117 protein-coding genes, 2 rRNA genes, 2 pseudogenes and 4 riboswitches (1 of these 125 running past the window's edge) are annotated in these 115,343 nt (G+C 40.5%); of the genes and pseudogenes, 108 read left to right on the forward strand and 13 right to left on the reverse strand.

The features are described from left to right. The 4 genes from ACQ5H4_RS10930 to ACQ5H4_RS10945 all read left to right on the forward strand — a co-directional run. Positions 1-207, forward strand: a 23S ribosomal RNA gene (locus ACQ5H4_RS10930); the annotation flags it as partial. A 189-nt stretch (positions 208-396) separates the two neighbouring features. Next, a 5S ribosomal RNA gene (rrf, locus tag ACQ5H4_RS10935) occupies positions 397-512 on the forward strand. A 279-nt stretch (positions 513-791) separates the two neighbouring features. Continuing rightward, on the forward strand, positions 792-1,148 hold the full coding sequence (locus ACQ5H4_RS10940) for a hypothetical protein (protein ID WP_430774955.1): 357 nt from the start codon (positions 792-794) through the stop codon (positions 1,146-1,148). Between the two features lie 61 nt (positions 1,149-1,209). Beyond that, complete coding sequence (locus ACQ5H4_RS10945) at positions 1,210-1,566, forward strand: hypothetical protein (protein WP_430774956.1); 357 nt, start codon at positions 1,210-1,212, stop codon at positions 1,564-1,566. Positions 1,567-1,745: 179 nt separating this feature from the next. Here ACQ5H4_RS10945 and ACQ5H4_RS10950 read toward each other — a convergent pair whose 3' ends face one another. Then, the gene (locus ACQ5H4_RS10950) at positions 1,746-2,498 is read right to left on the reverse strand and encodes a MurR/RpiR family transcriptional regulator (protein WP_430774957.1); all 753 of its coding nucleotides are present in this window, start codon (positions 2,496-2,498) and stop codon (positions 1,746-1,748) included. Between the two features lie 197 nt (positions 2,499-2,695). Here ACQ5H4_RS10950 and ACQ5H4_RS10955 point away from each other — a divergent pair, with 197 nt between their 5' ends. From ACQ5H4_RS10955 to ACQ5H4_RS11045, 19 genes are all read left to right on the forward strand, one after another. Continuing rightward, entirely contained in the window at positions 2,696-4,024 is a 1,329-nt protein-coding gene (locus ACQ5H4_RS10955) for a 6-phospho-beta-glucosidase (RefSeq protein ID WP_430774958.1), read from the forward strand. Between the two features lie 120 nt (positions 4,025-4,144). Then, the gene (locus ACQ5H4_RS10960) at positions 4,145-4,747 is read left to right on the forward strand and encodes a YczE/YyaS/YitT family protein (RefSeq protein ID WP_430774959.1); all 603 of its coding nucleotides are present in this window, start codon (positions 4,145-4,147) and stop codon (positions 4,745-4,747) included. 206 nt (positions 4,748-4,953) lie between these two features. Continuing rightward, entirely contained in the window at positions 4,954-5,430 is a 477-nt protein-coding gene (locus ACQ5H4_RS10965; RefSeq protein ID WP_430774960.1) for a hypothetical protein, read from the forward strand. After that, positions 5,414-6,763: a 4Fe-4S binding protein gene (locus ACQ5H4_RS10970; protein WP_430774961.1), complete on the forward strand. Its 1,350-nt coding sequence runs from the start codon at positions 5,414-5,416 to the stop codon at positions 6,761-6,763. The genes ACQ5H4_RS10965 and ACQ5H4_RS10970 overlap by 17 nt, the downstream gene beginning before the upstream one ends. 125 nt (positions 6,764-6,888) lie before the next feature. After that, complete coding sequence (gene nagA / locus ACQ5H4_RS10975; RefSeq protein ID WP_430774962.1) at positions 6,889-8,079, forward strand: N-acetylglucosamine-6-phosphate deacetylase; 1,191 nt, start codon at positions 6,889-6,891, stop codon at positions 8,077-8,079. A gap of 3 nt (positions 8,080-8,082) precedes the next feature. Continuing rightward, the gene (nagB, locus tag ACQ5H4_RS10980; protein WP_430775220.1) at positions 8,083-8,832 is read left to right on the forward strand and encodes a glucosamine-6-phosphate deaminase; all 750 of its coding nucleotides are present in this window, start codon (positions 8,083-8,085) and stop codon (positions 8,830-8,832) included. Further along, positions 8,825-9,547 carry a GntR family transcriptional regulator gene (locus tag ACQ5H4_RS10985; RefSeq protein WP_430774963.1) on the forward strand — a complete coding sequence of 241 codons (723 nt, stop codon included), beginning with the start codon at positions 8,825-8,827 and terminating at the stop codon, positions 9,545-9,547. Before nagB ends, ACQ5H4_RS10985 begins: the two co-directional genes overlap by 8 nt. Before the next feature lie 18 nt (positions 9,548-9,565). Beyond that, positions 9,566-10,315, forward strand: coding sequence for an SIS domain-containing protein (locus ACQ5H4_RS10990; RefSeq protein ID WP_430774964.1), 750 nt, complete (start codon positions 9,566-9,568; stop codon positions 10,313-10,315). A gap of 35 nt (positions 10,316-10,350) precedes the next feature. Further along, positions 10,351-11,796 (forward strand): N-acetylglucosamine-specific PTS transporter subunit IIBC, encoded by a 1,446-nt coding sequence (nagE, locus tag ACQ5H4_RS10995; protein ID WP_430775221.1) that lies wholly within the window; start codon positions 10,351-10,353, stop codon positions 11,794-11,796. A gap of 190 nt (positions 11,797-11,986) precedes the next feature. After that, positions 11,987-13,186 carry an MFS transporter gene (locus tag ACQ5H4_RS11000; RefSeq protein ID WP_430774965.1) on the forward strand — a complete coding sequence of 400 codons (1,200 nt, stop codon included), beginning with the start codon at positions 11,987-11,989 and terminating at the stop codon, positions 13,184-13,186. Between the two features lie 144 nt (positions 13,187-13,330). Continuing rightward, positions 13,331-14,293: a 2-hydroxyacid dehydrogenase gene (locus ACQ5H4_RS11005; protein ID WP_430774966.1), complete on the forward strand. Its 963-nt coding sequence runs from the start codon at positions 13,331-13,333 to the stop codon at positions 14,291-14,293. Between the two features lie 38 nt (positions 14,294-14,331). Further along, positions 14,332-15,582 carry a sugar efflux transporter gene (locus tag ACQ5H4_RS11010; RefSeq protein ID WP_430774967.1) on the forward strand — a complete coding sequence of 417 codons (1,251 nt, stop codon included), beginning with the start codon at positions 14,332-14,334 and terminating at the stop codon, positions 15,580-15,582. A 24-nt stretch (positions 15,583-15,606) separates the two neighbouring features. Further along, entirely contained in the window at positions 15,607-16,599 is a 993-nt protein-coding gene (gene mgrA, locus ACQ5H4_RS11015; RefSeq protein WP_430774968.1) for an L-glyceraldehyde 3-phosphate reductase, read from the forward strand. Positions 16,600-16,727: 128 nt separating this feature from the next. After that, complete coding sequence (locus tag ACQ5H4_RS11020; protein WP_430775222.1) at positions 16,728-18,047, forward strand: MFS transporter; 1,320 nt, start codon at positions 16,728-16,730, stop codon at positions 18,045-18,047. 122 nt (positions 18,048-18,169) lie between these two features. Continuing rightward, positions 18,170-18,538 carry an ArsR/SmtB family transcription factor gene (locus tag ACQ5H4_RS11025; RefSeq protein WP_430774969.1) on the forward strand — a complete coding sequence of 123 codons (369 nt, stop codon included), beginning with the start codon at positions 18,170-18,172 and terminating at the stop codon, positions 18,536-18,538. A 10-nt stretch (positions 18,539-18,548) separates the two neighbouring features. Next, positions 18,549-20,669 (forward strand): heavy metal translocating P-type ATPase, encoded by a 2,121-nt coding sequence (locus tag ACQ5H4_RS11030; RefSeq protein ID WP_430775223.1) that lies wholly within the window; start codon positions 18,549-18,551, stop codon positions 20,667-20,669. 128 nt (positions 20,670-20,797) lie between these two features. Continuing rightward, positions 20,798-21,130, forward strand: a complete 333-nt coding sequence (locus ACQ5H4_RS11035) for a metal-sensitive transcriptional regulator (RefSeq protein ID WP_119709870.1) — start codon at positions 20,798-20,800, stop codon at positions 21,128-21,130. A gap of 13 nt (positions 21,131-21,143) precedes the next feature. Continuing rightward, positions 21,144-21,350 (forward strand): copper chaperone CopZ, encoded by a 207-nt coding sequence (gene copZ, locus ACQ5H4_RS11040; RefSeq protein WP_430774970.1) that lies wholly within the window; start codon positions 21,144-21,146, stop codon positions 21,348-21,350. Positions 21,351-21,426: 76 nt separating this feature from the next. Next, positions 21,427-23,850, forward strand: a complete 2,424-nt coding sequence (locus ACQ5H4_RS11045; RefSeq protein ID WP_430774971.1) for a heavy metal translocating P-type ATPase — start codon at positions 21,427-21,429, stop codon at positions 23,848-23,850. Positions 23,851-24,092: 242 nt separating this feature from the next. Here the strand turns inward: ACQ5H4_RS11045 and ACQ5H4_RS11050 are convergent, their stop codons facing one another. The 6 genes from ACQ5H4_RS11050 to ilvD all read right to left on the reverse strand — a co-directional run bounded on the left by ACQ5H4_RS11050 (position 24,093) and on the right by ilvD (position 31,016). Continuing rightward, positions 24,093-25,055, reverse strand: coding sequence for an NAD(P)H-dependent flavin oxidoreductase (locus tag ACQ5H4_RS11050; RefSeq protein WP_430774972.1), 963 nt, complete (start codon positions 25,053-25,055; stop codon positions 24,093-24,095). Between the two features lie 163 nt (positions 25,056-25,218). Next, entirely contained in the window at positions 25,219-26,310 is a 1,092-nt protein-coding gene (locus ACQ5H4_RS11055) for an iron-containing alcohol dehydrogenase family protein (protein ID WP_430774973.1), read from the reverse strand. A gap of 64 nt (positions 26,311-26,374) precedes the next feature. Further along, positions 26,375-27,217 carry a MetQ/NlpA family ABC transporter substrate-binding protein gene (locus ACQ5H4_RS11060; RefSeq protein WP_430774974.1) on the reverse strand — a complete coding sequence of 281 codons (843 nt, stop codon included), beginning with the start codon at positions 27,215-27,217 and terminating at the stop codon, positions 26,375-26,377. A gap of 97 nt (positions 27,218-27,314) precedes the next feature. Further along, positions 27,315-27,980 carry a methionine ABC transporter permease gene (locus tag ACQ5H4_RS11065; protein WP_430774975.1) on the reverse strand — a complete coding sequence of 222 codons (666 nt, stop codon included), beginning with the start codon at positions 27,978-27,980 and terminating at the stop codon, positions 27,315-27,317. After that, positions 27,970-28,983: a methionine ABC transporter ATP-binding protein gene (locus ACQ5H4_RS11070; protein WP_430774976.1), complete on the reverse strand. Its 1,014-nt coding sequence runs from the start codon at positions 28,981-28,983 to the stop codon at positions 27,970-27,972. Before ACQ5H4_RS11070 ends, ACQ5H4_RS11065 begins: the two co-directional genes overlap by 11 nt. Before the next feature lie 73 nt (positions 28,984-29,056). Beyond that, positions 29,057-29,163, reverse strand: a riboswitch (SAM riboswitch). 179 nt (positions 29,164-29,342) lie between these two features. Further along, positions 29,343-31,016, reverse strand: coding sequence for a dihydroxy-acid dehydratase (gene ilvD / locus ACQ5H4_RS11075; protein WP_430774977.1), 1,674 nt, complete (start codon positions 31,014-31,016; stop codon positions 29,343-29,345). Positions 31,017-31,290: 274 nt separating this feature from the next. After that, positions 31,291-31,477, forward strand: a riboswitch (cobalamin riboswitch). A 202-nt stretch (positions 31,478-31,679) separates the two neighbouring features. Between ilvD and cbiB the strand changes: the two genes are divergently transcribed. The 50 genes and pseudogenes from cbiB to ACQ5H4_RS11325 all read left to right on the forward strand — a co-directional run bounded on the left by cbiB (position 31,680) and on the right by ACQ5H4_RS11325 (position 77,027). After that, the gene (gene cbiB / locus ACQ5H4_RS11080) at positions 31,680-32,645 is read left to right on the forward strand and encodes an adenosylcobinamide-phosphate synthase CbiB (protein WP_430774978.1); all 966 of its coding nucleotides are present in this window, start codon (positions 31,680-31,682) and stop codon (positions 32,643-32,645) included. Continuing rightward, the gene (cobD, locus tag ACQ5H4_RS11085; RefSeq protein ID WP_430774979.1) at positions 32,620-33,699 is read left to right on the forward strand and encodes a threonine-phosphate decarboxylase CobD; all 1,080 of its coding nucleotides are present in this window, start codon (positions 32,620-32,622) and stop codon (positions 33,697-33,699) included. The genes cbiB and cobD overlap by 26 nt, the downstream gene beginning before the upstream one ends. Then, on the forward strand, positions 33,678-34,286 hold the full coding sequence (locus ACQ5H4_RS11090) for a bifunctional adenosylcobinamide kinase/adenosylcobinamide-phosphate guanylyltransferase (RefSeq protein ID WP_430774980.1): 609 nt from the start codon (positions 33,678-33,680) through the stop codon (positions 34,284-34,286). Before cobD ends, ACQ5H4_RS11090 begins: the two co-directional genes overlap by 22 nt. After that, positions 34,255-34,698 carry a bifunctional adenosylcobinamide kinase/adenosylcobinamide-phosphate guanylyltransferase gene (locus ACQ5H4_RS11095; RefSeq protein WP_430774981.1) on the forward strand — a complete coding sequence of 148 codons (444 nt, stop codon included), beginning with the start codon at positions 34,255-34,257 and terminating at the stop codon, positions 34,696-34,698. Before ACQ5H4_RS11090 ends, ACQ5H4_RS11095 begins: the two co-directional genes overlap by 32 nt. Before the next feature lie 25 nt (positions 34,699-34,723). After that, on the forward strand, positions 34,724-35,215 hold the full coding sequence (locus tag ACQ5H4_RS11100) for an ECF transporter S component (RefSeq protein WP_430774982.1): 492 nt from the start codon (positions 34,724-34,726) through the stop codon (positions 35,213-35,215). Further along, positions 35,212-35,922 (forward strand): ATP-binding protein, encoded by a 711-nt coding sequence (locus tag ACQ5H4_RS11105; protein WP_430774983.1) that lies wholly within the window; start codon positions 35,212-35,214, stop codon positions 35,920-35,922. The genes ACQ5H4_RS11100 and ACQ5H4_RS11105 overlap by 4 nt, the downstream gene beginning before the upstream one ends. Before the next feature lie 21 nt (positions 35,923-35,943). Continuing rightward, entirely contained in the window at positions 35,944-36,561 is a 618-nt protein-coding gene (locus ACQ5H4_RS11110) for a histidine phosphatase family protein (protein ID WP_430774984.1), read from the forward strand. 119 nt (positions 36,562-36,680) lie between these two features. Further along, positions 36,681-36,864: riboswitch (cobalamin riboswitch) on the forward strand. A 138-nt stretch (positions 36,865-37,002) separates the two neighbouring features. Next, positions 37,003-37,539 (forward strand): cob(I)yrinic acid a,c-diamide adenosyltransferase, encoded by a 537-nt coding sequence (locus tag ACQ5H4_RS11115; protein WP_430774985.1) that lies wholly within the window; start codon positions 37,003-37,005, stop codon positions 37,537-37,539. A 16-nt stretch (positions 37,540-37,555) separates the two neighbouring features. Beyond that, positions 37,556-38,311: an energy-coupling factor ABC transporter permease gene (locus ACQ5H4_RS11120; RefSeq protein ID WP_430774986.1), complete on the forward strand. Its 756-nt coding sequence runs from the start codon at positions 37,556-37,558 to the stop codon at positions 38,309-38,311. Beyond that, positions 38,308-38,598 carry an energy-coupling factor ABC transporter substrate-binding protein gene (locus ACQ5H4_RS11125; RefSeq protein ID WP_430774987.1) on the forward strand — a complete coding sequence of 97 codons (291 nt, stop codon included), beginning with the start codon at positions 38,308-38,310 and terminating at the stop codon, positions 38,596-38,598. The genes ACQ5H4_RS11120 and ACQ5H4_RS11125 overlap by 4 nt, the downstream gene beginning before the upstream one ends. Beyond that, the gene (gene cbiQ, locus ACQ5H4_RS11130; RefSeq protein ID WP_430774988.1) at positions 38,598-39,377 is read left to right on the forward strand and encodes a cobalt ECF transporter T component CbiQ; all 780 of its coding nucleotides are present in this window, start codon (positions 38,598-38,600) and stop codon (positions 39,375-39,377) included. The genes ACQ5H4_RS11125 and cbiQ overlap by 1 nt, the downstream gene beginning before the upstream one ends. An 11-nt stretch (positions 39,378-39,388) precedes the next feature. Further along, a complete protein-coding gene (locus ACQ5H4_RS11135) occupies positions 39,389-40,273 on the forward strand; it encodes an energy-coupling factor ABC transporter ATP-binding protein (protein ID WP_430774989.1) in 885 nt (294 codons plus the stop codon). After that, positions 40,270-41,085: pseudogene (cobJ, locus tag ACQ5H4_RS11140) on the forward strand (precorrin-3B C(17)-methyltransferase); the annotation flags it as partial. The gene ACQ5H4_RS11135 and the pseudogene cobJ, both read left to right, overlap by 4 nt. Before the next feature lie 27 nt (positions 41,086-41,112). Continuing rightward, positions 41,113-41,958: a sirohydrochlorin chelatase gene (locus ACQ5H4_RS11145; RefSeq protein ID WP_430774990.1), complete on the forward strand. Its 846-nt coding sequence runs from the start codon at positions 41,113-41,115 to the stop codon at positions 41,956-41,958. Next, positions 41,955-42,770, forward strand: coding sequence for a precorrin-6A reductase (gene cobK, locus ACQ5H4_RS11150; protein ID WP_430774991.1), 816 nt, complete (start codon positions 41,955-41,957; stop codon positions 42,768-42,770). The genes ACQ5H4_RS11145 and cobK overlap by 4 nt, the downstream gene beginning before the upstream one ends. Beyond that, entirely contained in the window at positions 42,718-43,368 is a 651-nt protein-coding gene (locus ACQ5H4_RS11155; protein WP_430774992.1) for a precorrin-8X methylmutase, read from the forward strand. Before cobK ends, ACQ5H4_RS11155 begins: the two co-directional genes overlap by 53 nt. 3 nt (positions 43,369-43,371) lie before the next feature. Further along, a complete protein-coding gene (locus tag ACQ5H4_RS11160) occupies positions 43,372-44,466 on the forward strand; it encodes a cobalt-precorrin-5B (C(1))-methyltransferase (protein WP_430774993.1) in 1,095 nt (364 codons plus the stop codon). Beyond that, positions 44,459-45,673, forward strand: a complete 1,215-nt coding sequence (gene cbiE / locus ACQ5H4_RS11165; protein WP_430774994.1) for a precorrin-6y C5,15-methyltransferase (decarboxylating) subunit CbiE — start codon at positions 44,459-44,461, stop codon at positions 45,671-45,673. Before ACQ5H4_RS11160 ends, cbiE begins: the two co-directional genes overlap by 8 nt. Beyond that, the gene (gene cobI / locus ACQ5H4_RS11170; protein ID WP_430774995.1) at positions 45,670-46,371 is read left to right on the forward strand and encodes a precorrin-2 C(20)-methyltransferase; all 702 of its coding nucleotides are present in this window, start codon (positions 45,670-45,672) and stop codon (positions 46,369-46,371) included. The genes cbiE and cobI overlap by 4 nt, the downstream gene beginning before the upstream one ends. Beyond that, positions 46,368-47,141 carry a precorrin-4 C(11)-methyltransferase gene (gene cobM / locus ACQ5H4_RS11175; RefSeq protein ID WP_430774996.1) on the forward strand — a complete coding sequence of 258 codons (774 nt, stop codon included), beginning with the start codon at positions 46,368-46,370 and terminating at the stop codon, positions 47,139-47,141. Before cobI ends, cobM begins: the two co-directional genes overlap by 4 nt. After that, positions 47,138-48,244: a cobalt-precorrin 5A hydrolase gene (locus ACQ5H4_RS11180; protein WP_430774997.1), complete on the forward strand. Its 1,107-nt coding sequence runs from the start codon at positions 47,138-47,140 to the stop codon at positions 48,242-48,244. The genes cobM and ACQ5H4_RS11180 overlap by 4 nt, the downstream gene beginning before the upstream one ends. A gap of 5 nt (positions 48,245-48,249) precedes the next feature. Next, a complete protein-coding gene (locus tag ACQ5H4_RS11185) occupies positions 48,250-49,623 on the forward strand; it encodes a cobyrinic acid a,c-diamide synthase CobB (protein WP_430774998.1) in 1,374 nt (457 codons plus the stop codon). Then, entirely contained in the window at positions 49,616-51,160 is a 1,545-nt protein-coding gene (locus tag ACQ5H4_RS11190) for a cobyric acid synthase (RefSeq protein WP_430774999.1), read from the forward strand. Before ACQ5H4_RS11185 ends, ACQ5H4_RS11190 begins: the two co-directional genes overlap by 8 nt. After that, entirely contained in the window at positions 51,157-51,984 is an 828-nt protein-coding gene (gene cobA / locus ACQ5H4_RS11195) for a uroporphyrinogen-III C-methyltransferase (RefSeq protein WP_430775000.1), read from the forward strand. Before ACQ5H4_RS11190 ends, cobA begins: the two co-directional genes overlap by 4 nt. Continuing rightward, the gene (locus ACQ5H4_RS11200; protein ID WP_430775001.1) at positions 51,956-52,837 is read left to right on the forward strand and encodes a 3-hydroxyacyl-CoA dehydrogenase family protein; all 882 of its coding nucleotides are present in this window, start codon (positions 51,956-51,958) and stop codon (positions 52,835-52,837) included. The genes cobA and ACQ5H4_RS11200 overlap by 29 nt, the downstream gene beginning before the upstream one ends. Beyond that, a complete protein-coding gene (locus ACQ5H4_RS11205; protein ID WP_430775002.1) occupies positions 52,834-54,057 on the forward strand; it encodes an acetate/propionate family kinase in 1,224 nt (407 codons plus the stop codon). The genes ACQ5H4_RS11200 and ACQ5H4_RS11205 overlap by 4 nt, the downstream gene beginning before the upstream one ends. Before the next feature lie 138 nt (positions 54,058-54,195). After that, positions 54,196-55,422 carry a sensor histidine kinase gene (locus ACQ5H4_RS11210; RefSeq protein WP_430775003.1) on the forward strand — a complete coding sequence of 409 codons (1,227 nt, stop codon included), beginning with the start codon at positions 54,196-54,198 and terminating at the stop codon, positions 55,420-55,422. Continuing rightward, positions 55,415-56,464, forward strand: coding sequence for a helix-turn-helix transcriptional regulator (locus ACQ5H4_RS11215; RefSeq protein WP_430775004.1), 1,050 nt, complete (start codon positions 55,415-55,417; stop codon positions 56,462-56,464). Before ACQ5H4_RS11210 ends, ACQ5H4_RS11215 begins: the two co-directional genes overlap by 8 nt. A gap of 285 nt (positions 56,465-56,749) precedes the next feature. Then, on the forward strand, positions 56,750-57,031 hold the full coding sequence (pduA, locus tag ACQ5H4_RS11220) for a propanediol utilization microcompartment protein PduA (RefSeq protein ID WP_488592169.1): 282 nt from the start codon (positions 56,750-56,752) through the stop codon (positions 57,029-57,031). A 20-nt stretch (positions 57,032-57,051) separates the two neighbouring features. Continuing rightward, a complete protein-coding gene (pduB, locus tag ACQ5H4_RS11225; protein WP_066055223.1) occupies positions 57,052-57,828 on the forward strand; it encodes a propanediol utilization microcompartment protein PduB in 777 nt (258 codons plus the stop codon). A 27-nt stretch (positions 57,829-57,855) separates the two neighbouring features. Next, positions 57,856-59,520, forward strand: coding sequence for a propanediol/glycerol family dehydratase large subunit (locus ACQ5H4_RS11230; RefSeq protein ID WP_430775005.1), 1,665 nt, complete (start codon positions 57,856-57,858; stop codon positions 59,518-59,520). A 21-nt stretch (positions 59,521-59,541) separates the two neighbouring features. Continuing rightward, positions 59,542-60,207, forward strand: a complete 666-nt coding sequence (locus ACQ5H4_RS11235; RefSeq protein WP_430775006.1) for a propanediol/glycerol family dehydratase medium subunit — start codon at positions 59,542-59,544, stop codon at positions 60,205-60,207. A gap of 15 nt (positions 60,208-60,222) precedes the next feature. After that, positions 60,223-60,741, forward strand: coding sequence for a diol dehydratase small subunit (locus ACQ5H4_RS11240; RefSeq protein WP_430775007.1), 519 nt, complete (start codon positions 60,223-60,225; stop codon positions 60,739-60,741). A gap of 34 nt (positions 60,742-60,775) precedes the next feature. After that, positions 60,776-62,596: a diol dehydratase reactivase subunit alpha gene (locus tag ACQ5H4_RS11245; protein ID WP_430775008.1), complete on the forward strand. Its 1,821-nt coding sequence runs from the start codon at positions 60,776-60,778 to the stop codon at positions 62,594-62,596. 5 nt (positions 62,597-62,601) lie between these two features. After that, a complete protein-coding gene (locus ACQ5H4_RS11250) occupies positions 62,602-63,060 on the forward strand; it encodes a glycerol dehydratase reactivase beta/small subunit family protein (RefSeq protein ID WP_430775009.1) in 459 nt (152 codons plus the stop codon). A 15-nt stretch (positions 63,061-63,075) separates the two neighbouring features. Further along, on the forward strand, positions 63,076-63,696 hold the full coding sequence (locus ACQ5H4_RS11255) for a BMC domain-containing protein (protein ID WP_430775010.1): 621 nt from the start codon (positions 63,076-63,078) through the stop codon (positions 63,694-63,696). Between the two features lies 1 nt (position 63,697). Beyond that, positions 63,698-63,985, forward strand: coding sequence for a BMC domain-containing protein (locus tag ACQ5H4_RS11260; protein ID WP_430775011.1), 288 nt, complete (start codon positions 63,698-63,700; stop codon positions 63,983-63,985). A gap of 19 nt (positions 63,986-64,004) precedes the next feature. After that, on the forward strand, positions 64,005-64,637 hold the full coding sequence (locus ACQ5H4_RS11265) for a phosphate propanoyltransferase (RefSeq protein ID WP_430775012.1): 633 nt from the start codon (positions 64,005-64,007) through the stop codon (positions 64,635-64,637). Between the two features lie 5 nt (positions 64,638-64,642). After that, positions 64,643-65,470, forward strand: coding sequence for an ethanolamine utilization protein EutJ (gene eutJ / locus ACQ5H4_RS11270; RefSeq protein ID WP_430775013.1), 828 nt, complete (start codon positions 64,643-64,645; stop codon positions 65,468-65,470). A 10-nt stretch (positions 65,471-65,480) separates the two neighbouring features. Then, positions 65,481-66,260, forward strand: a complete 780-nt coding sequence (locus ACQ5H4_RS11275; RefSeq protein WP_430775014.1) for a flavoprotein — start codon at positions 65,481-65,483, stop codon at positions 66,258-66,260. Positions 66,261-66,271: 11 nt separating this feature from the next. Further along, a complete protein-coding gene (locus ACQ5H4_RS11280) occupies positions 66,272-66,541 on the forward strand; it encodes a EutN/CcmL family microcompartment protein (protein ID WP_430775015.1) in 270 nt (89 codons plus the stop codon). 13 nt (positions 66,542-66,554) lie between these two features. Beyond that, positions 66,555-67,553, forward strand: coding sequence for a cob(I)yrinic acid a,c-diamide adenosyltransferase (locus ACQ5H4_RS11285; RefSeq protein ID WP_430775016.1), 999 nt, complete (start codon positions 66,555-66,557; stop codon positions 67,551-67,553). Further along, positions 67,549-68,943 carry an aldehyde dehydrogenase family protein gene (locus tag ACQ5H4_RS11290; protein WP_430775224.1) on the forward strand — a complete coding sequence of 465 codons (1,395 nt, stop codon included), beginning with the start codon at positions 67,549-67,551 and terminating at the stop codon, positions 68,941-68,943. Before ACQ5H4_RS11285 ends, ACQ5H4_RS11290 begins: the two co-directional genes overlap by 5 nt. A 31-nt stretch (positions 68,944-68,974) precedes the next feature. After that, complete coding sequence (locus tag ACQ5H4_RS11295; protein ID WP_430775017.1) at positions 68,975-69,814, forward strand: DUF7973 family transport facilitator; 840 nt, start codon at positions 68,975-68,977, stop codon at positions 69,812-69,814. A 36-nt stretch (positions 69,815-69,850) separates the two neighbouring features. Further along, entirely contained in the window at positions 69,851-71,017 is a 1,167-nt protein-coding gene (locus ACQ5H4_RS11300) for a 1-propanol dehydrogenase PduQ (RefSeq protein WP_430775018.1), read from the forward strand. Positions 71,018-71,118: 101 nt separating this feature from the next. Further along, complete coding sequence (gene aroD, locus ACQ5H4_RS11305) at positions 71,119-71,895, forward strand: type I 3-dehydroquinate dehydratase (protein ID WP_430775019.1); 777 nt, start codon at positions 71,119-71,121, stop codon at positions 71,893-71,895. 127 nt (positions 71,896-72,022) lie between these two features. Then, a complete protein-coding gene (locus ACQ5H4_RS11310) occupies positions 72,023-72,484 on the forward strand; it encodes a MarR family winged helix-turn-helix transcriptional regulator (RefSeq protein WP_430775020.1) in 462 nt (153 codons plus the stop codon). 3 nt (positions 72,485-72,487) lie between these two features. After that, a complete protein-coding gene (locus ACQ5H4_RS11315; protein ID WP_430775021.1) occupies positions 72,488-75,523 on the forward strand; it encodes an MMPL family transporter in 3,036 nt (1,011 codons plus the stop codon). A gap of 262 nt (positions 75,524-75,785) precedes the next feature. Then, positions 75,786-76,736: a nuclease-related domain-containing protein gene (locus tag ACQ5H4_RS11320; RefSeq protein ID WP_430775225.1), complete on the forward strand. Its 951-nt coding sequence runs from the start codon at positions 75,786-75,788 to the stop codon at positions 76,734-76,736. Between the two features lie 63 nt (positions 76,737-76,799). Next, complete coding sequence (locus ACQ5H4_RS11325; protein WP_430775022.1) at positions 76,800-77,027, forward strand: hypothetical protein; 228 nt, start codon at positions 76,800-76,802, stop codon at positions 77,025-77,027. Between the two features lie 32 nt (positions 77,028-77,059). Here the strand turns inward: ACQ5H4_RS11325 and ACQ5H4_RS11330 are convergent, their stop codons facing one another. Beyond that, on the reverse strand, positions 77,060-77,197 hold the full coding sequence (locus ACQ5H4_RS11330) for a hypothetical protein (protein WP_430775023.1): 138 nt from the start codon (positions 77,195-77,197) through the stop codon (positions 77,060-77,062). 196 nt (positions 77,198-77,393) lie between these two features. Between ACQ5H4_RS11330 and ACQ5H4_RS11335 the strand changes: the two genes are divergently transcribed. Continuing rightward, the gene (locus tag ACQ5H4_RS11335) at positions 77,394-78,254 is read left to right on the forward strand and encodes a GNAT family N-acetyltransferase (protein ID WP_430775024.1); all 861 of its coding nucleotides are present in this window, start codon (positions 77,394-77,396) and stop codon (positions 78,252-78,254) included. A gap of 25 nt (positions 78,255-78,279) precedes the next feature. Here the strand turns inward: ACQ5H4_RS11335 and ACQ5H4_RS11340 are convergent, their stop codons facing one another. After that, positions 78,280-79,029, reverse strand: coding sequence for a (S)-benzoin forming benzil reductase (locus ACQ5H4_RS11340; RefSeq protein ID WP_430775025.1), 750 nt, complete (start codon positions 79,027-79,029; stop codon positions 78,280-78,282). A 230-nt stretch (positions 79,030-79,259) separates the two neighbouring features. Then, positions 79,260-80,384, reverse strand: a complete 1,125-nt coding sequence (gene spoIIP / locus ACQ5H4_RS11345; protein ID WP_430775026.1) for a stage II sporulation protein P — start codon at positions 80,382-80,384, stop codon at positions 79,260-79,262. 239 nt (positions 80,385-80,623) lie between these two features. Here spoIIP and ACQ5H4_RS11350 point away from each other — a divergent pair, with 239 nt between their 5' ends. Beyond that, complete coding sequence (locus tag ACQ5H4_RS11350; protein WP_430775027.1) at positions 80,624-81,796, forward strand: FtsW/RodA/SpoVE family cell cycle protein; 1,173 nt, start codon at positions 80,624-80,626, stop codon at positions 81,794-81,796. Between the two features lie 104 nt (positions 81,797-81,900). On the opposite strand, the gene ACQ5H4_RS11355 is transcribed toward ACQ5H4_RS11350, so the two are convergent. Next, the gene (locus tag ACQ5H4_RS11355) at positions 81,901-82,878 is read right to left on the reverse strand and encodes an ABC transporter substrate-binding protein (protein WP_430775028.1); all 978 of its coding nucleotides are present in this window, start codon (positions 82,876-82,878) and stop codon (positions 81,901-81,903) included. Positions 82,879-83,117: 239 nt separating this feature from the next. Between ACQ5H4_RS11355 and ACQ5H4_RS11360 the strand changes: the two genes are divergently transcribed. The 6 genes from ACQ5H4_RS11360 (at position 83,118) to ACQ5H4_RS11385 (ending at position 88,573) form a co-directional block, all read left to right on the forward strand. Beyond that, positions 83,118-84,122, forward strand: coding sequence for a FecCD family ABC transporter permease (locus tag ACQ5H4_RS11360; RefSeq protein ID WP_430775029.1), 1,005 nt, complete (start codon positions 83,118-83,120; stop codon positions 84,120-84,122). Next, the gene (locus ACQ5H4_RS11365) at positions 84,119-85,174 is read left to right on the forward strand and encodes a FecCD family ABC transporter permease (RefSeq protein WP_430775030.1); all 1,056 of its coding nucleotides are present in this window, start codon (positions 84,119-84,121) and stop codon (positions 85,172-85,174) included. The genes ACQ5H4_RS11360 and ACQ5H4_RS11365 overlap by 4 nt, the downstream gene beginning before the upstream one ends. 25 nt (positions 85,175-85,199) lie before the next feature. Continuing rightward, positions 85,200-86,021: an ABC transporter ATP-binding protein gene (locus tag ACQ5H4_RS11370; RefSeq protein WP_430775031.1), complete on the forward strand. Its 822-nt coding sequence runs from the start codon at positions 85,200-85,202 to the stop codon at positions 86,019-86,021. Further along, on the forward strand, positions 86,014-86,811 hold the full coding sequence (locus tag ACQ5H4_RS11375; protein ID WP_430775032.1) for an IucA/IucC family C-terminal-domain containing protein: 798 nt from the start codon (positions 86,014-86,016) through the stop codon (positions 86,809-86,811). The genes ACQ5H4_RS11370 and ACQ5H4_RS11375 overlap by 8 nt, the downstream gene beginning before the upstream one ends. Further along, entirely contained in the window at positions 86,808-87,056 is a 249-nt protein-coding gene (locus tag ACQ5H4_RS11380) for a YusU family protein (RefSeq protein WP_430775033.1), read from the forward strand. The genes ACQ5H4_RS11375 and ACQ5H4_RS11380 overlap by 4 nt, the downstream gene beginning before the upstream one ends. 599 nt (positions 87,057-87,655) lie before the next feature. After that, a complete protein-coding gene (locus tag ACQ5H4_RS11385; protein ID WP_430775034.1) occupies positions 87,656-88,573 on the forward strand; it encodes a proline dehydrogenase family protein in 918 nt (305 codons plus the stop codon). Between the two features lie 63 nt (positions 88,574-88,636). Here the strand turns inward: ACQ5H4_RS11385 and ACQ5H4_RS11390 are convergent, their stop codons facing one another. Next, positions 88,637-88,768: a YuzL family protein gene (locus tag ACQ5H4_RS11390; RefSeq protein WP_160546284.1), complete on the reverse strand. Its 132-nt coding sequence runs from the start codon at positions 88,766-88,768 to the stop codon at positions 88,637-88,639. A gap of 223 nt (positions 88,769-88,991) precedes the next feature. On the opposite strand from ACQ5H4_RS11390, the gene ACQ5H4_RS11395 reads away from it, so the two are divergent. The 27 genes and pseudogenes from ACQ5H4_RS11395 to ACQ5H4_RS11525 all read left to right on the forward strand — a co-directional run bounded on the left by ACQ5H4_RS11395 (position 88,992) and on the right by ACQ5H4_RS11525 (position 114,751). After that, entirely contained in the window at positions 88,992-91,376 is a 2,385-nt protein-coding gene (locus ACQ5H4_RS11395; RefSeq protein ID WP_430775226.1) for a 3-hydroxyacyl-CoA dehydrogenase/enoyl-CoA hydratase family protein, read from the forward strand. 45 nt (positions 91,377-91,421) lie between these two features. Then, positions 91,422-92,597, forward strand: a complete 1,176-nt coding sequence (locus ACQ5H4_RS11400) for an acetyl-CoA C-acetyltransferase (RefSeq protein WP_430775035.1) — start codon at positions 91,422-91,424, stop codon at positions 92,595-92,597. Between the two features lie 218 nt (positions 92,598-92,815). Continuing rightward, positions 92,816-94,600 carry an acyl-CoA dehydrogenase family protein gene (locus ACQ5H4_RS11405; protein WP_430775036.1) on the forward strand — a complete coding sequence of 595 codons (1,785 nt, stop codon included), beginning with the start codon at positions 92,816-92,818 and terminating at the stop codon, positions 94,598-94,600. Positions 94,601-94,744: 144 nt separating this feature from the next. After that, the gene (locus ACQ5H4_RS11410; protein ID WP_430775037.1) at positions 94,745-95,107 is read left to right on the forward strand and encodes an arsenate reductase family protein; all 363 of its coding nucleotides are present in this window, start codon (positions 94,745-94,747) and stop codon (positions 95,105-95,107) included. A 35-nt stretch (positions 95,108-95,142) separates the two neighbouring features. Next, complete coding sequence (gene gcvH / locus ACQ5H4_RS11415) at positions 95,143-95,526, forward strand: glycine cleavage system protein GcvH (protein ID WP_430775038.1); 384 nt, start codon at positions 95,143-95,145, stop codon at positions 95,524-95,526. Between the two features lie 99 nt (positions 95,527-95,625). After that, positions 95,626-95,865, forward strand: coding sequence for a YusG family protein (locus tag ACQ5H4_RS11420; protein ID WP_430775039.1), 240 nt, complete (start codon positions 95,626-95,628; stop codon positions 95,863-95,865). Between the two features lie 127 nt (positions 95,866-95,992). Beyond that, a complete protein-coding gene (locus tag ACQ5H4_RS11425; protein ID WP_430775040.1) occupies positions 95,993-96,349 on the forward strand; it encodes a toprim domain-containing protein in 357 nt (118 codons plus the stop codon). Positions 96,350-96,363: 14 nt separating this feature from the next. After that, positions 96,364-96,669 carry a thioredoxin family protein gene (locus tag ACQ5H4_RS11430; RefSeq protein WP_430775041.1) on the forward strand — a complete coding sequence of 102 codons (306 nt, stop codon included), beginning with the start codon at positions 96,364-96,366 and terminating at the stop codon, positions 96,667-96,669. A 245-nt stretch (positions 96,670-96,914) separates the two neighbouring features. Further along, a complete protein-coding gene (locus ACQ5H4_RS11435) occupies positions 96,915-97,265 on the forward strand; it encodes a hypothetical protein (RefSeq protein ID WP_430775042.1) in 351 nt (116 codons plus the stop codon). A gap of 106 nt (positions 97,266-97,371) precedes the next feature. Beyond that, on the forward strand, positions 97,372-98,685 hold the full coding sequence (locus tag ACQ5H4_RS11440; RefSeq protein ID WP_430775043.1) for an O-acetylhomoserine aminocarboxypropyltransferase/cysteine synthase family protein: 1,314 nt from the start codon (positions 97,372-97,374) through the stop codon (positions 98,683-98,685). 107 nt (positions 98,686-98,792) lie between these two features. Then, positions 98,793-98,898, forward strand: a riboswitch (SAM riboswitch). Positions 98,899-99,077: 179 nt separating this feature from the next. Then, the gene (locus tag ACQ5H4_RS11445) at positions 99,078-100,103 is read left to right on the forward strand and encodes a methionine ABC transporter ATP-binding protein (RefSeq protein ID WP_430775044.1); all 1,026 of its coding nucleotides are present in this window, start codon (positions 99,078-99,080) and stop codon (positions 100,101-100,103) included. Then, entirely contained in the window at positions 100,096-100,764 is a 669-nt protein-coding gene (locus ACQ5H4_RS11450; RefSeq protein WP_430775045.1) for a methionine ABC transporter permease, read from the forward strand. Before ACQ5H4_RS11445 ends, ACQ5H4_RS11450 begins: the two co-directional genes overlap by 8 nt. Before the next feature lie 11 nt (positions 100,765-100,775). Next, positions 100,776-101,624 carry a MetQ/NlpA family ABC transporter substrate-binding protein gene (locus ACQ5H4_RS11455; protein WP_430775046.1) on the forward strand — a complete coding sequence of 283 codons (849 nt, stop codon included), beginning with the start codon at positions 100,776-100,778 and terminating at the stop codon, positions 101,622-101,624. A 116-nt stretch (positions 101,625-101,740) separates the two neighbouring features. Then, entirely contained in the window at positions 101,741-102,112 is a 372-nt protein-coding gene (locus ACQ5H4_RS11460) for a carboxymuconolactone decarboxylase family protein (protein ID WP_430775047.1), read from the forward strand. Positions 102,113-102,162: 50 nt separating this feature from the next. After that, positions 102,163-102,492 (forward strand): YuzK family famiily protein, encoded by a 330-nt coding sequence (locus ACQ5H4_RS11465; RefSeq protein ID WP_430775048.1) that lies wholly within the window; start codon positions 102,163-102,165, stop codon positions 102,490-102,492. Between the two features lie 256 nt (positions 102,493-102,748). Continuing rightward, positions 102,749-103,534, forward strand: a complete 786-nt coding sequence (gene sufC / locus ACQ5H4_RS11470) for a Fe-S cluster assembly ATPase SufC (RefSeq protein ID WP_430775049.1) — start codon at positions 102,749-102,751, stop codon at positions 103,532-103,534. A gap of 16 nt (positions 103,535-103,550) precedes the next feature. Then, positions 103,551-104,861 (forward strand): Fe-S cluster assembly protein SufD, encoded by a 1,311-nt coding sequence (gene sufD, locus ACQ5H4_RS11475; RefSeq protein ID WP_430775050.1) that lies wholly within the window; start codon positions 103,551-103,553, stop codon positions 104,859-104,861. Beyond that, the gene (locus ACQ5H4_RS11480; RefSeq protein ID WP_430775051.1) at positions 104,861-106,090 is read left to right on the forward strand and encodes a cysteine desulfurase; all 1,230 of its coding nucleotides are present in this window, start codon (positions 104,861-104,863) and stop codon (positions 106,088-106,090) included. The genes sufD and ACQ5H4_RS11480 overlap by 1 nt, the downstream gene beginning before the upstream one ends. Continuing rightward, the gene (gene sufU / locus ACQ5H4_RS11485; protein WP_430775052.1) at positions 106,080-106,517 is read left to right on the forward strand and encodes a Fe-S cluster assembly sulfur transfer protein SufU; all 438 of its coding nucleotides are present in this window, start codon (positions 106,080-106,082) and stop codon (positions 106,515-106,517) included. The genes ACQ5H4_RS11480 and sufU overlap by 11 nt, the downstream gene beginning before the upstream one ends. Before the next feature lie 44 nt (positions 106,518-106,561). Continuing rightward, complete coding sequence (gene sufB, locus ACQ5H4_RS11490; protein ID WP_119709820.1) at positions 106,562-107,959, forward strand: Fe-S cluster assembly protein SufB; 1,398 nt, start codon at positions 106,562-106,564, stop codon at positions 107,957-107,959. Between the two features lie 82 nt (positions 107,960-108,041). Further along, a pseudogene (locus tag ACQ5H4_RS11495) lies at positions 108,042-108,884 on the forward strand (DUF72 domain-containing protein). Between the two features lie 24 nt (positions 108,885-108,908). Then, on the forward strand, positions 108,909-110,273 hold the full coding sequence (locus tag ACQ5H4_RS11500) for a bifunctional metallophosphatase/5'-nucleotidase (protein ID WP_430775053.1): 1,365 nt from the start codon (positions 108,909-108,911) through the stop codon (positions 110,271-110,273). Positions 110,274-110,344: 71 nt separating this feature from the next. After that, positions 110,345-110,647 (forward strand): YunC family protein, encoded by a 303-nt coding sequence (locus ACQ5H4_RS11505; RefSeq protein ID WP_430775054.1) that lies wholly within the window; start codon positions 110,345-110,347, stop codon positions 110,645-110,647. A gap of 221 nt (positions 110,648-110,868) precedes the next feature. Next, on the forward strand, positions 110,869-111,966 hold the full coding sequence (locus ACQ5H4_RS11510) for an HD-GYP domain-containing protein (RefSeq protein ID WP_430775055.1): 1,098 nt from the start codon (positions 110,869-110,871) through the stop codon (positions 111,964-111,966). 88 nt (positions 111,967-112,054) lie between these two features. Continuing rightward, the gene (gene yunB / locus ACQ5H4_RS11515) at positions 112,055-112,795 is read left to right on the forward strand and encodes a sporulation protein YunB (RefSeq protein ID WP_430775056.1); all 741 of its coding nucleotides are present in this window, start codon (positions 112,055-112,057) and stop codon (positions 112,793-112,795) included. 331 nt (positions 112,796-113,126) lie between these two features. Continuing rightward, on the forward strand, positions 113,127-114,644 hold the full coding sequence (locus ACQ5H4_RS11520; protein WP_430775057.1) for a sodium-dependent transporter: 1,518 nt from the start codon (positions 113,127-113,129) through the stop codon (positions 114,642-114,644). Further along, positions 114,644-114,751, forward strand: a complete 108-nt coding sequence (locus ACQ5H4_RS11525) for a methionine/alanine import family NSS transporter small subunit (protein WP_430775058.1) — start codon at positions 114,644-114,646, stop codon at positions 114,749-114,751. Before ACQ5H4_RS11520 ends, ACQ5H4_RS11525 begins: the two co-directional genes overlap by 1 nt. A gap of 44 nt (positions 114,752-114,795) precedes the next feature. On the opposite strand, the gene ACQ5H4_RS11530 is transcribed toward ACQ5H4_RS11525, so the two are convergent. Beyond that, on the reverse strand, positions 114,796-115,343 hold the 3' portion of the coding sequence (locus ACQ5H4_RS11530) for a M23 family metallopeptidase (RefSeq protein ID WP_430775227.1). Its footprint extends 451 nt past the window's final position; the window shows 548 of its 999 coding nt (coding positions 452-999); the start codon falls outside the window, past its right edge; the stop codon is at positions 114,796-114,798.

Consider the following 115,343-nt stretch of genomic DNA (forward strand, 5'->3'; position numbering starts at 1 on the left):
AGTTGTCTTGCCAAAGGCATCGCTGGGTAGCTATGTGCGGAAGGGATAAGTGCTGAAAGCATCTAAGCATGAAGCCCCCCTCAAGATGAGATTTCCCATAGCGCAAGCTAGTAAGATCCCTGAAAGATGATCAGGTTGATAGGTCAGAGGTGGAAGCGCGGTGACGTGTGGAGCTGACTGATACTAATCGATCGAGGACTTAACCAAAGATGCGTAGGCGGCTTGGTTAGTCCCGACAGGCATAAGACGAAGACTGTAAGAGGTCCTGACCTCTGGAAGGCTTTAGCTTATGACCCCGAGGGACTAGCCGCCGGAGCTCGTTTATGCAAAATGATACTCATTCTTCTGACTTTAACTCTTTATCTAGTTTTGAAGGAACAACCTTCAATTAAATAGTCTGGTGGCGATAGCGAAAAGGTCACACCCGTTCCCATACCGAACACGGAAGTTAAGCTTTTCAGCGCCAATGGTAGTTGAGGGTTTCCCTCTGTGAGAGTAGGACGTCGCCAGGCACCTGATAAAAGAGAGTAGTCAACATGATTGCTCTCTTTTTTTTATATTTTTTGCGGAAGCTTACTTCTTTAGTTTTTGAAAAAGAAGCTCATTAGTGAGGCTAGCAGTTTGAAGGAGTATCTCGAAAAAGGGATACTCTTTTTTTATAACAAATATTTTAAAAAGCCTTTTTTGTTAAATATATAATACTTTCCACGCTTGTCCTAGGGTGCTTGTCCATGCATCTTTAAGATTAAATAATATATTAATCTTGAGAAAATTATTAGGGGGAATATGGAATGGGCAATATTTGGTTTCCAAGACGTGGTAGTAACAATGAAGAAAACAGGGCGGTGAATAGTAACAGTAGAAGTCGTTCCGACAGCGATAGCAGATCTGATTCAAATGTAGAGTTTGATTTTGAAAATGATAATGAATTAAGAACAGATGTGCAAAACGAAAATGATGTAAAAAATGTTGATAAGAATACGAACGTTGCTAAAATTATTAATTCAGGAAATGCAAGAATCGATCTGGACATTGACGTTGACTCTGATTCTAATGCGCGTGTTCGCTCACGTTCTAGAGCGAATGCAGATTCAGAACAGGATCAAGACAACAACCAAGATGTTGAGCAGGATGTTGAACAAGATTAATTGTAGAATACGACAAGATTGGATATTCCAATCTTGTCTATTTTACAAAGGAGGGTAGACAATGATTGAAAATCCAGAAGGGAATAGCAAGAGGAATGTCTACCAGTTTCGTAATAAGGGGAGTTCAAAATTAGATAGTAATCAAGCAAGCATTGGACATAGTGGTAATTCAGATGTCGATGTACAAGTGAATATTGATGTAGACACAAGACCTATTGCGTACGCCGTGTTATGTTCTCTTCTTGCAACAAAACAGCTGTCCCAATCAGAATTTGAAACAGCAGTAAAAAAAATGGAGGAACTTACTGGTGGTAATAGTAAGATGAGAAAAACCATAAATGATGATTCAAGTTCTCGTGAACAGGTTCATAAAAGGGGAGCTTCACAATTACGAATTTTTGGACCTAACTTCTTCTAGCTTTTAATTAGTTATAATGAAATGATAAGAACTGTAGAGAAATATCTACGGTTTTTTTGCAAAGTATTCTATGAATGAAATAAGGAACTTTAAACATAGTTGTTCGTAGTAATAAAATATAGAAATAATATAAAAAAGTGCTCCAAGCTTATTGCTTGGAGCTATTTTGTGAAAATCTATTACATAGGAGGGGTTTCCTCGTAGTTTTTCTTCCTACCCAACTCATATACGAGTCGAGCAGTTTCTTCTAATATATATATTACGGGAATTTGTGTTGTTACATTAGAGTGTTCTACAAATTCTTCAGAGACGTAATAAGAAATATTCACATCAGCTAATTTGGCGATTGTGGATTGACGATTGTTGGTAATGCTTATAATTTTGCTGCCTTTTCCTTTTAACTGGTGGATATGAGAGATGGTGTAGTTTCCTTCACCTGAAACAGAAAGGGCAATGGTGATACTATTATTCAAGTTTGCGTGAATCGGCATAAATGGATCTTTAATATACATGGAGAACTTCCCTAAGCTTGAAAAATATCTTGCTCCGTACTCGGCAAGAATTCCAGAACTACCAATCCCGATAAAAATTACGCTATCTGCTTTGGCAATTACCTCTGCTGCTTCCTCTAATTTCGAAGTGAATTTTTCATTTTGCGTTCGTTCAAAAAACTCTGCTAACACATGTTGGCTACTTTTTATGCTTGGCTCGTTTTTTTCATCAATTAATAGCTTTAGTTTTACTTTAAACTCGGAAAACCCTTCGCAATTTAATTTCCTGCAAAAACGCATGATCGTTGAGGTGGATACATGGGTTTCATCTGCTAGATCGCGGATTCGCATGTAGACCACTTTCTCTTTATTTTGTGTTATGTAGTTGTAAAGTAGCATCTCTAGTTCGTTGAATGTTGCAATTACCTCATTCGTAAACAAAGCCTTCTCTCCCTTACATATTCCCGCTTTTCTTCACTTTTAATATTATACACTAACAGAGAAACACAGTGTTATTTTTATGGAACAAATGCCTTTTCGTGTGAAACAAATCAAACGCTTCCAAAACTATATTCAAAAGTTCAATTCCCCTCTAAAATAGGTATTAGTAAAACAGTACTTAATTAGGAGGATGAACAATGAGTAAAGGTATTAAGATCGTCACAATTGGCGGAGGTTCAAGTTATACTCCAGAATTAATCGAAGGATTTATTAAAAGATACGATGAGCTACCAGTAAGAGAACTTTGGTTAGTTGATATAGAAGCAGGGAAAGAAAAGTTAGAAATCGTAGGAAATCTTGCTAAGCGTATGGTTGCTAAAGCAGGTGTTCCAATGGAAATTCATCTAACTCTAGATAGAAGAGAAGCGTTAAAAGGTGCCGATTTCGTCACAACTCAATTCCGTGTAGGTCTACTTGACGCTCGTGCGAAAGATGAAAGAATTCCTTTAAAATATAACGTAATTGGTCAAGAAACTAACGGTCCTGGTGGACTTTTCAAAGGTCTTCGTACGATTCCTATCATCCTTGATATTTGTAAGGATATTGAAGAGCTTTGCCCGAACGCATGGTTAATCAACTTCACAAATCCAGCTGGTATGGTAACAGAGGCTGTACTACGCCACAGCAATATTAAAAAAGTAGTGGGTCTGTGTAATGTTCCAATCGGTATGAGAATGGGAATTGCAAAGGCATTGAAAGTTGAGCCTGAGCGCGTACATGTGGACTTCGCTGGTCTAAACCACATGGTATACGGATTAAATGTATACCTTGACGGTGTAAGTGTAATGGATCAAGTAATTGAAGCAATGGCTGATCCAGAAAATGCAATGACTATGAAGAATATTTCAGGTCTATCATGGGAGCCTGACTTCATCAAAGGTGTAGGGGTTATTCCATGTGGATACCACCGTTATTACTACAAAACAGGTGAAATGCTTGAAGAAGAACATGAAAAAGCAGCAGCAGAAGGTACACGTGCAGAAGTAGTTCAAGCTCTTGAAAAAGATCTATTCGAACTATACAAAGATCCAAACCTAGACATCAAGCCACCACAATTAGAAAAGCGTGGCGGAGCATACTACAGTGACGCTGCATGTAACTTAATCAACTCAATCTACAATGACAAGCGTGATATCCAACCAGTAAACACTCGTAACAACGGAGCGATCGCTAGCATTGAAGATGACTCAGCTGTAGAAGTAAACTGTATCATTACAAAAGAGGGTCCTAAGCCAATCGCTGTAGGAGATCTTCCAGTAGCAGTAAGAGGACTTGTACAACAAATCAAGTCTTTCGAAAGAGTGGCAGCAGAAGCAGCTGTAACAGGAGACTACAAGAAAGCCGTTCTTGCATTAACGATTAACCCGCTTGTGCAATCTGATAAGCTTGCTAAGCAAATCGTTGATGAAATGTTAGAAGCTCACAAAGAGCATTTACCACAATTCTTCACGAAAGTTGAAGCATAAAAGCACGATATGAAATGCTCTGGGGCATATCGTTCCAGAGCTTTTTCTATGGAAAAAATTAATTTACCTCTTTCTACACCGGATAATGACGGTTGAGAGCAGGTTATGGAGGAACTAGTGATGTTAAAGAAAACATCCTTCTTTTTTATTGGGTTAGTGATTGCGTGTTTAGGAGTAGGCTTAATTATTAATTCCGGTGTAGGAGCAGGACCTTGGGATGCATTTTTTGTGGGAATTGTCGCTAAATTAGGCCTCACCGTTGGAATTTGGGTTATGCTCATCCAGGCATTTTATTTAGTGTTTAATTCCATCTTATCAAAGAAACGAATTCAGTTTGAATCAGTAATTACGGTACTTTTATGGGGAGTAATTATTGATTTTCAAATGGGTGTTACCTTGAAGAATGTACAACTCACAGAGGCTGTATGGACAATGCAATGGGGAGCCTTCCTAGCTGGAATCGTTCTTACGGGTATTGGAATCGGAATCTATTTAACCTCTAAATTTCCAACCATGCCGTATGATGGTACGATGCTTATTATAAGTGAGCGATTTCATATTACATTAAATGTATCTCGGACCATTTTAGAGGGGATTGGCTTAGCTTTTGCGTGGATTGTTGGCGGACCGATTGGTTTAGGAACTGTGATTATTATGTTGATGATTGGACCACTCATTCAAATTTGCACGCGCTACTCTACTCTCATCTATGAAAAAATATAATTCAATTTCTAGGAGCTCCTACTATGTTAGGGCTCTTTTTCTTATGTGCAGTATTGTCAAGGAGTATCTAAATGTATGTCGAATCGAGAGTGATATACCACATCTACTGTTCTCAAATTCTACAAACAATCTACATAAATTCTGCATATCCTCCGATTACATTTTATCTAAGATATTATTCAATACTTTCGGAGGTAAAATTCTATATGAAAAAATGGAAATCCGCTCTTTTTGCCATACTGTTCCTATTTTTCACAAACCATTCAGCAGCACTTGCACATGAAGGGGAGGAACAAGAGACAGAAAACTACTTAAAGGACATCTCTACTAACGAGCATGATCATTCAGACACCGAAGAGGAAGTCACGGACTCACACGATTCTCACGAGATAGAAGGAAGTACACATGAGACTGAGGGTTCCAGTTCACACGACTCTCATGACACAGATGCCACATCCAATCATGGCAGCGAAAATCATTCTGAAACCACCGTTGATGAAGGTGGCCATGATGACTCCAGCTCCCATAATGAAGAGGGTGCACATGGTACGTTCACCGGAGAAGAGACAGGACCTAACTACATCGTATTATCGAGTTTTGCATCAATAAATGCCGGATTCCTTCTAATTGGTATTTGGAACAAAGTTAGAAAGAGAGGAAACAATCATGGCTTTAACAAATAAGAAATCTTCTATCGATTTATTGTCGATTCCGATAATAAAGAAGTTTATTAAAAGCAAATGGTATCCAGGTATTTTTCAATGGGTGGTGTTAGTTTTCTTCTCTGTTATCGTGGTAGAGTTAGTAGCAGGTACGGTGAATCCACATCGTAACTTTGGAACAACGATGACGTGGGTGTTATGGTGGCCGATTATTCCGATCTTATTTATAGCCATGGGCCGTTTTTGGTGCGCTATCTGTCCATTCGGAAAATTGAGTGATATCATTCGGAAAATGGTAGGTAGTGAGAGGCCCATGCCAAAGTTTTTAAGAAAGTATGGAATATGGCTAATCGACTTATTCTTCATTGCCATTACGTATAGCGATCATGTATGGGGAATTGTGGAGTCACCTCGTGGATCAGGGTATTTGCTGCTTTTACTTGTCACAATGGTGGTTGCCACATCCGTCTTTTATGAAAGAAGAACGTTTTGTAAAACGCTTTGCTTTTTAGGAGGATTAGCAGGGAATTACTCTCGATCAGGAGCGTTAGAACTAAGAGGAACAGCCGATATTTGCAGAACGTGCAAGACACAAAGCTGCTTTAAGGGGAGTGAACAAGCGGAAGGGTGTCCGATGTTTCAGTTCGTTCGAACCATGGATTCGAGTGCGGAATGTAATATTTGCGGAAACTGTGTGAAAAATTGCCCGAATGATTCAATCAAGTTACATGTACGTGTTCCAACAAAAGAGCTTTGGAGTCTCAAAAATCCCAAGCTTGAGCATGCCTCACTGGCAGCTGTGATCATGGGAATTGTGTTTGTACAAAACATCACGATGCTTGAAATATGGGGACAAATTCTCGAAACAATATCTATTGTAACGGGTACTTCTAATTATGTTGTCAATTTTACGATTGCCTTTATCATCTCCATGGCGCTTCCAATTTTACTATTATTAGGTGCAGCCAAACTGGCAACCTTATTAGGTATGCCTAATACGATCAAGAAAAACTTTATTCTTTTTGGATATGCCTTTATTCCGCTTGATCTTGCCGGGCATCTTGGACATAATCTGTTCCATATCATCACAGAAGGAAAAGCAATCTGGTTTAATTCACTTGCCTTTATGGGGAAAGAGGTTACAAGTGGGGACTTAAGTTTGGCCTCAACATCAACGGTACAAATGCTTCAATATCTCATCATTACAATAGGATTTTTAGGTTCTTCTTATACGGCATACAAGATGGGGAAAAAGGCAAGTTTTAAAGCTATGATGCCTTACTATGGATTAATGCTCATAATAGGTATCATCAATATTTACTTATTTTCACTGCCGATGAGTCATCGCGTATAAAAATAGAGCTGCTGAGCAATCGGCAGCTGTTTTTATTTTGGTATAAAAATTGGTCTAGACAACTATATGTATAGAGTGGTATGATGAACATGCAAAAAGGTCACAAAAGAAAGAAGGTAGAGAGGATGATTTCTTCTCATTCACCCCTTTTATTAAAAGGGATGAGAGTGTTTTCAGAGCAGGGCATTATTGAAAGCGGTTATATTAAGACTAGTAATCAAAAAATAGTTGAAGTAGGATCACTCGAGATGCTACCTGACGAAAGTGGATTCGAAGTGATAGAACTTCCTCCTCATTTTAATCTTCTCCCTGGCTTTATCGATGTGCATATTCACGGAGCCAATGGTGCAGATGTCATGGATGCTACTGAGGATGCCTTATATACGATGGCAACTTCTCTTCCACGTGAAGGAACAACAAGCTTCTTGGCCACAACCATGACACAGTCTCATGAAAAAATTGAAAATGCCTTAGAAGCCGCTGGTGCATATATCAGAAACAATCAAGTAACACCACAAGCAGAAATTCTAGGTATCCATCTCGAAGGACCATTTGTGAATCCTGACAAAGCTGGTGCGCAGCCTGTGGAACATATGCTGCATCCAAATATAAAGCTGTTTAAAAAATGGCAAGCCCTTTCAAAAGATACGATCAAACTGGTTACACTTGCTTCCGAGCTTCCTGGTGGATTGGAGCTTATCAAATATTTAAGTGACCACCATATTATTGCCTCCATTGGTCATTCAGATGCAACCTACGAAGAAGTAAAGCAAGCAGTAGAAGCAGGTTCTACTCATGTTACCCATCTGTTTAATCAAATGAGAGGGTTGCATCATCGGGAGCCTGGTGTAGCTGGAGCAGCACTTTTAATAGAAGAGTTAAAGGCCGAGTTGATTGTCGATGGTATTCATGTTCATCCAGAAATGGTTCGATTTGCTTTTCAGCAAAAGAAGAAGCATGGTCTGATCTTAATCACAGACTCTATGAGAGCCAAATGCCTGAAAAATGGAGTGTATGAACTTGGTGGTCAAGATGTGTATGTGAACGATGAAATGGCGACGCTTTCAGATGGAACACTTGCAGGCAGTATATTAGAAACCCAACGTGCTGTGAAAAATATGATCACATACACGAATTGTACGCTTGAGGATGTTGTGCATATGGCATCGATTAACCCTGCAAAGCAATTAAACGTCTACGACAGAAAAGGAAGCATTACCGTTGGAAAGGATGCTGACTTTGTCATTTTAGATGGAGATCTTGATGTGAAAATGACAGTTTGTCGTGGAGCGATTGCATTTCAGAGAAAGGAATAGATGATGAAACTAATTGAAGTAAAAAACTATGAGCATATGTGTGAACTGGCAGCAAGTTATATCAGTGATAAGGTCCGAGCTAATCCAAACATTACGCTTGGTTTAGCAACAGGGGGAACACCTCTAGGGACGTATGAAAAGCTGATTGAGGATTATAAGCGTGGAAAAACATCTTACAAACAAGTTGTGAGCTTTAACTTGGACGAATATATTGGGTTAACAGGACAGAATCCGAATAGCTACCGTTACTATATGAATGATCATTTTTTTAATCATATTGATATTAATCTGAAGAATACCTTTGTGCCAAATGGAACAGCGGAAGATTTAAAGCAAGAGTGTCAAAATTACGATGAGCAAATTCTAGCAAAAGGCGGAATCGATCTTCAGTTATTGGGAATTGGGTCTAACGGTCATATTGGGTTTAATGAACCGGGTGCTTCTTTTGAATCGTATACGCATGTGGTGGAATTAGCTGAGTCAACTAGAGAAGCAAACTCCATCTATTTTGAGACAATGGAGGACGTGCCGAAAAAGGCCGTCACCATGGGGATTGCTTCGATTATGAAGAGCAAGGAAATTCTCTTAATAATATCAGGTGAGCATAAGCATGATGCGCTAGCCAAACTATTAACGGGAGATTTGACCGAGCAGTTTCCGGCTTCCATCTTAAAGCAACATCCTTCTGTCACTATCATTGCAGATGAAGCTGCGATTGGAAATTTAAAGATAAAGGAAGTTACGTATGATTAATAAAAACTCGCCTATTCCCATCTATTATCAGTTGGAGGAGCTGATAAAGGACCAAATTGAAAAAGGGGATTTGAAGGCTGGAGATGCCCTTCCACCGGAACGGGAATATGCGGAAACTTACCAAATTAGTCGAATGACGGTTCGCCAAGCATTCACAAAGCTAGTGAATGACGGGTACTTATATCGACTCCAAGGGAAAGGTACCTTTGTAGCAGAAAGAAAGGTAGAGCAAGGACTGCATGGGCTAACAAGCTTTACTGAAGATATGAGAGCCAGAGGCTTGGAGCCGGGAAGCCAGCTGATAAACTTCGAGGTCATTCCAGCACCTGTTCGTATCGCAAAATATCTATCTATTGAGGAAAGTAGTCCTGTATACGAAATCAAACGAATTCGTCTCGCTGACCAGGTGCCAATGGCGCTTGAAACTACCTATATATCCGCAGAAAAGGTAAAGGGCCTGACAAAAGAGATTGTGAATCGTTCGTTGTATGAGTATATCGAGGGTACGTTAGGCTTTAAAATTGATCATGCAAGACAAATTATTGAATCGTCGGTGGCGAATCAAATTGAATCAGAGTATTTAAGCATCAAAGAGGGTGCACCAATCATGCTGATTCAGAGAAACACATATCTTGAAGATGAAACCCCAATTGAAGTGGTGAAGTCCTCTTACCGAGCAGATCGCTACAAGTTTATGATCGACATGAAGAGATAGAAGGGGAGGTGGGAGAACATGATGAAAGAGTATTTTCAAAAACTGAGAGACGTACTCGATGAGGTTGAAAATGAGGAACAGGGAAAAATGAAAGAAGCGGCTCATGAGATTGCTCGATGTATCCAAAATGATGGCATCATCCATGTGTTTGGCTCTGGACACTCCCATATGCTCGCAGAGGAACTCTTTTACCGCGCAGGTGGACTCGCTCCGATTAGCCCGATTCTCATAGAAGATTTGATGTTGCATAAAGGAGCGGTTGAATCATCTAATCTAGAAAAAAAGAGTGGTCTAGCAAAAAAACATCTAACTTCTAGCAATATTCTAGCAGGTGATATCGTTATCGTGGCTTCTACTTCTGGAAGAAATCCCGTTCCGATTGAAGTGGCTGAAATTGCGAGGGAGAGAGGTGCGTATGTCATTGCGATTACTTCCCCTCGTTATGCAGCCACACAAGCTTCTAGGCATGAAAGTGGAAAGTATTTGTTTGAGATGGCTGATTTGACCATTGATAATCACATAGAAATTGGCGATACCCTTCTACAACATCCAAAGAGTGCAAGTGGGTTTAGCTCTGGTTCTTCCATTATCGGTATGACGATCGTGAATGCGATCATGGCTGAAACCGTTCAGCGGATGCTTGAAGAGGGAAAAGAGCCCCCCGTGTTTTTAAGCAATAATGCAAACGATGCTGGTTCGCATAATCAACAATTAATTGATCGCTACAAAGAAAGAATCCCTATGTTAGTAAGAAATTTATATAAATAACTTTTATTGAGGAGAAAGAGGAGGGAAACAAAATGGTGATGAAGTATTTACAAAAAATTGGTCGTTCACTTATGCTTCCTGTGGCCGTTTTACCAGCCGCAGCCATTCTGATGGGGATTGGTTATTGGATAGACCCATCTGGGTGGGGAGCAGGTAGTCCAGTCGCTGCGTTCCTGATTAAAGCAGGAGGATCCATCATTGATAATATGGCCATTCTCTTTGCTGTTGGGGTTGCCCTAGGAATGTCTAAGGATAAAGATGGATCTGCTGCCCTAAGTGGTCTCGTGGCGTATTTGGTTGTTACAACCTTGCTTTCAACGAACGCTGTGGCGATGCTTCAAGGGATTGATCCAGCAGACGTAAATGCCGCGTTTGGAAAGATTGGGAATCAATTTATTGGTATTTTATCTGGGTTAGTCGCAGCGTTTGCTTACAATCGTTTTAGTCATGTAAAGCTGCCAGATGCCCTTGCCTTTTTTAGTGGAAAACGTCTCGTACCAATTATGACGGCTGTGTCAATGTTAGTGGTATCATTAGTTCTTTTCTTTGCATGGCCAGTTATATTCACTGGGTTGGTTTCATTTGGGACAGCATTCAGTAAGCTTGATTTTATCGGAGCAGGATTGTATGGCTTCTTTAACCGTTTGTTAATTCCAACGGGGTTACACCACGCACTCAACTCTGTATTCTGGTTTGATGTGGCTGGCATTAACGATATCGGTAACTTCTGGTCTGGAAATGGAACAAAAGGAACTACAGGTATGTACCAAGCTGGATTCTTCCCAGTCATGATGTTTGGTTTACCAGCCGCAGCCCTTGCCATGTATCATACAGCGAAAACCGCTCGTAAAAAGCAAGTAGCTTCCTTAATGCTTGCAGCAGGATTTGCTTCATTCTTTACTGGGGTAACAGAACCGCTAGAATTCGCATTTATGTTCGTGGCACCAATGTTATATGTAGTTCACGCGGTGTTAACGGGAATTTCTTTAGCTGTGGCAGCGTTTTTCCACTGGACAGCTGGATTTGGCTTTAGTGCTGGTTTCGTTGACTTTGTATTAAGCTCAAGATTGCCACTAGCTAACCAACCATATATGCTTCTTGTGCAAGGATTAGTTTTTGCAGCTATTTATTATTTCTTATTCCGCTTCTTAATTACAAAGTTCAATTTAATGACTCCTGGTCGTGAAGAAGAAACAGAGGAAACAGGAGAGGCCGTAGCGACTGGTCGTGATAAGTTCGCACAAATGGCCGCTGTTATTTACGAAGGTTTAGGGGGAGATGCCAATGTTACTTCTGTAGACAATTGCGTCACTCGTCTTCGCATAGAGGTAAAGGATATGGGAGCTGTTGACCAAGCGAAAATCAAATCAACAGGCATTCCGGGAATCAATATTGTTGGCCAAAATAGTATTCAGGTCATCGTCGGAACCCAAGTGCAGTTCGTTGCTGATGAAGTCGATAAAATTAGAAAGAACAAGTAGATGACAAGATGAATTAAATGAATATTGTCAAAAAAACTGTAAACAGCGAATGTTTACGGTTTTTTTGGTTAAATTTTAGTAAAGTCGGTTTTTAACGTACATTTTTAAGAATGTTTGGTGGTATACTTAGGTGTATTTGAGGCGAGATATATGGTTTACCTACTTCTCGCAGGGGGATGGAGGTGCGCAAGTGAGCGCAGAACAAAGGAAAAAATTAATTGTACTTATGATTAATATGTTTATAGCAATTGGGAGCTTCGGTATTATTATCCCAATTTTGCCTGCATATTTGCAATCGATTGGACAGGGAGGAACAGCAGCCGGTCTAATGATAGCGATTTTTGCTGGAGCACAGCTTATTTTCTCACCGATTGCCGGAAAATGGACGGATCAATACGGTCGAAGAAAAATGATTATTTACGGACTAGTTGGATTAACAGCATCGATGTTTATTTTTTATGCCGTTGATACCATTTGGTGGTTATATTTTTCAAGGGTAATCGGTGGAATTGGTGCAGCCCTTCTTGTACCTGCCATATTTGCGTATGTTGCAGACATTACAACGATGGAGCAGCGTGCCAAAGGAAACAGTTTGATCTCAGCTGCTATGTCACTTGGAATTGTGATTGGACCAGGGATTGGTGGTTTTTTAACGGAATACGGATTAAAAGTACCGTTCCTAATCTCAGCGATTGTTTCGCTAGTAGCAGTTATATTCTCAATTATTGTTCTAAAAGAAAGTCAACAGGAACAAGCTGAAGGCATTCATTATGATGATGAATCGATGGCCAAAAAGCTTGTTCGATCAGTAAAGATGCCTTATTTTATTCCATTAGTGATTACCCTCGTTATGAGCTTTGGATTAATGGCTTATGAATCCGTACTAGGATTGTTTGTTGATAATGAGTTTGGTGCGTCTCCTCAGGAAATTGCCTTAATGATTACAGCAACAGGCATCATCAGTACGATTGTTCAATTGTTTGTTGTTGATCGATTGGTGGTAAACCTTGGGGAAGAGAAGGTCCTAAATATCTTTTTAGGAGTTGCCACAGTAGGGTTTTTGTTATCGATTTTTGCATCAAGCTATGTGCTGTTCTTTGGTATCACTTTAATCATCTTCTTAGCAACGTCTATTCTACGTCCAGTGTTAAACACCCTAATCTCAAAGCTTGCTGGTCGTGAACAAGGTTTTGCCATGGGGATGAACAACGCGTATATGAGTATCGGGAATATTCTTGGACCAACACTTGCTGGGCTACTTTATGATGTGAATATCATTTACCCATTTGTATTAGGGTTAATATTATTACTGTTCACATTGATGACTACAATGATTTGGGTGAAACGCTCACCGAAACAACCGAAATTGGGCACACCTGAAAAGGTTTGATAAAACAAGATATCAACTCGCTTCCCTAATGGTGAAGCGAGTTTTCTTATGGTTTAATATAGATTAGGAAGCACAACGGGAGTAAAGGGAGATAGCCCTAAGGTGTTAGCATTCAATTAGAATCTGAAAGGAGAGAGGCCACACTTGAAGCCGACGGTCTATATCACAAGAAAAATTCCCGATGAAATCATTCAAAGGATAGAAGAGTATTGCGTGATTCGAATGTGGGAGGAAGTAGATATTCCTGTACCAAGAGACGTGTTAGAAAAAGAAATTCAGGAAGTGGATGGGTTATTTTGTTTGTTAACCGACAGCATCGATCAAGCTTTATTAGAAAAGGCAAAAAGATTAAAGGTAGTTAGTAATATGGCGGTAGGCTTTAACAATATAGATATTGAAGAAGCAAAGTTAAAAGGAATTACTGTTACTAATACTCCGGGGGTATTAACAGAAACAACTGCCGATTTAACATTTGCGTTATTAATGGCAACAGCACGTAGATTAATAGAGTCATCTTCTTATTTGCGAAATGGGGACTGGAAAACATGGTCTCCTATGCAATTGACTGGTCAAGATGTGTACGGAGCAACAATAGGAATCATCGGTATGGGGAGGATTGGAGCTGCTTTGGTAAAAAGAGCCCAGGGCTTTGACATGAAAATCCTCTATCATAATCGTTCTCGGAAGCTGGATCTCGAAAAGAAGTTTTCTATCACCTATGTTGAAATGGATCAGTTATTAAATGAATCTGATTTTGTTTGTATTATGACACCTTATACTCCGGAAACGAAACATTTGATTGGAGCAAAAGAATTAGCTTTAATGAAAAGCAATGCCATTTTAATCAATACTGCACGTGGTGGAATTGTAAATGAGGATGCCTTGTTTGATGCTTTGCAGTCGGGCCAGATTTGGGCAGCTGGATTGGATGTATTTGAGGAAGAACCCGTTCCCCGAAATCATCGGTTATTAACACTGCCTAATGTAGTGACTCTTCCTCATATAGGGAGTGCGAGCATAAAAACGAGACTTCAAATGGCCCATCTAGCAACAGATAATTTATTATTAGCATTAAATAATCAAACACCGAAACATGTAGTTGTATAAAAGTTATAGCTTCATAGTCCAACAGAAGGATTGATGATATGAAAAAGAACGTAGTTACCGCAACAAAGGAAAAGGTACTATTTATTTGGAAAATTCCATCCTTACCAGTCCTTTTTTTAATTAACACCATCCTTGGTTTTTCCACTTCCTTCTTTATTCCCTATTCATCTCTTTTCGGTATTGATGAAGTCGGAATGAGTAACGCAGCATTTGGTGTCTTTATGACCGTGCTGGCATTAGGTGGAGTTACCATCAGCAGTTCATTGGCAAAGTTATCAGATACAAAGCTTAGTAGAAGATACCTGCTTATCCTCACTACCTTCGCTGGGGTGATTGGGTATATATTATTTGCTTACTTACGGAATTATTTTGCTTTGTCTGTAACCGCATTCTTTTTATTAGGGGCATCAGCAGCTGCTGTTCCACAATTATGGGCATATGCAAGAGATGCTTTAAAAGAGGCAGCTATCCCAGCGGAAGATACGCCTTTTATCATGAATATATTTCGAATGTTTTTTGCTTTGGCTTGGACGGTGGGACCTGCTCTAGGGGCCTGGCTCCTAATATTGGTTGACTTCAAAGGGTTGTTTTTATTCGTAGCTGCTGGGTACTTGCTTGCTTTTCTAACAGTTGTGTTTTTATTACAGGAAGTGTCAAAACAGAAGATTGTGAGCCAAGAGGCATTGTCGGTTAAAAAATCGATCATCAAACCGCATATTTTTGCCAATCTAGCTGCGGCACTATTGTTATCGACAGCTACTTCTATTCATATGTTAAATGTGCCTCAATTTGTTACGAAGGTACTTCATGGAACGGAAATGGATGTTGGTTTAATTTTTAGTGTGCCACCGATTTTTGAAGTTCCGATGATGATTGGGCTAGGTTTACTAGCCACAAGAATGGATGTTGCATTGCTTGTGAAAATTGGATTTGTCACTGCCTTTACGTATTTTCTTTTATTTAATTTTGTTACCGAGCCTTGGCAAATCTATCCTTTGCAGATTTTAAGTGCCGCACAGGTTTCCATTACGTCTGGGATTGCTATTTCATATTTTCAGGATTTTATGCCAGAAGCACCGGGTACAGCAACGACTCTTTACATGAACACAACACAGATTGGATCTACAGTAGGATATTTGTTGTTCGGGCTTATTTCTGAGTTCATCAATTATGACCATATGATTACGGTCTATACTCTATCTGCAGGCTTGGCATGTGTATTTATCGTTCTTTATGGAAAAGAAAGAAGACTGCAAACCACAGCACAATCGAATGCACCGGGTTTATAAATAATAGAGAAAAGAGGAAAAAATATGGTCTATCAAGCAAGTGACGATCGATATGAGTTAATGAAATATAATCGTAGTGGCCACTCTGGTCTATTACTCCCTGCCATCTCTCTTGGTTTATGGCATAACTTTGGTGGAGTAGATACATTTGAAAATGGCCGTGCGATGCTAAGAAGAGCATTTGATTTAGGGATTACACATTTTGATCTAGCAAACAACTATGGACCACCGGCAGGTTCGGCTGAAGAGATGTTTGGACAGATGTTAAGAACCGATTTTGCCCCTTACCGGGATGAAATGATAATTTCTTCGAAGGCAGGCTATTATATGTGGCCTGGACCATATGGGAACTGGGGATCGAAGAAGTACTTAATGGCTAGTCTTGATCAAAGTTTAAAACGTATGGGTCTAGATTATGTAGATATTTTCTACTCACACAGACCTGATCCGGATACCCCGCTTGAAGAAACGATGAGCGCATTGGATTTAATGGTTCGCCAAGGAAAGGCACTATATGTAGGAATCTCCAATTATAGTGCAGAGCAATCAGCAGAGGCAATCAGTATATTAAACCGTTTAGGGACGCCGTTAGTTATTCACCAACCAAGCTATTCGATGCTCAATCGTTGGATTGAAAATGGGCTGCAGGATGTTCTTCAGGAAAATGGAGTGGGCTCGATTGCTTTTTGCCCACTCGCTCAAGGTTTACTAACCAATAAGTACCTAACAGGTCTACCTAGTGATTCAAGAGCAGTGAAAGTGACGGGGGCATTAGGTACGGACCAAGTGACCGAGGAAGTAATCAGTCGAGTGCAAAAGTTAAATGCCCTTGCTACTGAACGAGGACAAAGCCTTGCTCAAATGGCTCTTGCTTGGGTTCTTCGCGGAGGAAGAGTAACCTCCGCATTAATAGGTGCGAGTAAGGTTAGCCAAATTGAGGATAACGTCGCCGCACTTAATCATTTGGAATTTTCCACAGAAGAAATACAACGAATTGAAGATATCTTAAAAAGTTAATATTGTTGATAGCCTGTTGCTCCCATCTAACGATAGGGGCAGCAGGCTATTTTCATAAATAGTATGTAATGGGGAAAAGTAGGAAAAGAAACGTTGAACGTTGGGAGGATGTAATCAAAGTGGGATTAATGGAATATAGAAAACTAGATCGTCCGTTGCAAATTCTTCTGTTAGGAGTATTGCTTGCTCACCTAGGTTCCTATCTTGTGATGCCTATGCTTCCTATCATACTAACAACTGAAACAGAAATAACCTTGGTACAGATTGGGACGATCTTAGCAACGATAGCCATTGCTTTTCAATTTGGAAGTATTACAGGAGGAGTTCTTGCGGACCGAATAGGGCGACGTTTTATCATCGGCTTGGGTGCCCTGATTACAGCAGGTGGAGTAATGAGCTTTGGCTTATTTACTGATTACCTGTTTCTTCTGGTTTCGGCAGCCATTATGGGTCTTGGCAATGGTTTGAATGCTCCCTCCACGAAGGCAGCGATTGCGGCATTTGCTTCTTCAAGTGGAAACCAAACGACTGCTTTTTCTCTTCGTGGAATTGCGGCCAATGTAGGGACAGGTACCAGTGGCCTTATCATTTTTTTTCTTATAGCTGAAGCCTCAAGAACCATCTTCTTTATCGCAGCTGCTATTTATGTTGGACTGGCTTTAGTGAGTTGGCTCTTACTACCGAAAAATTGCGGCGACATCCCTTGTCCATCACTGCCATTAGGGGCATATGGGGAAGCTTTAAAGCATCGGCCATTTATCATGTTTAGTATCGTAACCGTTTTGATCTGGGCATTGTATGCACAGTTTTCACTTGCACTGCCACTGCGGGCAACAGTCGTGTTGGACAACCCGAAAAATATCTCTTTAATTTGGACGATCAACAGTTTTATCGTTATCACCCTTCAAGGCTTCATAACCAAACGATTCATTACTAAAATGAACCCGATCTCCGCACTAGGAATAGGCGTATTGTTTATTACGGCAGGGATATCATCTTTGTTTTTCACAAACGGATTTTTTCTATTTATCATAAGTGGAGCCATCTTTGTGATTGGGGAAATGATGGTTTTGCCCACGGTAGATAGCACGATTTCTCAGTTATCCAAACCAGAGTTGATCAGTTTATTTTTTGCTTTATCAAATGTGGTGTATGGATTAGGGGAAGCGGGAGGAAAAACAATAGGTGGCCGCCTGTTAGATGTAGGCGGTGTGAACAATGCCTCTCCTTCGATCGTCTTTACGATTGCTGGATGCGTCATATTTTTTCTTGTGATGATGTTAAGAAGATGGGGTCCATTAACCGAGTCTTTAACAAGGGCAGCGCAAGATCCGCGAAGGCCGGAGGAGGCTCCTAGGATTTCGGCAGAACCAGCGCAGAATCGAACACATCCTCTACACCGTTTTGAACCAGAAATCTTTTTCCGAAAAAAACCTACGACGGATTAATAGGTGAGGGGGACAACGAAATTGTCCTCTTTTTTCATTATTTTTATCTAAGTCACAATTACCATTAGTATTTCATATGTTATAATATTCAAAAGAATGTTTGAATGAAATGGGGAAGTGTAATGGCGAAAGAGGATGTATGTGAGGTCACCTGTTTTGATGAGGAGAAGGTTACGAAAGTAAAAAATGAGCTTAATATGCAAAACACGATGGAAGTCTCGAAGCTTTTTAAAGCATTAGCGGATGACACGCGTGTGAAAATTGCATATTCGCTAAGTGTGGAAGAGGAGCTTTGCGTATGCGATGTGGCTAATATTGTTGGGTGCACCGTTGCTACCGCTTCGCACCATCTTCGACTCCTTCGAAACCTGGGTCTTGCCTCATACCGAAAAGAAGGAAAACTGGTCTACTATTCCTTAGACGATGAGCATGTTAAACAACTCGTTAACATCGCCTTTACCCATCAAAAGGAGGTGGCATTACGTGGATAATTCAATTGCAATGACGAATAGTAAACAAGTGTACCGCGTTCAAGGGCTTTCTTGAGCCAGTTGTGCTAAAAAGTTCGAAACGAACGTAAAGCACCTGGATGGTGTTTTTGATGCAAATATAAACTTTGGTGCTGCCAAACTGACCGTGTTTGGTGAGGCAACGATAGAAGAAATTGAAAAAGCCGGTGCATTCGACGGTATAAAGGTTCAACCTGAAAAGGCTCGTATTCAAGAGGTGAAGGAGCCATTTCTACAAAAGCATGCGACGGTTCTTGGTTCCTTTGTGCTTTTAATTATAGGATGGATTATTGGTGAGCTCCGTGGCGAAGAATCCTTAGCATCGATGATAGCTTATGCTTCCTCCATGGTTTTAGGAGGTTATCGCCTGTTTAACACAGGATTCAGAAATCTACTGCGCCTAGAGTTCGATATGAAAACACTCATGACCATAGCCGTTATTGGAGCTGCGATAATCGGTGAATGGGGCGAAGGAGCAACAGTTGTTATCTTGTTTGCGATTAGTGAAGTGCTTGAATCGTATTCGATGGATAAAGCTCGCCAATCGATTCGCTCACTTATGGATATCGCTCCGAAAGAAGCCGTAATACGACGTGGACTTCAAGAGATGATCGTTGAAGTAGAAGACATCCAAATCAATGATATTCTACTTGTAAAGCCTGGCCAAAAATTAGCGATGGATGGCATTATCGTAAAAGGCATGTCAGCCATAAATCAGGCAGCTATTACTGGGGAGTCCGTACCTGTTGCAAAGGGAGTGAACGATGAGGTTTACGCAGGAACCCTAAATGAAGAAGGCTTCCTTGAGGTAAAGGTAACAAAGCATGTGGAAGATACCACGATTGCGAAAATCATCCATTTAGTTGAAGAAGCACAAGCGGAAAGAGCTCCCTCACAGGCATTTGTTGACCGCTTTGCAAAGTATTACACACCGCTTATTATGCTATTTGCCCTTGGAGTAGCGGTTGTCCCACCATTACTGTTCGGCTTAGAGTGGAATGAGTGGGTATACCAAGGCTTAGCTGTGTTAGTGGTTGGTTGTCCATGTGCTCTCGTTATTTCCACACCTGTTGCTATCGTAACAGCCATTGGAAATGCAGCGAAAAGGGGCGTTTTAATCAAAGGTGGCATTCATTTAGAGGAAATGGGAGCCATTAAGGCGATTGCGTTTGATAAAACGGGCACGTTAACTAAAGGCATTCCGGTAGTCACCGACTATGAAACTGCTCCGAACATTCCTGCCAACGAGACATTTGCCATTATATCAGCACTAGAGAAGGTTTCTCAGCATCCACTTGCCTCTGCTATTTTAAAAAAGGCAGATCAATGGGCATTGAATTATGACCATTTAGAACTGAAGGATTTTACCTCAGTAACGGGAAAAGGAATCGAAGGGAAAATTGCAGGGACGAAGTATTATGTGGGAAGTCCAAGTTTTATTCATGCACAGCTGGAGGGTGGCTTAGCAACAGTCTATCGTGAAAAAATTTCCGTCCTTGAGGAACAAGGAAAAACGGTGATGGCTGTTAGTTCATCCCAACAGTTCCTAGCATTAGTGGCAGTGGCCGATGAGATTCGAGAAGAAACAAAAGACGTGGTACAACAGCTTCACTCACTCGGACTGCAAAAGACCATTATGCTTACAGGAGACAATGAAGGTACGGCCAAGGCGATTGGACAGAAGGCAGGAGTAAATGAGGTCAAAGCGAATCTTCTCCCGCAAGAAAAGCTCTCTTTTATTAAAGAATTACGCGCTACTTATCAGCGGGTAGCAATGGTTGGTGATGGTGTAAATGATGCACCTGCCTTAGCAGCTTCTTCCGTTGGCATTGCAATGGGTGGAGCAGGAACAGATACTGCCCTTGAAACAGCGGATATTGCGCTTATGGCTGATGATTTAAGAAAGCTACCGTTCACTGTAAAGTTGAGTAGAAAAGCATTAAATATTATTAAACAAAATATCACTTTCTCACTTGGTATTAAGCTATTAGCGTTATTATTAGTTGTCCCAGGCTGGCTTACATTATGGATTGCCATCTTTGCAGATATGGGAGCCACGCTAATTGTGACACTGAACAGCCTACGATTGCTTCGGGTGAAAGATGAATCATAGGGCTTCCTTTTGGGGAGCCTTTTTCATAGAGAGAATGTGTTCGAAAAATATCCATATATTTCTTTTATTTATTATTTACATACTATACAGGGGTATGCTATTATAAAAGCATAAAAGGAGGGAGTCATATGAATCCAGATGATTCTTTGCTACATGAAGAGGAAAGCTGCCATAGCAGTGATCGGAAAAGTCACCATTCAGATAAAGTGAAAAGCAATCTTGTCACACGACTAAACCGCATTGAAGGCCAAATTCGTGGAATCAAGGGACTGATTGAAAAAGACACATACTGCGACGATGTCATTACACAAATTTCAGCCACACAATCAGCTTTAAACAGTGTCGCAAAAATATTGCTAGAAGGCCATTTAAAGGGATGTGTGGTTGATCGTCTGCAAGAGGGCGATGTAGAAGTATTAGATGAAGTACTTGTCACAATTCAAAAATTAATGAAAAAATAAGGAGTGGTTAATCATGGAAAAAGTAACACTACAAGTAGAAGGTATGTCATGCGGACATTGCGTAAAAGCAGTAGAAGGTAGCGTTGGGGAATTAGCAGGGGTTGCAGCTGTAAAGGTTGACTTAGAAAATAAATCAGTTGCTGTAGAATTTGATGCTGACAAAGTATCATTAGATTCAATTAAAGAAACGATTGATGATCAAGGTTATGATGTAAAGTAAAAAAGACAACGTGCTAGAAATAGCACGTCCTCTTTTCAAAAAAATATACCCTATATAGGTATAAGGAGTTTTTCGTATGAGTGAAAAAGTACTAGAAAGCCAATTTCAAATTACTGGTATGACTTGTGCTGCGTGTTCTACTCGCATTGAAAAAGGTCTGAAAAAAATGGATGGTGTCACGGATGCAAATGTAAATTTGGCACTCGAAAAAGCGACGGTGAAGTTTGATGCTGCTGTAATAGGACCAGCTAACATTCAAGAGAAGATTCGTGCCCTCGGGTATGATGTAATCACTGAAAAAGCAGAGCTAAATGTGACAGGTATGACGTGTGCAGCTTGTTCCACACGTATTGAAAAAGGTTTAAACAAACTGGACGGTGTCGTCGGTGCCAACGTGAATCTCGCTTTAGAAAAAGCATCAGTTGAATATAATCCAGCGACTGTATCTGTTACGGATATGATTCAAAAAATAGAAAAGCTTGGATACGGGGCATCTGTGAAATCCGACCAAAATGAAAAGGAAACAGTCGATCACCGTTTAAAGGAAATTAAGAAGCAGCAAGGAAAGTTTATTTTCTCTTTGATCTTATCTCTTCCACTTTTGTGGGCAATGGTAGGGCACTTTTCATTTAGTTCCTTTTTATATGTTCCCGAAGCGTTCATGAATCCATGGGTACAAATGGCGTTAGCGACACCTGTCCAATTTTTCATTGGTAAGCAGTTTTATGTAGGTGCCTATAAAGCACTACGAAACAAAAGTGCGAACATGGATGTGCTTGTTGCGCTCGGAACATCTGCCGCTTATTTCTATAGTGTGTATATTGCCATTGGAACCATTGGTCACAACGCTCACGGTGTCGGATTGTATTTTGAAACGAGTGCAGTTTTAATCACCTTAATCATATTAGGAAAATTGTTTGAAGTGAAAGCAAAAGGTCGCTCTTCTGAAGCGATTAAAAAGCTCATGGGGCTTCAAGCAAAAACAGCTCTTGTTGTTCGGGATGGAGCGGAAGTAGAAATCCCGTTAGAGCAGGTAATTGCTGGCGATGTGTTGTTGGTTAAGCCTGGGGAAAAGATTCCTGTGGATGGCGTCATTTTAGAAGGACAGTCTGCACTTGATGAGAGCATGCTTACCGGTGAAAGTGTTCCAGTTGATAAAACAGTGGGTGATGTGGTCATTGGAGCAACACTTAATAAAAATGGATTTTTAAAGGTGCAAGCAACCAAAGTCGGGAAGGACACAGCACTTGCACAAATCATTAAGGTGGTAGAGGAAGCACAAGGATCAAAGGCCCCGATTCAACGCTTGGCTGATTATATTTCAGGTATTTTTGTCCCGATCGTAGTCGGAATTGCCGTTGTAACCTTCCTTGTATGGTTTTTCTGGGTCGCACCTGGTGACTTCCCAGAAGCATTAGAAAAATTAATTGCCGTTCTAGTGATTGCTTGTCCTTGTGCGCTTGGTCTTGCTACACCAACTTCAATTATGGCAGGATCTGGTCGTGCAGCAGAATACGGTATTCTTTTTAAAGGCGGCGAGCACTTAGAAATGACGCACCGCATTCAAACGGTTATTCTTGATAAAACAGGTACGATTACCAATGGAAAGCCGGTATTAACGGATGTAGTAACTTCCATGAGTGAAGAAGAATTCTTAACATTGGTCGGTTCTGCGGAGAAGCAATCGGAGCACCCTCTTGCACAAGCCATTGTGGAAGGAATTAAGGAAAAAGGAACAGCGCTTGTCGATGTGTCTCAGTTTGAAGCGATTCCTGGCTTCGGAATTAAGGCTATGGTAGCTGAAAAAGATGTGTTAGTCGGGACTCGTCGTTTGATGAAGAAGTATGAAATTGATGTAGAAGAAATGGTTCTTGAACACATGGTCTCTTTTGAAAAAGAAGGGAAAACAGCGATGCTAGTAGCGGTTGATAGCACTTTTGCTGGTATCGTTGCAGTTGCTGATACGATAAAAGAAACGTCACGGTCAGCCATTGCACGCTTGAAGGAAATGGGACTTGAAGTGATCATGATTACTGGTGACAACGAGCAAACCGCTCGATCAATCGCAAAAGAAGCAGGAGTAGATCGCGTCATTGCCGAAGTGCTTCCAGAAGGAAAAGCCGATGAAGTGAAAAAGCTGCAAGCAACTGGAAAGAAAGTGGCGATGGTTGGCGATGGAATCAACGATGCTCCAGCTTTGGCAATCGCTGATATCGGTATGGCGATTGGAACAGGTACCGATGTAGCGATGGAAGCAGCGGACATTACGCTTATCCGCGGTGACTTAAACAGCATTGCAGATGCCATCTATATGAGTAAAAAGACGATCACAAATATTAAGCAAAATCTATTCTGGGCATTTGCCTACAATACACTAGGTATTCCGATTGCCGCACTGGGCTTCTTAGCTCCGTGGCTTGCGGGAGCAGCCATGGCCTTCAGTTCTGTATCAGTTGTGTTAAACGCATTACGGTTACAGCGAGTGAAGCTAAAACAATAAAGACTGCATGCCTCGACTTTGGTCGGGGTATTTTTTTGTTTGGGTTGAGCGTGGGTTATGACTTGAAGGGGATAGAATAGGAGGGGGCTCGGGTCATAAAGTGAAGATTATGACGTGTGAGGCATGGGAAAAGGAAGGAGAGAGGTCATAAAGTGAAAGTTATGACATCTGAGGCATGAAAAAGTTAGAGTCTCTGTCATAATATTCAGAGGGTTAGCCACTTCAGCTAACCCTCTCGATATTTATTTACTAATCGCTACTCGATATTCGTTTGTTAGATTTTCAAAGATTTTTTTCACAGGAAGAATTTCTTTAATTTCATGAACTCTTGCTCCTGCAAACACAAGTCCATTTTCAACATCGCCCGCCATAGACTTTAATAGAGAATCAAGGGTACAGAAGCGATACGAACAATTTTTCAAGCAATCCAGGCATTTCGTGATTTTTAGCTTTTCAGAAGTAGTGATTAAGTCTGTGAAATGATTCGCAATCGCGCGACCATGAAGTCCGACTGTCGTTTTGACGAGGAGCGTATCTTCCTTCGTCGCTTCGACGTATTTCTGCTTAAAGGAAAGTGGTGCATCACATTCCTCACTCGCAACAAACCGAGTTCCCATTTGGACTCCAGAAGCTCCCATGCTGAACGCTTTGGCAATGTCTGCTCCTGTCATAATTCCACCCGCTGCGATAACCGGGATCGATACGGCCTCCACCACTTCAGGAAGAATCTCAAATAATGGACGTTCAGTCCCAAGATGGCCACCCGCTTCATGTCCTTCAACAACAACTGCCGCTGCACCGAGGCGCTCAGACATTTTCGCCAGTTTCGCTGAGGACACAATTGAAAGAACCGGAATACCTGCTTTCTTGCCCCATGCATACATATCCCTTGAAATCCCAGCCCCTGAAATAATAAAATCGACCTTTTCTTCAAGAGCCGCCTTCATTTTCTCTGCAAAGTCATTCATTGCAAATAATACATTTACACCAATATATCCTGCATCCTTCTTCACAAGCGCTTTAGCTTGACGAATATGGTTTCTCATTTCTTCAACGGAAATCCCTGTACCAGAAATTATGCCAATTCCACCTGCATTTGCAACAGCAGATGCAAGCTTGCTAAGGGAAATTCCAACACCCATGCCACCTTGAATAATCGGAGCTTTCGGAAGCATATGTCCGATTTTTAACTGAGGAAAATTCATGATTATCACCCATTTCTTTTAATCTCCATTAGATTCTAGCATGTAGTATGGGAAAATGATGTGATATATATTACTAGGTACTAAAAATTGATAATAATAGTTGGTAACATTTTGTGAACATTGAATAAAAGTGTTCCGTTTGGATAAAAAACCCCTTGTTCTGTTAGACAAGGGGATGAACAAAGGTTTCCAGTGATAGAATTGCGGTTAATAGATCGTCTGAAGTAAAGTCCTTCTCCAAGTAATGAATGGACTCATCAGAAGCTACTGTTCTCTCGGCGATTGTTTTGAGTTTTTCGAGATCATCGCGGTTCAGCCCTAGATCTCTTAATAGTATTGGAAGCTCTAAAGCTTTGTAGAAAGGCAGAAGAGAGGCAACCTCTTCTAAATTCTCCTCGAGCACTAGCTGAACAAGTATACCGTACGCTACTTTTTCACCGTGCAATAGATGATGGGTTTCTTGAGCTACCGTTAATCCATTATGAACCGAGTGGGCAGCAGCAATTCTCCCGTACCGGTCTCCGAATCCACCGACCATTCCACCAGCTACAATGATCGTTTCAATTACTTGAAGAAAAGCAGGTGAAGAAGTGTTTGCTTCCATCGCGTTCAGTGCAGTTTGACTATGTTCAAGTAAAACAATCTGGCAAAGCCTCGCACTTTGATGGGCGATTTTTACAGGCAACGGAAGGTCTTGTAAGTCGCGTACTAACACATCAGCTTCGTACCATTTGGCCAATGTGTCTGCAATCCCTGCTCGAACATATTTAATTGGTGAATGAAGAATGATACGCGGTTCTATTAAGACGATTAGTGTACTTTTCGGGAAAATGGTGTAATGCGTGAATTCGCCTTCTTCTGTATAAAACACGCTTAATGGAGTCCAAGCAGCGCAGGTGGAGGCAAGAGTTGGGATAAGAATGGCTTCTTTGTTTGTTTCATTTGCCACTGCCTTTGCCAGATCAAGCACTTTTCCTCCGCCGATACCGATGATGGCGTCGATATTTGTACCACTGACAATCGTAGAGATTCTCTGTACTGCAATTAATGAGCACTCCCCCTGATAGGAAACAAAGGTGAGCTTTACATTTGAGATATTTGGAAAATAGGATGCTGCTGCTTTCCAAGATTGTTCTCCGTGAATGACTAAGCAGTGATGAATTGAATTCAAGAGAAGTAGATTTTCAAGGTCATTTAACGAACCCTCATGACATGCATAATAGGAGGGAGCACCACGCACTTCGAGTTTTGTCATTGTCTTCATTCCTTTCTAGTAAAAACAACGCCGGCTGAGGGCGTTGTTTTTACTAGTTTATCAATTAGCGATTTACCATCCATTCAGGTTTACCAAAGCCTTGGAAGTCCTCGTCGATGATGGTTTCAAATTCTTCTGATTCAACAACTTCTTTCAGATCTTTTGCAAATTGGCTGTCAATATTTTTTGTGTCAACTACCACACGGTTACGGTATTGATCTGGCATATTTTCAAGCTGTAATGCGTCTAATAAGTCCATTTTTGCTGCTAAAGCGAAGTTCCCTGGTACAGCAGCAAGGTCCACGCTGTCAACCGCACGTGGAAGCTGAGCTGCTTCAATTGGTTGGAATACTAGATTTTTTACGTTCTTTTCTACGTCTTTTTCTGAAACCGTTAATGGGTCAGCATCTGCGTTTAATGTGATTAACCCAAGATCTTCTAAAATTAAGAAAGCACGTGCTGCGTTTGTTGGGTCATTTGGAATAGCTATATCAGCACCCTCCGCAATTTCATCTATAGAAGTAAACGTCTTAGAGTAGATTCCCATTGGTGCAGTTGGTACGGAAATAACATCAGTTAGTTCAATCTTATTTTCTTTTGCGAAGTTTTCCATGTATATTTTGTGCTGGAATAGGTTCGCGTTAATGTCTCCCTTGGAAAGAGCGAGATTTGGTTGAACATAGTCACTGAATTCTACTACTTCTACTTCATAGCCTTTTTCCTCTAATAAAGGCTTAATTGCGTTTGAAACCATGTCACTATATGGACCAGACGTTGCTCCAATTTTCACTTCTTTTTTCGTAGTCGCACTTTCCTCAGAAGAAGAAGCTTCCTCAGAACTTCCACCGCAAGCTGCAAGAGCCGCAATAGCAATCAAAATGACAAAACTCAAAAATAACTTTCTCATCGTAAATATTCCTCCAATAGTTTTATGGTGTCTGTCACCCTTCGTGGACAGTTGGTGCGTTTTTGTCCTTCTGGGATGGACAGTGGTTACATGTGATTTATTTTTTGTTTACTGCTTTTGCTAGTCGGTCACCGAAAAATTGGATGAGCTGGACTAAACAAATTAGGATGATAACGGTGGTGATCATGACGGTGTTGTCGTATCGGTAGTACCCGAACCGGATGGCAAGGTCCCCAACACCACCACCGCCAACAATTCCAGCCATCGCGGAGTAAGCGACTAAACTAATAATCGTAATGGTCACGCCTTGAATGATCCCTGGTTTGGCCTCTGGAAGAAGAACCTCCTTGATGATCATCCATGGGGAAGCCCCGACCGCGACCGCTGCCTCAATCACTCCTTTATCAATCTCACGCAGTGACTGTTCTACCAATCTTGCAAAGAAAGGAATCGCAGCTACTGAGAGTGAAACAGAAGCCGCAGTTGGCCCGATTGTTGAACCAGCGATCAAGTCTGCCAATGGCAAAAGGGCAATGAGCAAGATGATAAACGGGACCGAGCGAATCATGTTCACTAAAAATCCTACAATCTGATTAAATAGGGAATTCTCTAAAAATAATCCGCGGTCGGTAACAAACAATAGGACTCCCACGGGCAATCCGACAATCATAGCTACCACAATCGATATTCCCACCATATAAATCGTTTCAAAAAAGGCTTTGTTCAAATCAGGTAGTAATTCTATCAAGCTATCAAGCGGCATCTCGGATCACCTCCAAGCTTTCTGTGCGAGATGTGATATATTGAATCGCATGTTCTACTTCAGCGGTGTCACCTGTAAGTTCCATAATGAAGATTCCAAGTGGAGTCTCTTTTATGTACTCGATTTTGCCGTGTAAAATATTGCCCTTCACTTGGTACTTCTGTAGTGCATCTGAAATCACTGATTCTTCAGCAATCGCCCCGCGGAAATGAATCTTTACAATTTTTCCTTTGCTTGAAGATAGCAAGTGTTCTGGTAAATCAAATTGTAGAATGGTATTAATGAATTCCTTGGTAAGTTCGTTTATTGGATTTGCGAACAAGTCATACACTGGCCCTTCCTCAACAATTCGCCCGTCCTGCATAACTGCCATTCGGTCACAAATCTCTTTTACGACTTCCATCTCGTGTGTAATCAGTACAATTGTTAACCCTAACTCTTGGTTAATCTTTTTTAACAAAGATAAAATCGATTTCGTCGTGCTCGGGTCTAGGGCAGAGGTAGCTTCATCACAAAGGAGAACGGAAGGGTTATTTGCTAACGCTCTCGCAATTCCTACTCGTTGCTTTTGTCCACCGCTCAACTGAGACGGATACACATCACGCTTATCTGACAAGCCAACCATATCAAGTAGCTCAGTTACTCTTGCATCTATCTCTGCTTTCGATTTATAAGCCGCTTTTAGAGCGAAAGCTACGTTTTCAAAAACAGTCTTTGAGCTTACGAGATAGAAGTGTTGGAAAATCATCCCGATTTTTTGACGAGCACTTCGTAGCTCCTTTTTTCGCAGTGACGTAAGAGAAACCCCGTCGATCTTAACTTCTCCTGAGGTAGGAGCCTCCAATAAATTCAAACAGCGTAGTAACGAACTTTTTCCAGCACCGCTATACCCTACAATTCCAAAAATTTCGCCTTTGTTCACGGTTAGTGACACATGGTCCACACCTATTACTTCACCTTTTTTTGTTTGATAGACTTTCACCAAGTCTTTTACTTCGATCATTCATGTCACCCCTTAAGCTATAAAAATACAAAAAAACCTCTTTCCAGTCAGAAAGAGGCATCGTTATATATACGACTTATCTTTCAGAATGGAATCATTCTGTAGGAAGTGGCACCGTTCCATGAAATGGAGGTTGCCGGACGTCATAGGGCCTAATCCCTCAGTCACTCTTGATAAGTAAAAGGTCTTATTAATTTGTTACATGAATCATAAATCTAATAGGGGAGAAGTGTCAACAGCTGTTCTTGATAGAGGGAAGTGTAGGGAGCGCTTACATAACTGAGGCTGTAAGCGGAAAAAAATTTATAAAAAAAATAAAAACACCCATCCACAAATCGTGAATGAGTGTCGAGAAATGATTAGATTTTCATAACTCCACCGGTGCTAGCAGATGTTACAAGCTTCGAATAACGAGCAAGATAACCCTTTTTCACCTTTGGTTCAAAGCCTTTCCAGTTAGCTTTACGCTCTGCCCATTCTTCGTCAGAAAGAACAACGTCCATGGAACGAGCGTCAACATCAATGACAATTTGATCTCCATTTTGGATAAACGCTAATGGTCCACCTTCAGCTGCTTCTGGTGAAGCGTGACCGATAGACAATCCACGTGAAGCACCAGAGAAGCGACCATCTGTTACAAGAGCAACCTTCGCACCAAGTCCCATACCCATGATTTGAGAAGTAGGGGCAAGCATTTCAGGCATACCAGGTCCACCTTTAGGTCCTTCGTAACGGATAACTACTACATCGCCTTCTTTTACTTTTCCGTTTGCAATGCCGTGAAGGGCTTCGTCTTGTGAATCAAATACAACAGCCGGTCCTTCATGGCGATTTCCACCAGTGATTCCACCAGTTTTAATGATGGCACCATCTGGAGCAAGGTTACCAAACAATACAGCTAGGCCACCCTTTTCGCTATGTGGGTTATCAATGGAATGAATGACATCAAAGTTCTTTACATCACATCCGGCAATATTTTCACCAAGTGTTTTCCCTGTCACCGTTAACGTATCTAAGTGAAGAGCTCCTTCTTTCTTAGATAATTCGTTTAGAACCGCAGACACACCACCCGCTTCATGCAAATCTTCAATAAATACATCAGAAGCAGGAGCAAGCTTAGACAAATGAGGAACACGAGCTGCTACTTCATTAATTCTACCAATTGGGTAATCAATTTCTGCTTCATGAGCTAACGCTAATGTGTGTAGTACCGTATTAGAAGATCCACCTAATGCCATATCAAGAGCAAACGCGTTATCGATTGCTTTTTCTGTAACGATATCACGAGGCTTAATATCCTTTTCAATAAGCTCCATTAACTGTGTTGCTGATTTCCTAACGAAATCTCTACGCTCAGGCGCTACAGCTAAAATTGTTCCATTACCAGGAAGAGCCAATCCAAGCGCTTCTGCTAAACAGTTCATCGAGTTTGCTGTAAACATACCAGAACAAGATCCACATGTTGGACAGCCGAACTGTTCTAATTCTAATAGTCCCTTGTCATCAAGTTTTCCAGCTTGGTATGCACCAACACCTTCAAATACAGAAGAAAGTGAGATCTTTTTACCATCGCTAGTTACTCCCGCCTTCATTGGTCCACCACTTACGAAAACAGTAGGGATATTTAAGCGAAGTGATGCCATCAACATACCTGGTGTGATTTTGTCACAGTTTGGAATACAAACCATTCCGTCAAACCAGTGTGCTGCCACAACTGTTTCCACTGAATCCGCAATAATCTCACGGCTTGGAAGTGAGTAGCGCATGCCGATATGACCCATCGCAATTCCATCATCCACACCAATTGTGTTCATTTCGAATGGAACTCCACCCGCTTCTCGAATGGCATCTTTTACAATTTTTCCAAACTCTTGTAAGTGCACATGTCCTGGTACAATATCAATGTATGAATTGACTACCGCGATAAACGGCTTACCAAAATCCTCTTCTTTTACCCCAGCCGCACGCAATAGGCTTCGGTGTGGTGCACGATCAAATCCCTTTTTTATCATATTACTTCTTAATTCTGCCATTCTAAATTCCTCCCAATCTATCAAAAACACAATGATGTTAATGTTTTAAATTATTAAAAAATTTTAACAAATAGAAGGAGAATTGTAAAGAAAGATGACAAAACAATCATTTGGTAGATTTTATAAGTTACCCTCTTTCGTACTATTTTGGTGCTTTTTAATATTCTTATAGTGATAGTAGGAAGGCGTTTCCAATTTGTCACAATGAAAAAATTATTGTCAGTGATTGCCTTGTCATTCCCTTTTTACAAGATTAGTATTAAGATAAGAAAAGTATATATGAGCAAGAATAGGCGTACTTCTTTTTTAGAAGTCTAGGGAAGTTGGTGAAAGTCCAACGCGGTCCCGCCACTGTATATGGGAGCATACTGTAAAAACCACTGTGCAATAAAGAAATGCATGGGAAGGTACAGAAAGCAATGACCATGAGCCAGGAAACCTGACTATCTCTTGACACCGTGTACCTACGAGGATAGGTGGTGTGGTCGGTTTCTTACATAACGAAGAAACTTATTCCAACATCTCCATTTCTATGTGGAGATGTTTTTTTTATGCAAAAGTGGGCCAGTTTCATCCTCCGCAAGCTGGTGTTGCTACGCAACTAAGGCTTTCTTCGGGTGGAAACTGTCCAACTTGTTAAATATTTATGAAGGAGGGTTTATCATGTTTCTTCAACATTTATTCGCAATGACGATTGCTTATTTTATTGATTTACTTCTCGGTGATCCCATCGATTGGCCACATCCGGTGAAGTGGATCGGAACACTGATTTATAAGCTCGAGAAAAAGTGGAATAAAGGGACGCGGAAAAAATGGAACGGACTCGCTATGGTAGTTACGCTTCTCTTGCTCGTCGTGGGGATTACGATCCTAATTACGATGTTAGCTTATCAAGTTCATTTCATGGTCGGAATTATGGTTGAAGCGGTGATTATTTGGACGACGATTGCACAAAAAAGCTTAAAGGAAGCAGCGATGACGGTGTATGGTCCGTTAAAAAAGGGAGATCTAGTGGAAGCTCGTCACAAGCTATCGTATATCGTTGGTCGTGACACGGATCAACTTGATGAACAGGGTGTGGTTCGCGCGACAATTGAAACGGTCGCAGAAAACACAAGTGATGGAGTAACAGCTCCCTTGTTTTGGGCGTTACTCGGTGGTGCCCCGCTCGCGATGCTGTACCGTGCGGTCAATACTTGCGATTCGATGGTAGGTTATAGAAATGATCAATACATGGAGTTTGGCTGGGCGTCAGCGAAGCTTGATGATTGGTTAAATTTGATTCCAAGTCGCCTAACCTCCATTTGTATGCTCTTTAGCAATAAGCCTGTCCGATCCTCGGTAAAAGAGTCAGCAAAAATCATTCTTCGTGATGCCAAAAAACATCCGAGCCCAAACAGTGGATGGGGAGAAGCAGCTGTGGCTGCAATACTTGGGATTCAGCTCGGAGGAATCAATTATTACAAGGGCATTCGCTCCGATCGAGCCAAAATGGGAGAACCTTATTTTCCTGTTACTGGAGAGCATATTTTACAAACCAATGGTATTTTAACTCGAACAGTACTCACATTTTTACTTTTATTATGGATTGGAGGGATGATCGTTGAAGTGGCCTATGCACGGATCTAATCCACAATTTTTATATAAAGCACTTCATCTTGACATGCCTGAATCAGTGATTGATTTTAGTGCCAATATTAACCCGCTCGGTCCACCAGCCATAGTAAAAGACAGGTGGAATGAGCTGTACTCGCTTGTATCTGGTTATCCCGATCCGACGGCAGAAAGGCTCACAGGTTTGCTTGCAAAGAAAGAAAGCGTAAGAAAAGAGCAAATCTTAGTGGGGAACGGAGGGGCGGAGCTTATTTCTTTGGTCGGACGACTGCTCTCTGGTAAAAAAGCGCTTATCGTCCAACCAGCCTTTTCTGAATACGAAGAAGCATGCCGAGTGAATCAATGTGAAGTACGCTATCACTTGATGGATGTAGACAGCTGGGAATTACGTTTAGATGAATTACTAGTGAACTTACGTGAAGTAGACGCTGTATTTCTGTGCAATCCAAACAATCCAACGGGAATGTTTTTTCCGAAACTAACGATTGAGCTTCTTGCCCATGAATGTTCCAAATTCGGAACCTTGCTCATCGTTGACGAGGCCTTTTATGACTTTATAGAAGGGTACGAATCAACCGTTTCCTGTCTCCAACATGGCGGAAATATGATCATTCTTCGTTCGATGACAAAAATGTTCAGCATTCCAGGAATCCGCCTGGGATACTTAATAGCCGATGAAGCCCTGCTAGCAAAAATTAGGAAAATCAAACCACATTGGAGTGTAAATGCGGTAGCTATGAAGGTGGGGGAATGGTGTTTGTCAGAAAGTGACTATGTAGAACAAACCATTCATTTGATAAAACAGGAGCGGGAGAAGCTACAGTGTTTTTATCGTGAACAGGAGTTTTCTTATTCCCCATCAACTGTAAACTTTTATTTGCTAAAAGATACGAAAGTAACTGATCAATTTCCATTTTTTTATTTTTTGATGGAAAAGGGAATGATTCCACGGCATACGATGAATTTTCCGGGACTTAAAGGAAAGTGGCTACGACTGGCGATAAAAGGACCAACCGAGCATGAAAGGTTATTAGAGGTGATGAGTGAATGGCGGAAGGTGGACAGCTGATTTTTATCAGTGGTGGTGTTAGAAGTGGAAAAAGCAGTTTTGCTGAGAAAACAGCGATGAGTCTTGCAAAGAGTACCTATGGCAATCTCCATTACATTGCTTCTGGAGTTGTCTTTGATGCGGAAATGAAGGACCGAATTCATAGACATCAAGTACAAAGAAATGAAGGGGAGCAACAATGGACAACATGGGAGGAGCCCTATTTTTTACATAATCTATCAACTGTTTTTCAGTCGAATGATATTGTGCTCTTTGATTGCCTAACTTATCTATTAAACAACCGTTTGTTTCAAATCGAGGAGCGACTGATGGACCCGTCTTTTCATGAGGAAATCAAGAAATCGACTATGGAGGGCATTCTCACAATACAAAAAAACTGTCATACGCTCATCGTTGTTAGCAATGAAATCTTGAATGAACCGATATTCTCAAGTGACCTGGTGCTTGTGTATGCAAAGCTCCTTGGCAGGCTAAACCAACAGGTCGTTTCCATTGCAAAGGAGGCATATCTCGTTGAAGCAGGTATTCCAATTTGTATGAAAAAGGAGGGTGATGATGTTGCATTTCGTAATAGGCGGAGCTTGTAACGGCAAGGCAGAGTGGGTTAGTACCCACTATAATCTGTGCAAGTATCCAAAAGAAAACTGGATAAAGGCTTATGAAACCTCGTTTTATGACTGGCTTAGTGAAGATCCCGCTGCATCTTTAGTAGTGGTAGAAGGAATCGAGTATTGGATTAGGGAACTATCGCTTCAGCATGAATCGGATACAGTAAGAAACATATGGAAAGAAACACTGCAGAAATGGGATTGTTGGGAAAAGGATGGTTGGAAGAGAAAGGTCGTTATCATTGGTTCGGATATTACAAGAGGAATTGTGCCTGTTGAAAAAACGGATCGGAAATGGCGTGATGATGCAGGATGGACGTTTCAGGATACGGTCCAATTATGTGATCGAGTGGATCACATCTGGTACGGAATTGGTCAACGTGTAAAGTGATTATAATCCAAAAGGAGGAAGAAAAATGAAGGTGGCAAAAGTAACATGGATGGCTGTATTTATAGCTTTAACCGTTGTAGGAGGTGCGATAAAAATTCCAGCAATCATTGGAAGTGTCGCGCTTGATTCGTTTCCAGCACTAGTGGCTGCCGCGCTTCTAGGAGGAATTCCGGGTGCAATCGTCGGTGGATTAGGACATATGGTCTCTGCGTTAATTGGAGGAATGCCTCTTGGACCGATGCATTTTTTAATTGCTATCGAAATGGCCTTGTTAGTATGGGTATTTGCATATTTTTATCATAAAGGAAGCAAGTGGACTGCTTCTATCTTATTCGTGCTAGGAAATACCTTTGCAGCACCACTGCCATTTATCTATTTAATTTCAAAAGCATTCTATGTAAGTATGGTTCCATCATTACTGATTGCTGCGGTCATAAATACCATCCTAGCAGTGATTGTCGCTCCTCGTTTAGCGAGTATTATGAAACCAGCAGTCGCAGGGAAATTTCAAAAATGAGAGATGTCCAATTGCTAAATATGGGTAGAGAAACCCTTGTAGTAGCATCAGATAATAGCGGAGCAATCGGTTTAAAAAATCTGGATGCGGTACAGGTTCCTTATGATATCGTCGGTTATTATACTTTTCGTGTAGCAGCCTTGGAATGCTATTGTGCGGGAGCTACTCCTGAAGCAGTAATTCTTCAAAACTTTTGTGGAGATGAGGCGTGGGAAGGACTCGTAAAGGGAATAACGAGAGGACTGCATGAGCTTTCTGTACCAGATGTTCCGATCACCGGAAGCACAGAAAGTAACTTTTCACTTGTACAATCCGCGGTGGGTTTAACGGTATTAGGAAAAAGAACAAACGATGCTTCTATGAGTGCCATTCCATTTCTAGAAAATACGAAAGTCGCTATTATTGGGCTGCCTCTCGTCGGAAATGAAGTAATAGAGCAGGATACAGAAGTAGCACCACTACAGTTAGTAAAGGAGCTCTCACAAATAGAAGAAGCTGTCTTATTGCCAGTTGGGTCCAAGGGAGTGCTTTATAAATTAAATCGTCTATTTTCAAATCGGACGTTTTTAAAAAATGAAGTGAATAGTGTAATCGATTTAGAAAAAACATCCGGTCCATCTACATGCTGCCTTATTGCGTTTCCAGCTGAGAAAGGGCATATGGTGAAGGACCTCTCAGGACATTATTATCATGAAGTAACTTTTTAAATCGAGTAGGGAGTGACCAAAATGGTTGATTTATATATTGCTAGGCATGGACAAACCACTTGGAATGTACAAAAGCGAATGCAGGGCAGATTGGATTCCTCCCTTACAAAAAAAGGATTGGAGGATGCTAAAAGGTTGAGAGACTACTTAGCTGGTACCTCCTTTCATGAGGTCATCTCTTCTCCCAGTGGTAGGGCTTATACCACCGCGAAGCTTATAAGGCCAATGGAAAAACAGATAATAACTGATCCCCGCTTAATGGAAATTCATCTTGGAAATTGGCAGGGGAAAACGGAGGACGAAATCCATCGTGAGTTTCCATCAGAGTATAGGCATTACTGGGATGCTCCAGACAGGTACTACAACGAAGGTGGAGAAACCTTTGAAGAAGTAATTACTAGAGTAGAAGACTTCTTACAGGAGATAGAAAGAACCTATACGGACGGAAGAGTGCTAATTGTCACTCATGGGGTTGCCATCATGGCTTTTTTATCGATTGTGAAAAAGCTTACAATAAAAGATTTTTGGTCTACTCCTATTACTGAGGGAACGAGCTTAACCTTGATAAGACTGGAGAAAGGAGAAAGAAAGCTTCTTGTAGAGGGAAGTGTAGAACATCTATTGCTAGCCTCTGTTTAGTAAATTGTGACAATTGTTCATCTGAATTATGAGTTTATTATGAAACTTTCGAAAAGGCGGCTTCGAGCACTTCTCAGCTTACGTTTCTGAGGAGTATAATCCAATTAAATACAAAAAAACAAATACAAAAAGACTTAGGTTTCTTTTCAAACGGAAGAGATTAAAGGGAAATTGGTTCAATGCCAATGCGGTCCCGCCACTGTAAGTGTGAGCAAGCTACATCACCCACTGTGTTAAAAACACGGGAAGGGGTAGCGAGTGATGAGCACAAGCCAGGAGACCTGCCTAAGACTAGGATGGTACCAACCTACGAGGATAGGGGAGGTGTTAGGTGACGGCCTTTTTGCTCACTAAATGTTTACGGACATTGTTAACACTTCCTATGGGGAGTGTTTTTCTTTTGCTCAGTATGTAACAAAGTACAGAATGGGGTGAAAAGGAATGGAGAACAAAGGTCAACTACTCGTGTATACCGGAGAAGGAAAAGGGAAAACAACAGCTGCCCTTGGACTCGCGGTAAGAGCAGCTGGTCAGGGGAAAAGGGTCAAAATGATTCAATTTATTAAATCTCCCGACCGAACCGTTGGTGAACGGAAAGTCTTGCAAAAGCTAGGAATCGATATATATCCAATGGGAATGGGATTTACATGGACGAAAACACCCGAGGAACATCGGACGGCTTTAAAACAAGCTTGGTTACTAGCGAAGGACCTTTTAAAAAGCAATGATGTGGATGTACTTATTCTTGATGAGATAAATAACGCGTTAGCCGTTTCTCGGTTTCCGATTGAGGATATCGTCACAACAAAAGAGGTATTGGAAGCGCTTCAGTCAAGAAGAGAGGGACTCCATGTCGTATTGACTGGGAGGGGAGCCAAAAAGGATATTCTTCTTTCAGCAGATTTAGTAACAGAAATGAAAGAAATCAAGCATTACTATGATCAAGAAGTTCCAGCCATAGTCGGTCTAGATTATTAGAAGGAAGGTTCATTGGATGAGGAGTCTCAAGAAATTGGTGCTTATAGGTGCAGGTGTACTTTATTTCTGGATTGGATCCATATCAGATGTGTACGCCATGCATATTATGGAAGGGTTTTTACCAATGAAGTGGGCAATAATTTGGTGGATGCTTTTGCTCCCTTTTTTAGCAGCAGGTATTCATACAGCCCGAAAGAAAGTGGCGGTTCAACCAGAGATAAAAACGATGCTCGGTTTAAGTTCTGCCTTTGCCTTTGTTCTTTCCGCACTTAAGCTTCCATCGGTAACGGGAAGTAGCTCGCATGCAACGGGAATTGGTCTAGGAACTCTCCTTTTTGGTCCGGTCATTATGAGTGTAGTTGGCTTTATTGTTATGTTATTTCAAGCATTGTTACTTGCACACGGTGGCATTAGTACGCTTGGTGCGAATGCCTTTTCCATGGCAGTGGTGGGTCCTTTCGTAACGTACGGTGTCTATTGTCTGTTGAAAAGATTCAGGGTGAATTTGAAGTTTGTCATTTTCTTTGCAGCAGCGTTTGGTAATTTAGCTACATATGCCATGACTTCTCTTCAGCTTGCCTTTGCGTTCCCTGACCCAGCTAGTGGGTTAGGAGGGGCATTCATAAAATTCATCTCCGTATTTGGAGTCACGCAAATTCCTTTGGCACTTTCAGAAGGAATCATAACGGTGGTAGTGATGAACTTTTTGCTTAAATACAATGCAAGTGAATTACAGATGCTCAACTTTCTACGTAAGGAGACTAGCTCATGAAAAAGAATAGTTTGTTATTCCTATTAATTGTTTTTCTTGTAGCGATTCCGCTTATGTTCAAGGATGATGCCAGTTTTTCGGGAACAGATACGCAGGCTATTGCAGTTATTGAAGAACTAGCACCCTCTTATAAGCCCTGGATAGATAATCTATGGAAGCCAAGCAGCAGTGAGGTGGAGAGCTTGTTGTTTGCCGTTCAAGCCTCAATTGGTTCAATTGTCATCGGATACTTTATCGGCTTTTCGCGTGCCAAGTTAAAATACCTTTCTAGAAATGACCGTTCCTAATGCTGAGGATTGATTATTTCGCTTATAGCAACAAGCTAAATCACGCGAATAGTTTTGAAAAGATCACCTTGAGCTTGGGGAGTCTTCTCCTTGTCTTGCTGTTTAAAAATAGTTGGATTTCCTTTCTAGTCCTTATCGTGATGAGTCTATTAATCGTATGGGTGGCAAAAATACCAATTTCCTATTATGGAAGGCTTCTTTTACTCCCACTTTCCTTTTTGAGCCTAGGAGGTGTGTCTATTGTTCTTTCCATAACAGCTGCGCCATCTGCGGGTATTCAACAAGCGGTTCTTTTAGGAAAACTAGCAAACTTTTATTTATATTTTCTTCCAGAACAGGTGGAAGTAGTCTTGCCACTTATCATTCGCTCATTTAGCAGCATTAGTTGCTTATACTTTCTAATCCTTACCACACCAATTAGTGAGATAGTAAGTATGTTACATCGATGGAAGGTACCAATACTTTTACTGGAAATCATTATGTTAACGTATCGGTATTTGTTTTTATTGCTTGATACGGCTTCCGATATATACGTATCGCAAAGAAGTAGACTTGGCTATCAATCTATTTCATCTGGACTATTTTCAGGAGGTCGATTAGTAACGTCTTTGTTTATTAAAACGTATCAACAAGCAAAGGAACTGCAAATCAGTATTGACTCCCGTGGGGGAGGAACGTTGTATGACCCCATTTATGAAAAGAAAAACCTTTCTGTTATCCATGTCTGCTTTATCACCGTATTTTTTCTGGCTGTTCTATTATTGAATTTTATTAGTTAAGGAGTTTTCGTATGAGTTCAACCATTTTTGAATTCAAAAATGTCTATAAAGTATTCAACGAGCAAGAAGCAGCACTTTCGGATGTCTCCTTTTCTATCAAAAAGGGGAAGAAAATTGCACTGCTCGGCAATAACGGAGCTGGGAAATCAACACTGCTTCTCCATTTGAATGGAATTTTAAAGCCAACGAACGGCTCCATCTTTTTTAAAGAGGAGGAGCTTTCATATACTCGTTCTACTTTAAAGGAGTTGCGAAAACTTGTTGGACTTGTGCTGCAAAACCCTGACTCTCAAATTTTTTCCTCCCTCGTTGAGGAGGATATTATGTTTGGTTTAAGAAATCTAGGATGTTCAAGACTTGAAAGTAAAACAAGAACAGACGACATTATGGAGAAAACAGGAATTGACTGTTTGAAAGGGAAACCAACTCATTTTTTAAGTCAAGGACAGAAAAAGAAGGTGGCGCTAGCAGGAGTTCTCGTAATGGAACCGGAGGTCCTCTTGCTAGATGAACCAACAGCCCAGCTCGATCCTATTTCCACTCAATCCATGATCCAGCTTTTAAATGAGTTTCATGAACAAGGACAAACGATTGTCTTATCTACCCATGATGTTGATTTTGCCTATGAGTGGGCTGATGAAATCATGATTATCAGCAATGGATGCTTGTTGTTTCACGGCTGTCCGTACGATGCTTTTCAAAATCAGGAGAACTTACGAAGAAGTCAGCTGCGGAAGCCCTGGTTGCTTGAGGTATATGACGAAATAATTAAACCTATGAACAGTGTGTTTGTACCGAAAAATCAAGATGAACTCTTTTCTTTGTTACGGACCACGATGAAAGGCGAAAAACCATTTATTCATTCAAAAAAAGCTGTAGGAGGAAGGTTTCAATGACAGGATCTATTTTTATTGTTGGCCTAGGGCCAGGACATGAAAACCACATTACAGAGAGAGCCAAGGAAGCGATATTTGAGAGCGATATAATTGTTGGGTTTAAGACGTATGTCGATTTAATTAGTGAGTTAGTAAAAGGAAAAGAAGTAATCAGTTCCCCGATGTCTGAGGAGGTAACAAGAGCTCAGGAGGCCATTGAGTTGGCCAGAGGGGGCAAGAAGGTAGCCGTCATTTCTAGTGGAGACGCGGGAGTATACGGGATGGCAGGCCTTGTTTATGAAGTGCTAGCAGAAAAGGATTATAAAGATGTACAGGTAGAAATCATTCCAGGTATTTCAGCGATTAATTCATGTGCGTCACTTTTAGGAGCCCCAGTTATGCATGATGCTTGTACAATTTCTTTAAGCGACCACTTAACTCCATGGGAGACGATCGCTAAGCGGCTACACGCAGCAGGAGATGCAGATTTTATTATTGCCCTTTACAATCCAAAAAGCATGAAAAGAACGGCTCAAATTGAAGAGGCGAGCCAAATCCTTCTTCAATATCGCTCGCATCATACACCAGTTGGACTTGTTAAGGGAGCCTATCGGGATAACCAAAAGGTGGAAGTTACCACACTTGGTGACATGTTGAATCATGAAATTGGTATGCTCTCAACCGTAATTATTGGAAATTCAACAACATTTGTTTGGGACGGCAAAATGGTCACTCCTAGAGGTTATCAAAGAAAATATGACCTGGAATCCACTCTACAGCCACTAAAGCCGCATGAAAGGCTAAAAAAAGAGAATGAACCTTGGGCCTTGCATGGCGGAAAAGCATAAGGAGGAAATCACATGAAGGCGGTTCTATTTGTTGGGCATGGAAGCAGAGAGAAAGAAGGAAATGAACAAGTGTTACAGATGGTAACAAACATAAAAAGTCAAGTAAATGAATGGATTATTGAGACCTGCTTTTTAGAACTAGCGAACCCTGATATTGAAACCGGAATCACAAGATGTTTGGACCAGGGGGCAACGAGTATTGCAATTATACCAATGATGTTGTTTGCTGCTTCTCATTCGAAACTTCACATCCCGAATGTCATTGATGAAGCCAAAAAGAAATATCCTTCTGTCACGTTCACATATGGTAAACCGATTGGTGTACATAAGGAAATGGTAGAGATTTGTGAACAGCGGGTAACAGAAGCAATGGACGTAACGACTGTGGAGAAAGAGGATGTCGGAGTTGTTCTTCTGGGAAGAGGGTGCAGTGATGGTGATGCAAACAGTGATTTATACAAGCTATCTCGTTTGCTTCGCGAAAAGCTGTCCATTAAGAAAATCGAGCCGGCCTTCATTGCTGTAACCGAACCTTCATTAGAGGAAAGTGTAAATACACTTATTACCTTAGGAGCAAAAAAGGTCATCATTCTACCTTATCTATTGTTTACAGGTGTACTCATGAAACGACTTGAAGAGCAGATCGTTGGGCTACAAATACAGCTTCCTTACGTACAAATCATACTAGCATCCTATTTGGGCTTTCACCCAAACCTTGAAAAGATGTTTATAGAACGGATGAATGAAGCTTTAACTGACTCTGTCATGATGAATTGTGATACGTGTCGCTTCCGAACGGAGGCGGCGGAACATATGGACCATCATCACCATCATCACGAGGAGAAAGTAAGTCAATGATTTTCCTATTGGCTGGAACAAGTGATGGAAGGGAGCTGGCAAAAAGAATCCATGCATATGGGTTTCCACTTGTAGTTAGCGTTGCCACGCAAAATGCGGCCATTTCATTAAAAGCAGAAGGGATTCCTGTTCTGGTGAATCGACTGACAGCGATTGATATGGAAAAATGCTTGGCTGATTTTTCCGTACAACTGGTGATTGATGCCAGTCACCCTTATGCAGAGGAAGCATCCATAAATATGATTCGGGCAGCTTCATCCATTCGTATTCCCTACATTCGTTATGAAAGAAAATCATCTTTACTAGAGGGCAAGAAAATTACTTATATAAAGAGCTATAAAGAGGCTGCTATTCGATCTTCCGAGTATGAAGGGAATATCATGCTAACAACTGGTGCCAAAACATTAGCCGTTTTTTCGGGGGAATTAAGAAATCGTAGGGAGGGGAGAACTCTGTTCCGACTTCTTCCGCTGCAAGAAAACTTAGAAAAGTGTGAACGTCTTGGAATCCCTTCAAGAGATATCGTCGCGATTCAAGGTCCTTTTTCAAAGGAGCTTAATAAGGCTCTGTTCTTGAATTATGAAATCCGATTACTTGTTACAAAAGAAAGTGGAAACGAAGGATCTTTTCATCAAAAAGTGGAGGCAGCAGAAGAATTAGGAATAGAAACCATCATCATAAAAAGGCCATGCATCCATTATGGAACAACCTACGATTCTATTGAAAGTATCATTCAATTCATAAAAGGGGATAGAGAATATGAACTTTCTCACCGAGTTTCAACCAATAACGATTCAGCCGCAGGAAATTGAAAAAAAGAGCTTTGAGACAATTGATGAAGAAATAGGAGTGCACTCGTTTCCTGATAAAGAATACAAAATTGTTCAACGAATCATCCATGCATCAGCTGACTTTGAACTGGGGAAAAGCATGCTTTTCCACCCAAAAGCCATTGAAGCGGGAATTTCTGCGATTAAAGCTGGAAAGAAAATTGTCTGTGATGTTCAAATGGTCCAAGTCGGAATAAGTAAGCCCCGGATTGAGGCCTTTGGATGTGAAACGAAGGTCTATATTAAAGATCCTGATGTGGTGGAAGAAGCCAAAAAGATACAGGCAACCCGTAGCATCCTGGCAATAAGGAAAGCAGCCAGAGAGGCTGAAGGAGGCATTTTTGCAATCGGCAACGCACCAACCGCATTACTGGAGCTCATTCGTCTAGTGAAAGAAGGAGAAGCAAACCCTGGCCTGATTATCGGTGTACCGGTTGGATTTATATCTGCGGAAGAATCAAAGGAAGAGTTAGCGAAGCTTGATATTCCTTTTATCACCAATGCTGGACGAAAGGGTGGAAGCACGATTGCGGTCGCAGCCATTAATGCGCTAGCCATTTTAGCAGAAAAAGGACTGTAGGAAATGGAAGCAACAAAGAAAAAAAATCTACGTTCCGGTTATACAACAGGTGCTTGTGCGACAGCAGCCGTACAGGCAGCCATGATCACCTTGCTTACAGGTGAAAAAGTAGACGAAACAACCATTTATATCCCTGCTGGGGAGTATGTTCCCTTTGCTATTCAGTATGTGGACATTTCAGAGAATCAGGTGACTACAGGAACGGTCAAGGACGGTGGTGATGATCCGGACGCGACGCATGGTGCACTCATTCAAGCAAGCGTAAGTTTTTCTGATTCAAGCTCCATCACGATTGACGGTGGAAGGGGAGTGGGCCGTGTTACCAAGTCTGGACTTCCCATTTCTATTGGTGAGGCAGCCATCAATCCGGTTCCTAGGCAAATGATTCAAGAAGTTGCTCAACAATTACTAGAAACATACAAAGTCAATAAAGGTGTTCATATCGTCATTTCTGTTCCGGATGGAGAGGAAATTGCTAAACGTACGCTTAATGGAAGACTAGGCATTGTTGGTGGCATCTCGATTCTAGGAACACGTGGAATTGTCGTTCCGTTTTCAAACGATGCTTACACAGCAAGCATCACATTAGCCTTACAAGTAGCACGTTCGGCAGGCTGTGATACGGTTGCCATTACTACCGGAGGCAGAAGTGAGAAATATGCGATGAAGCAATACTCCTATTTGCCAGAAGTGGCATTTATAGAAATGGGAGATTTCGTCGGATATACGCTTCATGAGTGCAAAAAGCTTGGTATGAAAAGTGTGAAGTTAGTTGGCATGATGGGGAAATTATCAAAAGTGGCACAAGGAAAAATGATGGTTCATGCCCACACAGAATCTATAGACTTTTCTTTTTTGGCTCAACTAGCAATGAAGGCTGGAGCAACTGAGAAGCTTACGAAAGCTATTTCCCAGGCCAACACCGCTTCACAGGTAGGAGAATGGATGGAACGGGAAGTGGGGCAACGTTTTTTTGACTCCCTTTGCTATTCCTGCTGTAAACAGTCGTTTGAAGAGATAAGCGGTGGACTCCATATTGAAACAAGCGTGTACACATTAAACGGACAGTTGTTAGGAAGGGCGAGTATCAATGACTAACAAGATAAAGCTAATAGGAATTGGTGCAGAAGGTAGGGCAAGTATTCTCCCTATCTACGAGACATGGATTAATGAAAGTGAAGTCTTAGTTGGGGGAGAGAGGCAATTAAGTTATTTTCCCGATTTTAGCGGGGAGAAAGTTGAAATTACCGGAGGGCTTAGTGATCTTGTAGAAGGTTTAAAAACAGAGCAACGCCGGACCGTCATTTTGGCTTCGGGTGACCCATATTTTTATGGGATTGGTGCAATGTTAGCAAGGAAGCTTCCCCTTGAGGTGTATCCGAATGTAAGCTCCATCCAGATTGCGTTTGCAAAAATGAACACCGCCTGGCATGATGCATATTTTACAAGTGTTCATGGAAGGAGCCTGGTTGGTCTTGCCCAACGGATCGATGGGAGGGAGAAGACTGTCATATTAACTGATCGCACTCATACTCCTAGTCGAATTGCAGGTTACCTATTGTCTTTCGGAATGACTGAATACAAAGCATTCGTCGCAGAAGATATTGGTGGGGAGTATGAACGATTTTCCTTTTATTCCCTTAGTGAGCTAGCTAATATGGAATGTCACCCGTTAAACGTCCTTATCTTGATTCAAACAGTGCCACGGCCTAATTGGGCGATAGGAATCGAAGATGAAGAGTTTTCACAACGGAAGCCTGAGGCTGGGCTTATTACTAAGAAAGAAATACGAGTACTCAGTCTTAGTGCCATGAAATTGTCAGCAAGGAGCATTGTTTGGGATATTGGTACGTGTACGGGTGCAATGGCGATTGAAGCAGCAAAGATTGCTAGAGAGGGTGCGGTCTTTGCGATAGAAAAAAGTGCGGCCGACTTAGAGAACTGCTCTAAAAATCTAGCAAAGTTTCGTACCGATATTACGGTCCTAGAGGCCCGGGCGCCAGAAGGTCTCGATCAATTCCCTGATCCTGATGCTGTTTTTATAGGTGGAACATCAGGGAATATGGAAGATATTCTAACAGTGTGCTGTACGAGACTGAAGGAAGATGGAAGAATTGTTGTAAATGCAGTGACAATTGAATCGTTATCCGAGGCAGTTGCCATCTTTCGTTCAAAGGGCTATAAAACAACTATTACCCTTGCGCAAATTTCTATAAGTAAGCCAGTTTTACAGTTAACTAGATTTGACCCACTTAATCCTATTTATATTATTACAGGGTCAAGAATGAAAGGTGAGGTAACATGATCGGAACACTATACGGAATGGGTGTTGGACCTGGAGATCCAGAGCTTATTACAGTAAAGGCATTACGTTTAATGGAAGCATGCCCCGTTATTTCTTACCCGAAAAAAGGAAAAGGGGACGGCAGCTACGCTTATCAAATAATAGAAGGTTATGTAAACGTTGCAGAAAAGGAAATGCTTGGCTTTGTTTTTTCTATGACGAGTGATCCAGATGTTTTACATAAAGACTGGATGGAAGCGGTGGAGGGGTTATATAAAAAGCTCGCTGAAGGGAAGGATTGTGTTTTCGTTACGGAAGGAGATCCCTTTTTATATAGCACCTTTATCTATTTAATGAGGCTGATGGAGGAGCATCACCCAGAGGTTCCTATTAAAGTCATTCCAGGTATTTCTTCTATAAATGGGGCGGCTGCAACGCTCGGGATACCGCTAGCAGATGGAAATGATCGTATTGGGATTATTCCTGCCCACGATGATTATGACCTCATGCGAAAAGCAATTGAAGAGCATGAATGTGTGATTTTCCTTAAAGCCGCAAAAGTGATGAATCTATTAATAAGAGTTTTAAGAGATCTTGATTTACTTGATAAAGCCTCAGTCGTTACAAAGGTCACCTCAGACGAAGAAATTGTTTGGAATGTAGAAAAGCTTGAGAACGAAAAAATCGGCTATTTAACGCTAATGGTGGTGAGGAAATGAAGCTATATATAGTAGGAGCAGGACCAGGTGCACCCGATCTAATTACAGTTAGAGGCTTAAAGCTTTTAAAGGAAGCGGATGTTGTCTTATACGCAGATTCTCTTGTGAATGAGGAACTTATTAGAGAAGCAAAGGACGGAGCAACCATCGTTAAAACCTCTTCGATGCACTTAGAAGAAATGGTTGATTACATGGTTACTCGTCTCAAAGAAGGGAAAAAGGTCGTTCGCGTTCATACCGGCGATCCAGCCATGTATGGGGCCATTGGAGAGCAGATGGCACTACTAAAGGAATTGGGTGTCGAGATTGAAATTGTTCCCGGTGTAAGCTCGGTCTTTGCTTCAGCAGCGATGGTTGGTGCTGAGTTAACGGTTCCTGATCTTACACAAACCGTCATTTTGACAAGAGCCGAAGGCCGAACGCCAGTACCGGAGCTTGAAAGCTTACGTGAGCTCGCCAAGCACCAATCAACCATTGCCCTATTTTTAAGCGCCGCATTAACGAAAAAGGTAGTGAATGAGCTGACGGAAGCTGGATGGAGTAAGGATACACCAATGGTTGTCGTGTATAAAGCCACTTGGCCTGATCAGAAAATCATTCGAACGAAACTGGAACATTTGGAAAGAGATTTAAAGGAAAATGGTATCCAAAAACATGCTCTTATTTTAGCAGGCTGGGCATTAGAAGAGGAGATATACTCGAAGCGTTACCAATCAAAGCTTTACGATAAACAGTTTACTCACGAGTACCGGGTCGGGGAAAAGGTATGATTCCGCTTGCTCCAAAAAATCCTTTTGCTGTGATTGCCATTACTAAAAATGGGCGAGACCTCGCCCATTCTCTTCAAATCAAACTGAAGGAAGTGGACGTTTATATCGCTAGCAAATTGGAAAAAGGGGATGAGCCGGAGCTTGGAATAAGACTATTTGATTACTCTACCCACGAACTACTCTCGCAAACCTTTAAGCAGTATCGAGGAGTGATTCTTCTTTTTTCTCTTGGTGCAGCGGTTAGAATGCTCACATCGCTGGTAGAAGATAAAAAGAAGGACCCATGTGTCGTAGTCGTTGATAATAATGGCAGATTTGCCATTAGTGTGCTTTCGGGACATTTGGGTGGTGGAAATGAACTTACACATAAGGTAGCCAATGCAATTGGTGCTACCCCTGTGATTACGACTGCCTCTGATGTTCAGGAAACAATTGCTGTTGATTTACTAGGACGTGAGTTTGGTTGGGAGTTGGAGGACTCGGGGCATGTGACTGCAGTCAGTGCGGCTGTAGTGAATGAGGAGCCTGTTGCAGTTATACAGGAATCAGGAGAAAGAAATTGGTGGAAGTATGATAAGGATCTTCCTAACCATCTTGCTTGTTATTCTGTTCTAGATGAAGCAAAAAAGGGAAAAGCGACTTCCGCCATCATAATCACACATCGAATCTTACCTGAGGTTCCATATTTCACAAAAAATGTTGTGTACCGTCCAAAGGTCGTTGTATTAGGAATTGGCTGTAACCGTGGAACACCTGCAGAAGAAATAGAACAGGTAATTGATGAAACGCTCGAGCAACTAAATTTTTCTAAGAAAAGTGTGAAAGCAATCGTGTCGATCGATTTAAAAAAGGACGAAGAAGGTCTTATTAGTGTTACAAACAAATATCAGTGGGTGTTTCATACCTATTCGGCTGATGAACTCAACCAAGTCACCATATCCAAACGATCCGAAACTGTTTATCAATACACAGGTGCTTACGGGGTAAGTGAGCCTGCGGCAAAGCGCTATAGCATGAATAACAAATGTATATTAACAAAGAAAAAATCAGGAAATGTAACGATATCGGTAGCATTGATAGAGCATCTCTTCGGAAAGGAGTAACAGTGATGACAAACCGTAGAATGGTAATCGCAGGGACAGGGAGTGGTGTTGGCAAAACAACAATCACCATTGGATTAATGGCGGCACTTCAACAAAAAGGGTACGTGGTTCAAGGGTTCAAGTGTGGACCAGATTATATTGATCCATCTTACCATACAGCTGTTACGGGGAGAAGATCGCGTAATTTAGATAGCTGGATGCTATCAGAAGAGGTGGTTAAGGAAGTTCTTTTACGAGGCTCAGAAGGTGCTGATATTAGCATCATTGAAGGTGTCATGGGTTTTTTTGACGGAAGGGATTGCCTTTCTAATGAAGGAAGCACTGCACATATTAGTGAATTGACTAAGTCGCCCGTACTATTGATTGTGAATTGCTCTAGTATGGCAAGAAGTGCGGCATCGATCGTCAAAGGCTTTCAGTTGTTCCCGCATCAGGCAAATATCGTTGGTGTCATCGCGAATCGGGTTGGAAGCAGAGGTCATTATCTGTTAGTCAAGAAGGCAATTGAACAGGAGTGCGGCATCCCAGTTGTTGGCTACATAGAAAAGAACGAGGATCTTTCCATTCCTGAGCGTCACTTAGGGTTAGTTCCCTCTGTGGAGCGTGGGGAGTTACATGCGTTTTTTACCAAATTAGGAGAGCTTGTAAATGAAACGGTCGATATCAACCAAATATACGAGCTGGCAAAGACTGAGGAAATCTCTCCTCCAAAAGAAAGTTTTTTTACAATGAAAAACAAGCTTAAGCCTGTCCGAATTGCGGTAGCAAAGGATGAAGCGTTTAATTTTTACTATCCTGAAAATCTTGAGCTTCTAGAAGCCCATGGAGCTGAACTTGTCTATTTTTCTCCAGTGAGGGGCGAGATGCTACCTAAAGGCGTTAGAGGATTGTATATAGGCGGAGGATTTCCTGAGGAGTTTGCCGGTGAACTGGCAGGAAGTACCGATATGAAACAGTCGATTTATGATGCTATCACAGAGGGGCTTCCAACGATTGCTGAATGTGGAGGGTTTATGTTTTTGACAGAGCAGCTCATCACGTCGGGTGGTCAAGCTTTTCCAATGGTCGGTGTGATTCCCGGAAAAGTAACGATGCAGAAGAAATTAGTGGCATTAGGGTATCGGGAGATTAAGGGGATGCCTTCCAATCCGTTTTTAAAAGAAGGAACTGTGGCTAAGGGACATGAATTTCACTATTCCACATATGAAGGACCGAAAGACCTTCCATACGCCTATAAAGCAAGAGGGTTAAGAGGAGAAACACTTGAAGGATACACAAAGGGCGAGCTGATGGGGGGATACACACATCTTCATTTTGGCAGCTGCCCGCAAGTTGTAGAAAAATTTATTTCACGGTGTAGGGGGTACATCTATGCGTAGAGCACAATCCATTATGATTCAAGGAACACATTCAGATGCAGGAAAAAGTGTGATATCAACAGCTCTTTGCCGAATTTTTTCGGATATGGGCTATAAAACAGCACCATTTAAATCTCAAAATATGGCGTTAAACTCTTATATTACGTTGGATGGTAAGGAGATTGGGAGAGCTCAAGGAGTTCAGGCCGAAGCCGCACGAACCATAGCGACTACGGATATGAATCCAATTTTAATCAAACCATCTAGGGACTATGAGGCACAGATCGTTGTTCATGGGAAGCCGTATAAAAATATGCAAGCTGGAGCTTATCGGCAAGATTTTTTCCAACAAGGGCTAACTTTAATTAAAGAGGCGTACGAGCAACTTGATCAACAGTTTGAGCGAATTGTGATTGAGGGAGCGGGGAGTCCAGCTGAAATCAATCTAAATGACCGTGAATTAGTAAATATGAGGGTCGCGAATATGACGGAATCACCTGTTATCTTAGTAGGTGACATTGAGCGTGGCGGAGTGTTTGCGAGCTTGGTCGGAACGCTTCAGTTAATCGAAGAGAGGGATCGGGCCCGAGTGATAGGTGTGATTATCAATAAGTTCCGGGGAGATGTAAGCTTACTCGAACCAGGTCTTGATTGGTTTACCGAGTATACTGGCGTGCCTGTTCTAGGAGTCATTCCCTATACGAACGTGAAGGTAGATGCAGAGGATTCCGTTGCCCTAAAGCTATACAGTACAGAAAGAACTTCAGCGAAAGAAATAGATATTGCAGTGATTCAATTTCCTAAAATATCAAATTTCACAGATATTGACCCATTCTTATCGGAAGTAGACTGCCATGTACGCTTTGTCAGTAGCAAGGAACAGCTTCAAGATCCTGACTTGCTTATTTTGCCTGGAAGTAAAAACACCATTGAGGATTTGATGTTTCTTAAGCAATCGGGATTGTATGAAGAAATTCAAAAGCTTACTAAAAATGGGAAGACGATGGTGTTTGGCATATGTGGTGGCTATCAAATGCTTGGAGCAACTGTCGAGGATCCGGAAGGTATTGAATCCCAGATTGCGATTGAAGACGGCTTAAAACTATTGCCAATCTATACAACCATCACATCTGAGAAAACAACGACATTATCAAAAGGGACCATCCAAATAAATGGGCAAACTCATGATGTGGAAGGTTACGAAATTCATATGGGAGTTACGACGTTTCTAAAGCCATGTATACCATTAATTACTCATGGTACCACTACAGATGGAGTGATAAGTGATAATCAACAAATTATAGGAACGTACTTTCATGGAATCTTTGATAATGACTCGTATCGTGCAGCAATTATTAATCAGATTCGGAAAGTTAAGGGGCTGGAAGAAAAACATAACCGACCTTCTTTTCGTTCCCAACGTGAGGAAGCGTATGACCAGCTGGCAGATCATGTAAAAGAACATATTAATCTTCCATTTATAGAAGAGAAGATGCGTGAGTATCACGAAAAGAAGATACATGTAGAAAATAAAACAGCGATGGAGGGAACTCGATGAAAAAAGGAAAGGTATATCTTGTTGGAGCAGGTCCTGGTGACCCGAAGTTACTAACTTTGTATGGGCTGGAGTGCATTCAAAATGCCGATGTTATTTCTTATGATCGGTTAGTGAATAAAGAATTACTGAAGCATGCGAAAGAAGACTGTGAACTAATTTACAGTGGGAAAAGACCGGGCAAGCACCATTTGATTCAAGATGAAATCAATCAACTACTTGTGGATCAGGCGATTCAAGGGAAAATTGTAACAAGGTTGAAGGGGGGCGATCCGTTTGTATTTGGTCGAGGAGGGGAGGAAGCAGAGTTTTTAGCAAGACATGGGATCCCTTTTGAAGTGGTTCCTGGAGTAACAGCAGGGATCGCAGCTTCAGCTTATGCAGGTATTCCTGTCACCCACCGAGATTATGCCACCTCTTTTGCGATGGTAACGGCACATGGACGCGTGGAAAAGGGAAATGAATTTTTAAATTGGGAGGCTCTTGCTAAAGGGATTGATACGATTGCTTTTTATATGGGTGTAAACAATCTTTCTAATATTTGTGAGAACCTAATATCTCATGGGAAAAAGGCAACAACACCGGTCGCAGTCATTCATTGGGGGACGACCTCTTTTCAAAGAACCGTGACAGGTACGTTGGAAACAATTGAAGAGATTGTGAGTAAGCACCAAATATCTCACCCTTCTATCATTCTAGTGGGAGAGGTTGTTCAAATGAGAGAAAAAATCCGTTGGTTTGAAGAAAATCACGCTGAAGCGCTAGCTATAGCAATGGCGTTAAGGGAGACGAACGAAAATGATAAGAAAAGTTGGACTCATTATTGATCGACTGACTGATTGTTGGATTGTGGAAGCACTAGCGGAAAGAGATTACGACATTATTCTATATGATCCTTCGATAGAAATACTCGAGCAGGAAAAGTATCAGGTGGAAGTAGATCTCGACAAAAGAATTGCTAAGTGGGCTCTTACAGAGTCAGAAAAAATGGTAATTTTATCTCATATTAAACTAGAAACTGATTTTCATAAGCTACAAGAAGCTGACTTTATCTTGGAATCTATCAAAAGTCAGCCAGAATTAAAAAGAGAACTATTATTAAAACTAGATCAAATGGTCCCAAAAGAAATTATTATTGCAAGCAATAGCTCAATCCTGTCTTTATCTAATTTTTCCGAAGGGGCACAATATCCGGAACGAATGATTGGTGTTCACTTCTTTTATAATGTTGTTGAAATTGTGCCTGGGAAAGATACGTCAACTGAAACGTTTGAAACGTTATGTCAACTTGTAAAAAGCCTAGATAAAAAGGACATTTACGTTCAAGAATCTCCTGGCTTTGTTACAACACGATTACGCCTTCAATTAATGAACGAAGCTATTAATATTTTATCAGAAGGAATTGCCTCTGCCGAAGATATTGATGAATCAATGAAAATTGGCCTTGGCATGAAGGAAGGTCCGCTAGAAATGGTGGATGGATTTGGCCTCAGATATATCCAACGCCTAATGGAACAGCTTTCACTCGAGCTAGGAGAACAAAAATTTACTCCTAGCCCGTTGCTAAAAACGTATATTGAGGCCGGATGCTACGGGAAAAAGAATGGCAAAGGCTTTTTTGAATATGATGAAAATGGCCAGCGAATCAAGCAGGAAGCTCATCTGGAGGTAGTCAAATGAAAATACTAGTTATTAATTGTGGAAGCTCTTCTTTGAAATATCAGCTTTTTGATATGGAAAAGGAAAGTGTCCTTGCTAAAGGAATTGTTGAAAGAATTGGAATGGATACAGCTATTTTGCAATATGAGCGACCAGAGCATGATACGGTAAAAGAAGTGGCTTCTATATTGGAGCATAAAGATGCATTACGTAAAGTGTTAAAGATGATTACCGATGAAAATAGAGGAGTGATTACTTCCGTTCAAGAGATTGCTGCTGTTGGTCACCGAATTGCTCATGGAGGGGAAGAGTTTTCCGATTCAGTCGTAGTGACTAATGATGTAATGGAAGCAATTCGGAAAAATATTGAACTTGCGCCTCTGCATAACCCGGCAAATTTAAAAGGAATTTATGCATTAAAAGAGCTAGCTGAAGACATTCCAATGGTGTGTGTATTCGATACAGCCTTTCATCAAACGATGCCGCCAGAGCATTTTATGTATGCGATCCCTCGTGCTCTTTACAACAAACATAAAATAAGAAGATATGGATTTCACGGCACTTCACATAAATACGTTAGTCAACGGTATAGCGAAATTACAGGAAAGGATCTTCAATCGACGAAAATCATCTCATGTCATATTGGAAATGGAGCAAGTATTTCAGCGATCGAATATGGGATATCCGTTGATACAAGTATGGGAATGACTCCACTTGAAGGATTAATTATGGGGACAAGAAGCGGCGATATTGACCCAGCTATTGTTCCGTTTGTAATGATGAAAGAGGATCTCAATGTTCATGAAGTGAACTCGATGCTGAACAAGCATAGCGGGCTTGTTGGGGTGTCTGGAATTTCGGCAGATATGCGTGAAATTACGGATGAAGTAAACTCAGGACATGAAGGGGCAACACTTGCCTATAACATGTACATTCACCGAATTAAGAAGTATATCGGCTCATATTGTGCCGTAATGAACGGGGTAGATGCCATTATTTTTACAGGCGGAGTCGGAGAAAACTCTCATATGGTTCGTAGTGATGTTTGTGCTGGCCTTACTTTCCTTGGACTTGAAATTGACGACCAATTAAATGAGACAAGAGAACCGAAAGAAAGGAGCATTCAAGAAGCGTCTTCTCTTGTGGATGTGTACATCATTCCGACAAATGAAGAGCTCATGATTGCACGAGATACCCTTCGATTAGTCAAGAGAAATAAAGCGGTTACATCGTTGTTATAGAGGTAAATATAACAATATTGTGAATATTAATAGGCCGTATACCTAAAGAGAAGAAGACTGCTGTATAGTTAGAACAGGAAGAATTTTGCTTCTTTCAATTATTTTGAATTGGGTGTGGTCTTAGTGGAAGCGTTCAGTTTGAAACAATTGAGTGACTTGGATATGCTCCAAGAAATTCAAGATCGGTTTGCAGAAGCAACTGGATTGGCAGCGATTACAGTAGACTACAGTGGAAAGCCTATCACTAAATACAGCAAGTTTTCTTCTTTTTGTGCCTATCTTCGGGAATTCCCAGAATATCGTGAAAAATGTTATCAATGTGATGCCTTTGGTGGATTAGAGGCGGCAAGGAGGAAGAAGCCCTATATTTATCAATGTCATAGTGGATTAATTGATTTTGCTATCCCGATTATTGCTAACGAGCAATACTTAGGCTCCATTCTTGCTGGTCAAACAAGGCTAGATGAAATAAGCGTATATAAGCTTGATTCGATTGGAAGAAAATCCGAATGGGAAAAACATGAGAAAGCAAAGGAAGCTTTTGAAGATATTCCATTGATACCGTTCGAAAAAGTTTCAGCAGCAGCAGAAATGATGTTTCTTGTCGTCAATAATTTAGTTGAGCAAAATATTACTAGTTTGATTCAAAACGAGTTGAATGAAAAAAATACGAAACTTATACAAGAAATGCAGCTAAGAGAGCAATTAGAAATGGAGCTTCAACGGAAAGATATCCAATCGCAACAGCTACAAATGAACCCTTACTTTTTGTTTGGTATATTAAATACAGCATCGAACCTATCGATCTTAGAGGATGCAACAAAGACTGGTGAACTCATTTTTTCTTTAACGGAGTTTACACGTTATTTATTGGATAATATCAATTCACTAGTAACACTGGAAGAAGAATTAACCCATGTTGAAAATTATCTAGCCATGCAGGCCATTCGTTTTGAGGACCGAATCACATACGAAATCAACGTTCCCGATCAAATGAAGACAAGCAAAATACCTGCTGTTATTATTCAATCGATCGTTGATAATGCGGTTATCCACGGTTTGGAGCCGAAAGAGTGGGGAGGAAGAGTGACCATTACTGGTTCTTCGCAGGGAGGCCAATGGATCATTGAAGTATCAGATAACGGAGTAGGAATTCCAGAACATATGATAAATAATCTACTAAGCTTTAAAGATGAAACTCATTCAGAGAGACAAAGTAAAGGCATAGGTCTTAGTGTGGTAAATCAAATTCTTATTTCTCATTACGGACTAGAACATTCAATGGCGATCAAAAGCATACGAGAGGTTGGTACAACTGTAACAATTAAAGTTCCGAAACAAATGGGGAGATTGATGTATGCTTAAAGTGTTGATTGTCGATGATGAAAGGCTTGAACGTGAAGCGTTGCGGAAGGTACTACTAGGTCATTCCAATCAGTTTGTCATCATGGGTGAAGCTTCCTCTGGAGATGATGCCTTGTTACTAATTAGAAATATGAATCCTGATGTGGTAATTTTGGATGAGAAAATGCCAGGTATGAGTAGCGAGGTAGCTACAGAGTTGATCAAGAAGGACTTCCGTGATTTGAGCATCATACTTATGAGAGAATATAGTAATAATGAAACAAGCAAGTACGGAACCATGTCATTACGTAAACCCATTAGACCTACCCACTTACTAGCAATACTCGAAAAATTAGCTCAGGATAGGGAAAGTCCATATGACGTAACAGAGTTATTAGAAAAACTACTCCAAAGGATACGCGAGGAGGACTATAAAGAGTCAAAGGAATTGGTTGGTAGGTTTATAGATTCCAATCAAAAAGCAAACTGGAATAAAGACACACAAAAGTCTTTTAACACCTTCTCACAAAATCTGCGGACTATTTATATAGAAAAAAACATAGACCTCCCCCCATTCTTCCAAAATAACCTGGATGGTACCTCTTTTGACAAAGCATCAGCTCTCCTATACGAATGGATAGAGGATTTGTTTACAAAAATTATTAACCAGAATAAACCGGAAGACCGAAAACAAATACAAGGTGCTCTTAACTACATAGAGAAAAACTATCAACGTGGAGTGACTCTCGAAGAAGTAGCAGAGCATGTTCATTTGTCACCACATTATCTCAGTCGATTATTCAAAAAAGAATTAAATATTAATTTTGTCAATTATGTATCGGAGAGAAGAATCAATCTAGCGAAAGAAATGCTAGAAAAAACAGATATGCCAGTAATCAATATTGCATTGGAGCTCTCCTATCACGAACCGAATTATTTTAGCAAAGTATTTAAAAAAAGCACAGGAATGACACCTTCTGAATACAGAAGACAAATAGAAGATAAAGGAAAGAACCTATTAAAAAGAAATTACTATATTCCGAACGGTAAATGGTATATCTAAAAAGCATCCATCTGGTCAAATCCCAGGTGGATGTTTTTTTGTTCATAGTAAAGGGACAAAAAAGTACCTATAGGGTAAAAAATTGACATGAAAAAGACAGAAAATTACCTGATCTAGTCTTATCTTTATAACAACAATTTATCCTATGATGACAATTTCATACCGAGAGAAAGGAGGTTATTTTTATTACATTTAAGATAGCTTCAAATGAGAAGCTGAAGTAGGTGCAGTCACTAAATTCTTGGTGTTTGCGCTTACAAAAATTATCGAGGAGGCTTAATCATGATTAAAGAGGCTTTAGGAATGGTGGAAACAAAAGGCTTGATCGGGTCCATTGAAGCAGCAGATGCGATGCTAAAAGCAGCAAACGTTACGTTAGTAGGTTATGAGAAAATCGGCTCCGGTCTTGTTACCGTGATGGTAAGAGGCGATGTAGGAGCGGTGAAGGCAGCAACGGATGCAGGAGCAGCAGCAGCTTCAAAGGTTGGCGAAGTGGTTTCTATTCACGTCATTCCAAGACCGCATGCTGAAGTAGAAGAGGTATTACCGAAACTTGTCCACGCATAAAAATCCGGAGGTGAAAATCAATGAATGAGACTCTTATTGAAAAAGTAATGGAAGAAGTTATGAAGAAAGTAGATCAGCCAAAGGCCGTTCAAACTCTTGAAAGAAAATATAGCGGTTTAACTGAATTTGTAGGTGTTGGTAGAGGAGATACAATCGGTTTAGTAATCGCAAACGTAGATTCAAGTGTTCATGAAGCGATGAATTTGGATAAAAAATACCGTTCGATTGGTATTCTTGGAGCTCGTGTGGGAGCAGGTCCACATATTATGGCAGCTGACGAGGCGGTTAAAGCAACAAATACAGAAATACTAGCGATTGAACTTGCACGAGATACAAAAGGTGGAGCAGGTCACGGAAGTTTAATTATTTTTGGAGCAGAAGATGTAGCGGATGCTAGACGTGCTGTGGAGGTAGCTCTTAAGGAGCTTGATCGTACATTCGGTGATGTATACGCCAATGAAGCAGGACATTTAGAATTCCAATACACAGCTCGTGCAAGCTTAGCTTGTGAAAAGGCATTTGGAGCACCACTCGGAAAATCGTTCGGATTGATTGTTGGAGCACCAGCAGCCATTGGTGTGGTATTAGCTGATACAGCGGTAAAAGCTGCCAATGTTGAAGTATTAGGCTACAGCTCACCAGCAAAAGGCACGAGCTTCTCTAACGAAGTGATCTTAACGGTAACGGGCGATTCTGGCGCTGTTCGTCAAGCGATTATTGCGGCTAGAGAAGTTGGTAAAGAATTGTTAGGAACTCTAGGTAGTACACCTGTAACGGACACAGTGCCTTACATCTAATAAAAACATAGAGAGGGAGGTAAACATATGAAATCAAAACGTTTTCAGGCATTGGCTGAGCGTCCAGTTAATAAAGACGGCTTTGTTGCTGAATGGCCAAGTGTTGGTCTAATTGCAATGAGTAGTCCGAATGATCCGAAGCCAAGCATTAAAATTGTTGACGGAAAAATTGTCGAACTTGATGGAATAACAAGAGATGAATTTGATTTTATTGATACATTTATTGCAGATTACGGAATTAATTTGGACCATGCTGAGGAAGTAATGAAAATTGACTCTCTTGAACTAGCAAGAATGCTCGTTGATATTCATGTTTCAAGAGATGAAATTATTCCACTTACCACCTCGATGACTCCAGCAAAAATTGTTGAAGTAGTAAGCAATATGAACGTCGTTGAAATGATGATGGCGATGCAAAAGATGAGAGCGAGAAAAATACCTTCAAATCAGTGTCACGTTACAAACGTAAAGGATCATCCAGTTCAGATCGCAGCAGATGCAGCTGAAGCGGCCATTCGTGGATTCGATGAGCAAGAAACAACGGTTGGGATTGTGCGTTACGCACCTTTTAATGCACTTTCGTTATTAGTTGGTGCACAAGTTGGTCGTGGCGGGATCTTAACACAGTGTGCAGTTGAAGAAGCAGCAGAACTTCAACTTGGTATGAGAGGGTTAACCTGTTACGCAGAAACGGTTTCGGTATACGGAACAGAACCAGTATTTGTAGATGGTGACGATACGCCTTACTCCAAGGCATTCCTTGCATCTGCTTACGCATCGCGCGGACTAAAGATGCGCTTTACATCTGGAACAGGTTCAGAGGTGCAAATGGGTTATGCCGAAGGAAAATCCATGTTGTATCTTGAAGCACGTTGTATTTTTATCACAAAGGGTGCAGGTTCACAAGGTCTCCAAAACGGTTCCATCAGCTGTATCGGTGTTCCGGGTGCGGTGCCTTCAGGTATCAGAGCCGTTCTTGCTGAAAACTTAATTACGACGATGTTAGATATGGAGGTCGCTTCAGGGAACGACCAAACCTTCTCACATTCGGATATTCGTAGAACAGCTCGTTTGCTTATGCAAATGCTTCCAGGTACAGACTTTATCTTCTCTGGATATAGTGCAACACCAAACTATGACAATATGTTCGCTGGTTCTAACTTTGACGCTGAGGATTTTGATGACTATAACATTCTTCAACGTGACTTAAAGGTAGATGGCGGCTTACGTCCCGTTCTGGAAGCAGATGTAGTTGCGGTTAGAAATAAAGCAGCTCGTGCTCTTCAAGCCGTATTTGAAGAACTTGGATTACCTGAGATTACAGATGAAGAAGTGGAAGCAGCCACTTATGCTAACGGAAGCAAAGACATGCCAGATCGACATGTCGTGGAAGATCTACGTGCCGCAGAAGAAATGATGAAGAAGGGTATAACTGGAATCGATGTCGTAAAAGCATTAAGTAAACACGGTTTTGATGACGTAGCACAGAATGTATTAAACATGCTGAAGCAACGTATTTCTGGTGACTATCTTCATACATCAGCCATTATTGACAAGGATTTCAACATTATTAGTGCGGTAAATAATCGCAATGATTACATGGGTCCTGGAACAGGCTATCAATTAAGCGAAGCCAGATGGGAAGAAATTAAAAATATTCCTAATGCCATTCGTGCTGAGGATATCAACTAATAGAAAGGAGCGATGGAAAGCATGGAGATTAATGAAAAATTAATTCGTAGTGTAATAGAAGAAGTACTACAGGGTTATTTATCCAATGAACAAGCAGCAGCTGAAGCACCTAAGCAAGTCTCTGTAGCAGCAACGGCCAAAGGGTTAAAACTAACAGAGCTAGGGAACGCAAAGGTTGGAACTCGAAAGGATGAAGTAGTCATTTCAGTTGCTCCTGCCTTTGGAAAGTACCAAACCAAAACGATTGAAAACATCCCTCACTCTGACGTTCTAAAAGAAATCATTGCAGGAATTGAGGAAGAAGGCTTAGTTGCTCGTGTGGTGAGAGTTCAAAGAAGCTCTGACGTAGCCTTTGTCGCTCATGAAGGGGCAAGACTAAGTGGATCTGGTATTGGAATTGGTCTTCAATCAAAAGGAACAACGGTTATCCATCAAAAGGATTTACTAATTTTAAGTAATCTTGAACTGTTTCCTCAGGCTCCATTACTAGATTTAGAAACATATAGAAAAATCGGTAAAAATGCTGCAAAGTACGCAAAGGGTGAGTCTCCTGATCCAGTTCCTACAAGAAATGATCAAATGGCTAGACCTAAGTACCAAGCAAAGGCAGCGCTCCTTCATATCAAAGAAACGGAGCATGTAGTGCCAAACTCAAAACCAATCGAATTAGAAGTAAATTTCATTTAACCGGAGGTGAAAGATATGAATCAAGCATTAATTGAACAGTTAGTTAAAGAGGTTATGGCCTCTATGGGTGGAGAAAAGCCTACAGCAGCATCGGTTATGACAGCAGTGAAGGCTGAAGAAAAACTTACCGCTACACATGATTATCCCATTGCTGAAAAACGTCCTGAGTTATTAAAATCAGCAACTGGAAAAGGGATCAATGACATTACGCTACAAGGTGTCCTAGATGGAATAGTCAAGCCAGAGGACGTTCGTATCTCACCAGAAACACTAGGATATCAAGCTCAAATTGCTGACTCAGTTGGTCGTAAACCCTTTGCTCGTAATTTACGGAGAGCAGCCGAACTAATAAAAGTACCTGATGAGAGAATGCTAGAAATCTATAACGCTCTTCGTCCATACCGTTCTACGAGGGAAGAGTTGTACGCAATCGCTGAAGAGCTTGAGGTTAAGTACAATGCCCCGATCAACGCCGGTCTTGTTAGAGAGGCAGCAGACGTGTACAAAGGTAGAAATCGGTTGAGACAGGAGTAATCATTCCTTAGTCGACACCAGGAGGTTTGAAAATATGAAACTAGTTGCAGGTGTGGATATAGGGAATGCCACGACAGAAACAGCTTTAGCTCAAGTCAGCTCTTCTAATGAAATAAAATTTTTAGCAACTGGTATTGTCAGTACCACCGGAATTAAGGGAACAAGACAAAATATTCACGGTGTCTTGGATTCACTTAAGCAAGCCTTACATAAGGTGGGGAAATCAGTAGAGGACTTGGACTTGATTCGTATTAATGAAGCAGCTCCAGTAATAGGCGACGTCGCAATGGAAACAATCACGGAAACGATTATTACTGAATCGACCATGATCGGACATAACCCAGCTACACCTGGGGGACTAGGAATTGGCATGGGTAAAACAGTGCCGGTTGAACAGCTCCAACAGGAAGATTTAAAGAGTAATATCATTGCATTAATTGGGAAGCATGTCGATTTCACTATTGCAGCGGAGCTCATAAACGAAGCGGTTTCCAAAGGAGTTCATGTGACTGGAGCCGTTGTTCAGAAGGATGATGGAGTCTTAATTAACAATCGTCTACACAAGAAAATTCCGATTGTTGATGAGGTTAGTCTTTTAGAAAGGGTACCTGTCGGAATGAAAGCGGCCATTGAAGTGGCTCCCCCTGGAGGTGTGGTAGAGGTATTATCAAACCCCTACGGAATCGCTACCGTTTTTGAACTAAGTGCGGAAGAAACGAAAATGATTGTACCAATTGCACGAGCAATTATCGGAAATCGGTCGGCCGTTGTTATAAAGACACCAGCAGGTGACGTACAGGCAAGAAGTATTCCAGCAGGTAAGATTCAAATCATTGGCACTCGCAAAAAAGGCTCTGTTGATGTGGATGAAGGGGCTAACCGGATTATGGAAGTACTCACATCCGTTTCACCTGTTCAAGACATCAAGGGAGAACCAGGAACGAATGCAGGAGGAATGCTTGAACGTGTTAGACAGGTCATGGCTGAACTGACAAAGCAAAATCCAAATGACATAATGATCCAGGACTTATTGGCAGTGGATACCTTTATTCCACAAATGGTGAAGGGAGGACTCGCTGAAGAATTTTCAATGGAGAATGCCGTGGGAATTGCAGCGATGGTGAAGGCCGATAAGCTACAAATGCAAATGATTGCTGAAAAACTAAGGGAAGAGATCAATGTAGAAGTTGAGGTTGGCGGGGTAGAAGCAGATATGGCGATAAGAGGAGCCCTGTCAACACCCGGAACCAATATACCGATTGCTATTCTCGATATGGGGGCAGGATCAACCGATGCATCCATCATGATTACCGAAGGGAAAACCACCTCGGTACATCTAGCTGGAGCAGGTAACATGGTCACTTTGCTTATTAATTCAGAGCTTGGCCTTGAGGATTTAGATTTGGCAGAAGATATAAAGAAATACCCGCTTGCAAAAGTGGAGAGTCTCTTCCATATCAGACATGAAAATGGAACGGTTGAGTTTTTTGAACATCCACTGGATCCACAGGTGTTCGCAAGGGTAGTTATCTTAAAGGAAGGACATCTTATTCCGATTCCTGGGAATCATTCCGTGGAAAAAATCAAACTAATTCGGCGTTCGGCCAAAGAAAAGGTGTTTGTGACAAATGCCATTCGTGCACTAAGTATGGTTTGTCCAACAGGAAATATTCGAGATATTGAGTTTGTTGTTTTAGTAGGAGGCTCTGCATTGGATTTCGAAGTGCCGCAGCTTGTGACCGATTCCTTATCACATTATGGTGTGGTGGCAGGAAGAGGGAATATAAGAGGAACGGAAGGCCCTCGAAATGCGGTGGCAACTGGATTGATTATGGCATTGAAGGAAGGGAGATGAGTTCATTGAAGTTTGATAACGAACACTCCCCAACGATCCATGTGTATTATTGCAGCACGGTAAAAGAGCCTACCTTGGTGAACCATCTCTTACACGGAATGGAAGAAGAAGGGGTTCCATATGTTGTAAAGCTGCATAATGCTGAACCCGCTTTAGCGTTAGGATACAGAGCGGCTGGAAGCTCCAACCTTGGAGTAGGTATTGGGATTAGTGAAGATGGTTACGGAGTTGTTCACTATAATAAATTGCCATACGATAAGCCGCTTTTTGAATTCGAACTACAGTCGAGTGAAGGATTGTTACGAACGCTTGGAGCAAATGCGGCTCGAATTGTAAAAAATATCCCCTTTAAGGAAGTATTCCATTCGGAGGAAAGATCTGATGAGGAATTGCGTGTGCTTTCAAAAGAGGAGATTACATTTATTGTTCAAGCGGTCGTTCAGCGTCTAAATAATATGAAGTAAAGGGGGGAGAGCATTTTGGCGAGAAATGCGTTAGGTCTCATTGAAGTCGTGGGGATGACTGCAGCCATTGTTGCAGCTGATACAGCTGTTAAGTCAGCGAATGTGCGCTTACTAGGATATGAGAATTCAAAAGGCGGCGGAATGATCACTGTGAAATTTGAAGGAGATGTTGGTGCAGTAAAGGCCGCGCTTGAGGCAGCAAGTACAGCAGCTTCGAGGGTCAATCGAATTGTAAGCAAGCACTTGATTCCAAGACCAAGCGATGAAATTGAAAAAATGACCAACCCAAAAATCAAGACTTTAAAAGATAAGTCAAAGGAAGCAGAAAAAGAGGCAGAGGTAGCAGTTTCGATAGAAAGTTTCGAGAAAGTAATAGAAGATCAGGAGTTAACAAAAGAAGAGGAAGTAATGATAGAAGAGCCTCCAGTCGAAGTAGTGATGGAGGAACAACCGGAAAAAAAGTGTGTTGAGCAGGATGACCAGGAGAATGTTAGTACAAATGAAGATGATGATCCATTAATGGAAGCGAGTGACCAAGAGATTTGTAATATTTGTAAGGACCCTAATTGTACAAGAAGAAAAGGGGAAGCTAGGACGATGTGCATTCACTATCATGCAACAGTAGGAGGAAAATAGAATGAGAGATTCATTAGGGATGATTGAAACAAAAGGCATGGTTGGTGCTATTGAAGCGGCAGATGCAATGACGAAGGCAGCGAATGTGACATTGGTCGGCTATGAAAAAATTGGTTCCGGTCTTATTACCGTAATGGTACGCGGTGATGTTGGAGCAGTGAAGGCAGCAACAGATGCAGGTGCTTCGGCAGCTGAACGAGTTGGGGAAGTGGTATCCGTTCATGTGATTGCAAGACCACACTCAGAAATTGAGAGATTAATTCCTAAGATAGAGAAAGTAGAAGTTTAAATATTCAGGAGATGATGGAATGAGGGACTATGGGGTTATTGTCCAAGAGGTTGTAAAACGAATAAAAGAATTAGAAGAACAACCATATGTACCTGTAGGTGTTTCAAACCGCCATCTGCACCTAAAAAAGGAAGATTTAGAAGCTTTATTTGGAACAGGGTTTGAACTTACAAAGATGAAGGGCCTTAAGCAACCAGGCCAATTTGCTGCGAACGAAACCGTTATAATCGTTGGTCCAAAAGGAGCAATTGAAAACGTACGGATATTAGGTCCAGTTAGAAACTTAACACAATTAGAAATTAGTTTAACAGATAGCTATAAGCTAGGTGTAAAGGCACCAATTAAAGAATCAGGAAAGGTCGCTGGTACCCCAGGAATTACTCTTGTTGGACCAAAGGGGAAGTTAGATATCAAAGAAGGAGTTATCGCAGCATTAAGACATGTTCATGTTTCTCCACCCTTTGCAGAGAGATTTCAATTCCAAGATAAAGAGATGGTTAGTGTTCAATTTAATGGAATCCGTCGAGTGACCTTTAACAATGTATTAATTAGGGTGTCTGATCGTTTTGTTGAAGAAATGCATTTGGATATTGATGAAGCCAATGCAGCGGGAATTGGTACCGGAGCAATTGGAAAAATCATGAAAGGTTAAAAACAATGACTGTGAATTTAGAGTATATAAACCAGTACATTCGGGATTTTACCAGTTTAATTGAAGAAAAGAAAGTGAACCAGTTTGAAGGTGAGCTAAAGGTTGGAGTTGATCTCGGAACAGCCAATATTGTTCTTTCCGTATTAGATGAGTCTAATCAACCGGTTGCAGGTGCTCTTTATCCAGCATCTGTGGTAAAGGATGGCCTTGTGGTGGATTATGTTGGGGCAGTCAAAATAGTGAAGGATCTAAAAAAACAGGTTGAGGATTTACTCGGTGTTCCATTATTGTATGCAGCTACCGCCGTACCGCCTGGAACGATAGGTGGAAACGCTAAAGCGATTGCCAATGTGATTGAGTCTGCAGGACTTGAAGTAGTCAATGTGGTTGATGAACCTACGGCAGCTGCCACGTTTTTAGGCGTAAAAGATGGTGCTGTGGTAGATGTTGGTGGAGGAACAACTGGTATCAGTATCCTGAAAAATGGGGAGGTCATTTATACGGCTGATGAACCTACTGGTGGGACACATATGAGCTTAGTTGTTGCGGGAAATTATAAAGTTTCTTTTGAAGAAGCGGAAAAGCTTAAAAAGGACAATCGAAGACAAGACGAAATCTTCACCGTTGTCAAACCCGTCATTGAAAAGATGGCAGCAATCGTTAACCGTCATCTGCGATATTCTGCAACCGATAAAATTTACGTCGTAGGTGGGGCTTGTCTTTTTGAAGATTTTGAGAGTGTTTTTATGAAAGAAATTGGAATTGATACGATTAAACCGGAAAATCCTCTCTTTATCACACCGATTGGAATCGCTATGAATTGTGTGAAATGAGGTGGGAAAATTGAATCTAGAGAATGCTATTCAAGAGATTGTAAATGAAGTCATTCGTCGATTAAACAAACGGTTAAAAACAGCAATCGTTGTCTTTACTGGCGGGGCACTGGGCTTTGAAGATGTCCTCGAACAGTTGAAGACAATGAAGGAGGAAGGCTGGTCCTTTAAAATTCTATTAACCCGAAGCGCAGAGCATGTGTTTTTACCTGGAGTGATAGAAAAGGACCTTGGTACAAACGAGGTGTTCTATGAAAAAGAGCTGCAGGGGTTAGGGGAATTTTATAAAGATACTAGCCTTTTACTCATTCCCACACTTACTTTGAATTCTGCAACAAAAATCTCATTAGGGATTGTGGATTCTGCTGTTACAAACCTCGTTTCCCATTATATAACGACTGGAACACCAATCGTTGCTGCTGATGATGCTTGTGACTTAAAGAATCCGATTCGAGAGAAATACCACATGCATCAATCACCAAAGTCCTATTTAGACATGAACTGTCATCATTTAGACCAACTGCGTGCCTATGGAATTCACTTAGTCCGAGCAAAAGATATTGCTGAAACCTCAAGGAAAGTTATTTTCCAGTTTAGAGAAACAGAAGTAGAAGAAAATCCAGTCGAGAAATCGACTATTTATTATACTGATCGAGTGTTGAGTCGAATTGCTGTACTCAAAGCAAAGCAAGAAAAAGCGGATTTAATCGTGTCTAAACAGACCATTATTACGGCATTGGCAAAAGAAGCCGCAAGTGAATTTGGTGTTAGCATCCATCTCGAAAGATAAAGGTGAGGTAAATGTATATTGCAAAGGTAGTTGGAATGGTTGTGGCAACACGAAAGGAAGAAGACTTCGTTGGTAAGAAGCTACTTATCGTTCAGGGAATCAATGAAAAGGAAGAAATACTAGGGCCTCCAGAGGTGGCAGTCGACGCAGTCGGTGCTGGTACTGGTGAGGTAGTGCTCGTCACAAAAGGGAGTGCTGCTAGATCGGTATTTGGAAAACCTGATTCTGCCATTGATGCAGCCATTGTTGGTATTATTGATAGCTTAGAAGTGAACAAATAAGGATGTGTAAGAGATGAGCATCTATACGAAAAAAGGTGACAAAGGTGAGACAGGGCTACTTGGTGGGAGTCGAATTGGCAAGGATCATTTAAAGGTCTCTAGCTATGGGACGCTCGATGAAGTGAATGCGGTGCTCGGTGTCGCCTATTCGATCATAAGAAGTGAAGAACTAAAAACAATCATTCATCACATACAGCGCCAACTATTTGTTGTCGGTGCTGAACTTGCAAGTGACGAAAAGGGAAGAAGCTATATCAAGAAGCTTGTTTCCACTGAGGATATTGCCTATTTCGAAAGAGTGATTGATAAGTATGATGAGCTATTAGGTCCCATTACGGAATTCATTATACCAGGAGAAACGGCTGCCTCTGCTCATTTACATCAAGCTCGTTCCATTATTCGAAGAGCGGAACGCCTTGTGGTTGAACTAAGTAAAACGATAGAAATAAGAGAAGAGCTCCTTAAGTATATTAACCGCTTATCAGATGTGCTTTTTATGCTAGCAAGAGCAGAAGTTTATTACTCGCTTGTTGATCAAGTGATTACAAAAGTGCTTGATCGAGTGGACGCATCCTCTTCTCTCCTAAAGGTAGATCTTAATCTAGCTAAAAAGCTAGCAAAAGCAGTGGAAAGAAAAGCGGAAGAAATAGGAGTACCCATTGTATTCTCGGTTGTGGATGAAGGAGGTAATCCTATTCTTTTGAATCGTATGGACGATGCATTGCTAGTAAGTGTGGAACTCGCTCCTAATAAAGCGTATACCTCTGTAGCATTGAAAGCACCCACACATAACCTTGCACCACTTGTTCAGCCAGGTGCTGAATTGTTTGGCCTCCACCAATCTAATCAAAACAGAATTGTTCCATTTGGAGGAGGATTTCCATTAACGGTTAATGGAAAAATTATTGGTGGGATCGGTGTCAGTGGTGGAATGGTGGAAGAGGATATTTTACTAGCTACCTATGCAATAGAGGTTTTTGAAAGATTAATAGAGGTGAATTCAAATGATTGAAGTAAAACAAATTGAAGATATTGTAATGCAGGTTCTCGTCGGATTAAGCAGTCAGGAAGACTCACCAACAAATGGTGAGAATGGTCTCTACCCGGAAATGAATGACGCAATTGGAGCGGCATTTTTGGCTCAAAAGGAATTTGTCAAACTACCTCTCGTGGAAAGAGGAAAAATCATCGAGTCGATTCGCTGTGAATTTAGAAAGCATATTGAACTTCTATCTGAAATGGCTGTTGAAGAAACAGGCATGGGGCGTGTGGAAGACAAAATTAATAAAAATTTAGTAGCTGTTAATAACACACCGGGATTGGAGGATTTAACAACAGTAGCTTGTTCAGGAGACAACGGTCTAACACTTGAAGAACTCTCACCATACGGGGTAATTGGGTCGATAACGCCAACCACTAACCCGTCAGAAACGATCATTTGTAATACGATTGGAATGCTAGCTGCCGGAAATTCAATCGTCTTTAGCCCCCATCCGACAGCTAAACGAACATCTCTAAAAACCATTGAAATCATTAATCAAGCCATTTCAAACGTGGGTGGACCTAAAAACTTAGTCGTAAGCACGCTTCAGCCTTCCATCGAACAAGCAAACATAATGATGAGCCATAAAAAGGTTCGAATGCTAGTTGCAACAGGTGGACCAGCTGTTGTAAAGGCTGTTTTATCAACAGGCAAAAAGGCAATTGGTGCCGGAGCAGGAAACCCACCAGCACTTGTAGATGAAAGTGCAGATATAGAAAAAGCAGCGAAGGATATAATTGATGGCTGTTCTTTTGACAATAATCTTCCTTGTGTAGCTGAAAAAGAGGTTATTGTTGTAAACTGTGTAGCCGATTCCCTCATTGCCAATATGAAAAAGAATGGTGCTTATCAATTAACCGATCCAATACAAATTCAGAACTTAGTAGATTTGGTTGTTCGTAACGGTCATGCTAACAAAGAGTTTGTAGGAAAGAATGCGGACTTTATTTTAAGACAAATTGGAATAGAGGTAGACCCAGAGGTTCGTGTCGTAATCGTTGATGTCAAAAATGAGGGACGCCATCCACTTGTACTTGCGGAATTGATGATGCCCATTCTACCTATTGTACGAGTAAATAATGTTGATGAAGGAATAACCCTTGCTGTTGAAGTAGAGCATGGCTTCCGACACACAGCAATTATGCACTCAAAAAATATTGATAACTTAACCAAATTTGCAAGGGAAATTCAGACAACGATTTTCGTTAAAAATGGCCCTTCTTACGCAGGTATTGGAGTCGGAGGAGTGGGGTATACCACTTTTACAATTGCAGGCCCGACCGGAGAAGGACTGACTTCTGCTAAGCATTTTGCTAGAAAGAGAAGATGTGTACTCGTGGATGGTTTATCAATCAGATAGGTATAAGCAAGATTAAGGGAGGATCATGACAATGAGTTATTCAATTGTACTTGCAGCATTTGGTGGCGGTGTCTTTGGTGCTTTAATTGGTGCGTTACCAGCCTTTATTTTTACAGGGTTAGTTGGGCTTATTGGTGTGGCGATTATCGCTGGTGGTGGGTCGGATATGATATTAGGAAGTGTCGTTTTTGGCACTCTGCTTGGCCCTCATATTGCATTTGCTGGTGGTGTGGCAGCAGCAGCGTATGAAGCGAATCGGAAAAAAGCATTATCGAATGGGATGGATATTTTAACCTCTCCAAGTACCATCAATAATGATCCTATGTCGCTTTTAGTCGGGGGAGCCTTTGGTATTATAGGGTATCTATTAAATTATTTATTTGGTTATTTAGAAATTCCAACCGATACAGTAGCCTTAACTGTATTCATTTCGGGAGTGATTTCTCGTTATGCGTTTGGCCATACAGGGATTCTTGGTACTCTTCAAAATGCAGATGGAACAAAGAGAGCATTTTTTCCAGATAAGTATAATTTATTATTCATCGTTATTTACTCATTCGGTGTTGGAGCAGTCGTTTCTTACCTAGTTGATCTAACTCAAATTAATGTCCTTGGTTTTGTGATTAGTGCAGCGCTACTCATGTTTGTACAATTTGGTTTTAACATTCCAGCTACACATCATGTCACATTAGTTGCCGGTTATGCAACGGTCGCTTCTGGAAGTGTAATGGTCGGTGCCATATTTGCCGTCATTGCAGGGGTTATTGGGGAAATTATGGGTCGGACTTTTAATAATAATTGTGATACCCATATTGATCCACCTGCTACAACAATATTTCTCTGTAGCTTATTCATCTTCAGCTTTATGTAACTAAGCACGATAAGAGAGAATTTGGAGGATCTTTTAATGAAACAGTTTCTTCTTGGTCCAAAGCTTTATTATGGAACCGATTCGTTAGAATATGTACGTAAAATTGAGGCAGACAAAATCTTTATTGTTACCGATGAGATAATGGTCAAAATTGGTATAGTCGAGAAGGTAACAAACCTATTAAGTGAAGAAGGGAAGGCATATGTGATTTTCTCCGATGTTGAACCGGATCCTTCACTTGAAACGGTTGAAAAAGGATTAACTCTTCTAGTAAATGAAAAACCAGGCTGTTTGATAGCTGTTGGTGGAGGATCTCCAATTGATGCGGCAAAGGCTATGCTTTTACTTGCTATTCGCGTTCAAGAGCGCTTATCAGGTGAAACTTGTGGAGTGAAGCCTCAGTTTGTCGCTATTCCAACAACAAGCGGTACGGGATCTGAGGTAACTTCGTATGCGGTTGTCACAGATAAAGTCAAATGTGTAAAAATACCTTTAAGTGACTCAGTTATGTATCCGGATATTGCCATCCTCGATGAAGGGTTAACCAAGACGGTTCCTCCTTCCGTGAGCGCTGATACTGGAATGGACGTCCTAACACATGCAATTGAAGCTTATGTTTCCAAACAAGCGAGTGATATAACGGATATGTATGCTGAAAAAGCCATTAAAGATGTGTTTAAGAATCTATTAAAAGTTTACCGATTTGGTGAAGATTTAGAGGCTAGAGGAAAATTACATGTTGCTTCTTGTATCGCGGGAATTGCTTTTACGAACGCGGGGTTAGGAATCAATCATAGCCTTGCACACACACTTGGTGGTAGATTTCATGTGCCGCACGGAAAAAGCAATGCCATTTTGCTTCCTTATGTAATCGCCTACAATGCGGGATTATTTGATGGAACAGTAGAAACGTCCAGGGCAGCGAAAAAGTACGCCTCTATTTCCTTTATGTTAGGTTTCCCTTGTAGTAGCACGGAAGAAGGGGTCAAGAGCTTAATATCCCATATCGTGGAATTAAACAAAAAAATGGGTATACCATTAAGTCTTCAGGAATGTAAAATTGATGAAGGAGATTATGAAAAGGCTTTATCTGAAATGGCATGTTCAGCACTTCACGATATTTGTACCCCTGCTAACCCAAAGGAGGTTACAGAAGAAGATTTAAAACAGCTGTTAAAAATAGTATACAAGGGAACTGCATGACGGAAAAAAGGGTACTCTTTTTTGGAGAGTATCCTATTTTTTTGTGGTCATGAAGAGCAGTTGTAGGATAAAGTAGAGGGAAAGAATGGAGGGATCGTTGCTTGGCGAATTTTATTACGGTAAAAAATATTCGTATTGGCGTTGGAACACCGAAGATTTGTGTACCTATGACAGGGAGAACAGTGGCAGACCTTTTAGCAGAGGCAGATCTTATTCAATTAAATAAGGATTTTGTCGATATGGTTGAATGGCGGGTAGACTTTTTCAATGATAGTGAAGACCTCAGTAAGGTGATGACTACACTATCAACTATCCATCAGCGTTTGAAAGAGCTTCCTCTTGTTTTTACATTTCGAAGCCTAGAAGAGGGTGGGGAAAAGGAAATTCATCCTTCCTATTATTTCGACTTGAATGAAGCGGTAGCAAAGTCAGGTTTGGTAGATTTAGTAGATATTGAGCTACGTCATCGAGATGAGGATATTAGTCAGATTCTCTCCATCATTCATGAGAATGGTCGATTAGGGATCCTTTCTAGCCATAATTTTGCCTCTACACCATCTAAGGATAAAATGGTGGAAATTCTTGAGCGCGGTAAGAAGCTAGGTGGAGATATTCCCAAAATAGCAGTGATGCCGACCTCTGCTAGAGATGTGCTAGCACTGTTGGATGCGACTGTTGAGATGCAAGAAAAGCATCCAGATACTCCGATTATCACCATGTCTATGGCAGGGCAAGGCGCCATTAGTCGCCTATCTGGTGAAGTATTTGGATCAAGCGTGACATTCGGAGCGTTAAAGAAAGCATCAGCACCAGGACAAGTAGAAGTAACTGATCTCAAACGAACACTAGAAGTCATTCATCATAGCTTACAAAAGTAACGAGCCAATTTTATTGGTTCGTTTTTTTTTACTCATTGACACAAATATATGTCTCCATTATGATATTTGAGTAGATAGTTAAACAGTTGAACAATTAAATGATGAAACTATTTTTAGAGGTGATAGGGTGCCAGACCAGCATATTAAAGAAGTGGTAAATAAATATATTTCTCTATCTTTTTCCGTTAATAAGATAGGGGAAGCACTTGTTAAGGAGCAGCTTGATTGCGACCTAACAAGTGAGCAGCATTATATGTTGCGTTACATTTATCAAAATCATTCTTGTACATCGTCAGAGCTTGCCGACGTTTTTTCTGTGAAAAAGAGTGCGATCACTGCCATTATTACTCGATTATGGACGAAGGGTTTTATAAAAAGAACGAGAGATGAAAATGATCGTCGAGTGGTGTACTTAACGTTAACGGATAAAGGCAATGAGCTTTATTTAGAAACGGAAGCTAGAATTCATAAATTGGTGGAGTCGATTATCACGAAATTCGACCAACACGAAATCGAAATGTTTATTCAGTCATACGAGAAATTGCATGATGTACTTTTAGAAACAAAGAAGAATCAACTGGAGGATTAGCCCATGTATGCGATTATTAAAAATAAGTGGTTAGTGTTAGTGGCATGGATTGCTCTAATTGTTGGACTGTTCATGCTAGCTCCCAACATGGCCGACCTTGTTCGTGAGAAGGGACAAATTGATGTTCCAGAAGGATATTCCTCTTCACTAGCGTCTGACATTATGGAAAATGTCCAAGAACAGGAAGGCGGAGGAGATGATACGCAGGTCGCCCTCGTTTTTCATAGTGAGGAAAAATTAACGGATAAAGAAATACAGGAAGCTGAAAAAGCGATTCGGGCACTTGAAAACAAAAAAGAAGAGCTTGGGATTACAGAAATTCTAACTCATTTTAATGAGGAGATTCTAGAAGAACAGTTGGTATCGAAGGATGGGAAAGCAATTCTTACCTCGCTTTCCATTGAGTGGAAGGATCGTGAACCGAAAGAACTAAGTGAAGCCCTTTATGAATCGATTGAGGACGTGAAGGTCGACCACGATTATACGAGTAACTGGTTAATCAATGAAGACTTAATGACAAGCTCTCAAGAAGGACTAAAAAAGACAGAAGGAATCACCGTTGTTTTTATCTTAGTAGTATTGTTACTCGTATTCCGTTCGGTAGTAGCACCGATCATCCCATTGTTAACGGTGGGATTCTCCTATTTAGCGGCTCAATCGATTGTCTCGATTTTAGTAGATAAATTGGATTTTCCGGTTTCGAGTTATACACAGATTTTCCTTGTGGCAATATTATTTGGGATAGGAACGGACTATTGTATCCTGTTACTAAGCCGTTATAAAGAAGAACTTACACATTACGAAAATCGTGCAGATGCGATCGTAGCGACGTATCGTAATGCCGGCCGCACGGTATTTTTCAGTGGATTAGCTGTTATGATTGGTTTTGCTGCAATCGGATTTTCAAAATTTGTGCTTTATCAATCAGCAGCAGCTGTTGCGGTTGGAGTAGGACTTTTGTTGATTGCCTTGTTTACGATTGTTCCATTTTTTATGGCTGTACTTGGTGGAAAAATCTTCTGGCCTTCAAAGAGTACGGCGGAACACGGAGAAAGCAAATTCTGGGGTGTAGTTGGTCAATTTTCTCTGAAGCGTCCAGTGATTGCACTTCTTATAGTAGCAGCTGTTTGTGTACCGTTCTTGGTCACATACGATGGTAAACTTTCTTATAATTCTCTAGAAGAAATCAGTGGAGATGTCCATTCTATTCGTGCCTTTAATGCCATTGCTGATGGCTTTGGACCGGGGGAATCGATGCCAACCCAAATCGTTTTAAAAAATGATGAGGCAATGGATTCGATGGAATATATTAATTTAGTTGAAGAAATTAGTAAGCAGTTAGCACGCGTACCACTAGTAGACACCGTTCGTTCGGTGACACGACCAACGGGTGAACCGATTGAAGACTTTTTAATCGCCAAGCAAGCTGATACGTTACAAGAAGGGCTTGGGGAAGGAAAAGAAGGACTTGATCAAATTAGCTCAGGTCTAAAAGAAGCAAGTGATGGTCTTGTGAGTTCGGCACCACAAATTGAACAGGCAACAGTGGGGATTGGAGAACTCGTAACGGGAACATCGCAGGTTCAGTCAGGATTAACTGAAATTCAAACAAACTTAGCAAAAATTGAAGATGGTATACGTCAAGGAGCAGCAGGTTCTGCTCAAATCAAAACAGAGCTTGGAAACGTGAAGTCGGGTGCGGAGCAGCTGTTAGCTGAGTATAAAAAGCTTGCTGGCGCTTATGGACAAATGGGAGCTGGTTTAAACGAGCTCTCTGCCGCACTTGCTTCTACTGAACAGTATTTTACCGCTCTAGAAAGCAGTTATCCTGCGTTACAAATGGATGAATCTTATCAAAGATTAAAGGGAACGGTTCAAACGGTTCAGCCGCAATTAGCTGGAGTAGCTAGTGGCATGGCTGAGGCTAATGCTGGATTTGCCGTCATTAATGAGAACCAACAGAAAATTGTTTCTGGTTTAGAGCAGTTTATCGTTGGAATTGACAAACAGCTTGTCGGCCTCAATCAGCTTGCAAACGGTCAAGGGCAAATTGTTGATAATATGCCAAAGCTAACTTCTGGCTTAGCAGGAATTCGTGACGGTCAACAGCAGCTTGCAGATGGCTTTGGTGAATTAGGTGGTCAATTAGGTCAACTAACAGATGGCTTGAACCAAAGTGTGGATGGCTTAAATCAAATTTCAGATGGATTAGGCTCGGCTCAAGACTATATTAAAGGTCTTTCTGAAAACGACAATGGTGCGTTCTATCTACCACCTGAGGTTCTTGAAAGTGAAGATTTTGTGCAGGTATTAGACACCTATATGTCTAATGATCGTAAAGTAATGACGATTGATGTCATACTTGAAGCAAATCCTTACTCCAATGAGGCCATCAATCAAGTGGATAAACTAAATGAAGCGGTCAAGAGTGCCACAGCGAATACGAAGCTTGAAAATGCCGTGGTTGCCGTTGGTGGAGTGACAAGAACAAATGCTGACCTTGATGCAATTTCAGGAGAAGATTACTCGCGAACTGTTGTGCTGATGTTAGTGGGGATCACCATCATCTTAGTCATTCTGTTCCGTTCAATGATTATGCCAGCGTATATCATTGCATCGTTGATTTTAACGTTCTACACATCTATGGGAATTAATGAAGCGATATTTGTTAACCTCTTAGGTTATACAGGAATTAGCTGGGCCGTACCATTCTTCGGCTTTGTTATCTTAATCGCACTCGGAGTTGACTATAGTATCTTCTTAATGGACCGTTTTAATGAATATAAGGATCTATCCATTCGGGAAGCAATGCTTGAATCAATGAAAAAAATGGGAACAGTGATCATTTCAGCAGCTGTCATCCTAGGTGGAACCTTTGCTGCGATGATGCCTTCAGGAATGCTATCCTTACTACAAATTGCATCCATCGTATTAGTAGGATTATTCCTATATGCCCTTGTGATTCTGCCATTATTTATCCCGGTTATGGTAAGAACATTTGGAAAAGCCAACTGGTGGCCGTTCTTACGGGAAAAATAAATTAGATTGTAGGAACCCCGCCTTGGTTGGCGGGGTTTTTAATGGTGGGCGGTAGTCGGAATTTGTCTAAATGTATGTCGAATCTCAAAAGTTGCAACAAACCAGGGTAAAGTTGCAAGAAACCTATCTATAGTTGCAACAAAACACTACTAACTTACAACAACTACTAAAAGTTCATGAACACTTTGTGACTTCAGAAGGATAACCAAATCCATTCCACGAATAAATCAATAAAAAATATGAGGAGTGAGCCCTTTTGATTGTGAAACCCCGTGAATTTCCCGTCCATGCACGTAAATTACAGGCACTTTTACGCAGAACTTCCCAAGATCACCCCCAATACACTTTCATTAAAGACGCATTGGGTAGGTCCCTAGCTGGTTATAAAGGAGAATTGCAAGTCGATTACCAACTGAGTCATATTCCTGATGGAGATTACCATATTTTTCTTGATCTGAGGCTACTAGGACGCCAATCCTTTTTCCAGATTGATTCTCTGCTCTTATCAAAAAAGCTAATCATATCATTAGAAATTAAAAACATGAGTGGAACATTACTGTTTGATCAGAATTTTCATCAACTCATTCGAGTAAAAGATGGGGGAGAGGAGGCGTTCGCAGACCCTCTGTCACAAATTTACCGTCACAAAAAGGAATTAGAGTATTGGTTAGGAAAAAACCGCCTTCCATCGCTTCCAATTACTTCTCTAGTTGTAATCAGTAGTCCTTATTCCATCATAAAATCCACAGGCTCAACCAAGTCAATCATCCCAAAAGAATATCTTCTCCAGAAAATTTCCCAAATTGAGTACTCAAACCAAAAGGAAATTCTCTCAGAAAAGGAACTTAGGAAAATATCTCGGCATTTCATCAAACAACACACTCCAAACTTGGACCCTATCCTTAAAAGATTTGATATGCAACCAACTGAACTGTATAAAGGAGTACACTGTTCAAATTGCAATTATCTCCCCATGCAAAAAACATATGGTTCTTGGTTTTGCCCATCATGTCAAACTTATTCCAAAACCGCTCATCTCCAATCATTGGAAGATTATTTTTTCCTTTTTGGACAAAGCTTGACAAATGCAGAGGCAAGAGCATTTTTTCGTATAGAAAAAGCCTACACAGTAACTCGGATACTCCAAAAACTAAACCTGCCTTATGATAAAAAGCACCGTACCTACCAGCTGACATATCCATTGAAAAATTAGCAGCCAAATAAATCGACGGATAAGAAAGAAGAGTGGAAAGATACTATACATGAGGTGAGTGAATTGCAAAATAAAGAAAATGAAGTGGCAGCCATTAATGATGCAAATATTGAGCTGACAGAAAGACTTGAAGATAGTGATGTACACTCTTCTTCAAGTCCTGGTGACACGGAAGCAACGAAAGCAAATTTGGAAATTGATAAGGCATTTTCCCATGATCAAACAGCCGACCCTCTTCCCACCTATGTTATGTACAACACACCAGCGATCAAGATTAATCCAAAAAGATAGGTGCTGAAGCATTTTCAGCACCTTTTTTCATGTCATTGATCAAGATCTGTTTTATCGTTTTGATCCTTATTACGTTTGTTTCCTTTGCTATTGTCGCCACTTCCTTGCAAGACGCCATGGTTTTTAGGAGAATTTTGGTTATTACTGCCCTTATTATACTTTTTAGTCATGTTATGAGCTCCTTTCAGAATACCTTCGATGATAGTTTGGCTCACAATGGGTTCCTTCAACCATGAAAAAAGAAAAAGACCTCCACTACTGGGAGGTCAAAGAAAAAGGGGGAATTACACTTGTACTATTATCATCACCAATGTGTTACCATTTTATACATGTATAGGAAAAAAATTTAATTATTGGAGAAAGTATATGGAATTCGTAAAGAATTACAAAGACCAAATGACTCTTCGGCACAGTTTTAATGACCTTGCATTATCGACCTTTGGTATTCAGTTTGAAGATTGGTATAAAAAAGGCTACTGGAATGAGCGGTATATTCCGTATTCGTTTGTCGTGAAAAACAAGATAATTGCCAATGTGTCGGTGAATGAACTAACTCTTCTTATAAATGGGAAATTGAAAAAAGCCGTACAAATTGGAACGGTTATGACTGACGAACATTTTCGAAACAGAGGGTTATCAAAGGCTCTTTTACAAAAAGTGTTTGAGGATTATGACAAACAGGTAGACCTCTATTATTTATTTGCGAATCATACGGTTCTGGATTTTTATCCGAAATTCGGATTTAGTCGAAGAAAAGAACATCTTTTCAGAAAAGAACTCCCAACAAAAAAACATGATAAAACGCTCAGAAAGATAAACCTAGAAAAAGACCTCTATTTACTCGAAGACTACAGTACCAATAGAAAGCCACTGTCACAAGCATTTTCAAGTTTGCATACTGAAGGAATTAACTTTTTCCATTTTCTTTATGTGTTTTCAAACGATCTTTATTATGATGAATCAAGTGAATCGATTCTTATTTATAAAGTAATCAACAGTGATATTCATTTATTTGATTGTATAAGTAAAAGGGAAGTAGTCTTGGACGAGCAAATTCAAGTATTATCAACGTTAGGGGAAAACGTGTATCTTCATTTTACACCTGATCAACCTGAAAATTACAAAGTTCATCCAATAAATTCGACTGATGATGTACTGTTTGTGAAAACCTCTTCTCCTTTTGAATGGCCTGATTATTTTAAGCATCCAGTTACAAGTCAAGCATAAAAAAAGTAGCTTCAGAAAATGGAAGCTACTTTAATAGATTATTTACGCTATAAATTTTTCCATTTTCAACCTCTTCAGTAAGAAGCAAATCAATGAGTGCATCGGCAACAATTTTTGTACTTCTTAGCATCCCATTTTCTTTATAGGCAATAAATTTATTTACTTCTTGGAAGGCATGTTCCGTTGAAGAGCGAATGACTCCTTGCATATCAGTATCCATAATTCCTGGACTATAGCCAATAATCGTTGCATTGCCTGTATGATTTTGTTCTACTGCGACAGTTTTGGTAAACATATTTAATGCTGCCTTTGTGCTACAATACACACTCCATCCTTGAACCGGCCTTTCGGCAGCACCCGATGTAACATTAACAACGGTTAGCTTTGTTCCGTTTGCCTTTTGTAAGAAAAGGTTAGTCGTAAACATCGGAGCAGCAACATTGAGTTGAAGGGACATTTCAATTGCCTCATGATCTAAACTCCCCACTCGGTCAATCGGTTCAACCACACCTGCGTTATTAACGAGTAATACTTCATTGTCTTTACTAGAAAAAATGATCTCGGCAACTGTAGAAAAGGTTTGTTCGGTGTCTCTACTGTTCGTCAAATCACATGTTAGATGCTTATAAAATAATTCATTTTCCAAAGCAAGCTGTTTAAGTTCAGGATTTTCATTTCTAGAAATAGAAATGAGCCCGAATTGTTCCTGTAGAACTCTTTCGGCAATCGAGGCACCAAGTCCTTTGGAAGCCCCGGTAACAACTGCATATTTCATCACAACACGTCCTCTCATTATATGAGATATTTTACCATACCTGATAAAAAATCATCACATCATAAGTCTTTTTCTGATTGCTGAAATTTGAGGAGCTGATCCTCAATTAAAATGTAAATCGAGGTAATAATGCCAGCTGAAAGCCAAGCAATCGTGATTAGGTGGTAGCCTAAAATGAGATACAATAAAAAAAAGTGAAAAATAAATAGTGGTGAGGGAGAACATGATATTTATCCATTGACCTTCTCTGCCTTCCAATAGTATTCACTAAAGATCTCTGCAAAGGCTTCAATCGTGTTGTACAGCTCGGTTAAGTTATTATCTACTCCGCCAAACTCTACGAGAATCGACCCGGATGATAAATCTTGATTGTAGACTCCGTTTCCTTCTGTTAGTCCTTTTGCTAGAACACCGCGACTCAGGTTCGGATATTTTTCATCAATCATTTCATTTAATTCAGTTGCAACTTTTAGATTTTGTTCGTAATTTTTATTTGCCTTTCCGACTACAAAGAATAGTCTTGCGTAAGATTTGCCATTAATCACCTCTGTTGTTTTGTCTTTTCGAAGCGCGTCACGGTGAATATCGATGACGTAATCGATACCATCATTTCCTCCAAGCGCCTCTTGGACGAGTTTACGGGAAAGATCGTAGGAATGATCGGTTGTTAGATTATTCTCCTTTAATAGGTTAGGCATGCTTGTTGTATCGTGAAGAACACTAATGCCATTCGTATTTAGTTCCTCTGTAAGCTTTTTCCCGACTGCAATAATATTTGCTGATTCATTGTTACTCGTAGCTTCTTCAGGTTCCTTGGCATTTTTCAATAATGGTAAAAATGATTCCCAGCTATGTGTATGATAGATAAATACACTTTTCTTTCCTGCTACAACTGGGGTATTGCCACCTTCAGCCTCTTTTAGCATTTCCTTTGCTATTTCTCTTTCTTGTAATAATATTTCTACCGGTGGAGCGGATTCGATCGGAAGATTAGTGAAATTCGTACCGCTACCAGCAACTACGATATTTGTATCAAACACGGAAAATCCAGGGAGTTCTCTTCCTAGAAACGTTCTTGTATCCTCTGGTTGAATATTAGTTGCCAGTTTGAGAGCGAGCTTTGATAAGGAAGAAACGGTTATACTCGCTTTTTCGTTATATATATGGTGGTTTCCCGATTTTACAAAATAAACAAGCCATTCATGTGTGTCAATATTCGAAATCCACTTTTTGACGGTTTCAGAAGTAAAGGCATTTGTGTAGGTTGTTGCGATTCCTGCAAATAAGAACGTAGCTAGCATGATAGCCAACCAGCCCTGAAAACAGGTCCATAATGATAGCTTTGAAGACTTCATGTCAACACCTCCATAGCTACTATATGAGCCTATCCACATTTTCAGAAGAGAAAAAGGAAACAAGCATGTCATTTACAGTCTTAGAAATATCAATTTCTCACTTTTTTCACATTTGTACGGTACATTAGTTACAGGTCTGATATGTAATCATTCCCAAACAAGAAAGAAGAGTTGTGCTTTATAAGAATTAAAAATATAATGGAGAATTGAATACCATGTTTTCAGATGGGAGTATTATTATGTCTTCAAATCAACAGCCTTCGTCTAAAATAGACTTTCATTTAATATTTATCTTAATGCTTCTGTTTTTATCGAGTTGTGTTGCTATTTACAGTGCGCAATCGACAGGACAGTATGATTCAAATTTTTTATTAAAACAGATCATCTGGTATGGAATTGGAATAGGGATTATTGTTGCAGTCATCACACTTGATTCGGACCAGCTTAAAAAGCTCTCCTGGTATGCCTACGGATTTGGTGTATTTCTATTGGCCTTCCTCATTATTGCTCCATCTAGTATTGCACCTGTTATTAATGGGGCCAAGAGTTGGTATAAAGTCCCATTTATGGGGTCATTTCAGCCAGCTGAACTCACGAAGGTCTTTATTATACTCGCACTTGCCAGAGCAATAGGAGATCATCATGAGAAATACCGATTGAAGACGATTCAAACCGATTTTATTTTATTAGGAAAAATTGTTCTAATCACGATGGTACCGTTGCTGCTCGTCATGCAACAACCAGATTTAGGAACATCTCTTGTCATGATAGCGATTATGATAGGAATGATCTTTATTTCGGGGGTATCATGGAAGATTCTTCTGCCGATCTTTTCAGCAGGAATCTCTTTGATCGGAGTCATTTTCTACTTAGTACTATGGAAACCTGAAATACTAGAAAAGTATCTCGGAGTTAAGGAGTATCAGTTTGGGAGAATTTATTCCTGGATTGACCCTTACAATTATCAAAGCTCTACTGGCTTTCAGCTGACCCGTTCCTTGCTAGCTATTGGTTCAGGAGAAACGACAGGGAAGGGTTACGGTACAAGAGAAGTCTACTTGCCAGAAAGTCATACGGATTTTATTTTTAGTATTGTGGGAGAAGAATTTGGTTTTGTTGGAGCTAGCGTAATTATTAGTGTGTTTTTCTTACTGATCTATCATATTACAAAGGTTGGTATGGAAACGAAGAATGAGTTTTACACGTATATTTGTGTCGGAATTATTAGTATGATTACCTTCCACGTGTTTCAAAACATCGGAATGACAATTGGTCTTTTACCAATCACGGGAATTCCACTTCCGTTCATTAGTTATGGGGGAAGCTCAATAATGGGGAATTTCCTAGCAATTAGCTTAATTTTCTCGATCCGATATCACCATAAAAAGTACATGTTTTCAAGTGATGATTAAAAACCCTCGCCATTATGGCGAGGGTTTTTTAGGGGAGTGCTCGATTTCCGTTGAGGGGGGTAAGAAATCTGAGCTAGTCATATATATCAAATTTAAGAAGTTAACTATTGTAAGAAATACTTTTCGATGTCATCAAGCATCAGGTTTGCTGCGATAACTCCGCCAGCTGTATTCCAGATAGCATCGTCAATTTCATGAACGTTTCCTTGCTTGGCTACTTCTAGGTTTTTAAATAATGGATCTTCAATCCATTCTTTCGCAACTTGAGTGGCTGCTCCGTCACCTGTTTCATAAGTGAAATAGAATAGAATGTCTCCATCCATCAATGGAATCTGTTCTTTTGTTGCGCCTTTGATCGCAAATTCATTCACATCTTGACTTTCAGGACGAGCAAACCCTAATTGGTCTAATACCACACCAGAGAAAGAATCCTTTTGATAAATACGAACATCAGCTGCTAGGAAACGGACGATGGATACCTTTTTCTGAAGTTGGTCACCAAGCTCTGTTTTCAAGTCAGACACACGATTATCGTAATCAGAAATCACTTTACTTCCTTCATCTACTTTATTTAACGCTTTTGCGTAAAGCTCAAAGTTTTCTTTCCAATCTCCGCGTAATGTTTCAGAGAATACAGTAGGAGCAATCGCACTTAATTGATCATAAATCGATTCTTGACGCATTTTGTTTCCAATAATTAAATCCGGTTGCAAAGCAGCGATGGCTTCAAGATTTACTTGAGTATCAGTTTCAAACCCAACCACTTGAACATCCTTCATATCTTCAGCAATATGCTCGTACCAAGGGTCTCCATTTGCTGTCCAAGATTGAACCGCTCCAACAGGGGTTACTCCTAATGCTAATAAGGCTTCTGTTCCTTCATTTGTTAAAATAACAACCTTTTTAGGTGTATCAGGAATAGTGGTTGTCCCCATTGCATGCTCAACGGTATAACTTGTATTTTTCGTCTTTGCATCCTCATTATTAGTACCTGTGGACGCTTCTTCATTGCTTCCGCATGCTGCTAGAAGACTCAGAATTAAAATGGTTAACATAGTGAAAGAAAATTTAATAAGTTTCATAAGTTCCTCCTACAATGGTGTATGTAATTGTTAATGATAATCATTTTCACTTACGGGTATTATCATAAAATGAATTGTAAAGGGTGTCAATAGGTAATTGAGATTTATTTTCAATTAGATAATAAAAAACAGTTGTTTGCATCATTGAAAATGATTCTCAAAATCATTGACAGTAAGTATGGCATCCAATAGACTGAATCTTGTAAGCAGTAACAATATGTAGAAAAGGATTAAGAAGGATGCTGTTAAAAAATAATTCTCAAAGAATCGCCGGACTCATTTTTATCGTTTTATTATTTCTCTATTTAATAGGTGCAAGCATTGTATATGGATATACCGATACTTCGTGGAAAATGGCATGGGAAGCCTTTCAAAACAATAATGGATCAAACGAGCATTTAGTGATTGAAACCGTTCGATTGCCAAGAGCATTAATTGCAGCGGCAGTGGGGAGTAGTCTCGCCATCGCTGGTGCTTTAATGCAAACATTAACAAAGAATCCATTGGCGTCACCGAGCATTTTTGGTATTAACGCTGGAGCAGGTTTTGCGGTGGTTATTGCCATATCACTTTTTCAAATCAGTCATTTACAAGCCTTTGCGTGGATTGCTTTTCTAGGTGCAGCGGTTGCTGCCATCAGCGTCTATTTCATCGGGTCGCTCGGACGAGAAGGGCTCACCCCGATGAAGCTAACATTGGCTGGTGCTGCCATTGCTGCGATGTTTTCCTCCTTTACACAAGGTTTTCTTGTATTAAGTGAAGTTGCACTCGAACAAGTATTGTTTTGGTTAGCTGGTTCTATTCAAGGGAGAAAGCTTGAAATTCTTGTGTCTGTTATCCCTTACTTCGTCGTTGGATGGGTTGGTGCGTTACTTCTCGCTTCCAAGCTTAATGTTTTATCTATGGGAGAAGATGTGGCTAAAGCACTTGGCATTCGAACGGGGTTATTAAAAATTGGAATTGGTTTAATGGTCATTTTATTAGCAGGTGGGTCCGTAGCAGTAGCTGGTCCTGTGGGGTTTATTGGGATTGTGATTCCACATATAACAAGAAGTATTGTTGGAATTGATCATAAATGGGTTATTCCTTATTCCGCATTTTTAGGAGCCATTCTTTTGCTTTTGGCTGATATTCTTGCAAGGTATGTTATTATGCCTGAGGAAGTACCAGTCGGCGTAATGACAGTGATCATAGGGACTCCTTTCTTTATTTATATTGCTAGAAGGGGGTTTAACGCAAAGTGAAGCAATATCAAAATCTTCGATGGTTTCAAGGGAAAGTGTCTATATTAATAGATAGAAAAGCAAGCTTTGTCATGCTTTGCTTGCTGCTAGTGACAATGGTGGTTTTCATTATTAGTACTGGTTTAGGTGATATGAAAATAAACCCTGTCACGGTTGTCTCGGTTTTCTTTGGCGGGGGAACCGAAATGGAAAAACTCGTGGTTCAATCCTTTCGTCTACCAAGGATCATTGTCGCTTTAGTCGTTGGTATGTCATTGGCTGTAGCTGGGGGCATTTTGCAAGGGATGATTAGAAATCCTCTAGCGTCCCCAGATATTCTGGGGATTACTGGTGGAGCATCAACAGCCGTTGTGTTATTTTTGGCCATCTTTAGTAATGATAGCAATGCGTTAACGGTTAGCATTCAATGGATGCCGCTTGCAGCTTTTATTGGATCGGCTGTTGCAGGCCTACTCGTCTATATCTTTGCATGGAAAAACGGAGTGTCCCCGGTTCGTCTTGTATTAATTGGGATCGGTTTATCAGCCCTTTTCCAAGCATTAACTACGATGATGATGCTCCTTGGCCCGATTTACCGGGCAAGCCAAGCAAATATTTGGATCACAGGAACGGTCCATGGCTCCACTTGGACCAATGTGTTTACGATTGTTCCGTGGGCATTGACTCTTATGTTAGTTGCCTTTTTTATGGCTAGAAAAGTGAATGTCCTAGGATTAGGTGATGATGTAGCCACAAGTGTAGGGACTTCTGTGCAAAAACTAAGATTTATGCTGTTGCTCATAAGCACAGCTTTAATAGGAAGTTCTGTTGCCTTTGCCGGAGGAATTGGATTTGTTGGTCTCATGGCACCCCATATGGCTCGACGTCTAGTGGGTTCAGTTTATGGGGCATTACTTCCGGTTTCCGCTTTGATCGGTGCCATCTTGGTTATGGTGGCCGACTTGATTGGCCGAACCATGTTTTCTCCATTAGAGATTCCAGCAGGTGTGTTTACAGCAGGTATCGGTGCACCGTACTTTATTTATCTTCTTTTTAAAACAAGAAATGCATAATGTCAGGGAAGGAGTGCAAATAAGGATGAAAAAAGCCATTGAAACAAAACAATTAACGCTATCATATGGTGACTCCATCATTATAGATGAATTAGATTTGACGATCCCAAAAGGCGAAATTACTGTATTCATAGGTGGCAATGGATGTGGAAAGTCCACTCTTTTACGGTCGATTGCTCGGTTATTAAAGCCCAAAAGCGGGGAAATCGTATTAAATGGAAAAGAGATTGTAAAAATGTCCTCAAAGGATGTCGCAAAGCAAATGGCCGTGTTGCCGCAAGGACCGGTTGCACCTGAAGGTTTAACGGTTCTTCAGTTGGTGAAACAAGGACGCTATCCCTACCAAACATGGCTTAAGCAATGGTCTAGTGAGGATGAAGAGAAGGTCTATAAAGCACTTGAAGCCACCGGGTTGCTCGATTTAAAGGAACGGTCAGTGGACTCTCTTTCAGGTGGTCAACGTCAAAGAGCTTGGATTGCGATGACTTTAGCACAGGATACGGACTTTATTCTTCTGGACGAACCAACCACCTATTTAGATATGACCCATCAAATTGAAATCCTAGATTTACTATTTGAGCTGAATGAGAGGGAAAATCGCACGATCGTGATGGTCCTTCATGACTTAAACTTAGCGTGTCGTTATGCCCATAATATCGTGGCAGTAAAGGACAAGAAAATAGCAGCAATGGGTAAGCCCGAGGATGTAGTGACAAGAGGCCTTGTGAAGAGAGTATTCGGAATGGATTGCGAAATATCTATTGACCCATTATTCGGGACGCCACTTTGCATTCCATATGGAAAGGGAAGAACGGTATTTAGACAGGCAGGAGCAGTCAATGGATAACATTTTTTCAGAAACCGAATTAAGTCAACTGAAGAATTACCGATTTACCTTGGAAAAAGTGCATCAGGAATCTGATCTATCGATTACGTTAAATGAGCTAATTCAAAAAGATCAACTTCGAACCTTTATTAGTCGTGCTTCTGACCACATTGGGTCGCCTAATATAAAAGTGACAGCTTCCATGTTTATTAAAAGATATGCTTTTTTATCAGCCATTTATTTGTATGCGATGACCGCTTTTAACAAACGATTTCATATCCAGCTTGAACATATGCATCTTCAAACAGACGAACAAGATCCACTTTGGCTTCCGACGTTCTATTTCTCAGAGTGGAGAATCAGTGAACCTACTGGTGATAGAGACCAATGGAGATATGAAGCCATCGCTGACTTTTTCTCCAATATCGTTACTCCCATTGTGGAGAGTGTGAAAATGGAGTCAAAACAATCCAAACTCGTACTATGGGAAAATATTGCGATTTATATTTTCTGGCTGTATGAAACCGTGTTAGCTGAACATGAAGATGAAGAGGTTCGTGGGCGTGCAGTGGAGGATTTACAGTTCATTGCTCAACTTGCACCTGGATCATTGTTTGGACATTATCATGAAAACCCCATTAAAAGACATTTTCATGATAAACGTTATATTCCTGAGCTTGGAGAAGAAGTTCGTGTACGTACCACATGCTGCTTCTTTTATGCCTTAACTGGAACACCGGACCGTTGTAAAATTTGTCCACAAACTTGTAATCGACCAAAAAAGGTACATAAGAACGGAGGGAACTCGTGAGCGATAATCTAGATGAAAAGATCAATGGATTACTAACCAAATATACCGAGTTATTACTAGGTGAGGCAGATGCGGATCATGTGGAAAAAGTGAAGGCTTGGATCCTTTACTCTCACATGAGTAAATCAATGCCAGTTCTTGTTAAACATTGGAACGACACGTATCCTGATGCTAAGAATGAGATTAAGGAAACAATTAATGAAATCAAAGAATTAAACGAAGCACACAGACAAGCGAAGAGATAAAACCGAGTCCAACTTGGTAACGCGTCCTATTACCTGTCACAAAAATCCAAAATGTATATAAAAATGACCATCAATTTGTATGTGAGTTTGATGGTCATTTTTATTGATATAACGCGAATAATTATAAAAATAGGCGTAAAACTGTAGTCCAATTTGTATATCAAAATGTAAGGTTACAGCTGTTACCTCGCAAATGGGACTGCAAAATGCTGTTTTTTATTTACAAAACCACGCTTTTCTTTGGACTTTGGTTCTGTAATTATTCATAGATGATTTCGTATAGGTAAGAGAAATTAATAGGCGGAGAATTTCCGGCTAATGTATATAAAGGAGGCTTAAGAAGCAGAGATAAGCGGAGGAATTCCGGTTAACTGCTCTAAATAAGCCGAAATTCAAAGATTTGGTTCACATAAACGGAAAAACTCCGCTTATTCTTTAGGAAATATGGGTATTTCCCAATTTAACCGGAATTTTTCCGGTTATTTTTTAAACACAGTGAAATCAACATCAGTAATAACAGTACATAAAATGACAGTAAGAAACGCTTTGCTTTTCCTTTTCATATAGCTATAGTAAACGCTTGTAGGAGGGATATCACAATGGAACAACTGATGAGAGATTTCTTTTTATTCCTTTCTAAAAATCGAGCATTAATGAAACTAGCCAAGCGATATGGATTACGATTCGGTGCGTCACGGTTTGTTGCGGGTGAATCGATTGAACTTGCAACACGAGTTATTCAAGATCTCAACCAAAAAGGTCTACTTGTTACAATTGATTATTTAGGAGAATTTGTCGACAATGAGAAAGAAGCAAATGAAATGGCCGACAACTCAATACTTGCGATAGAGACAATCGGACGGGAAAAACTTCAATCACAATTATCATTAAAAATGACGTCGATGGGATTAGATATTTCAGACGACGTTGTTCTTCACAATATGAGAAGAATACTAGAAGCGGCGAAAAAGAACGATGTGTTCGTAACGATAGATATGGAAGACTACTCTCGTGCGCAGAAAACGATCGATATTTTTAAGCAATTAAAAAGTGAATATGACAATGTTGGTACAGTCATTCAGGCCTATTTATATCGAACGGAAAAGGATATCGAGGAGCTGAATGAGTACCATCCGAATTTACGACTTGTGAAGGGGGCATACAAAGAATCCCCACAAGTAGCATTTCCAGATAAAAAAGAAGTTGATGATAATTTTAAAAAGATTATTAAGTTGCATATGTTAAACGGAAACTACACCGCCGTTGCGACTCACGATGATGCAATCATTGAATACACCAAGCAGCTCGCCAAGACCAATCGCATCAGTAACGACCAATTTGAGTTCCAAATGCTTTACGGCATCCGACCAGAACGGCAAATTGAGCTAGTAAAGGAAGGTTACAAAATGAGAGTATACGTCCCGTATGGAACCGACTGGTACGGCTACTTCATGCGCCGCCTAGCCGAACGCCCAGCGAATGTTGCTTTTGTATTAAAGGGAATGTTTAAAAAATAAGCAAGGGAAATTGTCCCCAAAAAAATGTACCCGACACCAAATCCAGTGCGGGTACATTCATATTTATCTCTTATACTGGTTGTTCTGGCTGTTTCGTTTGCCGCCACCATCATTTTCAACAGTTGGGCCAGCATCACCCTTAACACTAGCGGCACTTACGCCAGCCTTTGATGGGTTTTTCTTCATCTTTGCCATGTGTACACCCCCAAACTTTTTTCCTCGTGTATAACATATCCACAATCATAGGATTCTATTGGTCGCATAAAATAATGTAAATTTCAAAAAAATTTCAAATTTCAACGACAAAGGATTGCGTAAAATTTTTAAATATCTTATGATAAAAGTAATTAAAAATGAATGAGTGTTCATTCAAACTATCGAATCCACTCAAAAATGCTAAAGGGGGAGACAAGAGTTGATCCAACAAATTAAAAAAGCTGCCGTTTTAGGCTCAGGGGTAATGGGGTCTGGTATTGCCGCACACCTTGCCAATATCGGGATTCCAACATTGCTATTAGATATTGTTCCGCGCGGACTTACTGATGACGAGAAGAAAAAGGGGTTAACACTAGAAGATAAAGCGGTCAGAAATCGAATCAGCCAAAAAGCTTTACAAAATCTGTTAAAGCAAAAACCTGCACCATTAACCTCAAAAAATAATTTAGCCCTCATCGAAGCAGGAAATTTTGAAGATGATCTATCTAGACTAAGCGAAGTTGATTGGATCATTGAAGTAGTTGTTGAAAACTTAGCCATTAAGCAGCAGATTTTCGAGAAGGTTGATCAGTATCGAAAGCCAGGTAGCTTTGTAAGCTCAAATACATCAGGTATTTCTGTAGAAGCGATGGCAGAAGGTCGTTCTGATGACTTCCAAAAGCATTTCCTTGGTACTCACTTTTTTAATCCACCTAGATACTTAAAGCTTTTAGAAATCATTCCAACTCAACATACTTCCCCCGATGTACTTTATTTTATGAAGCAGTACGGGGAAGATATTCTCGGAAAAGGTGTGGTTGTAGCTAAGGACACGCCAAATTTTATCGCGAACCGGATTGGTACGTACGGTCTGTTAGTTACAGTAAGGGAAATGTTAAAAGGTGGATACAGTGTTGGAGAAGTGGATTCTGTAACAGGACCGCTTATCGGACGACCAAAGAGTGCAACCTTCCGTACATTGGATGTGGTTGGGCTAGATACATTTGCGCATGTAGCAAAAAATGTGTATGACCAAGTGGATGGTGCAGAGAAAGAAGTATTTGAAGTACCCACCTTCATGAATCAAATGCTTGAAAAAGGCTGGCTTGGAAGTAAATCTGGTCAAGGATTCTTCCTGAAAAAGGGAAAAGAAATACTCGAATTAGATCCGGCCACTCTTGAATACGTGGAAAGAAAAAAATTAAAAACCGCTTCCATTGAAATGAGCAAACAGGAAAAAGGCTTAGTTAATAAAATGAAAGCGCTTGTATATGCAAACGATCGAGCAGGAGAACTACTATGGAAAATTTTTAGTCCGGTACTTGTGTATTCTGCGGATTTACTCGGTACGATAGCCGATGATATTGTCGCGATTGACCGTGCCATGAAATGGGGCTTCGGCTGGGAGCAAGGTCCATTTGAACTATGGGATGCCATTGGGCTAGAAACATCAATTGCCAAAATGGAGAAGGATGGTCTCACTGTTCCAAGCTGGGTAAAGGAAATGCTAGCAAATGGTCATTCCAGCTTTTATCAGGAAAAAGAAAACGGTGAACTCTTCTTCTATACCAATGGTGATTACAAGCTTGTAGAAGAAAACCCAAAGGTGATCAACCTGAAAAAAATTAAAAAACAGCGGGGCGTTATTAAGAAGAATAGTGGTGCAAGCTTGATTGATCTTGGGGATGGAGTAGCTCTTCTAGAATTCCACTCACAAAGTAATGCGATTGGGCTCGATATTGTGCAAATGATTAATTTTGCGGTTGAAGAAGTGGAAAAGAATTTCAAGGGCTTGGTGATTGGGAACCAAGGGAAAAACTTCTGCGTTGGGGCAAATCTTGCCATGATTCTTATGGAAGCACAGGATGATAATATTTTTGAAATTGATATGGTCGTTCGTCACTTCCAACAAGCGATGATGAAAATTAAGTACAGTACAAAACCAGTCGTTGCCGCACCATTTGCAATGACCCTAGGTGGTGGTACAGAGGTTTGTCTACCAGCTGCGCATATTCAAGCGACAATGGAAACCTATATGGGGCTTGTGGAAGTAGGAGTAGGTCTTATTCCTGGTGGTGGCGGTAACAAAGAGCTATACATGAAGTTTTTAAACAGCATGCCAAACGGAGTTCCATTTGACCTACAAAACGTGGCAAATAAAGTGTTTGAAACGATTGCGATGGCAAAGGTGTCCACGTCGGGAGACGAAGCGCGTGAAAACAACTTTTTGAATAAAGCAGATGCTGTCAGTGTAAACGGAGACCATCAGCTTTATGATGCAAAGCAGGCTGTTCTAGCTCTTTATGACAAAGGGTATAAGCCACCAGTCCGAAAGAAGATTCCAGTCGTCGGTGAAACGGGTTACGCGACCTTACTTCTAGGGGCGCAAACGATGTATTACTCCGGATATATTTCAGAGCATGATTTGAGAATTGCAAAGAAACTAGCTTATGTGATTGCGGGCGGAAAGGTTCCATTTGGAACGGAAGTTGATGAACAATACTTGCTTGACCTTGAAAAAGAGGCATTTTTGAGCTTAATTGCAGAACCGAAATCGCAAGCAAGAATGCAGCATATGCTTCTAAAAGGAAAACCATTGCGAAACTGATAGATTGATAGAGTTATAACATAAATAGGAAGCGGAGGGAACGTGATGAGAGAAGCGGTTATCGTTGCTGGGGCACGAACTCCAGTCGGAAAATCAAAAAAAGGGTCGCTTGCCAGTGTTAGACCTGATGATCTTGGTGCACTGGTTGTAAAAGAGACCTTAAAGCGAGCAGGAAATTACGATGGAAATATTGATGACTTAATTATCGGATGTGCTATGCCTGAAGCCGAGCAAGGGTTAAATATGGCAAGAAATATTGGAGCACTTGCAGGGCTTCCTGATACAGTTCCTGCAATCACGATCAACCGTTATTGTTCATCAGGGCTTCAATCGATTGCCTACGCGGCAGAAAAGATCATGATTGGTCATGCCGACACCATTATTGCTGGTGGAGCAGAATCAATGAGCTTAGTACCGATGATGGGTCATGTAGTAAGACCAAATGTCAAACTGGCTGAGACAGCTCCACAATACTATATGGGAATGGGGCACACAGCAGAAGAGGTAGCAAGAAAATTTGGAATTTCTCGTGAAGATCAGGATGCTTTTGCGGTAAGAAGTCACCAAAAAGCAGCAAAAGCTCTTCAAGAAGGAAAGTTTGTTGATGAAATTGTACCAGTAGACGTAATTCTACGCTCGGTTGGAAAAGACAATAAACTAATCGAAAATCCATTCGTTTTTAGTCAAGACGAGGGAGTTCGTCCTGAGTCAACGGTAGAAACATTAGCAAAGCTTCGTCCGGCCTTTTCGGTAACAGGAACTGTTACTGCAGGGAATTCTTCGCAAACAAGTGATGGAGCCGCAGCCGTCATGGTTATGGATCGTGAAAAGGCAGAAGCTGGGGGACTCACACCGCTTGTCAAATTCCGATCATTCGCTGTTGGAGCTGTGCCACCTGAAATTATGGGGATTGGTCCAGTTGTAGCCATTCCTAAAGCATTAAAGCTTGCTGGATTAGAGCTATCGGATATCGGATTATTTGAACTAAATGAAGCGTTCGCCTCTCAATCCATTCAAGTCATTCGTGAGCTGGGAATTGATGAGGAAAAGGTGAATGTGAACGGAGGAGCGATTGCACTAGGTCACCCACTTGGCTGTACCGGTGCGAAGCTAACCCTTTCTCTTATTCATGAAATGAAGCGACGCAATCAACAATTCGGGGTTGTTACGATGTGTATCGGAGGCGGCATGGGTGCTGCCGGTGTGTTCGAACTTTTATGATGGCTCTTTTCTAAAACATTGTTGCTATATACACACTTTTTCAGAATTAAACTATAGGTTTCAGAAGCCAATCAGGATTTTATCATCCTTAGAAAAGAGCTACTCTCCAAAAAGACCAATAAACTCAGCGTTATGAGGGGAAAAATCCGGCTTCTGGGATTTTTCCAAAACAACAAACTTTACGAAAACAGCCTTTATAATAGAACGGAGGAAAAAAGATGACTAATCACACAGATAAATTAATTAAAGGTGGAAGCTTTTTAATCGAAGATGTTTCATATGATCGAGTCTTTACGCCAGAGGATTATACAGATGAGCAAAAAATGATCGCAAAAATGACGGAAGATTTCGTCACGAATGAAGTTCTCCCTCAAGTGGAACATATTGAAAACCATGAATTTGACCGTTCGGTAAAGCTTTTAAAAGAAGCTGGTGAACTCGGTCTTCTAGGGGCAGACGTTCCGGAAGAGTATGGCGGTTTGGCTCTTGATAAAATCAGCTCTGCACTAATTGCAGAAAAAATGTCGCGTGCGGGTGGTTTCTCGATCTCACATGGTGCCCATGTTGGAATCGGATCGCTGCCAATCGTATTGTTTGGGAACGAAGATCAAAAGCAAAAATACTTACCCACACTAGCCACTGGGGAAAAGTTAGCTGCCTATGCATTAACAGAACCAGGCTCAGGTTCAGATGCATTAGGGGCAAGAACAACGGCTGTCTTGAATGCAGAAGGAACGCATTATGTGCTTAATGGAGAAAAGCAATGGATTACCAATGCAGGCTTTGCCGATGTATTTGTTGTTTATGCAAAAATTGATGGCGAGCATTTCTCAGCTTTTATCGTTGAAAGAAAGTTTTCAGGAGTGTCTGTTGGTCCAGAAGAAAAGAAAATGGGGATTAAGAGTTCTTCCACTCGTACTTTAATTTTAGAAGATGCTCAAGTACCGGTTGAAAACCTATTAGGAGAGTACGGCAAAGGTCATATTATTGCCTTTAACATTTTAAATATTGGTCGTTATAAGCTTGGGGTGGGGGCAGTCGGAGGTTCTAAGGCCGCTTTTGAAATTACGACTAAGTACACAAACCAACGTCAACAATTTAAAACAAAGCTATCTCAATTTAATTTAACAAAAGAAAAATTAGCCACCATGGCTTCCAAAATCTATGCGGCAGAAAGCTCTGTCTACCGTACTGTTGGTCTATTTGAAGAGCGCATGAGCAAGCTATCGGATGAAGAAGTGAAAAATGGAAAAGCGGTAGCAGCATCGATTGCTGAATACGCAATTGAATGTTCTTTGAATAAATTCTTCGCGACGGAAGTGTTGGATTACGTAGCGGACGAAGGGGTACAGCTTCACGGTGGTTACGGCTTTATGAGCGAGTATGAAATTGAACGAGTGTACCGCGACTCTAGAATTAACCGTATTTTTGAAGGAACAAATGAAATCAATCGTCTATTAGTTCCTGGCACTTATTTAAGAAAAGCATTTAAAGGAGAGCTACCATTATTCCAGAAAGCGCAAGCCCTTCAAGAAGAGCTCATGATGCTTATGCCAGAAGAGCCAGGAGATGAGCCGCTAGCTCAAGAGAAGTATTTAGTGAAAAATGCGAAGAAAATCGGCCTTCTTGCGGCAGGCTTAGCGGCTCAAAAGTTTGGCAAAGGACTAGAGCGTGAGCAGGAAATCTTAGTAAACATCGCCGATATCGTATCGAATGCTTATGCGATGGAATCAGTCGTTCTACGAACAGAAAAAGCAATCGCTAAGGACGGGGAAGAAAAGGGCAAGCAAAAGCTTTTATACACACAAATTTTCTGTCAAGAAGCGTTCAACGAAATCGAGCAGCATGCAAAAGAAACACTTGTTGCAACTGAAACAGGTGACGCACTGCGCATGATGATCTCCGCCCTTCGCAAATTTACAAGACACACACCAATCAACGTCATTGCGAAAAAGCGTGAAGCATCAGAAAAACTAATCGAAGCAGAAAAATTTGTCCTATAAGTACTGTGAATCCCCCCTTTAAATAGATGAAGGGGGGATTCGTTCGTAAACAGAGAAATTCCCCGAAATTTTCGTAGTCAAAGTTATGAATTTGTACCTAATTATGTTAATATGCAATTGAAAGTGTAAAAGGATGGTGGTAACATGGCATTGACCTTCTATTGGTATCCGAAATGTGGAACCTGTCGAAACGCAAAAAAATGGCTGGATTCTCACAATATTGAGTATCAAGAGGTACATATCGTAGAGCAGCCTCCTTCAAAAGCGGAACTTGAATCCTACTATAAAGCAAGTGGACTTGAGCTGAAAAAATTCTTCAACACGAGCGGACAAAAATATCGTGAGCTTGGTGTGAAAGATAAAATGGCAACATCTTCAGAGGACGAGCTTCTTGAGCTTCTTGCCTCAGACGGAATGTTAATCAAGCGCCCATTGCTAACAGATGGAGAGAAAGTAACGCTTGGCTTTAAGGAAGCAGACTATGAAAAAGTATGGCTTACAAAGTAACCAACAATTAATACATAATAATGGAGGGTTTTATCGTGAGTACACCAAAGGATCTACGTTATTCTGAAGAACATGAATGGGTAAAAACAGAAGGAAGTACCGTTCGTATCGGTATTACACATTTCGCTCAATCAGAGCTTGGTGACATCGTATTTGTTGAACTTCCAGAAATAGGTGACACAGTAACTGCTGATGAGCCATTCGGTAGCGTTGAATCTGTTAAAACAGTATCTGAACTTTATGCTCCAGTAAGCGGAAAAGTAGTAGAAGTAAACGAAGATTTAAACGACAGCCCAGAGTTCGTTAATGAGTCACCATACGAAAAAGCTTGGATGATTGTTGTTGAGCCAACTGATGCAAGTGAAGTGGATAATCTAATGACAGCTGAGCAATATGAAGAAATGATTAACGAAGACTAATACAGAAGGCACCTTTTAGGTGTCTTTTATTGTCTCTTTTTTTTCTAGCAAATATGGGCATGCTACTCCTAAGATAGTAAAGAAAGGGTGGCAAACAACATGACTTTGCAGCAAGGAAAATTAGATATTACAGACCGTGTTGTTGGAAAACTTCAAAATGGCGAAATTGTGCTTTATCTAGAAAATGAGAGAATCGGAAAGGTAACTTTACCGAGTGGAAGTGATATGCAACTTGAGCATCATTTTGAAAACGCTGGAGAGAAGATTTTTCAACTTGTATCCACTCCATCCAGTGACGAACCAAGATACACGGATTGTGATGAAGGTGGATGGTGTTAATCAAAGGGCAGCGGTTTTTTTCCGCTGTTTATTTTTTTATAATCGTAAATAGTTAGAGGAATTGTACACCTCTTTCGAGAATAATGAATAAAGTAAAGAAAATACAACATGTTCACAGGTGATGCATATGACTGAAGTGAGACCTGAAAAAGTAATTATAGTAGAAGGTACGTCAGACAAAAAGAAGGTGCAAAAGGTTATTAAGGAGCCTGTAGACATTATTTGTACGAATGGAACGATATCCCTTTCGAAGCTCGATGAAATCATTGATGATTTGTTTGGAAAGGATGTCTATATCCTAGTTGATGCTGATGAAGCGGGAGAAAAGCTTCGAAGACTATTCAAACGGGAATTTCCTGAAGCAGACCATTTATACATCGATCGAACTTACAGGGAGGTCGCAACCGCACCAGAACATCATTTAGCTACTGTGTTGTTAGGGGCAAACATCGACGTCTTTACGCAATTTTTAGACAAAGTGTAAGAAGGGGTAACAACATGCAAGAATTGCTAGATAGTAACAGGGAACGGCTCCTCTCGGTTGAGGAAACAAAATTTCTCTACTTGTACACACCATTATGTGGTACATGCCAAGTAGCAGGAAAAATGCTCAGGGTCGTTGAACAGCTATTGCCACAACATAACTGGTTAAAGGCAGATCTGAATTTTGTTCCAGCGTTAGCTGAGCAATATTCGATTGAGTCTGTTCCCTGTTTACTTGTTATAAGAAACAATAAACTAGTTAACAAAATTTATGCTTTTCAATCGGTACCATTTTTATATGAAAGTTTAAAATCATTTTAGGAATCAGACGGTACTAGTCTGATTTTTTTTATTTGCGGATGCACGAATCCCTTCGACAGTAAAAGCAATTTCGTTCAAAAAGGTGACATATTTCTCGGGAAATGAACTCTAACTACAGCATTCGATACAAAGCTTGTTAGGTACCCCTGACAAACGCCCCGAAAATTTGTCGAAAAGATATTAAAGGTAAGCCTTCTCTCAGAGTGGAATATATATGTATCCGTATATTTAGAGGAGGAAGACCGATGCTTGTTCAGTTACAAAGAACAGTGAATGAATGGAATAACCGTAGTCATTTACTGCCTTTTTTAAAGAAGGCACCCGTTGTTATTTGTATTAGATCAGAAGATGAGGCCTTCTTTATCCATATAAATAAGGGGAAAGTTGAACTTCTATTCGAAAAAGATCATCATCATATTGCCGCACATCTTCAAGGAAAGAAGGAAGATATTATATCCTTGCTCCGTGGGGAAATCAAACTCAGACAAGCAACATTATCAAATTTAATTTCCTTACAATCTACGTTTAGAACAGCTTTATACTTAGAAACTTTGTTCTTTTTAGTAAAGCCATATAAGCATGCCAATAATATTTGAAATTTTTCTGAACTTTCTAAAATATTATTAACTTGTCAATTTTACCCTGATACCATCATCTACGTGATTAATAAAAATTCTTATAAAGAGTGGTGGAGGGACTGGTATGACAGAACAGAAGAAGTATCGGTTAGAAACACTAGGTGTCCATGGTGGATTAAGTCCAGATCCTACTACAGGAGCAAGAGCAGTACCGATCTATCAAAACAATGCTTATCAATTTAAAAGCACTGAACATGCTGCTAATCTCTTTGCACTTGCTGAACCGGGATATATTTATACACGCATTCATAATCCAACTACTACTGTGTTCGAAGAAAGAGTGGCCCTCCTTGAAGGTGGAGTAGGAGCACTCGCTGTATCGAGCGGAATGGCAGCGATTACACTGGCGATCCTAAATTTGGCTGAAGCAGGGGATGAAATCGTTGCAGCTTCGAATCTATATGGAGGTACATATAATCTATTTGCTATAACATTACCTAAATATGGTATCAATGTGAAGTTTGTGGATTCAACCAATCCAGAGAATTTTAAGCAAGCTATTACAGAGAAAACAAAGGCGATATTTGCAGAGACCATTGGAAACCCAAGCTTGCGAATTCTGGATTTCGAAAATGTCGCAAAGATCGCACATGAGGCAGGTATTCCTCTTGTTATCGATAATACCTTTGCGACTCCTTATTTATGTCGTCCAATCGAGCATGGTGCGGATATTGTTATTCATTCGGCAACAAAATGGCTTTTAGGGAATGGTACAACTCTTGGGGGTATTATCGTGGATGGCGGAAAGTTTGATTGGAATTCGGCGAAGTTTCCTGGATTTACAACCCCTGATGCCAGCTATCATGATATTGTATATAGTGAAGCAATTGGTGCTGCAGCTTATATTGTAAAAGCAAGAGTTCAATTGCTACGTGATCTAGGTCCAGCATTAAGCCCTCAAAATGCCTTTCAATTCACTCTAGGTTTAGAAACTTTGCATGTGAGAATGAAGGAGCATGTGGCAAATACGAAGAAGATCGTAGAGTATCTAGAAGCACATCCTGCGGTTAATTGGGTGATGTATCCAGGAAATGAGAAGCATCCAGACTACGAGCTTGCGAAGAAATACTTACCTAAAGGAGCAGGTTCTGTCGTTGTCTTTGGAATCGACGGAGGGCGAGAGGCTGGAGCAACGTTTATAAATAGTCTCAAACTTTGGGCACATGTTGCCAATGTTGGTGATGCAAAAAGCTTAGTCATTCATCCTGCAAGCACAACTCATCAACAGCTTGACACAGAGGGGTTAAAAGCAGCAGGCGTTCCAGAGGATTTAATTCGTCTTTCGATCGGGATTGAAAATGTGGAGGATTTAGTTGAAGATTTAGAGCAAGCGATTACATTAGCGACAGGGAAAACCTCGCTTACTAGCCATGTGTAATCCATAAGATTTTTGTCGAAATTTATCGTTGACACTCCCGTTTTTCCATGATACGATAGCACTCGTGATTAAGACTACAACTAAAAAAGTTCATATAGATTGATAAGCTCTTATCAAGAGAGGTGGAGGGATGTGCCCTATGAAGCCCGGCAACCGTCAAAATATTGAAATGGTGCCAATTCACACAAAGCGTATTGCTTTGATAGATGAGAGAAAGGTGATACTTTCTGCCTTTCTGCTCATGCAGAAAGGTTTTTTTTATGTTCATTTAGAGTGCTCTCATTCGAATAGGAATGAACCGGATGATAGAACCTAAGTTGTATTGTACCTTTCTGTAGCATGACAGCATGTAGTTTTATCAGAATAATCGGAAATGGAAGGGGGAGAAACCTTTGATCTCGATAAAAGACGTAAAAAAGATTTATTCTTCAAGACAAGGAAAAGTAACGGCTGTTGATAATGTAAACTTAGAAATTACTGAAGGAGAAATCTTCGGTGTAATTGGTTATAGTGGCGCAGGGAAAAGTACGCTTATTCGTATGCTGAATGGGTTAGAAATTCCTACTGAGGGATCCGTTATTGTGGCAAATAATGAAGTATCGAAAATTAAAGGTAGTAGCCTTCGTAAAGCTAGACAGGAAATAAGCATGATATTCCAACATTTTAACCTTTTATGGTCTCGAACAGTAAGAGAAAATATTGCATTTCCACTTGAAATTGCAGGAGTTCCTAAAGGGCAAAGAATGAAAAGAGTAGACGAGCTTATTCGTTTGGTTGGATTAGAAGGAAGAGAAGACGCTTACCCTTCTCAATTGAGTGGTGGGCAAAAACAAAGAGTAGGAATTGCGAGAGCACTTGCTAACAATCCCAAAGTTCTCCTTTGTGATGAGGCAACATCTGCTCTTGATCCACAAACAACAGATTCGATTCTAGAGCTATTAGTTGATATTAATAAGCGTTTAGGTTTAACCATCGTCCTTATCACTCATGAAATGCACGTCATCAGAAAGATTTGTCATCGTGTAGCTGTTATGGAAGGTGGAAAGGTTGTTGAACTCGGCCCAGTACTTGACGTATTTAAGCACCCTAAGGAAGAAATTACGAAACGATTTGTTCAGCAAGTAACAGAACCTGAAGAAACGAAGGAAACAATTGAACACTTATTAGAACTGTATCCGCATGGTACAGTCGTTCAACTAGGTTTTGTTGGAGAAGCAGCAGAGCAACCGCTGATTACGAACCTTATTCGCCATTACGAGGTAACTGTAAATATCCTGCAAGGGAAAATATCACAAACACAAAATGGTTCTTATGGAACGCTTTTCATCCACTTAGATGGGGAAAGGGAAGAGCTTTCAAAGGCCATTGCATATATCGAATCACAACAGGTTGGAGTGGAGGTGATTTCGAATGCTTGAGACACTTTTACCAAACGTGAACTGGGAAAAAATGATTGAAGCAACGAATGAAACCCTGTATATGACAGCTATATCAGTTGTTATTACATTTGTTCTTGGTTTAATTTTAGGACTTTTATTATTTTTAACAGCTAAGGGTAATATTTGGGAAAATAGATTAGTGAATAAAGTGATCAGTTCTGTCGTGAACGTCTTCCGCTCGATTCCCTTTATTATATTAATTGTTCTTTTGATTCCTTTTACAAAGCTTATACTAGATACGATGATTGGTGAGAATGCAGCTTTACCGGCATTAATTATTGGTGCCGCTCCGTTTTACGCGAGAATGGTGGAAATCGGATTGCGTGAGATTGATAAAGGAGTTATTGAGGCAGCTAAATCAATGGGTGCTAAAACTAGCACGATTATCATTAAGGTGCTTATTCCTGAATCATTGCCAGCTTTAGTATCTGGTATTACGGTTACGGCTATTGCTTTGGTGAGTTATACAGCAATGGCTGGTGTGATTGGTGCGGGTGGTTTAGGAAACCTAGCATATCTCGAAGGGTTCCAAAGAAGTCGTAGTGACGTAACCCTTGTGGCTACTGTTATCATTTTAATAATTGTGTTTATTATCCAATTTATTGGAGATTCTATAACATCAAAACTAGATAAAAGATAGGAGAGACAAAAATGAAGAAATTTTTAAGCTTATTTTTATCATTAGCAGTTGCTTTAGTTCTAGCAGCTTGCGGTACAGCAAATGATGATGAGTCAAACGGTGGTGAAGGTGAAGAAGCAGCAGAAACGACTGAATTAGTAGTGGGAGCTTCTAACGTACCTCATGCTGAAATTCTAGAAGAAGCAAAATCACTTTTAGAGGAAAAAGGAATTGAATTAAAGATTGAAACGTTCCAAGATTACATCCTACCTAACCAAGCGTTAGAATCTGGTGATCTTGATGCAAACTATTTCCAACACATTCCTTACCTTGAGTCTCAAATGGCAGAGCATGGCTATGATTTTGCTAATGCTGGTGGAATTCATATCGAACCAATGGGTGTGTACTCTAAAAAGTACGAGAGCTTAGATGACCTTCCTGAAGGAGCACATATCATCATGAGCAGCTCAGTAGCAGACCACGGTCGTATTTTAACCATGCTTGAAAAAGAGGGATTAATTACTCTTAAAGAAGGCGTAAACAATGTAGAAGCAACGGTTGAAGATATCGCAGAAAACCCTAAAAACCTTCACTTTGACACAGAGTATGAAGCATCATTATTACCGCAAATTTATAACAATGATGAAGGTGATGCAGTACTTATCAACTCAAACTATGCAATTGATGCAGGTCTGAACCCAATTGAAGATTCAATCGCAATCGAAGACAAAGAGTCTCCATACGTAAACGTAATCGCAGTACGTAAAGACGACGAAAACTCTGAAGCAATTAAAGCTTTAGTAGAAGTGTTACACTCAAAAGAAATTCAAGATTTCATTCTTGAAAAGTATAAAGGTGCTGTAGTACCTGTATCAGAATAATAAGAAATGCAGATGTCTCTTAAAGAGGCATCTGTTTTTTTTTTGTAATAATTTGTGTTGTTTCAAGGATACTAACAGATGTGATACTACATAACTTAAAGACTGGAGTGGGACAAATGGATCAAGGATTTATTGCAAATAATCCGAGTGAAGAAGCTCTACATGATTATAAACTAGGACTTGGCACGTTTACGCAAAAAATGCCAGATATCGCTAGCCATTTTAATTCATTCACAGAAGCATGTTTTAAAGAAGGAGTCTTGTCTCAAAAACAAAAGCAATTAATTGCATTAGGAATTAGCTTATATTCTCAGGATGAATATTGCATCATCTACCATATCAAAGGATGTATGGATCAAGGGGCAACTGAGCAAGAAATTCTTGAAGCAGTGGGCGTTACAGCGGCGTTTGGTGGTGGAGCCGCTCTGAGCCAGGCTGTTACACTTGTCCAAAATACAATGGATGATTTTAATCAATTAAAACAGTGAGTTAAGCTCCTATCGAGAGTATTTGGCTAGAAAACACTGGAAATCATAAGGTGAGTTTTTCTAACAAAGTCTTAGCTGTATACATCCTTAATTATCGTGTTTTTTCGGCTTTGTTCCAAAGAATTGACCTGTGTTACGATAGATGTGACCAAAGAAAGTCGAATAAAGCGATATTTGGAAGGGATGGATTCATTATCAGTCAACTAAGGTTGAACTACACGAGTGAGATGGAAAAGGCGATGTATGCAGCTCATGGAGTGGGATTTGAAACCTACAGTCGAAGGCATAAGGTTAGAATGAAAATTGAAAAAGCAAGGCAACAAAACTATCTGCATAGTCAAAGAATGATTGCTGATTTGGATCGTAGGGTTCATGCCTAGTAGCTTGTATATTATATAGAAGAAAAAAGAGCCAGTGGTGAATTCCACTGGTTTTTTTGTTGAGCCAGTGGTATCGTACATAGAAAAGATAGTCGGAGAAAAAAATAGGTAGGTAATATGTCGAGATGAGGTTCATAAGAGTTGATATCACATTTCATTTGTTATAAGATTGTAATGAGAATAAAATGAGAATGAAAATAAAGTTTTTATAGCAAAGAGATAACTAATTTTCTTTCAAATTATGGAGGTAATAGATATGTCAGGGTCAACTTTATCCATTAAGGATTTACATGTGTCAATCGATGAGAAAGAAATTCTAAAAGGGGTAACTCTTGAAATTAAGGGTGGAGAAATCCATGCAATCATGGGACCTAACGGAACAGGTAAATCTACTTTGTCTTCTGCAATTATGGGACATCCTAAATATGAAGTAACTTCTGGTTCAATCTCTCTTGATGGAGAAGATGTACTTGAAATGGAAGTGGATGAGCGTGCACGTGCTGGTCTATTCCTAGCGATGCAATACCCAAGTGAAATTAGTGGGGTAACAAATGCGGACTTCTTGCGTTCAGCTGTTAACAGCCGTCGTGAAGAGGGAGACGAAGTTTCTTTAATGAAATTTATCCGTCAAATGGACAAAAACATGGAGTTTTTAGAAATGGACCCAGATATGGCTCAACGTTACTTAAACGAAGGGTTCTCTGGTGGAGAAAAGAAGCGTAACGAGATTCTGCAATTAATGATGATTCAGCCAAAGATTGCAATCCTTGACGAAATCGACTCTGGATTAGATATCGACGCGTTAAAGGTTGTTTCAAAAGGAATTAACGAAATGCGTAGCTCTGAGTTTGGTTGCTTAATGATCACTCACTATCAACGTTTATTAAACTACATCACACCTGACTTCGTTCACGTAATGATGCAGGGACGTATCGTTAAATCTGGTGGCCCTGAGCTTGCTCAACGTTTAGAAGCTGAAGGATATGATTGGATTAAAAAAGAGCTTGGCATTGAGGACGAAACTGTCGGGCAAGAAGCGTAAGTTAGGGGGACCAGACATGACTACAGAAACCGTATTACCATTCGATAAGGAATATGTGACTTCTTTTTCAAAAGAGATGGGTGAGCCAGCTTGGTTAACAGAACTTCGCGTAAATGCGTTAGCCTCAGCTGATAACCTCTCATTTCCAAGACCTGATAAAACAAATATTACAAAGTGGAACTTTACTCAGTTCGATAAGCATATCGTTAAGAGTGAAGATTATTCTACTCTTGCTGATCTTCCGGAAGAAGTAAAATCATTGATCGGTACAGAAGAAGGCGAGAAAACATTATATATCCAACGTAATAACCGCCCAACAATTCTTTCTGTTTCAGAGGAATTGAAAAATCAAGGCGTGGTATTCGTAGATATCTTTACTGCTGCTCGTGAGCATGGGGATCTTTTACAAAAGTACTTCATGAAAGACGGTGTAAAGGTTGATGAGCACAAGCTTACTGCTCTTCATGCGGCATTAATGAACGGTGGAGTGTTCCTATATGTTCCTAAAAACGTAGAAGTTTCTGCACCAGTTCAAGCGGTATTTATTCATGATGACAAGGAAGCAAATGTGTTCAACCATGTTCTTGTAGTGGCTGAAGATAATAGCTCTGTGACTTATGTTGAAAACTATATTTCAACGATCGAAGAAGCAAGCTCAATTTTTAACATCGTAACGGAAGTAATTACAGGTACAAACGCGACTGTTCAATACGGTGCAGTTGATACATTAGCTAAAGGTGTAACAACGTATGTAAACCGCCGTGGAGTAACAGGACGTGACTCTCGGATTGAATGGGCACTTGGTTTAATGAATGACGGTAACACTATTTCTGATAACGTGACAAACCTTGTTGGAGATGGATCAGTTGGCGACATGAAAATGGTCACTGTTGGACGTGGGGAGCAAACACAAAACTTCACGACAAGTGTTGTTCACTGGGGCAAGCACACGGATGGCCAAATCCTTAAGCATGGTGTAACGAAAGACAGTGCTACTTCTATCTTTAATGGAATTGGAAAAATTGAATACGGTGCAACTAAGTCAAATGCGGAGCAAGAATCACGCGTATTAATGCTTAGTGAAAAAGCACGTGGGGATGCTAACCCTATTCTTCTTATTGATGAAGATGATGTAACGGCAGGACACGCGGCTTCAGTAGGACGCGTGGATCCACTTCAACTTTACTATCTAATGAGCCGTGGAATTCCTAAAACAGAAGCAGAACGCCTTGTTATTCATGGCTTCTTAGCTCCTGTTGTAAACGAGCTTCCTATCGAAGGTGTGAAAAAGCAACTAGTGGAAGTTATCGAAAGGAAAGTAAGATAATGAATATTCAGGATATTCGCAGTCACTTTCCGATTCTACATCAAGAAGTGAACGGCAAACCATTAGTGTATCTTGATAGCGCAGCGACTTCTCAAAAGCCCATTTCGGTCATCGAATCGTTAGAGAAATATTATAAAGAATATAATTCGAATGTGCACCGAGGTGTTCATACGCTTGGTACAAAAGCAACCGACGCTTATGAAGGGGCGCGTGAAAAGGTTAGAAGGTTTATTCATGCAAAATCTACCGAAGAGATAATCTTCACTCGTGGAGCAACTACAGCCTTAAACATGGTCGCCCACAGCTATGGTTCAGATAATCTTCGTGAGGGTGATGAAATTGTTATCACCTTTATGGAGCATCATGCCAATATTATTCCTTGGCAACAAGTAGCCAAAAAAACGGGTGCTACTCTTAAGTACATTCCTCTACAAGAGGACGGAACAATTAGCCTAGACGATGTAAGAGCAACCATTACGTCAAATACCAAAATTGTATCCGTGATGAAGGTTTCAAATGTTTTAGGTGTTATGAATCCGATTAAAGATATTGCCAAGATCGCTCATGAAAATGGTGCGATCATGGTGGTTGACGGTGCCCAAGCTGCTCCACATATGAAGATTGATGTACAGGATCTAGACTGCGACTTCCTAGCTTTTTCTGGCCATAAAATGTGTGGACCAACTGGAATTGGAGTTCTTTATGGGAAGAAACAGCATCTAGAAAAAATGGAGCCGGTTGAGACAGGTGGAGAAATGATCGACTTTGTAGATTTATACGAATCTACTTGGAAAGAGCTTCCTTGGAAGTTTGAGGCAGGTACTCCAATTATTGCGGGTGCTGTTGGACTTGGGGCTGCGATTGATTTCCTTGAGCAAATTGGCTTAGAAAATATAGAAGCTCACGAGCATAAGCTTGCTGCTTATGCGATGGAGAAGTTATCACGAATTGAAGGCATGACGATATATGGCCCGAAAGATCCAGGTCTTCGTGCTGGTGTGGTTACTTTCAATATCGATGATGTTCATCCGCATGATGTGGCAACAGTGCTTGATGCAGAAGGTATTGCCGTACGTGCTGGTCATCATTGTGCACAGCCACTTATGAAATGGCTTAAGGCAACGGCAACGGCTCGTGCCAGCTTTTACCTGTACAACACCGAAGAAGAGATTGATAAGCTTGTGGAAGGGCTTATCAAAACAAAGGAGTATTTTAGCGATGTCTTCTAATCATTTAGATACCCTCTATAGACAGGTAATTATGGATCATTACAAGAACCCTCGTAATAAAGGGGTTTTAGAAAACGATAGCCTAACCATCAACATGAATAATCCTACATGTGGAGACCGGATTCAGCTTACACTTAAGCTTGAGGAAGGTGTCGTGAAGGATGCGAAATTTGAAGGAGAAGGCTGCTCCATCTCTATGTCATCTGCTTCTATGATGACGCAAGCTATCAAAGGGAAAAAGCTTGATGAAGCATTAAAGCTTTCGGAAGTGTTTTCTCAAATGATGCAAGGTAAAGAGTACGACGATAGCTTAGACTTAGGTGATATAGAAGCGTTACAAGGTGTGTCCAAATTTCCAGCGCGAATCAAATGTGCGACTTTAGCTTGGAAGGCAATGGAAAAAGGCATGAAAGAAGAACAAGAATAAGGGGAAGCATAAACGCATGCTCCTACGAATGGAGGAACACGACAATGGCTAAAAAAGCGCCTGAAATCGGTGATTATAAATATGGTTTTGCCGATAAAGATGTGTCTATCTTCCGCTCGAAGCGTGGATTAACACGTGAAATCGTGGAAGAAATCTCAAAAATGAAGCAAGAGCCACAATGGATGCTTGATTTCCGTTTGAAATCACTAGAGCATTTTTACAATATGCCAATGCCACAATGGGGTGGAGATTTAGCAGCTTTAAATTTTGATGAAATTACGTACTACGTAAAACCTTCAGAAAAGACAGAACGTTCTTGGGATGAAGTTCCTGAAGAAATTAAACAAACATTTGATAAGCTTGGTATTCCAGAAGCTGAACAAAAGTACTTAGCTGGTGTATCTGCTCAGTACGAATCTGAGGTTGTTTATCACAACATGCAGGAAGACCTTGAAAACTTAGGAATTGTGTTTAAGGACACTGATTCTGCCCTTCGTGAAAATGAAGACATCTTCCGTGAGCATTGGGCAAAAGTGATTCCTCCAACGGATAACAAATTTGCTGCATTAAACTCGGCTGTATGGTCAGGTGGATCTTTCATCTATGTACCAAAAGGTGTAAAGGTAGAAACTCCACTTCAAGCATATTTCCGTATCAACTCTGAAAACATGGGTCAGTTCGAGCGTACCCTTATCATTGTTGATGAAGGCGCACATGTACACTATGTAGAAGGTTGTACAGCACCTGTTTATACAACAAACTCCCTTCATAGTGCTGTTGTTGAAATCATTATCAAAAAAGATGCTTACTGCCGTTATACAACGATTCAAAACTGGGCAAACAACGTGTTTAACCTCGTTACAAAGCGTGCGGTTTGTGAAGCAAACGCAACAATGGAATGGATTGACGGAAACATCGGTTCTAAGTTGACAATGAAATACCCAGCGGTAATCCTTAAGGGTGAAGGTGCTCGTGGAATGACCTTATCTATCGCGCTAGCTGGTAAAGGTCAACACCAAGACGCTGGAGCGAAAATGATTCACTTAGCTCCAAATACGTCTTCTACAATCGTTTCAAAGTCGATTTCTAAGCAAGGCGGAAAAGTAACGTACCGTGGAATCGTTCACTTTGGACGTAAAGCAGACGGAGCACGTGCGAATATCGAGTGTGACACACTAATCATGGATAACCAGTCTACTTCAGATACGATTCCTTACAACGAAATCCTAAACGATAACATCTCATTAGAGCATGAAGCGAAGGTTTCAAAGGTTTCTGAGGAGCAATTGTTCTATCTAATGAGCCGTGGTATTTCTGAAGAAGAAGCAACAGAAATGATCGTAATGGGCTTTATTGAACCATTTACGAAAGAACTTCCGATGGAATATGCAGTTGAAATGAACCGTCTAATCAAGTTCGAGATGGAAGGTTCTATCGGTTAAGAAATAAAGGAAACGTTCACCCTAGAAGGTGAACGTTTTTTCATACATATGATATGATGAGGACAATAGTTGGAGGGGTGTAATGATTTATATCGGAGTGACTGGTTGGGGTGACCAGGATCGCTTGTATGGTCCACATACCTCACCTAGAAATAAGTTAAAAGAGTATGCTGGTTTTTTTCCAACTGTCGAAGTTGATTCCTCCTTTTAGGCTATACAGCCTACTAAAAATGCGCAAAGATGGACCGAGGATACCCCGTCTTCCTTTCGTTTTATTGTAAAGGCATATCAAGGGATGACAGGACATTCGAGAGGAGAGATTCCTTTTGAAAGCAAAGAGCAAATGTTTCAAGGGTTTAAGGATTCTCTTACACCTTATATAGAAAGCAAAAAGTTAGCTATGGTCTTGTTTCAGTTTCCGCCTTGGTTTGATTGTAAAAGGGAGCATGTTGAATACTTGCGTTGGTGCAAAAAACAGATGGGGAATATCCCATGTGCTCTCGAATTTCGTCATCAATCGTGGTTTCGTCCCTCCTTTTATGAACGAACCATTCAATTTATGAAGGAGGAAAAGTGGATTCATAGCATTTGCGATGAACCGCAATCCGGAGAGGGTTCTGTCCCTACTGTGCTCGAATCACTAGGGAAAGAGAAGCTGCTAATTCGTTTTCATGGAAGAAACGTGCATGGTTGGCAAAAACGTACAGAAAACTGGCGGGAAGTCAGATACTTATATCGGTATAATCAGAATGAATTGCGACAATGGGTAGAGCATATAAAAAAACTAGAAAAAGAAACGAAACATCTATACATTGTTTTTAATAATAATTCTGGTGGAGATGCCGCTGATAACGCGCTTGAGCTGATTGATCTACTCGGAATCGAGTATGAAAACTTAGCTCCTCGCCAGCTTGATTTGTTTTAGCATTTTTGTAAGGGGAGAGACAGTATGACCTTAGAAGATATTCATATTTATCACACGAATGACTTACATAGCCATTTCGAGCACTGGACAAGAATCAGCTCTTTCTTACAGAGAAGAAGAGACCTTCACCAAAGTGCAAACGAAGACGTTCTTCTATTTGACATAGGTGATCATATGGACCGGTGGCATCCTCTTACAGATGCTACACGGGGAAAGCGGAACACCCTGTTATTAAATGAAGTGGGATACACGGCCGTAACGATTGGAAATAATGAAGGAATTACTCTCTCCTTCGAAGATTTAGACACTCTATATCAAAAGAGAACATTTGATGTGATTGTAGCCAATTTTTTTACAGCTAAAGGTACTCGTCCTAAGTGGGTAGAGCCATATCATATTTATGAGCTGAAAAATAAAGCACGCGTGGCTGTTATCGGTTTGACCGCCTACTTTTCCCATTTTTATGGACAGCTGGGCTGGGAACTATCCGAACCGATGGAAGAACTACAGCGACAGCTAGCCCTAGTAAAAAAAGAGGCAGACATCATCATTCTCCTCTCTCATTTAGGCATAAATGAAGATGAAGCTATTGCTGAACAATTTCCTGAAATTGATGTGATTTTAGGGGCGCATACCCATCATGTGTTTCATGAAGGAAAAGAAATAAATGATGTCATTCTAGGTGCTGCAGGAAAGTACGGAATGTTTGTTGGCCATATAACACTTACGATTGATAGCAAGACACTTCGCGTGATGAAAAAGCGAGCAATTGCTTATGATTCAAATAAACTTCCTTATGTAGATAACGAAAAGGAAGAGGAGAATCGGCTGTATGAGGAAGGAAAGGCTTTGCTATTTACCGAAGTTGCTAGAATAAAAGAGCCTTACCGATCCAGGGAAGTGCTAGCACGCCTTCTTTGTGAAACTCTTCGCAGCTGGTGTAACGTAGATAGTGCCTTTTTAAACGAAGGGTTAATATTGCATGATTTACCAAGTGAAATGGTTACGGAATACGATTTATTAACAATTTGTCCACATCCCATAAATCCCACGGTGGTCGAGCTCTCAGGTGCTGAATATCAAGAAGTCATCCGACTTGCATTAGATGAGAAGTGGAGAAATATGGTGATTAAGGGGTTTGGATTTCGTGGTACTTTCATGGGGAAAATGATCTTTGAGGGTGTCGAGGTGAAGCATGAGAATAATGGACTCTCCTTTTATATTAATGGTAATAAAATAGAAAGAGAAACACGTTATCAATTAGCCATTCCAGACATGTTTACTTTTGGTCAGCTGTTCCCTGAGATTAGAAGAGCGGAGCATAAAGTATTCTTCTTCCCAGAATTTATGCGTGATTTATTACGCTGGAAGCTTCAAAACTTGCAATAGCTAGGCAAATGAAACTCACATTTTTTCTTCCTATTTCATAAATTGATAAGGAAGAAAGGAGAGTGTAGCAAGTGATTGAGCTTTCACCTATTGAAATCAATGGACACACTTTTTTAAGTGTATCAGTAAAACTCCCAAAAACAAATTTGCTCGTTGTGAGCAATGATAAAGGATACATCATGTGTGGTGCTCTTGATGTGGCACTTCTCAATGATAAGCTTAAGGATAGAAAAGTAATTGCCGGTAGAGCCGTTGGCGTTAAAACCATTGAGCAGCTTTTGGAGGCACCTTTAGAATCTGTAACGTTTGAAGCAGAAAATTTAGGGATTACAAAGGGTATGCTTGGAAAAGATGCCATGTTAAAAATGATTTAAAAAGGCGCAGGATATGCGCTTTTTTTAGTTTTAATTGGATAATAGGAAATTAGTTTGTTCTGCTTGATAAGCAAATATAGTCAATTGACCTATTTATTTTTTAAATTAGGTACTAAAGTATGTTGATATTTAGTCGATAATAGAGTTATCTTAGTAGATAAAGTAGGAATTTGTCAGGACTTGTTGAATAATATCAGTCAGACTAATACAGGAGAACTATAATGAGACTAGTAGCTACCGCTAATGTAGAATCTGGAACTATACTTGGTAAAACAGTTAGAAGTGATAAAGGTCAGATTTTACTAAGCGAGGGAGTAGAGTTAAATGAAAAAATGCTTAATCGCTTACAACTGCTGGGCATCACCTACATATATATAAAAGATTCTGTAACAGAAGGGATCGAGTATATCGAGGTACTCCCCGATTCGATTCGCAGACAGGCTGTCCAAACGATTGAAACCACTTTCCATGAGCTTCAAATGGATAGCAAATTTAATTCTACATTTGTTATTGAAAAAGCGTCAAAAAGATTTAAAGATCTGATTCGACAGCTTTTATTTGAGTTGAGAAATAATGAAAATTTGTTAACCATGTTAGCTGATGTCTATACATATGATAACTATATCTTCACACATTCCTTACATGTGACTATGTATTCTCTAGCGATTGGAATGAAGTTAAAGTTAACTCCTAAAGAACTTGAAATACTTGGGATGGGAGCCATACTTCACGATGTAGGGAAAATGAAAGTACCATGTGAAATTCTTCAGAAACCAGGAAAATTAACAGATCAAGAATACGATGAGATTAAAAAGCATCCTGAAGAAGGATTTCAAATGCTTCGTAATGTTCCAGCGATGTCCCTTATTGTTGCTCATTGTGCGTATCAGCATCATGAACGGCTAAATGGGACTGGATATCCACGAGGTATCGAAGGAGAAGATATTCACCAGCTTGCGAAAATTATTGCGGTAGCTGATGTGTTTGATGCGGTTACCTCAAATCGAGTGTATCGTGATGCTATGCTACCCCATCATGGTCTAGAAATTTTGTTTGCAGGGTCAGGAACCCTTTTTGATCCAAAAATAATAGAGGCATTTCGTAAAGGGGTAGCCATTTACCCTGTAGGAATTACGGTGATACTTGATGATGGTCGTAAAGGAGTTGTATCCAAACAAAACATGGGAGTCAGCGACCGGCCGGTTGTAAGGATCATTGAAGAAGATGGTAAAAGCATTGACCCATACGAACTTGACCTAAGCAAAAGCTTATCAACAATGATTCTTGAATGCGATACAACCTTTCCTAAAAAAGCGTAACTAGTCTATCAAAGTTAAAAAAATTCATATTTTTGCGCTAGTTCCCTCCTTTACAGCATACATATAGCTTGTAAAGGGGGGATTTGTCTTGCGTAAATTTCGCGGTCGTCTGCCGCGGAGAGGTCCATTGCCGTTCAGATATGTTTTTTTACTTACCTTCGTGTTTTTTATTTTTTCAACAGCAGCTGGTCTTTGGATAATAAATGAGGGGCTAAAGCCTACACTTGTTAGCTATGCAAACTCACAAACTCGAAAAATTGCTTCACTCGTCATAAATAATGCAGTAAGTAAAAAAATAACAAATGTTATGGATATAAAATTCGAAGAGACCGGTGATGGCGATGTGGTGTTCCTAAACGCAGAACATCTAAACCGTGTGAAAGCAGAAGTAACTGAGTTGGTACAAGACAATATTAAAAAGGCAGAAAAAGGAGATCTCTCAGAGCTTGAATCCTTCACCGATATTGAAATCAATACAGATAAAAAGGAAAACGGTATCGTTTATTATGTTCCATTAGGGCAGGCTACCAATAATGCCCTATTAGGTAACTTAGGACCAAAAATACCAATAAAATTTAACTCAATCGGTTCTGTTACCTCCACCTTTAAGACAATAAAAGAAGAATTGGGAATTAATAATACTTGGGTGGAAATACATGTTCAAGTAGAAGTAAAGGTACAGATCATCATTCCATTTGCTACGGAAATTATTACCGTTAAAGAGGATGTGCCGGTTGCGACTGGTCTGATCAAAGGCGAGGTCCCACAGTTTTATAACGGGGGCGGCGGTGATTCTGGTGCATCAATTGAGTTGCCGATGGACAATTAATCAGTTAGTGAAAAAGTCAGAGGAAATCTGTGTTCTTCTGACTTTTTTCTATAGAAAATTTGAAGAAAGGGGTGGCTGAAATGGAGAGAGGAGGGAGAAAAGTAGGTGAGAATAATATTCTGAAATGTTAGTTTTTTCACAATTTTCACATCTTCTACTATATTAACGTGTTAAACAAAATTATTATTCTAAAAATAAAGTTTTGACAGATGGACAAAAACTAGCTATACTAATTTTAGATTAAATCAAATAATCAGAAAATATAAAAAGTTCCAATTATTTTCTAAAATAAGGAAAAAAGTTTGGGACTCAGTAGGAGGTCATTTTTACTATGGATAATCGTCCACAATGGGGGACTCGTGCAGGTTTTATCATGGCAGCAGTTGGATCAGCTGTAGGACTAGGAAATATCTGGCGTTTTCCCGCAGTAGCTTATGAAAATGGAGGAGGGGCATTCTTTTTACCGTACTTATTCGCTATCTTAACTGCTGGTATTCCGCTTCTCGTTCTAGAGTTTACATTAGGTCATAAATATCGCGGATCAGCTCCATTAACATTCGCTCGTCTAAACAAGAAATCTGAATGGCTTGGCTGGTGGCAAGTTGCGATTTCATTTGTTATCTCAACATATTATGCTGTTATTATCGCTTGGGCAATGTCATTTGCTTACTTCTCTTTCGGAGAAAAATGGGGCAAGGACCCAGGAACATTCCTATTTGGTGACTATTTAAAGCTTGCTGAAGCACCAGGTCAGGTTGGAAGCATCGTTCCTAGTGTTTTTATTCCATTAGTACTAGTTTGGGTCATTGCACTAGGTGTTCTTTTTAAAGGTGTTAAAAAGGGTATTGAAGCAGCGAACAAGATCTTTATTCCGGCACTTGTTATTTTATTCCTTGTAATCGTCGTTCGCGCTGTAACATTAGATGGAGCTGCTCAAGGTTTGGATGCATTCTTCAAGCCAAACTGGAGCTTAATTGCAGAACCTAAGGTTTGGGTTGCTGCATACGGTCAGATTTTCTTCAGCTTATCGATTGGTTTTGCGATTATGGTTACGTATTCTAGTTATTTACCAAAGAAGACAGACTTAACAAATAATGCTTTTATCACAGCTTTTGCTAACTCTGGTTTTGAATTATTAGCAGGTATTGGTGTATTTGCTGCCTTAGGTTTTATGGCTCAGCAGCAAGGTGTCGCTGTTAGTGAAGTAGTTGCAGGTGGAGTAGGGTTAGCATTCGTTGTTTTCCCACAGATCATTAGTGAGTTCCCTGCATTTAATGGTTTATTAGGATCCATTTTCTTCTTATGTTTAGTATTAGCTGGTTTAACTTCACTAATTTCAATCATTGAAACGTATGTAGCTGGTATTCAAGACAAATTTAAGGTTTCACGTAACAAAGCAGTAGCGATAGGTGGAGGAATCTCGGCGATCATTTCGATTCTATTTGCCACTCAAGGTGGATTATACTTCCTTGATGCTGCAGACTATTTCATCAACCAATTTGGTATCGTTGTAGCTGGATTTGCGGAAGTAGTAATAGTGGCATGGGTATTACGTGAAATGAAGGTTCTTCAACAGCATGCGAATAGCATGTCCGATATGCTTTTAGGTGCATGGTGGAAAGTTTGCTTAGGTGTTATTACACCAGTTGTTTTAGGATATATGATGATTCAAAACTTCATCAATAACTTAAAAGATAACTACGAAGGATATCCAACAAGCTTCCTATTATATACAGGTTGGGGAGTAGCATTAGCTGCCATTGTTGTTGGATTTGTATTCGCTGCTTTCAAGTGGCAAAAAGGTGCATTAGATTTACCTTCAACTGAAAGCAAGGGGGTTTCAAAATAATGTCAACGAGTGCGATTGTTATGATGGTTGTTGGTATGGTTATTCTTTGGGGTGGATTTGCAGCAAGTGTGGCAAATGCTTATTCTAAAGGCAAAAAAGCTAACTAATTAGAAAGAGGACTAACGGTTTGATGAATCCGTTAGTCCTCTTTTTATTTTCGTCGAGCACGTTCTTGGCGTTCCCAAAGTTTTAAATGTGGAAACGGATCATAGCTCCATTCGGTATAACCATTGTCACGATACATTCCATAATGAAGATGGGGAGGGAATTTCCCTGATGTTCCAGGAGGTCCATAACCTGAACTTCCTACACCGCCTATGACCATTCCAGGTTCAACGATTTGTCCTACCTTTAAATCCTTACTAAAGCCGCTTAAATGGGCAAAATAATGATAGTTATTGTTAATATCACGTATCCCGATTCGCCAGCCACCAAAACGGTTCCAGCCTTTCATCTCAACAATGCCATATGAGGTTGCACGAACAGGAACACCATAGTGGGCAAAAATATCTGTTCCTTCATGCATGCGTCGTCCACCCCAGCCACGAGCGTCTCCCCATGTGTTTCGATAGCTATAATCGGTTCTAAGTGGTACTGGAAAGGCGTGACTATCAAGATCCAGTCGACCATATTTTTTATAAATTTCGGACTTGCCGATAATAATCCCTACAGTTTTGTCTCGTTTATAATAATCCCAAA

The organism is Bacillus coreaensis (assembly GCF_050586445.1).
GTDB classification, from domain to species: domain Bacteria; phylum Bacillota; class Bacilli; order Bacillales; family Cytobacillaceae; genus Robertmurraya_A; species Robertmurraya_A coreaensis.

Bases quoted from the DNA above. Each gene is read 5' to 3' on its own strand.
- ACQ5H4_RS11430 (WP_430775041.1), top strand. From the start codon at position 96,364: ATGCAAGAATTGCTAGATAGTAACAGGGAACGGCTCCTCTCGGTTGAG.
- ACQ5H4_RS11370 (WP_430775031.1), top strand. From the start codon at position 85,200: ATGAAAAAAGCCATTGAAACAAAACAATTAACGCTATCATATGGTGAC.
- ACQ5H4_RS11440 (WP_430775043.1), top strand. From the start codon at position 97,372: ATGACAGAACAGAAGAAGTATCGGTTAGAAACACTAGGTGTCCATGGT.
- cobK (WP_430774991.1), top strand. From the start codon at position 41,955: ATGATTTTCCTATTGGCTGGAACAAGTGATGGAAGGGAGCTGGCAAAA.
- spoIIP (WP_430775026.1), bottom strand. From the start codon at position 80,384: ATGAAGTCTTCAAAGCTATCATTATGGACCTGTTTTCAGGGCTGGTTG.
- ACQ5H4_RS11400 (WP_430775035.1), top strand. From the start codon at position 91,422: ATGAGAGAAGCGGTTATCGTTGCTGGGGCACGAACTCCAGTCGGAAAA.
- mgrA (WP_430774968.1), top strand. From the start codon at position 15,607: ATGGTCTATCAAGCAAGTGACGATCGATATGAGTTAATGAAATATAAT.
- ACQ5H4_RS11260 (WP_430775011.1), top strand. From the start codon at position 63,698: ATGAGAGATTCATTAGGGATGATTGAAACAAAAGGCATGGTTGGTGCT.
- ACQ5H4_RS11480 (WP_430775051.1), top strand. From the start codon at position 104,861: ATGAATATTCAGGATATTCGCAGTCACTTTCCGATTCTACATCAAGAA.
- ACQ5H4_RS11525 (WP_430775058.1), top strand. From the start codon at position 114,644: ATGTCAACGAGTGCGATTGTTATGATGGTTGTTGGTATGGTTATTCTT.
- sufC (WP_430775049.1), top strand. From the start codon at position 102,749: ATGTCAGGGTCAACTTTATCCATTAAGGATTTACATGTGTCAATCGAT.
- cbiQ (WP_430774988.1), top strand. From the start codon at position 38,598: ATGCTGAGGATTGATTATTTCGCTTATAGCAACAAGCTAAATCACGCG.
- ACQ5H4_RS11090 (WP_430774980.1), top strand. From the start codon at position 33,678: ATGGCGGAAGGTGGACAGCTGATTTTTATCAGTGGTGGTGTTAGAAGT.
- ACQ5H4_RS10940 (WP_430774955.1), top strand. From the start codon at position 792: ATGGGCAATATTTGGTTTCCAAGACGTGGTAGTAACAATGAAGAAAAC.
- nagA (WP_430774962.1), top strand. From the start codon at position 6,889: ATGATTTCTTCTCATTCACCCCTTTTATTAAAAGGGATGAGAGTGTTT.
- cobI (WP_430774995.1), top strand. From the start codon at position 45,670: ATGATCGGAACACTATACGGAATGGGTGTTGGACCTGGAGATCCAGAG.
- ACQ5H4_RS11350 (WP_430775027.1), top strand. From the start codon at position 80,624: ATGTCTTCAAATCAACAGCCTTCGTCTAAAATAGACTTTCATTTAATA.
- ACQ5H4_RS11285 (WP_430775016.1), top strand. From the start codon at position 66,555: ATGAGCATCTATACGAAAAAAGGTGACAAAGGTGAGACAGGGCTACTT.
- ACQ5H4_RS11450 (WP_430775045.1), top strand. From the start codon at position 100,096: ATGCTTGAGACACTTTTACCAAACGTGAACTGGGAAAAAATGATTGAA.
- ACQ5H4_RS11375 (WP_430775032.1), top strand. From the start codon at position 86,014: ATGGATAACATTTTTTCAGAAACCGAATTAAGTCAACTGAAGAATTAC.
- ACQ5H4_RS11045 (WP_430774971.1), top strand. From the start codon at position 21,427: ATGAGTGAAAAAGTACTAGAAAGCCAATTTCAAATTACTGGTATGACT.
- ACQ5H4_RS11500 (WP_430775053.1), top strand. From the start codon at position 108,909: ATGACCTTAGAAGATATTCATATTTATCACACGAATGACTTACATAGC.
- ACQ5H4_RS11360 (WP_430775029.1), top strand. From the start codon at position 83,118: ATGCTGTTAAAAAATAATTCTCAAAGAATCGCCGGACTCATTTTTATC.
- ACQ5H4_RS11230 (WP_430775005.1), top strand. From the start codon at position 57,856: ATGAAATCAAAACGTTTTCAGGCATTGGCTGAGCGTCCAGTTAATAAA.
- ACQ5H4_RS11455 (WP_430775046.1), top strand. From the start codon at position 100,776: ATGAAGAAATTTTTAAGCTTATTTTTATCATTAGCAGTTGCTTTAGTT.
- ACQ5H4_RS10985 (WP_430774963.1), top strand. From the start codon at position 8,825: ATGATTAATAAAAACTCGCCTATTCCCATCTATTATCAGTTGGAGGAG.
- ACQ5H4_RS11295 (WP_430775017.1), top strand. From the start codon at position 68,975: ATGAGTTATTCAATTGTACTTGCAGCATTTGGTGGCGGTGTCTTTGGT.
- ACQ5H4_RS11135 (WP_430774989.1), top strand. From the start codon at position 39,389: ATGAGTTCAACCATTTTTGAATTCAAAAATGTCTATAAAGTATTCAAC.
- ACQ5H4_RS11100 (WP_430774982.1), top strand. From the start codon at position 34,724: ATGAAGGTGGCAAAAGTAACATGGATGGCTGTATTTATAGCTTTAACC.
- ACQ5H4_RS11335 (WP_430775024.1), top strand. From the start codon at position 77,394: ATGGAATTCGTAAAGAATTACAAAGACCAAATGACTCTTCGGCACAGT.
- ACQ5H4_RS11115 (WP_430774985.1), top strand. From the start codon at position 37,003: ATGGAGAACAAAGGTCAACTACTCGTGTATACCGGAGAAGGAAAAGGG.
- ACQ5H4_RS11460 (WP_430775047.1), top strand. From the start codon at position 101,741: ATGGATCAAGGATTTATTGCAAATAATCCGAGTGAAGAAGCTCTACAT.
- ACQ5H4_RS10965 (WP_430774960.1), top strand. From the start codon at position 4,954: ATGAAAAAATGGAAATCCGCTCTTTTTGCCATACTGTTCCTATTTTTC.
- ACQ5H4_RS11510 (WP_430775055.1), top strand. From the start codon at position 110,869: ATGAGACTAGTAGCTACCGCTAATGTAGAATCTGGAACTATACTTGGT.
- ACQ5H4_RS11125 (WP_430774987.1), top strand. From the start codon at position 38,308: ATGAAAAAGAATAGTTTGTTATTCCTATTAATTGTTTTTCTTGTAGCG.
- ACQ5H4_RS11065 (WP_430774975.1), bottom strand. From the start codon at position 27,980: ATGCCGCTTGATAGCTTGATAGAATTACTACCTGATTTGAACAAAGCC.
- ACQ5H4_RS11280 (WP_430775015.1), top strand. From the start codon at position 66,272: ATGTATATTGCAAAGGTAGTTGGAATGGTTGTGGCAACACGAAAGGAA.
- ACQ5H4_RS11315 (WP_430775021.1), top strand. From the start codon at position 72,488: ATGTATGCGATTATTAAAAATAAGTGGTTAGTGTTAGTGGCATGGATT.
- ACQ5H4_RS11235 (WP_430775006.1), top strand. From the start codon at position 59,542: ATGGAGATTAATGAAAAATTAATTCGTAGTGTAATAGAAGAAGTACTA.
- nagB (WP_430775220.1), top strand. From the start codon at position 8,083: ATGAAACTAATTGAAGTAAAAAACTATGAGCATATGTGTGAACTGGCA.
- ACQ5H4_RS11180 (WP_430774997.1), top strand. From the start codon at position 47,138: ATGATTCCGCTTGCTCCAAAAAATCCTTTTGCTGTGATTGCCATTACT.
- ilvD (WP_430774977.1), bottom strand. From the start codon at position 31,016: ATGGCAGAATTAAGAAGTAATATGATAAAAAAGGGATTTGATCGTGCA.
- sufB (WP_119709820.1), top strand. From the start codon at position 106,562: ATGGCTAAAAAAGCGCCTGAAATCGGTGATTATAAATATGGTTTTGCC.
- ACQ5H4_RS11055 (WP_430774973.1), bottom strand. From the start codon at position 26,310: ATGACAAAACTCGAAGTGCGTGGTGCTCCCTCCTATTATGCATGTCAT.
- sufU (WP_430775052.1), top strand. From the start codon at position 106,080: ATGTCTTCTAATCATTTAGATACCCTCTATAGACAGGTAATTATGGAT.
- ACQ5H4_RS11410 (WP_430775037.1), top strand. From the start codon at position 94,745: ATGGCATTGACCTTCTATTGGTATCCGAAATGTGGAACCTGTCGAAAC.
- ACQ5H4_RS11385 (WP_430775034.1), top strand. From the start codon at position 87,656: ATGGAACAACTGATGAGAGATTTCTTTTTATTCCTTTCTAAAAATCGA.
- ACQ5H4_RS11190 (WP_430774999.1), top strand. From the start codon at position 49,616: ATGCGTAGAGCACAATCCATTATGATTCAAGGAACACATTCAGATGCA.
- ACQ5H4_RS11245 (WP_430775008.1), top strand. From the start codon at position 60,776: ATGAAACTAGTTGCAGGTGTGGATATAGGGAATGCCACGACAGAAACA.
- ACQ5H4_RS11420 (WP_430775039.1), top strand. From the start codon at position 95,626: ATGACTTTGCAGCAAGGAAAATTAGATATTACAGACCGTGTTGTTGGA.
- ACQ5H4_RS11060 (WP_430774974.1), bottom strand. From the start codon at position 27,217: ATGAGAAAGTTATTTTTGAGTTTTGTCATTTTGATTGCTATTGCGGCT.
- ACQ5H4_RS11145 (WP_430774990.1), top strand. From the start codon at position 41,113: ATGAAGGCGGTTCTATTTGTTGGGCATGGAAGCAGAGAGAAAGAAGGA.
- ACQ5H4_RS10990 (WP_430774964.1), top strand. From the start codon at position 9,566: ATGATGAAAGAGTATTTTCAAAAACTGAGAGACGTACTCGATGAGGTT.
- ACQ5H4_RS11105 (WP_430774983.1), top strand. From the start codon at position 35,212: ATGAGAGATGTCCAATTGCTAAATATGGGTAGAGAAACCCTTGTAGTA.
- ACQ5H4_RS11520 (WP_430775057.1), top strand. From the start codon at position 113,127: ATGGATAATCGTCCACAATGGGGGACTCGTGCAGGTTTTATCATGGCA.
- ACQ5H4_RS10970 (WP_430774961.1), top strand. From the start codon at position 5,414: ATGGCTTTAACAAATAAGAAATCTTCTATCGATTTATTGTCGATTCCG.
- ACQ5H4_RS11330 (WP_430775023.1), bottom strand. From the start codon at position 77,197: ATGACTAAAAAGTATAATAAGGGCAGTAATAACCAAAATTCTCCTAAA.
- cbiE (WP_430774994.1), top strand. From the start codon at position 44,459: ATGACTAACAAGATAAAGCTAATAGGAATTGGTGCAGAAGGTAGGGCA.
- cobM (WP_430774996.1), top strand. From the start codon at position 46,368: ATGAAGCTATATATAGTAGGAGCAGGACCAGGTGCACCCGATCTAATT.
- ACQ5H4_RS11390 (WP_160546284.1), bottom strand. From the start codon at position 88,768: ATGGCAAAGATGAAGAAAAACCCATCAAAGGCTGGCGTAAGTGCCGCT.
- ACQ5H4_RS11025 (WP_430774969.1), top strand. From the start codon at position 18,170: ATGGCGAAAGAGGATGTATGTGAGGTCACCTGTTTTGATGAGGAGAAG.
- ACQ5H4_RS10955 (WP_430774958.1), top strand. From the start codon at position 2,696: ATGAGTAAAGGTATTAAGATCGTCACAATTGGCGGAGGTTCAAGTTAT.
- ACQ5H4_RS11070 (WP_430774976.1), bottom strand. From the start codon at position 28,983: ATGATCGAAGTAAAAGACTTGGTGAAAGTCTATCAAACAAAAAAAGGT.
- cbiB (WP_430774978.1), top strand. From the start codon at position 31,680: ATGTTTCTTCAACATTTATTCGCAATGACGATTGCTTATTTTATTGAT.
- cobA (WP_430775000.1), top strand. From the start codon at position 51,157: ATGAAAAAAGGAAAGGTATATCTTGTTGGAGCAGGTCCTGGTGACCCG.
- ACQ5H4_RS11300 (WP_430775018.1), top strand. From the start codon at position 69,851: ATGAAACAGTTTCTTCTTGGTCCAAAGCTTTATTATGGAACCGATTCG.
- ACQ5H4_RS11160 (WP_430774993.1), top strand. From the start codon at position 43,372: ATGGAAGCAACAAAGAAAAAAAATCTACGTTCCGGTTATACAACAGGT.
- ACQ5H4_RS11205 (WP_430775002.1), top strand. From the start codon at position 52,834: ATGAAAATACTAGTTATTAATTGTGGAAGCTCTTCTTTGAAATATCAG.
- pduB (WP_066055223.1), top strand. From the start codon at position 57,052: ATGAATGAGACTCTTATTGAAAAAGTAATGGAAGAAGTTATGAAGAAA.
- ACQ5H4_RS11185 (WP_430774998.1), top strand. From the start codon at position 48,250: ATGACAAACCGTAGAATGGTAATCGCAGGGACAGGGAGTGGTGTTGGC.
- ACQ5H4_RS11110 (WP_430774984.1), top strand. From the start codon at position 35,944: ATGGTTGATTTATATATTGCTAGGCATGGACAAACCACTTGGAATGTA.
- ACQ5H4_RS11265 (WP_430775012.1), top strand. From the start codon at position 64,005: ATGAGGGACTATGGGGTTATTGTCCAAGAGGTTGTAAAACGAATAAAA.
- copZ (WP_430774970.1), top strand. From the start codon at position 21,144: ATGGAAAAAGTAACACTACAAGTAGAAGGTATGTCATGCGGACATTGC.
- ACQ5H4_RS11035 (WP_119709870.1), top strand. From the start codon at position 20,798: ATGAATCCAGATGATTCTTTGCTACATGAAGAGGAAAGCTGCCATAGC.
- ACQ5H4_RS11200 (WP_430775001.1), top strand. From the start codon at position 51,956: ATGATAAGAAAAGTTGGACTCATTATTGATCGACTGACTGATTGTTGG.
- ACQ5H4_RS11050 (WP_430774972.1), bottom strand. From the start codon at position 25,055: ATGAATTTTCCTCAGTTAAAAATCGGACATATGCTTCCGAAAGCTCCG.
- ACQ5H4_RS11240 (WP_430775007.1), top strand. From the start codon at position 60,223: ATGAATCAAGCATTAATTGAACAGTTAGTTAAAGAGGTTATGGCCTCT.
- ACQ5H4_RS11095 (WP_430774981.1), top strand. From the start codon at position 34,255: ATGTTGCATTTCGTAATAGGCGGAGCTTGTAACGGCAAGGCAGAGTGG.
- ACQ5H4_RS11120 (WP_430774986.1), top strand. From the start codon at position 37,556: ATGAGGAGTCTCAAGAAATTGGTGCTTATAGGTGCAGGTGTACTTTAT.
- ACQ5H4_RS11010 (WP_430774967.1), top strand. From the start codon at position 14,332: ATGAAAAAGAACGTAGTTACCGCAACAAAGGAAAAGGTACTATTTATT.
- ACQ5H4_RS11340 (WP_430775025.1), bottom strand. From the start codon at position 79,029: ATGAAATATGCAGTTGTTACCGGGGCTTCCAAAGGACTTGGTGCCTCG.
- ACQ5H4_RS10945 (WP_430774956.1), top strand. From the start codon at position 1,210: ATGATTGAAAATCCAGAAGGGAATAGCAAGAGGAATGTCTACCAGTTT.
- ACQ5H4_RS11405 (WP_430775036.1), top strand. From the start codon at position 92,816: ATGACTAATCACACAGATAAATTAATTAAAGGTGGAAGCTTTTTAATC.
- sufD (WP_430775050.1), top strand. From the start codon at position 103,551: ATGACTACAGAAACCGTATTACCATTCGATAAGGAATATGTGACTTCT.
- ACQ5H4_RS11435 (WP_430775042.1), top strand. From the start codon at position 96,915: ATGCTTGTTCAGTTACAAAGAACAGTGAATGAATGGAATAACCGTAGT.
- ACQ5H4_RS11215 (WP_430775004.1), top strand. From the start codon at position 55,415: ATGCTTAAAGTGTTGATTGTCGATGATGAAAGGCTTGAACGTGAAGCG.
- ACQ5H4_RS11020 (WP_430775222.1), top strand. From the start codon at position 16,728: ATGGAATATAGAAAACTAGATCGTCCGTTGCAAATTCTTCTGTTAGGA.
- ACQ5H4_RS10960 (WP_430774959.1), top strand. From the start codon at position 4,145: ATGTTAAAGAAAACATCCTTCTTTTTTATTGGGTTAGTGATTGCGTGT.
- ACQ5H4_RS11355 (WP_430775028.1), bottom strand. From the start codon at position 82,878: ATGAAACTTATTAAATTTTCTTTCACTATGTTAACCATTTTAATTCTG.
- ACQ5H4_RS11155 (WP_430774992.1), top strand. From the start codon at position 42,718: ATGAACTTTCTCACCGAGTTTCAACCAATAACGATTCAGCCGCAGGAA.
- ACQ5H4_RS11425 (WP_430775040.1), top strand. From the start codon at position 95,993: ATGACTGAAGTGAGACCTGAAAAAGTAATTATAGTAGAAGGTACGTCA.
- eutJ (WP_430775013.1), top strand. From the start codon at position 64,643: ATGACTGTGAATTTAGAGTATATAAACCAGTACATTCGGGATTTTACC.